General features: G+C 62.8%; 106 protein-coding genes and 1 pseudogene (1 of these 107 only partly in view). 60 read left to right on the top strand and 47 right to left on the bottom strand.

The genetic code is table 11. The features are described 5' to 3' along the window. Positions 1-80 precede the first annotated feature (80 nt). The gene (locus tag B0G75_RS04445) at positions 81-1,061 is read left to right on the top strand and encodes an aldo/keto reductase (protein ID WP_106300953.1); all 981 of its coding nucleotides are present in this window, start codon (positions 81-83) and stop codon (positions 1,059-1,061) included. 16 nt (positions 1,062-1,077) lie between these two features. On the opposite strand, the gene B0G75_RS04440 is transcribed toward B0G75_RS04445, so the two are convergent. The 4 genes from B0G75_RS04440 to B0G75_RS04425 form a co-directional block, all read right to left on the bottom strand. Further along, on the bottom strand, positions 1,078-1,983 hold the full coding sequence (locus B0G75_RS04440) for a cation diffusion facilitator family transporter (protein ID WP_106300951.1): 906 nt from the start codon (positions 1,981-1,983) through the stop codon (positions 1,078-1,080). A 155-nt stretch (positions 1,984-2,138) separates the two neighbouring features. Further along, positions 2,139-6,980, bottom strand: coding sequence for an NAD-glutamate dehydrogenase (locus B0G75_RS04435; RefSeq protein ID WP_106300949.1), 4,842 nt, complete (start codon positions 6,978-6,980; stop codon positions 2,139-2,141). A 169-nt stretch (positions 6,981-7,149) separates the two neighbouring features. Next, positions 7,150-7,950 carry an alpha/beta fold hydrolase gene (locus B0G75_RS04430; RefSeq protein WP_106300947.1) on the bottom strand — a complete coding sequence of 267 codons (801 nt, stop codon included), beginning with the start codon at positions 7,948-7,950 and terminating at the stop codon, positions 7,150-7,152. Further along, positions 7,947-8,981, bottom strand: coding sequence for a M14 family zinc carboxypeptidase (locus B0G75_RS04425; RefSeq protein ID WP_106300945.1), 1,035 nt, complete (start codon positions 8,979-8,981; stop codon positions 7,947-7,949). Before B0G75_RS04425 ends, B0G75_RS04430 begins: the two co-directional genes overlap by 4 nt. Positions 8,982-9,272: 291 nt before the next feature. Between B0G75_RS04425 and phnC the strand changes: the two genes are divergently transcribed. The 6 genes from phnC (at position 9,273) to B0G75_RS04395 (ending at position 14,283) form a co-directional block, all read left to right on the top strand. Continuing rightward, positions 9,273-10,178, top strand: coding sequence for a phosphonate ABC transporter ATP-binding protein (phnC, locus tag B0G75_RS04420; protein ID WP_106301900.1), 906 nt, complete (start codon positions 9,273-9,275; stop codon positions 10,176-10,178). Positions 10,179-10,219: 41 nt separating this feature from the next. Continuing rightward, positions 10,220-11,197 carry a phosphonate ABC transporter substrate-binding protein gene (gene phnD / locus B0G75_RS04415; protein ID WP_106300943.1) on the top strand — a complete coding sequence of 326 codons (978 nt, stop codon included), beginning with the start codon at positions 10,220-10,222 and terminating at the stop codon, positions 11,195-11,197. Next, positions 11,194-12,036 carry a phosphonate ABC transporter, permease protein PhnE gene (gene phnE / locus B0G75_RS04410; RefSeq protein WP_106300941.1) on the top strand — a complete coding sequence of 281 codons (843 nt, stop codon included), beginning with the start codon at positions 11,194-11,196 and terminating at the stop codon, positions 12,034-12,036. The genes phnD and phnE overlap by 4 nt, the downstream gene beginning before the upstream one ends. 288 nt (positions 12,037-12,324) lie before the next feature. Further along, the gene (locus B0G75_RS04405) at positions 12,325-13,161 is read left to right on the top strand and encodes a DMT family transporter (RefSeq protein WP_106300939.1); all 837 of its coding nucleotides are present in this window, start codon (positions 12,325-12,327) and stop codon (positions 13,159-13,161) included. Positions 13,162-13,248: 87 nt separating this feature from the next. After that, the gene (locus tag B0G75_RS04400; RefSeq protein ID WP_106301897.1) at positions 13,249-13,707 is read left to right on the top strand and encodes a helix-turn-helix domain-containing protein; all 459 of its coding nucleotides are present in this window, start codon (positions 13,249-13,251) and stop codon (positions 13,705-13,707) included. A 3-nt stretch (positions 13,708-13,710) separates the two neighbouring features. Continuing rightward, entirely contained in the window at positions 13,711-14,283 is a 573-nt protein-coding gene (locus tag B0G75_RS04395; protein ID WP_106300937.1) for a PIN domain-containing protein, read from the top strand. A 16-nt stretch (positions 14,284-14,299) separates the two neighbouring features. Here the strand turns inward: B0G75_RS04395 and B0G75_RS04390 are convergent, their stop codons facing one another. Next, positions 14,300-15,805: a PLP-dependent aminotransferase family protein gene (locus tag B0G75_RS04390; protein ID WP_106300935.1), complete on the bottom strand. Its 1,506-nt coding sequence runs from the start codon at positions 15,803-15,805 to the stop codon at positions 14,300-14,302. Between the two features lie 123 nt (positions 15,806-15,928). Between B0G75_RS04390 and B0G75_RS04385 the strand changes: the two genes are divergently transcribed. The 3 genes from B0G75_RS04385 to B0G75_RS04375 all read left to right on the top strand — a co-directional run bounded on the left by B0G75_RS04385 (position 15,929) and on the right by B0G75_RS04375 (position 20,316). Continuing rightward, positions 15,929-17,212, top strand: coding sequence for a 4-aminobutyrate--2-oxoglutarate transaminase (locus tag B0G75_RS04385; protein ID WP_106300933.1), 1,284 nt, complete (start codon positions 15,929-15,931; stop codon positions 17,210-17,212). A gap of 10 nt (positions 17,213-17,222) precedes the next feature. Further along, on the top strand, positions 17,223-18,683 hold the full coding sequence (gabD, locus tag B0G75_RS04380; protein WP_106300931.1) for an NADP-dependent succinate-semialdehyde dehydrogenase: 1,461 nt from the start codon (positions 17,223-17,225) through the stop codon (positions 18,681-18,683). A gap of 217 nt (positions 18,684-18,900) precedes the next feature. Beyond that, positions 18,901-20,316 (top strand): PLP-dependent aminotransferase family protein, encoded by a 1,416-nt coding sequence (locus B0G75_RS04375; RefSeq protein WP_106300929.1) that lies wholly within the window; start codon positions 18,901-18,903, stop codon positions 20,314-20,316. Positions 20,317-20,348: 32 nt separating this feature from the next. On the opposite strand, the gene B0G75_RS04370 is transcribed toward B0G75_RS04375, so the two are convergent. Further along, positions 20,349-20,537, bottom strand: a complete 189-nt coding sequence (locus tag B0G75_RS04370) for a DUF2970 domain-containing protein (RefSeq protein WP_106300927.1) — start codon at positions 20,535-20,537, stop codon at positions 20,349-20,351. 327 nt (positions 20,538-20,864) lie between these two features. Here B0G75_RS04370 and B0G75_RS04365 point away from each other — a divergent pair, with 327 nt between their 5' ends. The 3 genes from B0G75_RS04365 to B0G75_RS04355 are packed head-to-tail and all read left to right on the top strand — an operon-like array spanning position 20,865 to position 23,553. After that, a complete protein-coding gene (locus tag B0G75_RS04365; RefSeq protein WP_106300925.1) occupies positions 20,865-22,655 on the top strand; it encodes a nitrite/sulfite reductase in 1,791 nt (596 codons plus the stop codon). Next, entirely contained in the window at positions 22,652-23,068 is a 417-nt protein-coding gene (locus B0G75_RS04360) for a DUF934 domain-containing protein (RefSeq protein ID WP_106300923.1), read from the top strand. The genes B0G75_RS04365 and B0G75_RS04360 overlap by 4 nt, the downstream gene beginning before the upstream one ends. 2 nt (positions 23,069-23,070) lie before the next feature. Beyond that, positions 23,071-23,553: a helix-turn-helix domain-containing protein gene (locus tag B0G75_RS04355; protein ID WP_258194220.1), complete on the top strand. Its 483-nt coding sequence runs from the start codon at positions 23,071-23,073 to the stop codon at positions 23,551-23,553. Between the two features lie 57 nt (positions 23,554-23,610). Here the strand turns inward: B0G75_RS04355 and B0G75_RS04350 are convergent, their stop codons facing one another. Both B0G75_RS04350 and B0G75_RS04345 read right to left on the bottom strand, forming a co-directional pair. Continuing rightward, the gene (locus B0G75_RS04350; protein WP_106300921.1) at positions 23,611-23,937 is read right to left on the bottom strand and encodes a DUF4148 domain-containing protein; all 327 of its coding nucleotides are present in this window, start codon (positions 23,935-23,937) and stop codon (positions 23,611-23,613) included. 109 nt (positions 23,938-24,046) lie between these two features. Next, positions 24,047-25,072 carry a GlxA family transcriptional regulator gene (locus B0G75_RS04345; RefSeq protein ID WP_106300919.1) on the bottom strand — a complete coding sequence of 342 codons (1,026 nt, stop codon included), beginning with the start codon at positions 25,070-25,072 and terminating at the stop codon, positions 24,047-24,049. Positions 25,073-25,420: 348 nt separating this feature from the next. Here B0G75_RS04345 and B0G75_RS04340 point away from each other — a divergent pair, with 348 nt between their 5' ends. From B0G75_RS04340 to B0G75_RS04320, 5 genes are all read left to right on the top strand, one after another. Then, a complete protein-coding gene (locus tag B0G75_RS04340; RefSeq protein ID WP_106300917.1) occupies positions 25,421-26,386 on the top strand; it encodes a choline ABC transporter substrate-binding protein in 966 nt (321 codons plus the stop codon). A 41-nt stretch (positions 26,387-26,427) separates the two neighbouring features. Then, positions 26,428-27,357 (top strand): 3-keto-5-aminohexanoate cleavage protein, encoded by a 930-nt coding sequence (locus B0G75_RS04335; RefSeq protein ID WP_106277179.1) that lies wholly within the window; start codon positions 26,428-26,430, stop codon positions 27,355-27,357. A gap of 64 nt (positions 27,358-27,421) precedes the next feature. Further along, a complete protein-coding gene (locus tag B0G75_RS04330; RefSeq protein WP_106300915.1) occupies positions 27,422-28,387 on the top strand; it encodes an L-carnitine dehydrogenase in 966 nt (321 codons plus the stop codon). A gap of 225 nt (positions 28,388-28,612) precedes the next feature. Continuing rightward, positions 28,613-29,122 (top strand): thioesterase family protein, encoded by a 510-nt coding sequence (locus B0G75_RS04325; RefSeq protein WP_106300913.1) that lies wholly within the window; start codon positions 28,613-28,615, stop codon positions 29,120-29,122. After that, on the top strand, positions 29,115-30,080 hold the full coding sequence (locus B0G75_RS04320) for an alpha/beta hydrolase (RefSeq protein WP_106300911.1): 966 nt from the start codon (positions 29,115-29,117) through the stop codon (positions 30,078-30,080). The genes B0G75_RS04325 and B0G75_RS04320 overlap by 8 nt, the downstream gene beginning before the upstream one ends. Before the next feature lie 68 nt (positions 30,081-30,148). Here the strand turns inward: B0G75_RS04320 and B0G75_RS04315 are convergent, their stop codons facing one another. The 4 genes from B0G75_RS04315 to B0G75_RS40495 all read right to left on the bottom strand — a co-directional run bounded on the left by B0G75_RS04315 (position 30,149) and on the right by B0G75_RS40495 (position 33,875). Beyond that, complete coding sequence (locus B0G75_RS04315) at positions 30,149-31,588, bottom strand: sensor histidine kinase (protein WP_106300909.1); 1,440 nt, start codon at positions 31,586-31,588, stop codon at positions 30,149-30,151. 23 nt (positions 31,589-31,611) lie between these two features. Continuing rightward, positions 31,612-32,574 carry a response regulator gene (locus B0G75_RS04310; protein ID WP_106300907.1) on the bottom strand — a complete coding sequence of 321 codons (963 nt, stop codon included), beginning with the start codon at positions 32,572-32,574 and terminating at the stop codon, positions 31,612-31,614. Positions 32,575-32,940: 366 nt separating this feature from the next. Further along, positions 32,941-33,615, bottom strand: coding sequence for an HAD family hydrolase (locus B0G75_RS04305; protein ID WP_106300905.1), 675 nt, complete (start codon positions 33,613-33,615; stop codon positions 32,941-32,943). Positions 33,616-33,704: 89 nt separating this feature from the next. Continuing rightward, positions 33,705-33,875 (bottom strand): hypothetical protein, encoded by a 171-nt coding sequence (locus B0G75_RS40495; protein WP_181309159.1) that lies wholly within the window; start codon positions 33,873-33,875, stop codon positions 33,705-33,707. Between the two features lie 34 nt (positions 33,876-33,909). Between B0G75_RS40495 and B0G75_RS04300 the strand changes: the two genes are divergently transcribed. Continuing rightward, the gene (locus tag B0G75_RS04300) at positions 33,910-34,695 is read left to right on the top strand and encodes a hypothetical protein (RefSeq protein WP_106300903.1); all 786 of its coding nucleotides are present in this window, start codon (positions 33,910-33,912) and stop codon (positions 34,693-34,695) included. A 214-nt stretch (positions 34,696-34,909) separates the two neighbouring features. On the opposite strand, the gene B0G75_RS04295 is transcribed toward B0G75_RS04300, so the two are convergent. Beyond that, positions 34,910-36,679, bottom strand: a complete 1,770-nt coding sequence (locus B0G75_RS04295) for a hypothetical protein (protein WP_258194219.1) — start codon at positions 36,677-36,679, stop codon at positions 34,910-34,912. Positions 36,680-36,702: 23 nt separating this feature from the next. Here B0G75_RS04295 and B0G75_RS41160 point away from each other — a divergent pair, with 23 nt between their 5' ends. From B0G75_RS41160 to B0G75_RS40490, 3 genes are all read left to right on the top strand, one after another. Continuing rightward, on the top strand, positions 36,703-36,870 hold the full coding sequence (locus tag B0G75_RS41160) for a hypothetical protein (RefSeq protein WP_258194218.1): 168 nt from the start codon (positions 36,703-36,705) through the stop codon (positions 36,868-36,870). Positions 36,871-36,941: 71 nt separating this feature from the next. Further along, the gene (locus B0G75_RS41155; protein ID WP_258194217.1) at positions 36,942-37,193 is read left to right on the top strand and encodes a hypothetical protein; all 252 of its coding nucleotides are present in this window, start codon (positions 36,942-36,944) and stop codon (positions 37,191-37,193) included. A gap of 48 nt (positions 37,194-37,241) precedes the next feature. After that, positions 37,242-37,535 (top strand): hypothetical protein, encoded by a 294-nt coding sequence (locus tag B0G75_RS40490; protein ID WP_181309158.1) that lies wholly within the window; start codon positions 37,242-37,244, stop codon positions 37,533-37,535. 1,035 nt (positions 37,536-38,570) lie between these two features. Here B0G75_RS40490 and B0G75_RS04285 read toward each other — a convergent pair. Together B0G75_RS04285 and B0G75_RS40485 are read right to left on the bottom strand one after the other, a co-directional pair. Continuing rightward, on the bottom strand, positions 38,571-38,768 hold the full coding sequence (locus B0G75_RS04285) for an AraC family transcriptional regulator (RefSeq protein ID WP_106300897.1): 198 nt from the start codon (positions 38,766-38,768) through the stop codon (positions 38,571-38,573). Between the two features lie 246 nt (positions 38,769-39,014). Continuing rightward, positions 39,015-39,152, bottom strand: a complete 138-nt coding sequence (locus tag B0G75_RS40485) for a hypothetical protein (RefSeq protein ID WP_181309157.1) — start codon at positions 39,150-39,152, stop codon at positions 39,015-39,017. A 368-nt stretch (positions 39,153-39,520) separates the two neighbouring features. Between B0G75_RS40485 and B0G75_RS41150 the strand changes: the two are divergent. Then, positions 39,521-39,737, top strand: a pseudogene (locus B0G75_RS41150) (cyclic peptide transporter); the annotation flags it as partial. Positions 39,738-39,800: 63 nt separating this feature from the next. On the opposite strand, the gene msrA reads toward B0G75_RS41150, so the two are convergent. Next, positions 39,801-40,541: a peptide-methionine (S)-S-oxide reductase MsrA gene (gene msrA, locus B0G75_RS04275; protein WP_106300895.1), complete on the bottom strand. Its 741-nt coding sequence runs from the start codon at positions 40,539-40,541 to the stop codon at positions 39,801-39,803. 49 nt (positions 40,542-40,590) lie between these two features. Beyond that, on the bottom strand, positions 40,591-42,468 hold the full coding sequence (locus B0G75_RS04270) for a cytochrome c biogenesis protein DipZ (protein ID WP_106300893.1): 1,878 nt from the start codon (positions 42,466-42,468) through the stop codon (positions 40,591-40,593). Positions 42,469-42,734: 266 nt separating this feature from the next. Here B0G75_RS04270 and B0G75_RS04265 point away from each other — a divergent pair, with 266 nt between their 5' ends. Both B0G75_RS04265 and B0G75_RS04260 read left to right on the top strand, forming a co-directional pair. Beyond that, positions 42,735-43,472 (top strand): response regulator transcription factor, encoded by a 738-nt coding sequence (locus B0G75_RS04265; RefSeq protein WP_106300891.1) that lies wholly within the window; start codon positions 42,735-42,737, stop codon positions 43,470-43,472. Further along, a complete protein-coding gene (locus tag B0G75_RS04260; RefSeq protein WP_181309156.1) occupies positions 43,469-44,965 on the top strand; it encodes a HAMP domain-containing sensor histidine kinase in 1,497 nt (498 codons plus the stop codon). Before B0G75_RS04265 ends, B0G75_RS04260 begins: the two co-directional genes overlap by 4 nt. A gap of 92 nt (positions 44,966-45,057) precedes the next feature. Here the strand turns inward: B0G75_RS04260 and B0G75_RS04255 are convergent, their stop codons facing one another. Both B0G75_RS04255 and B0G75_RS04250 read right to left on the bottom strand, forming a co-directional pair. After that, positions 45,058-45,837: a hypothetical protein gene (locus B0G75_RS04255; RefSeq protein WP_106301891.1), complete on the bottom strand. Its 780-nt coding sequence runs from the start codon at positions 45,835-45,837 to the stop codon at positions 45,058-45,060. Between the two features lie 98 nt (positions 45,838-45,935). After that, positions 45,936-46,133, bottom strand: a complete 198-nt coding sequence (locus B0G75_RS04250; protein WP_106300887.1) for a hypothetical protein — start codon at positions 46,131-46,133, stop codon at positions 45,936-45,938. A gap of 186 nt (positions 46,134-46,319) precedes the next feature. On the opposite strand from B0G75_RS04250, the gene B0G75_RS04245 reads away from it, so the two are divergent. Then, entirely contained in the window at positions 46,320-46,640 is a 321-nt protein-coding gene (locus B0G75_RS04245) for a DUF4148 domain-containing protein (protein WP_106300885.1), read from the top strand. A 117-nt stretch (positions 46,641-46,757) separates the two neighbouring features. On the opposite strand, the gene B0G75_RS04240 is transcribed toward B0G75_RS04245, so the two are convergent. Then, a complete protein-coding gene (locus tag B0G75_RS04240) occupies positions 46,758-47,126 on the bottom strand; it encodes a VOC family protein (protein ID WP_106300883.1) in 369 nt (122 codons plus the stop codon). 294 nt (positions 47,127-47,420) lie between these two features. On the opposite strand from B0G75_RS04240, the gene B0G75_RS04235 reads away from it, so the two are divergent. Beyond that, a complete protein-coding gene (locus tag B0G75_RS04235; RefSeq protein ID WP_106277155.1) occupies positions 47,421-47,615 on the top strand; it encodes a hypothetical protein in 195 nt (64 codons plus the stop codon). Positions 47,616-47,866: 251 nt separating this feature from the next. Next, entirely contained in the window at positions 47,867-48,328 is a 462-nt protein-coding gene (locus tag B0G75_RS04230) for a hypothetical protein (RefSeq protein ID WP_106301888.1), read from the top strand. Here B0G75_RS04230 and B0G75_RS04225 read toward each other — a convergent pair. Further along, entirely contained in the window at positions 48,304-49,182 is an 879-nt protein-coding gene (locus B0G75_RS04225) for a LysR family transcriptional regulator (RefSeq protein WP_106300881.1), read from the bottom strand. The two genes, B0G75_RS04230 and B0G75_RS04225, sit on opposite strands and share 25 nt — an antisense overlap. 121 nt (positions 49,183-49,303) lie before the next feature. On the opposite strand from B0G75_RS04225, the gene B0G75_RS04220 reads away from it, so the two are divergent. Together B0G75_RS04220 and B0G75_RS04215 are read left to right on the top strand one after the other, a co-directional pair. Then, complete coding sequence (locus B0G75_RS04220; RefSeq protein WP_106300879.1) at positions 49,304-50,056, top strand: TerC family protein; 753 nt, start codon at positions 49,304-49,306, stop codon at positions 50,054-50,056. A 91-nt stretch (positions 50,057-50,147) separates the two neighbouring features. Further along, complete coding sequence (locus B0G75_RS04215; RefSeq protein WP_106300877.1) at positions 50,148-50,459, top strand: zf-TFIIB domain-containing protein; 312 nt, start codon at positions 50,148-50,150, stop codon at positions 50,457-50,459. Between the two features lie 53 nt (positions 50,460-50,512). On the opposite strand, the gene B0G75_RS04210 is transcribed toward B0G75_RS04215, so the two are convergent. From B0G75_RS04210 to B0G75_RS04190, 5 genes are all read right to left on the bottom strand, one after another. Further along, entirely contained in the window at positions 50,513-51,166 is a 654-nt protein-coding gene (locus tag B0G75_RS04210; protein ID WP_106300875.1) for a DUF2894 domain-containing protein, read from the bottom strand. Next, positions 51,159-51,806, bottom strand: coding sequence for an OmpA family protein (locus B0G75_RS04205; protein ID WP_012426375.1), 648 nt, complete (start codon positions 51,804-51,806; stop codon positions 51,159-51,161). Before B0G75_RS04205 ends, B0G75_RS04210 begins: the two co-directional genes overlap by 8 nt. After that, positions 51,803-54,421, bottom strand: a complete 2,619-nt coding sequence (locus B0G75_RS04200) for a DUF802 domain-containing protein (RefSeq protein WP_106300873.1) — start codon at positions 54,419-54,421, stop codon at positions 51,803-51,805. Before B0G75_RS04200 ends, B0G75_RS04205 begins: the two co-directional genes overlap by 4 nt. 10 nt (positions 54,422-54,431) lie before the next feature. Then, the gene (locus tag B0G75_RS04195) at positions 54,432-55,223 is read right to left on the bottom strand and encodes a DUF3348 domain-containing protein (RefSeq protein WP_106300871.1); all 792 of its coding nucleotides are present in this window, start codon (positions 55,221-55,223) and stop codon (positions 54,432-54,434) included. 89 nt (positions 55,224-55,312) lie between these two features. Beyond that, the gene (locus B0G75_RS04190; protein ID WP_106300869.1) at positions 55,313-56,275 is read right to left on the bottom strand and encodes an aromatic alcohol reductase; all 963 of its coding nucleotides are present in this window, start codon (positions 56,273-56,275) and stop codon (positions 55,313-55,315) included. A gap of 280 nt (positions 56,276-56,555) precedes the next feature. Here B0G75_RS04190 and B0G75_RS04185 point away from each other — a divergent pair, with 280 nt between their 5' ends. Together B0G75_RS04185 and B0G75_RS04180 are read left to right on the top strand one after the other, a co-directional pair. Next, complete coding sequence (locus tag B0G75_RS04185; RefSeq protein ID WP_106300867.1) at positions 56,556-57,467, top strand: LysR family transcriptional regulator; 912 nt, start codon at positions 56,556-56,558, stop codon at positions 57,465-57,467. A 5-nt stretch (positions 57,468-57,472) separates the two neighbouring features. Continuing rightward, a complete protein-coding gene (locus tag B0G75_RS04180) occupies positions 57,473-58,717 on the top strand; it encodes an FAD-binding oxidoreductase (RefSeq protein ID WP_106300865.1) in 1,245 nt (414 codons plus the stop codon). A 73-nt stretch (positions 58,718-58,790) separates the two neighbouring features. Here the strand turns inward: B0G75_RS04180 and mctP are convergent, their stop codons facing one another. Beyond that, the gene (mctP, locus tag B0G75_RS04175) at positions 58,791-60,272 is read right to left on the bottom strand and encodes a monocarboxylate uptake permease MctP (protein ID WP_106300863.1); all 1,482 of its coding nucleotides are present in this window, start codon (positions 60,270-60,272) and stop codon (positions 58,791-58,793) included. Continuing rightward, complete coding sequence (locus B0G75_RS04170) at positions 60,269-60,466, bottom strand: DUF3311 domain-containing protein (RefSeq protein ID WP_012426370.1); 198 nt, start codon at positions 60,464-60,466, stop codon at positions 60,269-60,271. Before B0G75_RS04170 ends, mctP begins: the two co-directional genes overlap by 4 nt. 256 nt (positions 60,467-60,722) lie before the next feature. Here B0G75_RS04170 and B0G75_RS04165 point away from each other — a divergent pair, with 256 nt between their 5' ends. From B0G75_RS04165 to B0G75_RS04135, 7 genes are all read left to right on the top strand, one after another. Continuing rightward, entirely contained in the window at positions 60,723-62,132 is a 1,410-nt protein-coding gene (locus tag B0G75_RS04165) for a cache domain-containing protein (protein WP_106300861.1), read from the top strand. A gap of 2 nt (positions 62,133-62,134) precedes the next feature. Beyond that, entirely contained in the window at positions 62,135-62,782 is a 648-nt protein-coding gene (locus B0G75_RS04160) for a response regulator transcription factor (protein ID WP_106300859.1), read from the top strand. Between the two features lie 109 nt (positions 62,783-62,891). Next, positions 62,892-63,440 (top strand): hypothetical protein, encoded by a 549-nt coding sequence (locus tag B0G75_RS04155; RefSeq protein WP_106300857.1) that lies wholly within the window; start codon positions 62,892-62,894, stop codon positions 63,438-63,440. Between the two features lie 158 nt (positions 63,441-63,598). Continuing rightward, on the top strand, positions 63,599-65,545 hold the full coding sequence (locus tag B0G75_RS04150; protein ID WP_106300855.1) for an arylsulfatase: 1,947 nt from the start codon (positions 63,599-63,601) through the stop codon (positions 65,543-65,545). A gap of 7 nt (positions 65,546-65,552) precedes the next feature. Then, positions 65,553-66,638: a formylglycine-generating enzyme family protein gene (locus B0G75_RS04145; protein ID WP_106300853.1), complete on the top strand. Its 1,086-nt coding sequence runs from the start codon at positions 65,553-65,555 to the stop codon at positions 66,636-66,638. Positions 66,639-66,682: 44 nt separating this feature from the next. Then, positions 66,683-67,429, top strand: coding sequence for a MetQ/NlpA family lipoprotein (locus B0G75_RS04140; RefSeq protein WP_374956874.1), 747 nt, complete (start codon positions 66,683-66,685; stop codon positions 67,427-67,429). Beyond that, the gene (locus B0G75_RS04135; protein WP_374956870.1) at positions 67,423-68,379 is read left to right on the top strand and encodes a hypothetical protein; all 957 of its coding nucleotides are present in this window, start codon (positions 67,423-67,425) and stop codon (positions 68,377-68,379) included. Before B0G75_RS04140 ends, B0G75_RS04135 begins: the two co-directional genes overlap by 7 nt. 12 nt (positions 68,380-68,391) lie before the next feature. Here B0G75_RS04135 and cls read toward each other — a convergent pair whose 3' ends face one another. The 3 genes from cls to B0G75_RS04120 all read right to left on the bottom strand — a co-directional run bounded on the left by cls (position 68,392) and on the right by B0G75_RS04120 (position 71,160). Next, positions 68,392-69,654, bottom strand: a complete 1,263-nt coding sequence (gene cls, locus B0G75_RS04130; RefSeq protein WP_106300849.1) for a cardiolipin synthase — start codon at positions 69,652-69,654, stop codon at positions 68,392-68,394. A gap of 146 nt (positions 69,655-69,800) precedes the next feature. Next, entirely contained in the window at positions 69,801-70,286 is a 486-nt protein-coding gene (locus B0G75_RS04125) for a hypothetical protein (RefSeq protein WP_106300847.1), read from the bottom strand. 22 nt (positions 70,287-70,308) lie between these two features. After that, complete coding sequence (locus B0G75_RS04120) at positions 70,309-71,160, bottom strand: H-NS family nucleoid-associated regulatory protein (RefSeq protein ID WP_106300845.1); 852 nt, start codon at positions 71,158-71,160, stop codon at positions 70,309-70,311. Positions 71,161-71,763: 603 nt separating this feature from the next. On the opposite strand from B0G75_RS04120, the gene B0G75_RS04115 reads away from it, so the two are divergent. Next, entirely contained in the window at positions 71,764-72,060 is a 297-nt protein-coding gene (locus B0G75_RS04115) for a hypothetical protein (RefSeq protein ID WP_106300843.1), read from the top strand. 57 nt (positions 72,061-72,117) lie between these two features. Further along, positions 72,118-72,354: a hypothetical protein gene (locus B0G75_RS04110; RefSeq protein WP_106300841.1), complete on the top strand. Its 237-nt coding sequence runs from the start codon at positions 72,118-72,120 to the stop codon at positions 72,352-72,354. Positions 72,355-72,381: 27 nt separating this feature from the next. Here B0G75_RS04110 and B0G75_RS04105 read toward each other — a convergent pair whose 3' ends face one another. Continuing rightward, positions 72,382-73,455, bottom strand: a complete 1,074-nt coding sequence (locus B0G75_RS04105; RefSeq protein WP_106300839.1) for a DUF6765 family protein — start codon at positions 73,453-73,455, stop codon at positions 72,382-72,384. Between the two features lie 340 nt (positions 73,456-73,795). Between B0G75_RS04105 and B0G75_RS04100 the strand changes: the two genes are divergently transcribed. Next, positions 73,796-74,026, top strand: coding sequence for a DUF2964 family protein (locus B0G75_RS04100; RefSeq protein ID WP_106300837.1), 231 nt, complete (start codon positions 73,796-73,798; stop codon positions 74,024-74,026). Positions 74,027-74,073: 47 nt separating this feature from the next. Here B0G75_RS04100 and B0G75_RS04095 read toward each other — a convergent pair whose 3' ends face one another. The 3 genes from B0G75_RS04095 to B0G75_RS04085 form a co-directional block, all read right to left on the bottom strand. Beyond that, a complete protein-coding gene (locus tag B0G75_RS04095; protein WP_106300835.1) occupies positions 74,074-74,535 on the bottom strand; it encodes a DUF488 family protein in 462 nt (153 codons plus the stop codon). Positions 74,536-74,634: 99 nt separating this feature from the next. Continuing rightward, on the bottom strand, positions 74,635-75,036 hold the full coding sequence (locus B0G75_RS04090; protein WP_041759096.1) for an FKBP-type peptidyl-prolyl cis-trans isomerase: 402 nt from the start codon (positions 75,034-75,036) through the stop codon (positions 74,635-74,637). Beyond that, positions 75,033-75,911: a carbon-nitrogen hydrolase family protein gene (locus tag B0G75_RS04085; RefSeq protein WP_181309155.1), complete on the bottom strand. Its 879-nt coding sequence runs from the start codon at positions 75,909-75,911 to the stop codon at positions 75,033-75,035. The genes B0G75_RS04090 and B0G75_RS04085 overlap by 4 nt, the downstream gene beginning before the upstream one ends. Positions 75,912-76,127: 216 nt before the next feature. Here B0G75_RS04085 and B0G75_RS04080 point away from each other — a divergent pair, with 216 nt between their 5' ends. Next, positions 76,128-78,773 (top strand): ligase-associated DNA damage response DEXH box helicase, encoded by a 2,646-nt coding sequence (locus B0G75_RS04080; RefSeq protein WP_106300833.1) that lies wholly within the window; start codon positions 76,128-76,130, stop codon positions 78,771-78,773. Then, positions 78,770-79,429 (top strand): ligase-associated DNA damage response endonuclease PdeM, encoded by a 660-nt coding sequence (pdeM, locus tag B0G75_RS04075; protein WP_106300831.1) that lies wholly within the window; start codon positions 78,770-78,772, stop codon positions 79,427-79,429. The genes B0G75_RS04080 and pdeM overlap by 4 nt, the downstream gene beginning before the upstream one ends. 1,042 nt (positions 79,430-80,471) lie before the next feature. On the opposite strand, the gene B0G75_RS40480 is transcribed toward pdeM, so the two are convergent. Further along, entirely contained in the window at positions 80,472-81,272 is an 801-nt protein-coding gene (locus tag B0G75_RS40480; protein ID WP_181309154.1) for a hypothetical protein, read from the bottom strand. A gap of 1,135 nt (positions 81,273-82,407) precedes the next feature. On the opposite strand from B0G75_RS40480, the gene B0G75_RS04055 reads away from it, so the two are divergent. The 5 genes from B0G75_RS04055 (at position 82,408) to B0G75_RS04035 (ending at position 88,058) form a co-directional block, all read left to right on the top strand. Next, a complete protein-coding gene (locus tag B0G75_RS04055) occupies positions 82,408-83,169 on the top strand; it encodes a 3-oxoacyl-ACP reductase (protein ID WP_106300826.1) in 762 nt (253 codons plus the stop codon). A gap of 352 nt (positions 83,170-83,521) precedes the next feature. Then, positions 83,522-84,910, top strand: coding sequence for an FAD-binding oxidoreductase (locus tag B0G75_RS04050; protein WP_106300824.1), 1,389 nt, complete (start codon positions 83,522-83,524; stop codon positions 84,908-84,910). A gap of 215 nt (positions 84,911-85,125) precedes the next feature. Next, positions 85,126-85,716 (top strand): YSC84-related protein, encoded by a 591-nt coding sequence (locus B0G75_RS04045; RefSeq protein ID WP_106300822.1) that lies wholly within the window; start codon positions 85,126-85,128, stop codon positions 85,714-85,716. A 248-nt stretch (positions 85,717-85,964) separates the two neighbouring features. Continuing rightward, positions 85,965-87,452 (top strand): SulP family inorganic anion transporter, encoded by a 1,488-nt coding sequence (locus B0G75_RS04040; protein WP_106300820.1) that lies wholly within the window; start codon positions 85,965-85,967, stop codon positions 87,450-87,452. Between the two features lie 159 nt (positions 87,453-87,611). Beyond that, the gene (locus B0G75_RS04035; protein ID WP_106300818.1) at positions 87,612-88,058 is read left to right on the top strand and encodes a histidine kinase; all 447 of its coding nucleotides are present in this window, start codon (positions 87,612-87,614) and stop codon (positions 88,056-88,058) included. A gap of 30 nt (positions 88,059-88,088) precedes the next feature. On the opposite strand, the gene B0G75_RS04030 is transcribed toward B0G75_RS04035, so the two are convergent. Together B0G75_RS04030 and B0G75_RS04025 are read right to left on the bottom strand one after the other, a co-directional pair. Further along, on the bottom strand, positions 88,089-89,648 hold the full coding sequence (locus B0G75_RS04030; RefSeq protein WP_106300816.1) for a methyl-accepting chemotaxis protein: 1,560 nt from the start codon (positions 89,646-89,648) through the stop codon (positions 88,089-88,091). Positions 89,649-89,927: 279 nt separating this feature from the next. Next, positions 89,928-90,467: a YbaK/EbsC family protein gene (locus tag B0G75_RS04025; protein ID WP_181309175.1), complete on the bottom strand. Its 540-nt coding sequence runs from the start codon at positions 90,465-90,467 to the stop codon at positions 89,928-89,930. 243 nt (positions 90,468-90,710) lie between these two features. On the opposite strand from B0G75_RS04025, the gene B0G75_RS04020 reads away from it, so the two are divergent. Both B0G75_RS04020 and B0G75_RS04015 read left to right on the top strand, forming a co-directional pair. Then, complete coding sequence (locus tag B0G75_RS04020) at positions 90,711-92,042, top strand: YihY/virulence factor BrkB family protein (RefSeq protein WP_106300812.1); 1,332 nt, start codon at positions 90,711-90,713, stop codon at positions 92,040-92,042. 418 nt (positions 92,043-92,460) lie between these two features. Then, a complete protein-coding gene (locus B0G75_RS04015) occupies positions 92,461-93,642 on the top strand; it encodes a porin (RefSeq protein WP_106300810.1) in 1,182 nt (393 codons plus the stop codon). A 221-nt stretch (positions 93,643-93,863) separates the two neighbouring features. On the opposite strand, the gene B0G75_RS04010 is transcribed toward B0G75_RS04015, so the two are convergent. The 8 genes from B0G75_RS04010 to B0G75_RS40075 form a co-directional block, all read right to left on the bottom strand. Further along, on the bottom strand, positions 93,864-94,736 hold the full coding sequence (locus B0G75_RS04010; RefSeq protein WP_106300808.1) for a proteasome-type protease: 873 nt from the start codon (positions 94,734-94,736) through the stop codon (positions 93,864-93,866). Positions 94,737-94,914: 178 nt separating this feature from the next. After that, positions 94,915-95,715, bottom strand: coding sequence for a transglutaminase family protein (locus tag B0G75_RS04005; protein ID WP_106300806.1), 801 nt, complete (start codon positions 95,713-95,715; stop codon positions 94,915-94,917). A gap of 12 nt (positions 95,716-95,727) precedes the next feature. Continuing rightward, complete coding sequence (locus B0G75_RS04000) at positions 95,728-96,678, bottom strand: alpha-E domain-containing protein (protein ID WP_106300804.1); 951 nt, start codon at positions 96,676-96,678, stop codon at positions 95,728-95,730. Positions 96,679-96,842: 164 nt separating this feature from the next. Further along, positions 96,843-98,252 carry a circularly permuted type 2 ATP-grasp protein gene (locus B0G75_RS03995; protein WP_106301879.1) on the bottom strand — a complete coding sequence of 470 codons (1,410 nt, stop codon included), beginning with the start codon at positions 98,250-98,252 and terminating at the stop codon, positions 96,843-96,845. Between the two features lie 405 nt (positions 98,253-98,657). After that, positions 98,658-99,110, bottom strand: coding sequence for an HU family DNA-binding protein (locus B0G75_RS03990; RefSeq protein ID WP_007177969.1), 453 nt, complete (start codon positions 99,108-99,110; stop codon positions 98,658-98,660). 514 nt (positions 99,111-99,624) lie between these two features. Continuing rightward, positions 99,625-101,097: a PLP-dependent aminotransferase family protein gene (locus tag B0G75_RS03985; protein WP_106300802.1), complete on the bottom strand. Its 1,473-nt coding sequence runs from the start codon at positions 101,095-101,097 to the stop codon at positions 99,625-99,627. Positions 101,098-101,316: 219 nt separating this feature from the next. Then, positions 101,317-102,858 (bottom strand): peptide MFS transporter, encoded by a 1,542-nt coding sequence (locus B0G75_RS03980; RefSeq protein ID WP_106301876.1) that lies wholly within the window; start codon positions 102,856-102,858, stop codon positions 101,317-101,319. A gap of 159 nt (positions 102,859-103,017) precedes the next feature. Further along, complete coding sequence (locus B0G75_RS40075; RefSeq protein WP_146142472.1) at positions 103,018-103,416, bottom strand: hypothetical protein; 399 nt, start codon at positions 103,414-103,416, stop codon at positions 103,018-103,020. Positions 103,417-103,790: 374 nt separating this feature from the next. On the opposite strand from B0G75_RS40075, the gene B0G75_RS03975 reads away from it, so the two are divergent. The 7 genes from B0G75_RS03975 to B0G75_RS03945 all read left to right on the top strand — a co-directional run bounded on the left by B0G75_RS03975 (position 103,791) and on the right by B0G75_RS03945 (position 111,814). Next, positions 103,791-104,363: a cupin domain-containing protein gene (locus B0G75_RS03975; protein WP_012426331.1), complete on the top strand. Its 573-nt coding sequence runs from the start codon at positions 103,791-103,793 to the stop codon at positions 104,361-104,363. Between the two features lie 181 nt (positions 104,364-104,544). Continuing rightward, complete coding sequence (locus B0G75_RS03970; RefSeq protein WP_106300800.1) at positions 104,545-106,161, top strand: peptide ABC transporter substrate-binding protein; 1,617 nt, start codon at positions 104,545-104,547, stop codon at positions 106,159-106,161. A 17-nt stretch (positions 106,162-106,178) separates the two neighbouring features. Next, a complete protein-coding gene (locus tag B0G75_RS03965) occupies positions 106,179-107,117 on the top strand; it encodes an ABC transporter permease subunit (protein WP_012426329.1) in 939 nt (312 codons plus the stop codon). Between the two features lie 3 nt (positions 107,118-107,120). Then, positions 107,121-108,035, top strand: coding sequence for an ABC transporter permease (locus tag B0G75_RS03960; protein ID WP_258194216.1), 915 nt, complete (start codon positions 107,121-107,123; stop codon positions 108,033-108,035). Position 108,036: 1 nt separating this feature from the next. Continuing rightward, entirely contained in the window at positions 108,037-109,035 is a 999-nt protein-coding gene (locus tag B0G75_RS03955) for an ABC transporter ATP-binding protein (RefSeq protein WP_106300798.1), read from the top strand. After that, complete coding sequence (locus B0G75_RS03950) at positions 109,032-110,057, top strand: ABC transporter ATP-binding protein (protein WP_106300796.1); 1,026 nt, start codon at positions 109,032-109,034, stop codon at positions 110,055-110,057. The genes B0G75_RS03955 and B0G75_RS03950 overlap by 4 nt, the downstream gene beginning before the upstream one ends. A gap of 176 nt (positions 110,058-110,233) precedes the next feature. Next, positions 110,234-111,814 (top strand): OprD family outer membrane porin, encoded by a 1,581-nt coding sequence (locus tag B0G75_RS03945; protein ID WP_106300794.1) that lies wholly within the window; start codon positions 110,234-110,236, stop codon positions 111,812-111,814. 50 nt (positions 111,815-111,864) lie between these two features. Here B0G75_RS03945 and B0G75_RS03940 read toward each other — a convergent pair whose 3' ends face one another. Further along, positions 111,865-112,743, bottom strand: a complete 879-nt coding sequence (locus B0G75_RS03940; protein WP_106300792.1) for an IclR family transcriptional regulator — start codon at positions 112,741-112,743, stop codon at positions 111,865-111,867. Positions 112,744-113,045: 302 nt separating this feature from the next. Here B0G75_RS03940 and B0G75_RS03935 point away from each other — a divergent pair, with 302 nt between their 5' ends. Together B0G75_RS03935 and B0G75_RS03930 are read left to right on the top strand one after the other, a co-directional pair. After that, positions 113,046-114,137 carry an ABC transporter ATP-binding protein gene (locus tag B0G75_RS03935; protein ID WP_106300790.1) on the top strand — a complete coding sequence of 364 codons (1,092 nt, stop codon included), beginning with the start codon at positions 113,046-113,048 and terminating at the stop codon, positions 114,135-114,137. Further along, on the top strand, positions 114,130-114,864 hold the 5' portion of the coding sequence (locus tag B0G75_RS03930; protein WP_106300788.1) for an ABC transporter permease. 180 nt of this gene lie beyond the right edge of the window; only the first 735 of its 915 coding nucleotides appear in the window; it begins with the start codon at positions 114,130-114,132; its stop codon lies beyond the right edge, outside the window. Before B0G75_RS03935 ends, B0G75_RS03930 begins: the two co-directional genes overlap by 8 nt.

Below are 114,864 nucleotides of genomic sequence, written 5' to 3'. Positions count from 1 at the left end.
GTACGCGTTCTTCAGCGTTTTCTTATAATCGATAGTCTGCAGCGCACCGGCTTTGTGCACTTCATAACAGGAGCACCACGATGGATTATGTGAAACTCGGCCGCACCGGCCTCGATGTATCGCGTCTTTGTCTCGGTTGCATGAGCTATGGCGTGCCGTCTCGCGGCACGCATCCGTGGTCGCTGGACGATGAAGCGGCGCGCCCCTTCATCAAGCAGGCGCTCGATCACGGCATCAATTTCTTCGATACCGCCAATGTCTATTCCGACGGCACGAGCGAGGAGATCGTCGGCCGGGCGCTCAAGGACTTTGCGAAGCGCGACGAGATCGTGCTGGCCACCAAGGTGAATAGCCGCATGCATCCGGGCCCGAACGGCGCCGGCCTGTCGCGCAAGGCGATCATGTCGGAGATCGACCACAGCCTGCGGCGCCTCGGTACGGACTACGTGGACCTGTACCAGATCCACCGCTGGGACTACGGCACGCCGATCGAAGAAACCATGGAAGCGCTGCACGATGTCGTGAAAGCCGGCAAGGCGCGCTACATCGGCGCGTCGTCCATGTATGCGTGGCAGTTCGCCAAGGCGTTGCATGTGGCTGAGAAGAACGGCTGGACGCGCTTCGTGACGATGCAGAACTACGTGAATCTGCTATATCGCGAGGAAGAGCGCGAAATGCTGCCGCTCTGCGAGAGCGAAGGTATCGGCGTGATTCCGTGGAGCCCGCTCGCGCGCGGCCGCCTGACGCGCGACTGGAACACCGAGAGCGCGCGCTCCGAAACCGACGAATTCGGCCAAACGCTGTATACCCAGACCGAAGACGCGGACCGGCGAGTCGTTGAACGGGTCAGCCAGATTGCCAAAGAGCGCGGCGTACCGCGTGCGCAAGTGGCGCTCGCGTGGGTGTTGCAGAAGAAGCCGATCACCGCGCCGATCGTCGGTGCGACCAAGCTGCATCATCTCGACGATGCGGTGGCCGCGCTCTCGCTGAACTTAAGCGCTGACGAAATCCGTCAGCTCGAAGAGTTGTATGTGCCGCACGCGGTGACGGGCTTCAAGTAAGGAGTAGACGTGACGCTCAAACACGCGGCACCTCCGGTTCGAAGAACACCCAGCGGACTTGCGGGAACGTGGCCTGCAAGTCCGCTTCGATCACGTTGATCGCATCGACCATCGCGCGGCCGCTCGCGTAGTCGATCATTTCCGCCTGCACCGCCACCACCACATGACGCCCCCATTGCAGCGTAATCATATTGACGATGCTGCGAATCTCGGTGCGCCCGCGCAGATGCGCCTCGATAGCGCGCCGCACTTCGGGGCTCGCCGATTCGCCGACGATCATCGACTTCACTTCACGCGCCACCAGCCACGCAATCACCATCAGCAGCACGCCGACGCCGATGGACCCTAGCGCATCATAGACAGGATTGCCGGTCATCATGGTGAGCAGCACGGCCACGAAGGCCATCGCCAGCCCCGCCAACGCGGCGATATCCTCGCCCGCTACCACGAGGAGTTCGGATTCACGCGTCTCCCGAAACCAGCGCCACATGCTTTTGTCGGGGTGCGTCTTGCGGATTTCCTTGACGGCGCCCCACAAGGAAAGGGCCTCCAGCACCACGGACACGCCGAGCACCGCCAGCGCCACATAGGCATACTGCAACGGCTCGCGCACGAACAGACGATGCACGCCCTCATACACCGAGAACGCACCGCCGACAAAGAACAGCAGAAGCGCGACCAGCAGCGAATAGAAGTTGATCTCTCGCCCGCCGCCCATGGGATGCAACGGGCTCGCCGGCTTGCGCGCTTCACGCAGACCGAACAGCAGCAGCAATTGATTGCCGCAATCGGCGGTGGAGTGAATGGCCTCGGCGAACATCGAGCCGGAACCGGTGAACGCGGCGGCCGCGAACTTGCAGATGGCAATGCCGAGGTTGGCGGCGAGCGCATAGAAAATGGCTTTCGGCGATTCTTCTTTCATCGTCGGGGAAGGCGTCCGTGAGTTTGCAAAGAGCTTTCGATGGGCAACAGCCCGTATTATGGGCATGCCTAGTGGCATGCGTCCAACCCGGGTGTTGTTTGCAACGTGCTCCGCTTGCGCTCTACCTCGTTCGCCTTCCTTCGCCTCAAGCCTTGTTATGCCCTTTCGAGCGCCGCCATTTCTCGCACGATCACCAGCAGCATCGACAGGCTCGCGCCGCCGGTGGCCCGCAGATCGGCCAGCAGGTGAGCGTAGCGTTCCAGTTGCGCTGTGCGCTTCTCACGCCATGCCTCGACCAGCGCCTCGGGCGTGGAGGCATCGTCGGCATCGGCCAATGCGCTCGTCGTCAACGCGCGTTTGAGACGCGCGATGTCGGCCACCGCCGTGGCGCGCGCCAGCATGTCCCAGTGCGTGGGCGCCGGCAACGCGGCCGCGCGCTCGCTGATCCAGCTGGAATTCAGCAGCGTGCCGACCGCGAAATAGACGCCCGCCACCAGTTCGAGACTGCGCCCGCTGGCCGATGCCACTTCGGCGATATCGAGCAACGCGGCCGAGATCTCGCCGCCCGCGATCCGCACCGCCAGTTCGCTGTCCACGCCGGCATCCGCGAACACGCGCTGCCGCTCGGAAAGCGCTTCGAGATCGGCGCTCGGCAACAGCGCGGGCCATTGCGGCGCAAGGCGTTGCGCCGCGTCGCGGCAACGCGCGAGCAGGCCGGCCACGTCGCGGTCGCTGACCGCGCCCGATTGCAATTGCCGCAGGAACCACAGCGCGGAACGCTCGACCAGCCGCGCGACTTCGACGAACATGCGTGCCTGGATGTCGTCGGCGACGCGGTTGTCGAGCGCGTCGATGCTGCGCCAGACATCGTCGAGATTGAACACGTCGCGCGCCATGATGATGGCCCGCACGATGTCACCAGGTTGCGCATCGGTTTCTTCCATCAGCCGATGCACGAACTCGCAACCCACGCGATTCACTAGCGCGTTAGTCAGATGCGTGGCAAGAATTTCCCGGCGCAGCGGATGGCGTTGCATCGGCTCGCTGAAGCGCTGCCGCAACGGCTTCGGGAAATACTCGACCAGCATGTCGCTGACGAGCGGGTCTTCCGGCATCGGCGATTCGAGCAGCGCGTCGTACAGCCACATCTTGCTGTAGGCGAGCAGCACCGCGCGCTCCGGCGTGGTGAGCCCTTGTTTGGCGGCCTGCCGTTCGGCGACTTCTTCATCGGTCGGCAGAAACTCGATCACGCGATTCAGCCGCCCCGCGCGTTCGAGGTAGCGCATCAGACGCGCTTCCGCATCGAGCAACTCGACGCCGTAGCGGCCCGCAATCGACAGCGCCTGCGTCTGGTAGTAGTTGTCCTGCAGCACGAGCAAGCCGACTTCGTCGGTCATTTCGGCGAGCAATGCGTTGCGTTGCTTCTCCGTCATTTCGCCGTCGGAGACGACCAGGCCGAGCAGAATCTTGATGTTGACCTCGTGGTCCGAGCAGTCCACGCCCGCGGAGTTGTCGATCGCATCGGTATTGATCCGGCCGCCGCGCTGCGCGAACTCGATGCGCCCCAGTTGCGTGAGACCGAGGTTGCCGCCTTCGGCCACGACCTTGCACTGCAGATCGGAACCGTTGACACGGATAGCATCGTTGGCTCGATCGCCGACTTGCAGATGCGTCTCGCGGCTCGCCTTCACATACGTGCCGATACCGCCGTTGTACAGCAGATCGACGGGCGCCTGCAGAATCGCGCGCATCAATTCAGCGGGCGCGAGCGCCGGCGCGCTGATGCCGAGCACCGACTGCACCGCCGGCGAGAGCGGAATCGTCTTGGCGCTGCGCGGAAACACGCCGCCGCCCGCCGAGATCAGCGAGGGGTCGTAGTCGGCCCAACTCGAGCGGTCGAGAATGAACAGACGTCCGCGCTCGGCAAGACTGGCCGCCGGATCGGGATTCGGATCGAGAAAAATATGCCGATGATCGAACGCGGCCACGAGCTTGATATGCGGCGACAGCAGCATGCCGTTGCCGAACACATCGCCCGACATATCGCCCACGCCGACCACTGTGAAATCCATGGTCTGCGTATCCACACCCATTTCGCGGAAGTGCCGCTTGACCGACTCCCACGCGCCGCGCGCGGTGATGGCCATTTTCTTGTGGTCGTAACCGACCGAGCCGCCCGAGGCAAACGCATCGTCGAGCCAGAAGCCATATTCCTGCGAGATGGCGTTCGCATAGTCGGAGAACGTGGCCGTGCCTTTGTCCGCGGCGACCACTAGATAGGGATCGTCGGGATCGTGGCGTACCACGTCGGGCGGCGGCACAATGGTCGTGCCGGCGAGATTGTCGGTCACGTCGAGCAGGCCGCGCAGGAAGGTCTGATAACACGCAATGCCTTCGCGCATCCACGCGTCGCGCTCGGTTTGCGGCGGCGGATTCTTCACGACGAAGCCGCCTTTCGAACCGACCGGCACGATCACCACGTTCTTCACCATCTGCGCCTTCATCAGGCCGAGCACTTCCGTGCGGAAGTCCTCGCGCCGATCCGACCAGCGCAGGCCGCCGCGCGCCACGCGGCCGCCGCGCAAATGCACGCCTTCCACACGTGGCGAGTACACCCAGATTTCGAACATCGGTTTCGGTTCGGGCAAGCCAGGCACTTGCGCGGGATCGAACTTGAAGGAGAGATACGGCTTTGGATGTCCGTCGGCATCGAAGCGATAGTAGTTCGTGCGCTTGGTCGCTTTGATGACGCCGAGAAATTGCCGCAATATGCGGTCTTCGTCGAGATTCGGCACCTGGTCGAGCGCGCTGTCGATCGTATGGAGCCAACCGTCGACGCGCGCCTCGCGCGTCTCGCCCAATACCGGGTTGAAGCGGGCGATGAACAATTCGACCAGCATGCGCGCGATCGCCGGATTGCCGGTCACCGCTCGCTCGATGTACGCGTCGCTGAAAGTCGAGCCCACTTGCCGCAAATACTTGGCGTACGCGCGCAGGATCGTCACCTCGCGCGCATTCAATTGCGCGCGCAACACGAGGCGATTGAAGTCGTCGCTTTCGATCGCGCCGGTCCACACCTTTTCGAAGGCTTCTTCAAAGAGATCTTTCACGCGTTCGATGTCGAACTCGGCGTCGTCCGCGACTTCGAGGCCGAAGTCGTGAATCCATGCGGGCGTCGCGCCCAGCGCCTCGATCAGATAGGGCCGCTCTTCATCGACACGCACGCCGAGATGTTCGAGCATCGGCAAACTGCGCGACAAGGCGATCGGCAAACCCGCGCGATACACCTTGAAGCGAAACGCGCGCGGGCCCGATTCGATCGGGCGGTACAGGTTCATCGCGAGCCGTTCGCTGCCTTGCACGCGTTCGATCAGTTCGATATCGCGCACCGCCGTGCGGGCAGGATAGTCGTCGCGATAGCCGGCGGGAAACGAATCGCCGTAGCGTTGCAGCAGACGGTTGCCCTGCTCTTCGCCGAAGGCGTCGAGCAACGCATCGGCGAGATCGTCCTGCCAGCGGCGTGCGACCTGCACGAGCCGCGCTTCCAGTTCGCGCGTATCGACGTTGGGCATGCCGCCCGGCTTCGCGTGCACGACGAAGTGAATGCGCGCCAGCGTCGACTCCGACAGCAGCGGCGTGAACTCGACACTCTCGCCGTTGAATGCGTCGACCAGCAAGTTGGCAATGCGTTGACGCAGATCGGTGTTGTACTTGTCGCGCGGCACGAACACGAGGCACGACACGAACCGGTCGAAACGGTCGCGCCGTATGAACAGCCGGGTGCGCTGATGCTCCTGCAAACGCAGTACGCCTAGCGCGATATCGTAGAGCTGATTCTCTTCGGCCTGAAACAGCTCGTCGCGTGGATAGGTTTCGAGCACCGTGACCAGCGATTTCGCCAGATGACCTTTCGGCAGGAAACCGGCTCGTCTCACGATATTCGCGCATTTGCGCCGCACGATCGGAATCTCCGCGGCCGATACGAAATACGCCGTGGACGTATACAGACCGATGAAACGCCGCTCGCCGGTCACCTTGCCATCCGCGCCGGTCAGCTTGATGCCGACGTAGTCCAGATAACCCGGCCGGTGCACGGTGGCCCGCGAATTGGCCTTGGTCAGAAAGATCGGCGACGAACCTGAAATGATCTCGGCCGCGGCCGGCGGCAAGGGCGTGATCTCGGCGGCGCCGGCGGTCCGCAATGCATCGCGCAGAATGCCGAGACCCGAACCCGGCACCGCGCGCAGACCGTAGCCGATGTCGTGCTGCACCAGTTCGTAGTCGCGCTGGCCGAGAAAGGTGAAATGATCGGCCACCATCCATTCGAGAAACGCGCGCGCTTCCAGACCTTCCGGTCCGCCCTCGCCGGCTTTCATGCCTTTGATCGTGACGCGCGCGAGTTCGACGATCTTCGGCCAGTCTTCGACGGCCGCCCGCACGTCGCGCAGCACCTTGGCGATTTCGTCACGCAGCGCGTCGAGTTTTGCCGCATCGCCGCAACGGTCCACTTCGAAATGGATGAACGAGGTCAGGTGTGAACGCGAGTCGGTGGCTTCTTCGGCGCCCTGGCTCACTCGCGCGATGCTGCCGTCGGGCGCGCGCCAGATGCGAAACACGGGATGCACGACCGAATGCAGCGCGAGGCCTTGACGGTTGACCGCCATCGAAACCGAATCGACGAGAAACGGCATGTCGTCATTGACGATTTCGATCACCGTGTGATCGGAGTGCCAGCCGTGCTGTTCGAGAATCGGGTTATAGACGCGCAACCGTTCGGCGCCGGGCGTGAAGCGCTGTGCCGTTTGCCAATGTGCGAGCGCCGCACCGTACAGATCCGCAATCGAGCGGCTTTGCAGGTCGTCGGAGTCGACGAAATCGTAGTAGTGCCGCAGAAAAGGTTCGACGACCTTGAAGGTTGGCTCGGGTAGTCGCCCGCGCGCGAATTCGACGACATCGTTCAGCAAGTGCGTGACGGCTTCTTCGTTCTTTGCTTGCATGATCAACTCCCCCGGCTGGGCGGCAATGGCGGGTATGGCTTGATACTCGCTTGATTCGCATGCATCGTCTGAAGGGGAATTATGCACCTGACGACCGGCATGCGACGGACGACGGCACTTAGGTTATACCCGCTGCCGGTGAATGCGTCGTTACGGCGCGCCTGGCTGTTTAAAGCACGGCTCGGGGAACCGCGTGCTCCTGCGCGAGCCATGCGCGAACCTGTTCGCTGGTCCACGCGGGGTCGTCGTGCGGCAGGTCGTGGCCGGCCCACGGATGCTCGCAATGCAGGGCGCCCCACGCCGCCGCCAGCTTTGCCGAGCACACGGGGTCGACCAGCTTGTCGACACGCGAAGAGAGGATCAGCAATGGGCATTCCGGCCGCGCCGCGCCCGCGGTGAAACGTGCCGCAGCCCACAATTGCCGTAATGCATTGCCACGGCTCACGGGCGCACTGCGGCGAATGCGGCTCCAGGCGTCGAGATCGTCGCCGAGCGTCTGCACGTTATTGCACGTCAGCCGATGAATGCCGTGTTCCGCGCGCGGCGCGTCGCGCCAGTGCGCGGCCACGCCCAGCAGGCCGGACCATGCCGAAGGACGCAAGCGCTCCTGCATCTGGCTGAACGGCCGCATGCTCGTATTGATCAGCACCAGCCGCTCGATCTCGTAGGGATGCCGTTGCGCCCAGTCCGTCGCCACCATGCCGCCGAGCGACATCGCCAGCACGCAATAAGGACCCGGCATGCCGCTTTGCAGAGCAGCATTGCGCACGAAGCCGACCATGTCGGCGACCGTCGACGGCGCGCGCAAGTGCGCGAATTCGCCGTTGCCCGGCAGATCGAGCAGCAGCAGACGGCCGGGCGCGCCCAAGTGAAGGGCCGACTCATTGACCGCGCCATGCAGCAAGCCGGGCAAGCGGCCCCAGTGGCGAATTTCTCGCGTGAGGCCGCGTAGCAGGATCCACGTGCTCATACGCTTTCCGGTTTATACCAATGGTCGATCGCGCTTTGCAGCAATTGCTCGCGGCGATTGCCTTGCGGCAGCCAGCGCTGCGACGAAAAAGCCGCGCGCGCCAGAAAGTCGAGCAGGTTTGCGTGACGCCGCAGCACACGCGCCGTGCGATGCGCCTTCACCGGATTGAACATGCCCTGACGCGAAAACAATTGGCGCGGGTTCTTCTTGATCCACAGCCAGGAGCCGAGTTCGAGGGTCATCGGCAGAAAGACGTTGGGCGCGGGCGCGCGGTCGTAGGCGAAGTCCCACAGATCGCCGTGCAACAGATATTGATGGCTCTGCGGTTCGAACGCGTAGCCATGATGGGGATGCGCGCGTTCGAACATGGTTTTCAGCACGTACATTTCCGGCAGATGTGGCATCACTTTGCGGGTGCGTGCGTATGGAAACCAGATGCTGTCGCTCCAGCCGTAGCCCGAGTGGCAATCGAGCGCGATGCTCAAGGGCCGCGTCGCCAGTTCGGTTTCGACCACTTGCAGGAGTGCCGAAGCCTCGGGCTCCATTGGCGCGCCCTCGCGGCCCCGATACCACGGCAGCCACGCGCCCACGCGCTGGCCGCCGGCGAGCAGCGGAACGCGTTCGTCGGCGTTCTGCGGCGCGTTGCGCATCAGGTCGACGCCGTTGGGGTTGGCGCGCGTGGCCGCCCACATGCCGCCGGGATTGACGATCGGCATAAAGATCAGACGAATCGACTGCAATTGGCGCACCAGCAGCTCGTCCCATTCGAGCCGCGCGAGCAGCGCGCGCATGTAGTCGAGCACCAGTTGCGAGCCGATCCGCTCGAGCCCGTGAATGCCGCCGAAAAAACCGATTGCCGGCGCTTGCGGGTCGGTCGAACCGATGCTCGCGGTCTGCACGGCGAATTGCCGGCCGCGCACCGTCGTCTCGCAGACCGTGCGGATCGCGAAGCTCGCGCTGCCCTGCTCGAGGATCGTTCTGAGATCTTCGTACTCCGCAAAACTGTCGGGAAGGAAGCTCAGAGGCTGCATGACGATGTCGCAGGCAATTGCAAGGTTAATGGGGACGGCACACCGATTGACGCAATATAGCCTGGCCGGCAGCGATCATGCTGAAGCGGCGCTGGCCGATGCCAATCCTGTCACATGCATGTCATTTTTCATTCGAACGAATGACTCCGATTTGCCTTGCCGGCGACTCAAGAAAAGACATGCATAGATATAGTCGTCTAGACGTTGCGATGCCTTCACTCAACCGTCACAGACGCTTCCTAGAATGAGCCCACACATGCCGGCAGAGGCCGGATGCATCAAGGGGTACTCATGGAAGCAATTCGGGAAGCAATTCGTATCGAACGGTTGAGTAAGACGTTCAGCAACGGCCGCAAGGCACTGGACGAAATCGATCTGCGCGTCGAACCGGGCGAAATGGTTGCGTTGATCGGTGCCTCGGGCTCGGGCAAGTCGACGCTGCTGCGTCATATCGCGGGCTTCACGGCTTCGGATGCGCAGCCGTCGCAGATCTCGATTCTGGGCCGGCCGATTCAGCAGAATGGCCGCATCGTGCGGGAAGTGCGCAGCATTCGCCGCGATATCGGCTTCGTGTTCCAGCAATTCAATCTGGTGAACCGGCTCTCCGTCGAAAGCAATGTGCTGATCGGCGCGCTCGCGCGGCTGCCGTTGTGGCGCCGACTCAGCGGCCGGTTTCCGCGTGCCGAGCGGGCATTGTCGATGGCCGCGTTGAACGAAGTCGGCATTGGCGAACATGCGCGCGAACGCGCCGCCAATCTCTCCGGCGGCCAGCAGCAGCGCGCCGCGATCGCCCGTGCACTGGTGCAGCGCGCGCGCATCGTGCTCGCGGACGAACCGATCGCCTCGCTCGACCCCGAGTCGTCGCGCCGCGTGATGGAGATGCTGCGCACGCTGAACGTCGAGCATCAACTCACGGTGCTGGTGTCGCTGCATCAGGTCGACATCGCGATGCAGTACTGCCTGCGCACGATTGCGCTGCGCCGCGGCAAGGTGGTGTACGACGGCCCTTCCGCCGCGCTCACGCCGGTCTTGCTTAAGAAACTCTACGGCGACGACGCCCGCGAACTACTCGATGAAGCCGCCATAAGCGCGGACGATCTCGACACAAAAACCGCTAACGGCAGCACACCGCCTCAGGACACCCCGCCCGCCTCCGCGCGCTACGCGTTCGCACTCAATCCGGCGCACTCGAACTGAGCGCGCCCATTCATTCTGTCAACTCAACCGGATCTCAAACAATGAAATTCCTGCGTTCATTGATCACGTTGGCCGTCGGCGCCGCGACCCTTGCTACAGTCGCCACTGCGCAAGCCGAGGACCTCAATCTCGGCATCATTTCGACCGACTCGTCCTCCGTGCTGAAACAGCGCTGGGAACCACTGATTCAGGACATGAACAAGCAAACCGGCCTGAACGTGAAAGCGTTCTTCGCGACGGACTACGCCGGCATTATCGAAGGCATGCGTTTCAACAAGGTCCAGGTCGCGTATCTCGGCAATGCGTCGGCGATCGAAGCGGTGGATCGCTCGCAAGGCGAAGTGTTCGCCAAGACCGTGTACGCGAATGGCGACGCCGGATATAAATCGGTGTTGATCACCAACGTGAACAGCCGCTTCAAGACGCTCGACGATGTATTCAAGAATACGAAGGATGTCACGCTCGGCTTCGGCGATCCGAACTCCACGTCGGGCACGCTGATTCCCGGCTACTACCTGTTCGCCCAGCACAACACGCCGGTCAATACTTCGTTCAAGACCGTGCTGCCTTCCAGCCATGAGGCGAATCTGCTGGCCGTCGTGAACAACAAGATCGATATCGCGACCAACAACACCGAAATGCTCGATTCCTTGAAGAAGCAGCATCCGGACAAGTTCGCGCAGGTGCGCGTGCTGTGGACCTCGCCGCTGATTCCGTCGGACCCGATCGTGTGGCGCAAGGATCTGCCGCAAGCCACCAAGGACAAGCTGCGCAACTTCTTCGTCAACTATGCGAAAACCGATGCACACGAAAAGGCCGTGATGGCTGGCATTTTCAGTTACGGCGGCTTCGCGGCATCGTCGGATGCGCAGTTGCTGCCGATCCGCCAGGTCGCACTGTTCCAGCAGAAACAGAAGATCGAGAACGACGCGCATCTCTCCGATGACGATCGCAAGACCCAGTTGGCCGCAGTCGACGCGAAGCTGAGCGCGCTCAATACCGCGCAATCGAAGCAATGAACACGGCCGATCTGATCACGTCGCCGGCGCGAGCGAGCAAAGCGCTCGACGCCCAGCCGGCGCGTCATCCCGCGCCGGCTGCCGGCAAGCGTAGCTGGCTGTCGCTCGTCGGCTGGATCGCGGTGCTTGCGGTGTTGGGCGGCGCATGGCACGGCGCCGACATGCGTCCGCTGGATCTGCTCAGCGATACCGGCAACATGGGCCAGTTCGCCAAGGACTTCTTCCCGCCCGACTTCACCGAATGGCGCAACTATCTGCACGAGATGTATGTGACGCTCTCGGTGGCGGTGTGGGGCACCGCTCTTTCGCTCGTGTGCGCAGTGCCGTGCGGACTGATGTCCGCTCACAACATGGCGCCGATGTGGATCGTGCAGCCCATGCGCCGCGTGATGGACGCGTGCCGCGCGATCAATGAGATGGTCTTCGCGATGCTGTTCATCGTCGCGGTCGGCCTCGGTCCTTTTGCGGGCGTGCTGGCGCTGTGGGTACACACCACCGGCGTACTCGCCAAGCTGTTCGCCGAAGCGGTCGAGGCCATCGATCCGCGTCCCGCCGAAGGCGTGCGCGCCACCGGCGCGACCAGTCTCGATGAAATCGTTTATGGCGTGCTGCCGCAAGTGCTGCCGTTGTGGATCTCGTACGCGTTGTATCGCTTCGAATCCAACGTGCGCTCGGCGATGGTGGTGGGCATGGTGGGCGCGGGCGGCATCGGCGTGGTGTTGTACGAGGCGATCCGCTCGTTCAACTATGCGCAAACCGCCGCGGTGATGCTCATGGTGATCGTGGTCGTGACGGTGATCGATCTTGTTTCCGCGTGGCTGCGCGAACGTGTGACCTGAAGTTGACGGCCTGACTGTACGTGGGCACGGCGGCGTGAAGTTTGGCGAAGCGCGGCTTCGCCGACTCCGCCGGCTTTCCGCCGCGCGCCGTTGCACGCCGCGTCTCCACCTGCATGCGCGGGGGATCGCCCAACTTTGCAGCGTCTTTTTGACGCCACAAATCACCTCAATTTTCCAAATAAAACCCCTTCGATCGGGTCGTCCACTCCGCTATTCCGGCGTTCTGCTGGAATAATCACGGGCTCATGGCCCGCACGCCGGCCTTCGCTTCTCCTCCCCCGGTCTTCGATGGAAACCTTGGTCGTTTTGCTGGTGCTGCTCTCCGCGCTGCTTCACGCTACGTGGAACGCGTTTCTGCATCTTTCCGAAGATCGCATCTGGCTGCTCGGCATGATGGCGATGCCGTATATCGCCGTCAGCGCGGTCGGCGTGATCGTGCTGCCCATGCCGGCGCCGGCGGCGTGGCCGTATATCTTTGCATCGGTGGCGCTGGAATTCGGCTATCTGCTGGCGTTGATCCGTGCCTACAAAAGCGGCGACTTCGGGCAGATCTATCCGATTGCTCGCGGCCTTTCGCCGATGCTCGTATTCGTCGGCGCCCTGGTCTTCGCGCATGAGGCGCTCAAGCCGCTGGCGGCGATCGGTGTGGCGCTGGTGTCGCTCGGCATCGTCTCGCTGGCGTTCCGGCGCGGCATGCGCTTTTCGGGCGAGAGCGTGCCGTTTGCGCTTCTTACCGGCTTTTTCATCGCGACATATTCAGTGGTCGACGGCATCGGCGCGCGCCTGGCGGGCAATGGCCTGAGCTACATCATGTGGGTCTATCTGATCTGGAATATCCCTCAGTTTCTGCTCGCCTGGCATTGGCGCGGCGGCGCCAAGGGACTGTTCATCGGGCGGGCGGTGGTGCTCAAGGGCATCGCGGCGGGCCTGCTCGCGTTGAGTGCCTACTGCCTGATCATCGAGGCTTACCGCTATCTGCCGATTGCGATGGTCTCCGCGCTCCGCGAGATGAGCTCGATCTTCGCGGTGCTGATCGGCTGGCTGTTCATGCGGGAGAAACTGACTGCGCGGAGGATCGTTGCGTGCGCGTTGGTGACGTTGGGGGCGGTGTTGATACGGGTTTGACGGCCGACGGCCACTCCGCCGTTTCGTTTATTGCGATTTCGAATATTTCGATTTAGAATGGCGCAATCGAAGAAGCTGAGTCGCGCCATGAACACCACCATCCATCCCACCCCGCTTCCGTCGCAACAGGAGGCCGAGCTTGCCCGCACCTCCAGCCGGAATCTGTCGGTGGTGCTGTCCAGCCGCGCCGAAACACAACAGTTCGACTTCAAGGACGACCGAGGTCAAACGCGCACCGTCGAGTTGCCTACTTCCGTCGTGCGTCTGATGGTCGATGTTCTTACGGAAATCGGCCAAGGTAACGCCGTGTCCATCATTCCGATTCATGCCGAATTGACCACGCAGGAAGCTGCCGATCTTCTGAACGTGTCGCGGCCGTACTTCGTGCAGTTGCTGGAAAAGAAAGAGATTCCGTTCCGCAAGGTGAACACTCATCGGCGCGTGCGGTATGAAGACGTGATGGCCTACAAGAATCGCATTGATACGCAGCGGCGCAAGGCGCTGGACGAACTCGCGGCATTGTCACAGGACATGGGTCTGGAATAGCCGATGTCGTCACACTTCACCGCTGTCTACGACGCTTGCGTTCTGTACTCCCAACCATTGCGTAACCTTTTGATGCGTCTGGCCCTGACTGACCTTTACCGGGCGCGTTGGACCCGCGTTATCCATGACGAATGGGTGCGCAACCTGATCGCAAACCGGCCAGACCTGGATCGCGCCAAAATCTATCGCGTCCGCGAACTCATGGACGCCCATGTTCGCGATGCACTGGTCGAAAACTTCGAGCATTTGATACCGGCCATCGACTTGCCGGATCCCACAGATGCACACGTCGTCGCCGCCGCGGTCCACTGCGGCGCCGAACTTATTGTTACGTTCAATCTGAAGGACTTTCCTGCCGCCGCCTTGAGTACGTTTAACGTAACCGCGCAACATCCAGACGACTTCATCGCCGATCTGTTCGACCTCAACCAGGCGAAAGTGCTCGAAGCAATGGCCGAGCATAGGAAATCGTTAAAAAACCCGCCGAAGTCCGTCGACGAGTATCTCGACACCCTGGCCAGGCTCGGTCTCACGCAAACTGTTTCGGCTGTTCGGCCCTATAGCATCGCTATCTGAACAAAAGCGGTACTCCTCACACAAACTCCGGCAACGTCGCATCGATCGCATCAGCCAGCGTGTTGAAAGCCGGCGCGATTTCCTCGTCCGGCACGCACGCGTAGCCGATCAGCAAGCCCGACGGCGCCAACGCCGGCTGCGCGTAGTACCCCGACAACGGCCGCACGACGATATTGCGCTCCAGCGCCGCAGCCGCCACCCGCCGGTCATCGGTACCATCAGGCAGCTGCATCACGAGATGCAAACCGGCGTCGCCGCCGACTGCGGGCAACGCGTCGCCGTAACGCTGCGCGGCGGCGTCCAGCAGCGTCTGCCGGCGTTGTCCGTACAGCGTGCGCATCTTGCGGATATGCGACGTGAAATGACCTTCGGCGATGAACTCCGCGAGCATCGCCTGCTGCAGCAGTTGCCCCTCGCGATACAACTCGGCGCTCGCAGTGGCAAAGCTCTCCGCCAGCGCTTCCGGCACCACGAGGTAGCCGATGCGCAACCCCGGAAACAACGTCTTGCCGAAGCTGCCCACGTAGATCACCTGTCCCGACGTATCCAGACCTTGCAGCGAAGCCAACGGCCTGCTGCCATAGCGGTATTCGCTGTCGTAATCGTCCTCGATGATCCAGCACTGGTTCTGCCGCGCGTATTCGAGCAGCATGCGGCGTCGCGCGAGACTCATCACCATGCCGAGCGGATATTGGTGCGAAGGCGTGACGAGCATCAGCTTCGGCGGCTGCGCGAGGTCGTCGGCGGAAGGATTGATGCCTTCCTCGTCGACGGCGATCGGCCGCGATTCCAGACCCGACACGTGCAGCACGCTGCGCACGCCCCAATAACACGGGTCCTCGGTCCAGATCACGTCGCCGGGATCGGATAGCAGGCGCACGGCCAGATCGACCGACTGGTGAATCCCGGTCGTGATGATGATCTGCTCCGGCGTGCAGCGCACTGAGCGCGAAGTGCGCAGATAGTCCGCCAGCGCATGCCGCAGCGAAGCCAGGCCGCCACCCGGCGCATACGTCAGCAGGTCCGGGCGCAGCCGCCGCCAATATTTGTTGTGCAGGCGGCTCCAGACGCGCGCCGGAAACTTCGTGACGTCGGGCACGCCAGGCATGAACGCGCCCCACTGCCGCTTGGACACACCCGCTCCCGCGATCAGCCGCGCGCCGCGCGTGGACAGCGCGCGCCGCGCCTGCTGCGGCGCCGGCTCGGAACGCGCGGCGGGCGCCTCGGCGTCGGGCACACCGACGATCTCGTCCGGCGCGCTATCGGCGACAAACGTGCCGCGCCCGGTCGCCGAACTGACATACCCTTCGAGTACGAGTTGCTCATACACCTGCGTGACGGTGTTGCGCCCAATGCCCAACTCCTGTGCCAACAAGCGCGACGACGGCACCTTGCTGCCAGGCGGCAATTCGCGCGACAGGATCGCCTGCTGCAACAGCCGGTGCAACTGGCGATAGATCGGCTGACCGTTGCCCCGGTCGAGGCGCTGGGCCAGCCAGTCGGACAAAACGCTCGCGCGCATGATTGGCTCCTACATTTTTATTGAAATGGCTCTGAAGTTAAGAGCCAAATCTCATTATAGTCGCTGCATGTGCTGCGCTGAGCGCGCGGCGTCCGCAAAAACCGAGGAGCGAAGGAGATGACTATGAAGAACGCAGAACTGAAAAGCCGTAAAGACGCCGCCACGCCGCGCGGCGTCGGAGTGATGTGCGATTTCTACGCCGAGCGCGCCGAAAACGCGGAACTGTGGGACGTCGAAGGCCGCCGTTTCATCGACTTCGCCGCCGGCATTGCCGTGTGCAACACGGGCCACCGCCATCCGAAGATCCTCGCCGCGATCCGCGACCAGCTCGATCATTTCACCCACACGGCGTATCAGATCGTGCCGTACGCGTCGTATGTCGAACTGGCTGAGAAGCTCAATGAGCGCGCGCCCGGCGACCATCCGAAGAAAACCGCGTTCTTCACGACCGGCGCCGAAGCCGTCGAAAACGCCATCAAAATCGCCCGCGCCGCCACCGGCCGTCCGGGCGTGATCGCCTTCACCGGCGGTTTCCACGGCCGCACGCTGATGGGCATGGCGCTGACCGGCAAGGTCGCACCGTACAAGATCGGCTTTGGCCCGTTCCCCTCGGACGTGTTCCATGCGCCGTTCCCGAATCCGCTGCACGGCGTGACCACGGCCGACTCGCTGAAGGCCATCGAATTCCTGTTCAAGGCCGACATCGATCCGAAGCGTGTCGCCGCGATCATCTTCGAACCGGTTCAGGGCGAAGGCGGCTTCTATCCGGCGCCGGCCGAATTCGTGCGCGCGCTGCGCAAGCTGTGCAACGAACACGGCATTCTGCTGATCGCCGACGAAGTGCAAACGGGCTTTGCGCGTACCGGCAAGCTGTTCGCGATGCATCACTACGACGTGGTGCCCGACCTGATGACCGTCGCCAAGAGTCTCGCCGGCGGCATGCCGCTATCGGGCGTGATCGGCCGCGCCGATGTGATGGACGCCGCGGCGCCTGGCGGTCTGGGTGGCACGTATGCGGGCAATCCTCTGGCGGTCGCCGCCGCGCATGCGGTGCTCGATATCATCGACGAAGAAAAGCTCTGCGAGCGCGCCACGCTGCTGGGTGACCGCGTCAAGGCCAAGCTGATCGCGCTGCAAAGCGACGTGCCGCAAATCGCCGACGTGCGCGGCCCCGGCGGCATGGTCGCCGTCGAATTCTCCAAGGCAGGCGGCACGGAGCCGGATGCGGAGTTCACCAAGCGCGTGCAGACGCGCGCGCTCGAACGCGGCTTGCTGCTGCTGGTGTGCGGCGTGTATTCGAACGTGGTGCGCTTCCTGTTCCCGCTGACGATTCAGGACGCGGTCTTCGACGAAGCCATGGCGATTCTCGAAGACGTGATCAAGGACAGCGTCACCGTCGCGGCTTAAGGAAACCCACATGACCACGTTGAGCTTGAAAGACCCGTCGCTGCTGAAGAGCCACGCGTACATCGCGGGCGAATGGCAAGGCGCCGACGACGGCACGACCTTCGAAGTAAAGAACCCTGCCACGGGCGAAACGATCGCGACGGTGCCGCGCATGGGCACGGCGGAAACCCGTCGCGCCATCGACACGGCGAACGCCGCGTGGCCCACATGGCGCGCTACGATCGCGAAGCAGCGTGCCGTGATCCTGCGCAAATGGCATGACCTGATGATGGAGAACGCCGACGATCTGGCGAAGATCCTCACCACGGAACAAGGTAAGCCGCTCGCCGAAGCCAAGGGCGAAATCCAGTACGCGGCGTCGTTCCTCGAATGGTTCGCGGAAGAAGGCAAGCGCGTGAACGGCGACACGATCCCGACGCCGGCCAGCGACAAACGCATCGTCGTGACGAAAGAGCCGATCGGCGTTTGCGCGGCCATCACACCATGGAATTTCCCGGCCGCGATGATCACCCGCAAGGTCGGCCCGGCGCTCGCGGCGGGTTGCCCGATCATCGTCAAACCGGCTGAAGCCACGCCGCTCTCCGCGCTCGCACTCGCTGTGCTGGCCGAACGCGCCGGCGTGCCGCGCGGCGTGTTCAACGTCGTGACCGGCGAGCCGAAAGCGATCGGCGCGGAAATGACGGGCAATCCGATTGTGCGCAAGCTGTCGTTCACGGGCTCGACGCCGGTCGGCCGTTTGCTCATGGCGCAGTGCGCACCGACGGTCAAGAAGGTCTCGCTCGAACTCGGCGGCAACGCGCCGTTCATCGTATTCGACGACGCGGATCTGGACGCCGCGGTGGCCGGCGCGATTGCATCGAAGTATCGCAATAGCGGGCAGACCTGCGTGTGCACGAACCGTTTCTATGTGCACGACAAGGTCTACGATGCGTTCGCCGAAAAACTGCGCGTCGCCGTCGAACAGCTCAAGGTTGGCCGTGGCACCGAAGACGGTGTAACCCAAGGTCCGCTGATCAACGAGGCAGCGGTGCTCAAGGTCGAATCGCATATCGAAGACGCGCTCGCGAAAGGCGCGCGCATCGTTACCGGCGGCAAGCGTCATGCGCTTGGTCATGGCTTCTTCGAGCCGACCGTGCTCGCGGATGTCACGCCCGCCATGAAGGTGGCACGCGATGAAACCTTCGGGCCGCTCGCGCCGCTGTTCCGTTTCTCGTCGGATGAAGAAGTGATCCGCCTCGCCAACGATACCGAGTTCGGCCTCGCGTCGTATTTCTATAGTCGCGATATCGGCCGCGTCTGGCGTGTCGCGGAAGCGCTCGAATACGGCATGGTCGGCATCAACACGGGGCTCATCTCGAATGAAGTCGCGCCGTTCGGCGGCGTCAAGCAATCGGGCCTGGGCCGCGAAGGTTCGCATTACGGCATCGACGATTACGTGGTGATCAAGTACATGTGCGTCGGCGGGATCTGAACGCACAGCTTGAAATGAGAAAGTGAGAAGCGGCCACGTCGGCATATCCGGCGTGGCCGTTTTTTTTGGCTCTACGGCGACTGACCCGCTGTGTGGTAGCAACGTCCGCTGTCACGCCGGGAACACAAACGGATCCCGATTCCGCCAGGCCTGTCGTTAAACTGCTGGCACAATTGCGGCTTGACCGCGGTGCACGCAGCCGAATAACGACCGTTAAATGAAACGCTTCGAAATGCTGGCCAACACCATGGCCGATGAAATTCGCTCCGGCGGCCGGCCGGTCGGCTCCCGCATGCCGTCTTTGCGGCATCTGACTACGCAGCATGGCGTTAGCCAGTCCACAGTGTTTCGCGCCTATTACCTGCTCGAAGAGTGGGGCTTGATTCGAGCACGTGAACGCTCGGGCTACTACGTCGCGCCAGGCGCCGCGCTCGAACACAAACCGGCGCCGCAACCGCAAGCCGCTCTGGAGTCCGCTAAGGTCGAGATCAGCGACCTTGTCTTCTCGGTGCTCGAAGCCGCGAAGCATCCCAATGTGGTGCCGTTCGGTTCGGCCTTTCCGTCTCCGCAGCTTTTTCCGCTTCAGCGTCTTGCCAGGTCGCTCGGGCATTCGAGCCGTTTGATCAGTCCGTGGAGCACCGTCGTCGATCTTCCGCCGGGCAATGAGCCATTGCGTCGCCAGATATCGTTGCGTTACATGGGGATGGGCGTTGCTCAGCCGATGGAGCAGCTCGTCGTCACCAACGGCGCGCTGGAAGCATTGAACCTGTGCTTGATGGCCGTCACGCGCCCCGGCGACGTGGTCGCGATCGAGTCGCCCGGATTCTATGCGGCCCTGCAGGCCATCGAGCGCCTCGATCTGCGGGCGGTCGAGATTCCGGTCGATCCTGTTTCGGGCATCGATTTGCAAGCGCTCTCGGATGCCCTCGACAAGCACCCTATCCGCGCATGCTGGTTCATGACCAACTATCAGAATCCGACCGGCGCGGCGATGTCGCAGGAGAAAAAGAAAGCGCTGGTCGAACTTCTCGCCGAGCGTGACGTGCCGCTCATCGAGGATGACGTGTACGGCGAACTGCATCATGCGGCAACCTACCCGCTGCCCGCCATCGCCTTCGACACGAAGGGGCTCGTGATGCACTGCAGTTCATTTTCGAAGACGCTCGCACCGGGATACCGGATTGGATGGGTCGCCGCGGGACGCTTCGCCGAGAAGGTGCAGCGCCTGAAGTTGATGACCACGTTATCGGCCAGCATCCCCGCTCAGGCAGCCATTGCGGACTATCTTCAGCACGGCGGGTATGACAAGCATCTGCGGAAACTGCGCGGCGCATTCCGCAATCAGCTCGCCTCGATGGACACCGCGCTGCGCCGCTGCATGCCGGACGATTCGCATTGGACGCTGCCGTCCGGAGGCTATTTTCTGTGGCTGCGACTGCCGCCGCATGTCGATGCGATGCAATTGCACCGCCTTGCAATAGAGAACGGCATCAGCATCGCGCCGGGTCCGATTTTCTCCGCGCGGCACGACTTCCGGAATCATATCCGGTTGAACTTCGGGCATCCGTGGAGCGATAGCACCGAGAGCGCTGTCCGAACGCTGGGCTCGCTGCTCGAGCAGGCGAGCCGATGAATAACGCGCTCCCTGTGAGCGCACCGCTACCGTCAATGCGCCACGTTGACCGCAAGCCGGGCGAGTGCAAACAGCGTGGCGCCGAATCCGGCGGCGAGAACTACCGCAACTAGCGGCAACAGGGGTAGCTTGACGCCCGCCATGTCGGCCTGATGCGAGGCGCCGCGGCGAATGCCGAAAAAACTCCACAGTACGATTCGCGTCATCTTCAAGAGGTTCATCACGTCACCTTCAAGGCAGGGTTGTTGTATCTCACGCGATAGTCTGAACCCGGCCAGTCACCCAAAACAGTAGCAGTTGCGATCAATTCCAGCGCAGCAGTCTTGCGCTTCTGTCCAGCCGGCGCGCCGCCGGTTCGCTCACCATCTGCTAGTGTGTTTTCAGCGGCATCTGCTGCTTTTCAGCGGCCGCCATTGCCTCTATCGTTCGCCAGAAGCCCTCGGATCGGCGCGGCACGTCATGTGCGATGCCGATGCAACCGCGGCTCCTTCCAACGAAACCGACGCTCAGCCAAACTGCGCCATGCAGGGCGGCAGTCGCACCGGACCATGTACCAATACACCGAGTTTGACCAATCATTCGTGCGCAGCCGCGCTGCGCAGTTTCGCGACCAGCTCGAACGCTGGCAGTCCGGCAAGCTGAGCGAAGACGACTTTCGTCCGTTGCGTCTTCAGAACGGATGGTATGTGCAAAGGCATGCGCCGATGTTGCGCGTGGCGATCCCCTACGGAGAGTTGTCGAGCAGGCAGTTGCGCATGCTCGCCCGGATTGCGCGCGAATACGACGAGCCGGAGGCCGAGGTCTACCGCCTTGCCAGCGAGGCGCAGCGCAAGCTCGGCACTGTCCGCCTGCCCACGAACTATGCGCATTTCACGACGCGCACCAACGTGCAATTCAACTGGATTCCGCTCTCGAAAGCTGCGGACGTGATGGACTTGCTCGCCAGCGTCGACATGCACGGCATTCAGACGAGCGGCAACTGCATCCGCAACATTTCCTGCGACGAACGCGCGGGCGTTGCGCCTGACGAAATTGCCGACCCGCGTCCGTTCGCTGAAATCATGCGGCAGTGGACGACCCTCCATCCTGAGTTCGCGTTCCTGCCGCGCAAGTTCAAGATCGCGATCACCGGTGCGAGCGAAGACCGCGCCGCGACCGACTGGCATGACGTCGGCCTTCGTCTGCTGCGTAACGAAGCGGGCGAACTGGGATTTCGCGTCACGGTGGGCGGCGGCATGGGCCGCACTCCCGTGATCGGCACCGTCCTGCGCGAGTTTTTGCCGTGGCAGCACATCATGAATTACATCGAAGCGGTGGTGCGCGTCTACAACCAGTACGGACGCCGCGACAATAAGTACAAGGCTCGGATCAAGATTCTGGTGAAGGCGGAAGGCCAACGTTACATCGACGGCGTCGAGGAAGAGTTCCGCCAGATCGTCGAGCACGACGGCGGTCCGCATACGATTCCACTGGCGGAACTCGAACGAGTCAGCGCTTGCTTCGCTCTACCCTGCAAGCCTTCCGTGGATGCGCCGATCGACCTCGAAGCGATCGCAACGTCGAACGCCGTAGCCCTCGAGACGCCGCAATTCGAACGCTGGCTCCAGCGCAATGTCTCGCCGCACAGGAACCAGCGCTTGCGGATCGTCACGCTCTCGTTCAAACGCCTTCTGCAAGCACCTGGCGATGCATCGGCACAACAGCTCGATCGCGTGGCCGACTTGGCCGAGCGGTTCTCGGCGGGCGAAGCGCGGGTCACCCACACGCAGAACGTCGTGTTGCCGTGGGTGCATGTCAACGACCTTCTGCCGCTTTGGCAAGCCGCGCGCGAGGCAGGACTCGCGAGCGCCAACGTGAATCTGCTGACCGACATGATCGCCTGCCCGGGCGGCGATTTCTGTGCGCTTGCCAATGCCCGTTCCATTCCGGTTGCCGAGGCGATCACCGAGCGCTATCAGGATCTGGACGAACTCAACGACATTGGCGATATCGATCTGCATATCAGCGGCTGCATCAATTCGTGCGGCCATCATCATAGCGGGCATATCGGCATCCTCGGGGTCGACAAGGATGGCAAGGAATGGTACCAGGTGACGTTGGGCGGCTCGGACGGCTCGCACGCCAGTGGTCGCGCGCAAGCGGGCAAGGTCATCGGCCCGTCGTTTTCCGCCGCTGAAGTTCCCGAGGTCATCGACGCGCTGCTGTCTGCCTATCTCGACATTCGGGCGACCGTTGGCGAGAGGCGCGAGTCGTTCGTCGAAACGGTTCGCCGGGCGGGCATCGAACCGTTCAGGACAGCTGCGGACCGCGTACGCACGCTGATGGAGAAAACGGCATGAACGGCTCGACACGTATCAGGCTGCTCACTCTGCCCGAGCACGCATCGGACGCATCCCGGCAGGTTGTTTCTCTGGCAAACGACGCAGACCCGGCCGAGCAAAAGGAGCTGATCGCGACTGCTGCACGCGTGGAGTTGCACTTCCCCAACTTCACCGATGGACGGGCCTACAGTCAGGCGTATCTCCTGCGCCGCCGCCTCGGCTTCAAAGGCGATCTGCGGGCAACGGGCGACGTGCTCGTCGATCAGCTGATTCAGATGGAGCGAACCGGGTTTTCAAGTGCGGTACTGAAAGACGGTATCGACCCGGAGGACGCGCAGCGCCAGCTCGACCGCTTCCCTGCGTTTTATCAGGGCGACGTTATTCACGACGCGCCCTTTGCGCGCTCAGATGTCGGGAATGGTCGGGAATGACGATGAGTGACGACGGCGCGAGAGACATGCGTGTGGTGTCCGCAACTCCTCCAATATCCGCGGACTACTGCGTAAAGCAGGTTATGCCGCGACATAGCGGATCGTCGCCAGATGCATTTTCGGGAGTTTGTCCGTCCCGACTCGCTCTCGCACGCCTCGGTCAGAAGTGGACCGTCCTGGCGATGGTCGCGTTGCGAGAAAAGCATTTGCGCTTTGCCGAGATCAGGCGTCGCCTGGACGGCGTCTCAGACAAAATGCTTTCTCAGACATTGAGATCAATGGAAAGGGATGGGCTTGTCGAGCGATGCGTCGACGACCGGCACCCGGCGCGTGTCGAGTATCGCTTAACCGCACTCGCCCGCACCGCGCTGCCTATCGTCGCCGAATTGAAGCAATGGGCCGAACGTTCTATCGACTCCATCGAGGCCAGTAACCACGCGTATGACCAAAAGATCGGACGGTCCACGTGTCAGGCCATTTCATAGGCGCCGGAATACCATGACCCAGCGCCCCGCTACAGGTACTGCACACTACGCGCTCGATTAACGACCGTAGGTAACAACCGGAGCCGAGTACGAACTGTTCGTCGTGTCCGAACGGCTGCCTGCCTGCGACGAACCATTGGTGGCCGAACCGTAACCGCTCGTCTGAGCAGGGCTCTTTTGTGCGGCAACGCGCGCCTCAGCAGCCTGAATGTTGGACGGATAGTCGTCGTCGTTCGCGGTGGCCGGGTTGTAACCGGCCTTTTCCAGCTGGATCAGTTCGGCGCGCACCTGAGCCCGCGTAACCGGCTGATTCGATTGTGCAAAAGCGGCGAGCGGAGCGGAAATGAGAGCGGCGATAACAACAGCTTCGATCAGGGATTTCATGATGACTACCTCCAGAGATTGTTTTTTGCCATGCTGCGAAACTCAGTCGGCAGCGTATGGGCACAGTCTAGGAGTCAATGTATATAGGGTAAACCCCAAATCGACGAATTCACTGTTGCGATAAACGCGATAACTGGGGCGCGGACACAAGGCTTTGCCCCGGCGACGGCGCCAGTTCACCGGCATTTCGGCCGCCCGTCCCTTGCCGGTCGCTTCTCGGACTCGCGCCGAAACGCGCGCGATAGGTCCGTGAAAAATGCGAAGGCGACTCGAATCCGCATGCCACGCAAATCGACGTAATCGACATGTCGGTCTGTTGCAGCAATTCACGCGCACGCGCGAGGCGCAACTGCTGATAAAAATGCGTTGGCGTGTCCTTCAGCGACGCGCAGAACAGCCGCTCCAGTTGCCGACGGGTCACGCCGATTTCCTGCGCGAGCCGGTCAGGCGTGAGCGGCTCCTCCATATGCTGTTCCATCACGCCGATCACCTGAATCAGCTTGCGGTTGTGCACGCCGTAGCGCGCCGCGATCTCCATGCGCTGATGGTCCGAGCGCTGCCGGATACGGCTCACCACGAATTGCTCCGAGACGGCCGAAGCCAGCGCGGCGCCGTGCTCGCGGCCGATCAGGTCCAGCATCATGTCGATCGACGCCGTGCCACCCGCGCACGTAATCCGCCGCGCGCCGATTTCGAAAAGCTCCTGGCTCGCATCGAGCGACGGATAGCGCTCGCGAAATGCCGACAGCGCTTCCCAGTGCACGGTCACACTGTCCGAGCCGCCGAGCAGCCCGGCTTCCGCGAGCACGAAGCTGCCGGTGTCGATACCTCCGAGCGTCGCGCCCGCGCGCGCGAGGCGCCTCAGACGATCGCCCAGCGCGCGCGTGTAGCACGCGAGCGGCTCGAAGCCCGCGACGACGAAGAGTGTCCGCACCGCCTCGACGTCGCCGATGGCCGCATCCGCGTTGATTGAAATGCCGTTGCTGGCGGCCACCGGCGCGCCGTCGAGACTCAGAATGCGCCAGCGGTACAGATCGCCGCGAAAGCGGTTCGCCACGCGCAACGGCTCCACCGCCGACATGAAACCGATCGCCGAAAAGCCCGGCAGCAACAGGAACGATATATCTTCGGGCATCGTGCTCAGACTCGATCAGGAGACAAAAAACGCAGGCGGACGCGGGTTCCCGGCGAGCGTAGCAAGCAGCGGCCAAGCCGGCAAGGGACACCAAAATTCCCGCTTAACTCAATGTTGCGTCGCAATGCGGACGGCACAGGTTTTCCCTCATTGTCGCGTGGGAGCAAGAACGGGTCGCTGGCGGTCGCTTTGGTCGGAATATGGGGCATTAACGTTACGTCATTCGTGCAGTTCAGGTATCACACAAGCCGTATCGCATGTCCGGGGGCCGCTTCGCCCATGTCGTTCGCTCAGGCGAAGCGGCCCGGTTCGAAACACGTTGTCATTCGAGTCAGAAGAGGGGACGTCATGAAGTTGCGCATCAAAGCCCTGCTTGCCCATTTCGCGTGTCTCGCGGCGGTTGTCAGCGCCGCTGGTACCGCGCTGCCTGCCTTCGCCCAGGACCCCGCTGCCTGCCGCGCGGTGCATTTCGCCGATATCGGCTGGACCGACATCACCTCGACCACCGCGCTCGCCTCGACCGTGTTCGAAGGACTCGGCTATCAGCCGGTGACGACCGTCGCCTCCGTGCCCATCTCGTTCGCGGGTTTGAAGAGCAAACAGCTCGACGTGTCGCTCGGCTACTGGTGGCCGGTGCAGGAAAAAGCGATCGCGCCATTCGTCGATTCGAAATCGATCCAGGTGCTGCAGCCGCCTAACCTGACCGGCGCCAAGGCCACGTTCGCCGTGCCGAGCTACGAATACGACGCGGGCCTGAAGACTTTCGCCGACATCGCCAAACACCGCGATCAGCTCGACGGCAAGATCTACGGCATCGAGCCCGGCAGCAGCGCGAACGCGGCGATCCTGAAGATGATCGCCAACAATCAGTTCGGCCTCGGCGGCTTCAAGCTGATCGAATCGAGCGAAGCGGGCATGCTGGTATCGGTCGACCGCGCGATCCGCGAGAAGAAATGGGTGGTCTTTCTCGGCTGGGAACCGCATCCGATGAACATCCAGATCGACATGAAATACCTCACCGGCAGCGACGGCGTATTCGGTCCGAACGACGGCGAAGCGCGCGTATATACGCTGACGTCCCCCGACTTTCTGACGCGTTGCCCGAACGCGGGCAAGCTCGTGAGCAATCTGCGCTTTTCGACGCAGCTCGAAAACGTGGTGATGCAATCGGTGATGAACAAGGAAAAGCCCGCCGACGCCGCCAAGGCGTATCTGAAGAAAAACCCGCAGGTACTCGACGCATGGCTTGCCGGCGTGAAGACCTACGACGGCAAGGACGGCTTGCCCGCGGTCAAGGCTTATCTCGGTCTCTGATCACGTCAGTTGCGCATACCAACTTACAGGAACCAGTTCGCATGAATCATGAAGTCATCGTGACCTGCGCGGTCACCGGCGCAGGCGATACCGTCGGGAAGCACCCGGCCATTCCCGTCACGCCGAAGCAGATTGCCGAGGCCGCCATCGAAGCCGCGAAAGCCGGCGCGACCGTTGCGCACTGCCACGTGCGCGATCCGAAAACCGGGCGCGGCAGCCGCGATCCGCAACTGTATCGCGAGGTGGTCGACCGTATTCGCTCGTCGGGCACGGACGTGATCATCAACTTGACGGCCGGCATGGGCGGCGATCTGGAGATCGGTCCGGGCGAAGATCCGATGCGCTTCGGCGCGAACACGGATCTGGTCGGTGGCCTCACGCGCCTCGCGCATGTGGAGGAATTGCTGCCGGAAATCTGCACCCTCGACTGCGGCACGCTCAATTTCGGCGACGGCGACTACATCTATGTGTCGACACCAGCGCAGTTACGGGCTGGCGCGCGGCGCATCCAGGAACTCGGCGTCAAGCCTGAACTGGAAATCTTCGATACCGGGCATTTGTGGTTCGCCAAGCAATTGCTCAAGGAAGGGCTGCTCGACGCGCCGCCGCTGTTCCAGATATGCCTCGGCATTCCCTGGGGCGCGCCCGCCGACACCACCACCATGAAAGCGATGGCCGACAACCTGCCGCCCGGCGCGCAATGGGCCGGCTTCGGCATCGGCCGCATGCAGATGCCGATGGTCGCGCAGGCGATGCTGCTCGGCGGCCACGTGCGCGTCGGCCTCGAAGACAACATCTGGCTCGACAAAGGCGTGCCCGCAACGAACGGCACGCTGGTGCAACGTGCGGTGGAAATCATCGAACGGCTCGGCGCGCGCGCGCTGACGCCCGCCGAGGGGCGCCGCAAACTGGGGCTGCCCGCGCGTGGCGAGCGTCAGTTGGAGCGGCGCGCGGCGGGACAGTACGCTTGATTCACCCCGCTCGATGTAATTCGCTTCGAAACCGCACAACACATACGCAAAGGAAACATCAGCAATGGCAGTGATCGTCGATATCAAAACATTCGCGGCAATCGGCGTGGGCGTGATCGGCAGCGGCTGGGTGGCGCGCGCGCTCGCGCACGGACTCGACGTGATCGCGTGGGACCCGGCGCCGGGCGCGGAGAAGCAACTGCGCGAGAACGTCGCGAACGCGTGGCCGGCGCTGCAGCGCGTAGGGCTGGCCGCGGGTGCGTCGCCCGAGCGATTGCGTTTTGTGGATACGATCGAAGCCTGCGTCGGGCAGGCGGATTTCGTTCAGGAAAGCGCGCCTGAGCGCGAAGAATTGAAGCTCTCGCTGCACGAACAGATCAGCCGCGCAGCGAAACCCGATGCGATCATCGCTTCGTCGACGTCGGGCCTCTTGCCGAGCGATTTTTACGCACGGGCGGTGAATCCGCAGCGTTGCATCGTCGGACATCCGTTCAATCCGGTGTACCTGTTGCCGCTGGTCGAAGTGCTGGGCGGCGCAAGCACCGCGCCAGAAACCATCGACGCCGCGCTGCAGGTGTATCGCGCGCTGTCGATGCGGCCTCTGCGGGTTCGCAAGGAAGTGCCGGGCTTCATCGCCGACCGCCTGCTCGAAGCGCTGTGGCGCGAGGCTTTGCATCTGGTCAACGAAGGCGTCGCGACCACGGGCGAAATCGACGACGCGATCCGCTTCGGCGCGGGCATCCGCTGGTCGTTCATGGGCACGTTCCTGACGTACACGCTGGCGGGCGGCGACGCGGGCATGCGCCACTTCATGCAGCAATTCGGACCCGCGCTGGAGCTGCCCTGGACTAAACTGGTGGCGCCGAAGCTGACGGATGAACTGATCGACCGGGTCGTGGACGGCACCGCCGAGCAGGTCGGGCCGCGCTCGATCAAACAGCTCGAACGCTACCGGGACGATTGCATTACGAGCGTGCTGACGGCGATTGCGGAGGCGAAGGCACGGCATGGAATGCAGCCGGCTGACTGAGAGCGATCATGTGGAGGCGCGGAAGGACCACAGGCCGCTGAAGGCGCAGATGGCGCGTCATCCGAGCCAAGCCTTGGCTGCGCGCCGTTTTACTCATCGACCATACCGCGTCTGTCTCGCGAATCCGGTGCCGATGCGGTGAATCTCGCGTGGCCGCACTTTCGAACATCGCCACGTCGGCGCGCGGCCGCAGCCTTTGATACGAACAACGGAGACAACTTGCCGATGCCGCAACCCGCTACCCTTCCTTGCTATCGCGACAAGGTGCGCGCCGAATGGGTCGATTACAACGGCCATCTGCGCGATGCGTTCTACATGCTGATTTTCAGCTTCGCGACCGACGCCCTGATCGACCTGATCGGTTTACCGGACGCCGTGCGCAAGGAACGCCGGCGCTCGATCTACACGCTCGAAGCGCATATCAACTATCTGCACGAAATCAAGGAAGGCGCGCAGGTGCGCGTCGACATGCGCGTGCTCGGTCACGATGCGAAGCGGCTGCATCTGTACCTCGAGATGTTTGCCGGCGATGGCGGCGAACCAGTCGCAGCAGGCGAGCAAATGTTGCTGCACGTGGATACCGGCGGCCCACGCGCCGCCGCGTTCGATCCGGACGTGGCGGCGCATGTGCGGGCATTAGCCGACGCGCATGCCGCATTGCCGCCCGCCGCGTTTGCCGGGCGAGCGATCGGCTTGCCCGCGAAAACGAAGCCGAGTGGGATTGGACATGCTTGAGCCAGAGATGGCCGCCTTCATCGAAAGAGCCGCCGCGATTTATCCGGGGCATTCGACTTCATTGACGCCTGCTGAACAGCGCAGAATTTACGACCAGTACGCGGCGGCGGTCACACCCGCGTTGCCCGATGACGTCGTAACTCACGACGCCGAGTTCAAAACCGGCGCGGGCCATTCAATCGCGCTGCGGCTGTACCGGAACCGTGCAAGGCATCATGAGGCGGCGCGTGGTGCCGTGCTGTATTTTCACGGCGGCGGCTTCGTGCTCGGCTCGCTGGACAGCCATCAGCTCGTGACCGCGCGCCTCGCCGCGGACACCGGTCTCGACGTGATCGCGGTCGACTACCGGCTGGCTCCCGAGCATCCCGCGCCGGCCGCGCATGACGATTGCATGGAGGTCACGCTCGCCGCCTTGGCTGGGCGCTTGCCGTTCGAGCTGCCTGCCGGCGCGCCGCTGCAACTGGCGGGCGACAGCGCCGGCGCCACGCTCGCGGCCAGCGTAGCGATGCGGCTGCGCGACGACGCGGTTCAAGGCATTAGCAGCCTCGTGCTGGTTTATCCGATGCTCGGCACCGAGCCGCAGTTGCCCGCGCGCGAAAGCGAAGCACTCGCGCCAATGCTCAAGCTAACCGACGTCCACGCATTCCGTGATCTGTATTGGGGCACCCACCCGCCCTACCCCGCGTGGACGATCCCGCTCGACGCGACGCGCTACGATGGCCTGCCGCCGACGCTCGCGATCGGCGTCGAACATGATCCGCTGAGGGACGACGCGCGTGTGTTCGCCGAGCGTATCAACGCGGCCGGTGGCGAGGCGCGGCTCCTGATCGGCGCCGGACTCGTGCATGGCTGCTGGCGCGCCATCGAATCGAGTCCCGGCGTACAGAGGTTCCACGAAGAGGTGTGCCGTTTTCTGTCTGCCCATGCGAAGCCGGCGTCGTCCGCGGCCAGTCACTAGCACGGATTCAGGGTTCGGACCGCCGGATAGTCAGTGGCAACGGCCACCGCTTTCAATCCGCGGGCCTTTCATTGGCCCTCACTCCAGCGAGGCGAACGCGCCGGCGTCTTGCGCAGTGCGCGATCGGCGGGCGTGTCCGGCGCCGGCAACCGCACGGTGAAGGTCGTATGGACGCCGCGTATCGAACTGCATTCGATGCTCCCGCCCAGCAGCTCCGTCGCGCGACGGCAGAACGCGAGTCCCATCCCCGCACCGCTGCCGTGCCGCTTGGTCGTGAAGAAGGCGTCGAAGATATAGGGCAGGACGTCGGGCGCGATGCCGGGCCCGGTGTCGCGGAATTGCAGCACGCAGAAGTCCTGATCCTGAGCGGCACTGATCGTAATCTCGCCGTCGCCGCCCACGCGAATGGCATGCAACGCGTTTTTCAGCAGATTGAACAGCACGAAAACCACGACCGTATCCGAGCCCGAAAAAGACAGGGCGAGGTCGATGGGCATCACCGTGACACGCTCACGCTCGTCGCCGCTGAACGGATACCGCTCCAGCGCCGACATCACGCACTGATGCACCGAATGCCGGCTGAAGTCGCCGCGGTCCAGACGATCGAGCGTGAAAGACGCGAGCGCCATTTCGACCATCGCGCTGGTGCCGGACACTTCGCGCCGGATCGCCGTCGCCAGCTGACCGATGCGTTCGGACTGTCCGGCTTCGTCGTGATCCTCATACAGCCCGTGCGTGACGGCTGTTCGGTATCCTTTGAACACATGTCCCCACACGCTGGCGATTTCGTCGGCGTGCATGCCGATGGTGGCAAGCGGCGTCGAAATTTCGTGCGCAATGGTCGCCGCCACGGCATACGGGTGAATCAGGTGATAGCGCACGATGGTGATCGCCAGCAGCCCGAGGCTCAGACCGATGAACAGGACGCCCGGCGGGTAGAACCCGAAGCCGTAGTTGACCGCGTAGTCCATCGCGGCAAACGAGTACAGACACAGGCTCGCCAGACACAGATCGAGGCGCCGCCGCGCGTCGCCCTCCGCCTTCTGGCGCGCGGCAAGCAGAAGCTGCGCGCTGCGGGCGGCCAGCAGCACGGTCTGCACCACGTGCAAGGGATGCAGCGGCCCGGCGACCGGATAGTAGCCGAAGAAGAAATGCCGATATCCCGCCACCACTTCATTACCGGGCAGCAGTATCGCGAGGACGAAACACAGACCGTACGACGCAAGCAATATCGGGCGCTCGCGGCGCTGCGCCGCCACCTCCGTCACGAAGTGGTAGAACGTCGTCGGCAGAAAAAGAATGAACAGATAGCCGCCCCTGACCAGCAGGTCCGCGGTGTGCGGGTTGTCCGTCTGGAACAGCAGTGTCCATGCGCCTTGCCAGGCAAAGGTCGAGACGCACATCAGGATGAACGGCGTGAACAAACGCGTCGCACCTTGCGTAATCAGTACGTATAGGCCGAACACCACGAACATCGCGGACACGCAGGCAGTCGGAATGGCGTACATGTGGCTTGACGTCCCGGCGGACTTTAGCGAGTCCGTTCCTTCCGCCATTGCGCGAACGTCATCAGGTCCATGCCCACGTCGGCCTTGTCGATCGGGGTCCAGCAATAGAACACGTCGTCCCAGCCCGGAATGGTCCGCGGGGTCAGCGTCCTGACGGTCATGCCGGAGCGATAGGCCAGGTTCGGCCAGAAGATCGGCATCACCTCGCGCACCGCCATTTGCTTGAGAAGGTCGGCCGGGCCGTCCTCGTCCGCGACGATTTCGCCCTGCGAGATCCAGTCGTTCTCGGCCCACGCGACGAAAACGCTCGGGTTGCCGGCGCGATCGAACATCAGAATGGCGTCCTGTTCCGGGCGCCAGTAATACTCGACGATACCGTTCTCGGCCACCACCTCGTCGATCACTTTACGCGTTCGCGGGTCGCAATACGTCAGGCCGTTTTCGCCCAACGCCAGCCAGCCGCCTTCCGAACAATGCCTCGCCTTCGCATCCTTCAGGAAATGGGCGAGCCGGTTGGCGGAGTCGGTATCTGTTTTCCTCAGGTATAAATCGACGATTCCCGCATTGAAGGCTTTGACCGCGACGGTTTCGTCCGCGACCCCGGTCAGCAGCACTTTTGCGCAGCGCAGATTGGAGATGGACGAGAGGAATTCCACGCCGTTCATGCCCGGCATGTCGAAATCCACGACCACCGCCGCAACTTCCGCGAAACGGGAGCCGCGGGCCAGAATATCCCGTTCCGCCGCGGTTTCCATGTAGCGCTCAAAACCCGTCTCGCTCACACAGGCCGACGCCGGCGCGAACTCCAGCGAATTCTTGCGAGCGTGCTGACGGATGAAGGCCAGCGCGGTTTGCGGCCGCGTAAAAAACAGATTGGTGGCGCTATCCGGAAAGAAGCGCCGCAGCGCGTCGAGATAGCTGTCGTTGTCATCCACGAAGACAATCGTCGACGGATGGAGAACAGGTGGTCGAATAAAATTGTTCATATTTTCACGTGGTTCGTCACGCCCCCGCTGGAGGACAACCGCGGCAGACCGCCAGCCGTGGGTCACGGCAACCCGCACGGCACGATGCGGCGCGGCCACTCCCGAGCATATAGGGTCCCGCTGCCTCGGCCATCGGCCGCATGGCCGCGCCATACTTCGCCGCTTCCGGTTCCCGCATGTTCGCATACGGAACATGCGGGCGCGCCGTGCACCTGCTTATAAGCAGGATTCTCTCACGCCGGTCGCCAAGGCGATTTTCCGCTGAACAATATAGTACAGGGCCTTGGCATCGATCGCGCGAAGTCGCCGCGGCGATGAACGGCGGCGCTTATGCGTTCTGGGCAATCCGCGCTGAAGGGCCACCTCTTACGGCCGCGACGCCACCTCGTCCAGATGATCCAGCAGATCCGCCGGATCGTCGTAGACCCGCAGCGCGCCGGCGCGCTCGAGTTCCTCCGTGCCGTATCCGCCCGACAGCAAACCGACACCCAGCGCCCGGCAGCGCCGCGCCGCGAGCATGTCCCAGATGCTGTCGCCGACCACCACCGTGTGTTCGATCGGTACGCCCAACCGCCCGGCGGCGGCGATGAACAGATCCGGATCCGGCTTTGCATATTTGACGTCGTCGCGCGTGACGACCACGGCCTTCGCCGGATCGACCCCGAGCGCCTCCAGGTTGAGCGCCGCCGTCTCCATGCGGCCGCTCGTCGCTACGGCCCAAGGCGTTCCGGCTTGCGTCAGCGCGTCGAGCAGTGCCCGCGCGCCCGGCAGCGGACACACCTGCGCGCGCAACCGCTGATAGGCCGCGGCGTGAGCTTGACGAAGACGCTCGACCCGGTCGGCGCTGATTTCGCCGTGCGTTTCCCGCAGAAGCTGATTGGTGAAGAGCCCGCCGCTCATGCCGATCTTGCGGTGAATTCGCCAGACCGACAAGGGAATGCCTTCGCTGTCGAGCGCTTCTTTCCAGGCCAGCACGTGCTGGTAGACGCTGTCGACCAGCGTCCCGTCGAGATCGAAGAGGAAAGAGGTCTGGATTCGCATGGTGTGCTCCTGTTGATGACTGGCTTCGCCAATATGCCATGTCCGGAGTTCGCCGGTCGTGCGAATGCCGCCTCGATTTCCGTTGGCCCTCACGTAGCGTTGGAGTTTATGGCCGGCAGATGGGTCGATGAAACGTGACTGGCGTTCATCCGCGAACGCAGCGCAGCCACTTTGATGCGGAGTGCCGGATGGTGGTCAATTTTGGGCAGATGGAACTTCAGCGGAGTGCCCGAACTCGATTTTCGAGCCGCGCTGTTCATGCTAGCCTCTTCGCTTCCCAAAACAGGACGTCGCATGAACACACCTCGATTGCGCCTTCATGACCTGAACCGGCGACGCACGATCGCGATCCTTGTCGTAGTTTCTGGATTGTCGACGGGCATCGCTGCCATCGCGCAGTCCGAAAGCACGAGCAGCGTGGATTATTCTGGCACGGTGGGCGAAGCGAAGGTCGGTATGACGCTCGTTTTGCACGGGAATGCGATAGGCAAAGGGCATTACTTCTACTACCGCTACCTCAAGGACATTGCACTGACCGGTCAACGATCCGGCAGCGATCTGGCGCTGCAGGAAGCGAATGGCACTTTCAATCTGCACTTCGTCGGCAATGGATCGAACGGCGGCCAGCCGCTCGATTTTTCCAATAGCGTGGGACTTGCCGGCAGTTGGAACGGCGGCGGGAAGACTTTGCCGGTTAGATTCAATCTCGAAGGCATGTCGTTCGCGGACGCGAATACGGGACACCGCTACCGGATGATCACCAGCGAAACGGATGACGCATTCGAAGCACGCGCTCAAGGCTTCTATTTCGCCGCACTGAAGGGCGACCCGAAGCAGGCCGCGCGCTTTGTTCACTTCCCGTTGCGGGTGAACTGGAGCGCGACGCATCACGAAATGATAGGTTCGGCAAATCAGCTTGCCGCCAACTGGAATCGCATCTTCACGCCCAAGTATCTTGCGGCGCTACGCGATGTCGCTCCGAATGATATGCCGGTGATCAAGAGCCAATACGCGATGCTTGGTGCAGGCCTCGCGTTCATTACAGACAAGGGTGTTGAGGTTTTGAACACGCAACGGTAGAGGTTGTGCGCGGTAGAGGATAGCGCGGCGCGGGCCGCGCTTTCCGTCTTTACGCGCCGCGAGCGCGGGCGGACCTCATGCGATCGACGTCGGCGCGCTATGGCCACAGCGTACCGTCACCGACGTGACCATGAATGCGTAATCGACGCGCCCCCTTTCATATCGGTGGCGCGTCGATCTTTTTCAGCGGTTGTTGAGCCGCCTATCGAGCCAATTACTGGCCGGTGTAACCGAGCGGAACAGTCGCATTGGCCTTGGCAACCGTGGCGTTGTTCGACACGATGTACTGCGGCACTTCAGTGAGAGTCAGCGCGACCTGACCGTTGGTGTAGGCCACCGTGCTGACATTGCCGTAACCGTCGATCTTCGTCACATTGCCCGACGTACCGGCATTGTCGACCTGAAGCGAATAGCCGGTGGAATAGGTCTGGCTATACGTGCCGTTGCTCGCCGGCCACTGCGCATTGCTGTGCGTCCACGCGGCGGTCACGACCTTGCCGTTGCCCAGTTGCTGGAACCCATACGCAAAGACTCCGGCGGGGGCGCTCTTGATCCGGCCCAGCGTATTCGTGCCGTCGAGCACCCGCGTCATCGTTGCGAAGGCCATCGCTTCAGGCTTCGGCGACAGGTTCGATGCACCGAATGCGCCTTGTGCGTCGTTCAGGTCGAAGAACGAGCCGTATCCCACTTCGCCCGGATAGTCCGGACCGTAGAACAGCGTCGTGACCTGAGCACCGCCGCCAAGCACGATGATGTGCGCCCGCACGCCGACTGCCGCATGTGCGAACAACTGGTTCTGCGACGGCACATTCGGACCGTAGTTGAGGCCCGGGTCGTAGCTCACGCCGGCTTCCGTGAAGAAGAGCTTCATGTTCGGCTTACCGGCCTGCATGATCGACCGCAGCTGCGCCATCTGGTTGTCGAGCGCGTTGGCCTGGTTCGCCGTGCTCGGATCGGAATCCTGCAGTTCAGGCGGATGAGCCGGGTACGTGCCCGCATTCCAGTAGCCGTGCGTGGCCACCGCATCGATGTAATTCCACAAGCCGAGCGCGCCGAACTTCTGCAGATAGCCCGTCGTACAGGTATCGCAATTGGAAGCGAACGGATTGCCGGTGCCCATCACGACCGCATTCGGATCGGTCGAATGAATGCCCTCGTAGGCGGCCTTGTACATGGCGACGAAGTTCGCGTCGCTATCCGCCCAGCCGAGGCTCGGTTCCCACGTTACCTGATAGTAGTTCTTCTGCTGATTCGGGTAGTTGGCAGCGCGGATCAGGCTCGTATCGGTGCCGACCTTGCTCATGAATGTCTTGAACTCAGGCATGTTCGACGGCGCGTAATAGCTGTCGTTGAACTGGCCGGTCTTCGAGTCCCACGCCGGCAGTCCATCCAGACGCACGATACGCATCTGATCAGGATTGGCCTTGTAGAACGGATCGAGGTCATTCACGTTCGGCGTGTACGTATTGGGGCCGTTGGGTTCCATGGCCGATACCTGACGATCGTCGATCGTCCACGAGATACCCAGCGCGCGCAACGCGGCGATGTTGCCGTTGAAGCCCTGCATACCGAAGCGGTGCTGATCCTGGTGCGCATACGTCACGGTGCCCAGAGCCGAACTGAGGTTCGGCAACACACCGAACGTCGCGATGCCGACCGGACGCGTGCCGCTTCTCGGCAACGTGCCGCCATTCGAACGCAGAGTCGCGGTGAGTGCGCCATAGCCAGACCACGTCGACGTACACGGAATCGTGCTGGTTTGTACGCCGGCCTTCACTGCAAAACTGCCTTGCGTCTTGATCGCGCCATTGGAATCCGCGACGGACCAGACAACGGTATCCGCGCTCGGCGCATTCGTCGTGATGGCCAGTTTGAACGGGGCGTTGTTCTGGAACACGCGCAGGCCATCGGTGGTCGGCGTGTCGGCGCTGATCACGCCGTTCGCGGTTCCGCCTGCCGTTTGCGTCGGCGTGCTGCACGACATGGTTGAGCTGCCGGGCGTGGGGGATGGAGTCGGGCTCGGAGTCGGGCTCGGAGCGGGAGTCGGAGTTGGCGTCGGGGTTGGCGTTGGCGTTGGCGTTGGCGTTGGCGTTGGCGTTGGCGTCGGAGTCGGCGTCGGCGTCGGGGTCGGCGTCGGCGTGGGAGCCGGGGTCGGCGTTGCGGCAACCGCTTTAACCCAACAAGACTTCCCATACCCGTACGCGGGGTCCGACTGCGAGACTGCGCCGACATAACAGCCGACGCCGTTGCTGAACGTACGCGGCGCGGTCAACATCACCGACGGCGAGGTGGGCGGAACCGCACCGAACACCACCGAGCCCGTTCCGAGGAATGAGCACTTGCCATTCTCCTGCGCGCACAACTTGTATTGCTGTCCTGAGACCGTGATGGTGCTTGCCTGGGCCTGCGCGTTTTCCGCGGCAAACGATGCCAACACTGTTGCTGATGCAACGCCCAATAGTTTCAAGTATCTCGTCATTGTCCGTATGTTTCGCTAAAAGCAGGTTGTCCCCGAGAATTCAGCAAGATCGATCAGTCGTCCCGCCTTGACGTTATTGAGTCCAGAGAGAGGTGAACCTGAGAACGCGCTGACCGCATTCATTGCTGATGAAGCTTTGATGTGCCGCTGTCCGGTGGCGGACGCGCTGCCTTCCGCTCGCATTCCGACTTCCACCGGTCAGTGGTGTAGGCGAAATGTTTTCCCGGCGGCGGGCGAACATTCTATTTATTACGTCGTGCTTACTATTTCATTGCGCCGCGATCATTCGACAATCGCAAACAATGACTACATCGATATCTTCAACTGCGGCTATCGAGCGCAACGCGCACCGATTGCGTGAAAGATTCAGTCGACGCCGGCATGAAGAATCCCGCCGATCGCATGACCGGGAAAACGCCACAAGGAGTTAATGCATGCCGCTGACGCGACTCGAACATCTGGCGAGGCTCACACTGACGGGCCAGTGCACCTCAGATTGATAAACAAATTTCGCACAAATATGCGCGACTAAAAAAATTCAGGATGCCGAAAAATTAATCCGTTTTTTCTCGTTCACCGTTGACAGCCAGTTATTGATGTGAACCCGTCGGCTCGACAGTGATCGAGGTCGCCCTCGCCGCGCGAGTCGGGTTCGGAACCCAAAAAACGCTTATTCGCCAATTCGCTTCGCTTGTGGACAGTAAACACGGCAGCGCAGCAATCGTCGGTGTAACTGTTACAGATCCGTCGTCACCCGACCAACGTCTCCGGTATTAGTTACAGAAGCTTTTGGCAGACGAATTATAAACGTTTCATCCGCGTAACGTGGGCAGTTATGGGGCGATAAGTGACAATTACGAAAAATTTCTATAACGTCCATCCGAAGTCTTTCAGAATGGCACGGAACGGAAAAGGTCTTCCTCATGCTGCTGGATAAAACGTAATTCTTTGATTTGTCAGTAGATTAACTGGCTTTTCCTAGCCCAATTCGTCGTTCGCGCAATCTTTATATTGGTAATACAAATGCGCCGCGACTCTGTCGCTCGCTTATCCAGACGAAACTGCATAATTTAAATGTAATGTAAAAATGGTGTCGCATCCTTTTTTACGAGTAAATCAACTCGCCTCAGAAACCAGACGGGCCTGAAAATTTTAACTTTCGATATGTCGCACTTACTTCGCATCACGAATTACACTTTCTTTTCGCAATGACCACCATTTCTTCCAGCTAACGAAACGGCCGACGAAATTGTTTAGGCATACTATAAACATAGTAGCGGAACATCACCGTAAAGGTGCGCACGTCCGCGCAACCCGGATACTGGGCAACCTGAACTGTTGGCTGGCCGACCGAGAGCTTCGACAGGGCTTCGGCGAGACGCAGTTGCTCGCGCCACTATCCGAAACTCATGCCCGCCTCCTGACGGAAGAGCCGTGCGACAGTGCGTGAACTGGCGCCGATCCGCTCGGCCCAACGCTCGAGCGTGTCGCTATTCGCCGGCTCGGCGATCAGGCCTTCGCAAATACTGCGCAAGCGCGCATGACCCGGTAGCGGCAAGCGCGCCAGATGGGCGACTTCGTCGGTGTCTTCCAACAGCCGCAGATCAACGGCACGATCAACGCGGTGCGACTCTCGCCGGTGTCGTCGGCTTACGCGTCGAACACGTCGAGGATCGAAGCGCCCGGCAGTTCGCCAACCGCGATCACGCGGCACTCCCGCTTCTGCGGCGCGAGTGAACCCAGGTTCGATGTACAGCGTGCGCATCGAGACCTGGCCGACCCTGTGCAACTCATGTTCGACCTGCGAGCCGATCCACAGCGCGTTGGCTGGCGTGAGCGTTCACAAGGCCAATGGCGTGACCGCGCGCACGATGCCGCTCGTCGCATACGCGAGTTGCGCGCGATGATGCACATGCGCGATCTCGGGCGTGCCATCCGCGTAATCGATCGCCTGCGCGATCAGTTTTTTCGCGGCCACACTGTCGCCGAACGTTTTGTAGCTTCCGTTTGTTCGTGGCCGGATAAGAACCCCAGTCGCGCTAAGTAGCATAGAAGCAGTAAAAAATCTGTCCTGTTTTGTGACGAAGTTGTCCTGACCGAAGACAGGCTATCGTAGCAACGCTGCTTGGCGCGCCTTATTTGATGTGGCTGCTGGGACGGCGCCGCAGATCCGCGCCACCCGACTACGCAACCTATGTCGCCGCCATAAAACTTTAGATATCAGGAGAGGACGAAGCTTGCGGAACTGTTTAGATTGCTCAGGCGCCTCTGGCACGATTACCGTGCTCGCGGCCACATGGGCGCCGCGAGCGGCGTCGCGACGGCGCCTCTGCTCGCGCCGACTGTGCCGCCGACCAGAGTCCGACCTTCCGCCGGATTTTCTATAGGGAGGTCCTGCCGGACCTGAAGCGCCAAGGCAAAACGCTGATCGTGATTGTGCACGACGACCGCTATTTCAGCGCAGCCAACCGCTATATCCGGCTGGGAAGACGGCCGCATCGTCGAAGAAGTACGGCGCGTGCACGTGTCGGGTCACGCGCCGCTATCGGCCAATGCGTCGTGACACGCCGCGAGCGGCCACGGCTGCGGCCGCAGTCGCGATGACTGCGGCGCATCGGCCCACGCCCTATCGCGACGCCGTCGCAAACAACACCGGATCGTTGCGATACAGATCCGGGAACGTCCGCTTCAGATCGCTCACTTTCGGCAGATCGTTAATCGCAATGTACGGATAGTCCGGATGCAGCGCGAGGAAGTTCTGGTGATAGCTCTCCGCCGGGTAAAAGCCCTTGAAGTCCTCGACGCGAGTCACGACTTTCGCCGAGAACACATGCGCGTTGTCGAGTTGCGCGATATACGACTGTGCGATGCCGCGTTGCGCCGCATTCACCGGGAAAATCGCGGAGCGGTATTGCGTGCCGTGGTCGGGGCCCTGATAGTCCAACTCGGTAGGATTGTGTGCGACCGAGAAGAATATCTGTAGCAAGCGGCCATACGTGATCTGCGTCGGATCGTACGTGATCTGCACCGACTCCGCGTGTCCTGTATCGCCCTCGCTGACGGTTTCGTATTGCGCCGTGGATGCCGTCCCGCCGGTGTAACCCGAGGCAACCTGCTTCACGCCGCGCACATGTTCGAACACGCCTTGCACGCCCCAGAAGCAGCCGCCGGCGAACACTGCCGTTTCGCTATGCGTCGCGGCGGCTTTTTCGTCCTGTACGGGCGCGGGAATCTTCGTGGCGGCTTCAGCGGAATGCGCGACGTGCTGCGCGGCCACGACGCCCAGAGCAACGACGACGAGGCCCATGATTCGTGTGACGGAGAAACGCTTCCGCAGCGACGCTGTGCTGGTGGATATCGTACGCATGATCAATCCTTCATGTCAGTAAAAGTTGAGTCGAGCCGCTTGCGTCGGCTCAGCCGAACGTGAAAGCAAATGCCTGCACGCCCGGGTCCAGAAACTCGATCGAGAACGTGTGATCCCCGACTTCGCCCGTTTGCCGCACCAGTTGATAGAGACGCTGCCCGGTTACGGTGCCGCTGCCATCGGCGGCGACGTCGGTGCCGTGCGACGCGCCGGGCGCGGCGCCGTCGACGCTCACGCGAAACCGCACCGGCTTGCCGTCCTTGCCCGGACCGAGCACCAGATGCAGGTCGCGTGCATGAAAGCGATATACGATGCGTCCCGAGGGTGCAGCGAGCGTGGCGTTCTCCGCGCCAACGTTCCATGAACCGGCGAGGCCCCAGTCGTTGACGCCGGGTTGCGACGGCGCTGCATACGTGTGCGTCTTGTCCGCCACTTCCCCGCCCGGCGACGCGAAGTTCTCCGCCCGCTGATAACCCACGTAGGTTTCCGGCGATTGCATATCGGCGTTGTCCGCCGCGGCCTGCACACCCTGCGCACCGTCGCTTGCAATACCGAGCGCGACCTTCGACGCATTCGCGTGGCCCGCTTCGGTCAGCAGCTGCTGGATCACCTTTTCGGACTCCGCATAATCGCCTTCGCCGAAGTGGTGATAACGGATCTGCCCTTTCGCATCGACGAAATAGTGCGCGGGCCAGTACTGGTTATTCAGCGCGCGCCAGATCGCATAGTTGTTGTCGATCGCGACGGGATAGTCGACGCCGAGGTCGTGCGTGGCCTTCTTGACGTTGTCGATATTGCGTTCGAAGGCGAACTCCGGCGCATGCACGCCGATCACGACGAGCCCCTGATCCTTGTATTTCTGCGCCCACGCTTTGACATACGGCAGCGAACGCAGGCAGTTGATGCACGAGTAAGTCCAGAAGTCGACCAGCACGACCTTACCGCGCAAGTCCTGGGTGGTGAGCGGCGGCGAATTCAGCCATTGGACCGCGCCGTCCAACGGGGGCAACACGCCTTCCACCGGCAGCGCCGCTGCTTCGGCGGCGGCGGTGCGCATCATCGCGCCACCCTGCGCGGCATTGGCCGCGGTGGAATCCGCATCGGCGCCTGCCGCCGATTGCGACGCGGGGTTCGCGCTCACCATGGCACCGCCGGACGCATCGGCCGGATTGCCGGCAACCGGCGCTTTGCCCGGTGCCGCGTTCGGCGACAGCTTATCGACGAGTTTCTGTTCGAGTCCACCGGTCGCAACCGTCGAGACTCGAGCGAGCACGCCGGTGTCGAAACCGAGCGCGATCGCCGCCACGCCGCACAACATCAATGCGCCGATGCCGCGGCGGATCCATTCGCCCGCGCCCAGCGAGCGCTTCATCGCCGTGAACACCTTGCCGCCGATCAGCAGCGCCACCGCCAGCGAAGTCGCCGCGCCCGCCGCGTAGGCCACCAGCAGCAACGTCGTGCCGACGCTCGCACCGCGCAATGCCGCGCCCGTCAGCACGAGACCGAGAATAGGACCGGCGCACGGCGCCCACAACAGGCCGGTGGCAATGCCGAGCAGAAACGACGACCCCGCGCGGACCTGCTGACCATCGGCCTGCGCGAAATTCGACAGGCGATTGCCGGCGCTAACAAGCGGCCGCATCAGATGATCGGCGAAACGCGGGAACAGCAGGGTCAGCCCGAAGATCGCCAGCAGTGCGATAGCCACCCAGCGGCCGTACTGGTTAGCCTGCGTGACCCAGCCGCCGCCCACCGCGGCAAGCGTCGCGACGAGGGCGAAGGTCAGCGCCATGCCCGCAAGCAAAGGCAAGCCGCTGCGCACGAAAGGCTGGTCGGCGCGCGCGAACACAAACGGCAGCACCGGCAGGATGCACGGGCTGAGAATCGTAAGGGCGCCGCCGAGATAGGCGAGAACGATGAGTAACATGTCAGTTCCGAACGTTCGTATAGGTCGGTTAAAGTGGGCACGCTGACTCGGGCGGCAGCCGGCGTACAGTTCATTCAAAACCTGATACTGCAGAAAGTGCCCACATCCTAGAGCGCCGCCGATGTCGAAGTCCTCACGAAAAGTTAAATTAAATGTGATAACTCGCTGCCCAGAAATTTTGCACAATGGCGCCATGGCCGCTTTTCCCGGCGGCCGCGCCTGGCCCTCCTCCTCAACCACGCCCTGAACCGCGGCTCAAGCCCACCATGGACAATCCGAAGCGCATCCTGATCGTCGAAGACGACGTCGACATCGCCAACGTGCTGAGCCTGCATCTGCGCGACGAGCGCTATGAAGTCGTGCACAGCGCCGACGGCAATGAAGGGCTGCGCCTTCTGAAGCAAGGCGGCTGGGACGCGCTGATTCTCGATCTGATGCTGCCCGGCGTCGACGGGCTGGAAATCTGCCGGCGCGCCCGCGCGATGACGCGCTATACGCCGATCATCATCACCAGCGCGCGGTCGAGCGAAGTGCACCGGATTCTCGGCCTCGAACTCGGCGCGGACGACTATCTCGCCAAACCGTTCTCCGTGCTCGAACTGGTGGCGCGTGTGAAAGCGCTGCTGCGGCGCGTCGACGCGCTGGCGAAAGACTCGAAAATCGAAGCCGGCAGTCTGCGCATTGCCGGGTTGTCGATCGATCCGCTCACGCGCGAGGCCGCCGTCGACGGCAAGCCGATCGAACTCACGCCGCGCGAATTCGACCTGCTCTATTACTTCGCGCAGCATCCCGGCAAAGTGTTTTCGCGCATGGACCTGCTCAATGCGGTGTGGGGCTATCAGCACGAAGGCTACGAGCACACCGTCAACACTCATATCAACCGGCTGCGCGCGAAGATCGAGGCCGATCCGGCCCAACCCGAGCGCATCCTGACCGTTTGGGGACGCGGCTATAAACTCGCCGTGCCCGGCGAGCCAGCCGGCGCACCGAAGGACCCATCGTGAATCTGACGCTGACCCAGCGGCTCTCGCTCGTTTTCTCCGTGCTGCTGCTGGCATGCTGTGGCGCGTCGGCCTTCCTGCAGATCCGTTCGAGCGATCTGCACGAGAAGGAAGTCATACAGAGCCTGTCGCGCAATCTCGCCGACCATATCGCTCATGGCAACTCGTTGATGGATGCCAACGGCTTGCGGCCCGACGCGGTCCGGCAGCTATTCGGTCAACTGATGAGAGTGAATCCGAGCGTCGAGGTGTACCTGCTCGACAATCAAGGCCACATTAAAGGCGACGACGCGCCCGCGGGGCACGTCAAGCGCGAACAGGTGAATCTTGCGCCGATCCGGCAATTCATCGCGGGAGACGCGCTGCCGATTCTCGGCGACGATCCGCGCAGCCTCGACGGTAAGAAGGTGTTCAGTGCAGCACCGCTGCAATTGAGCGGACAGGCGCCGTCCGGTTATATCTACGTGGTCCTGCTCGGCGAGGAACACGACGCGCTCGCCGCGCGCGTCGCGGCCAGTTCCGTGCTGCGCACTACCTTGTGGTCGATGGCGCTGGTCGCGCTGCTGGGATTGCTGGCCGGCTTGACCGCATTCGGCCTGATCACGCGGCCGCTGCGGCGCCTGACCGACGCCATGCGCCGCTTCGATGCCGAGGGCGAGCCCGACACCCAGCCGAGCGTGCCGCGTTCGTCGCCGGCCGGACGCCGCGACGAAATCGCCGTGCTCGAAGCGACGTTCGCGCAGATGGCGAACCGCATCGGCGAACAATGGCGCGCGCTGACGCGCCAGGACCAGCAGCGCCGCGAACTGATCGCCAATATTTCGCACGACCTGCGCACGCCGCTGACCTCGCTGCACGGCTACCTCGAAACGCTTTCACTGAAGTCCGACACGCTCGGCGAAACGGACCGCAAGCGCTACCTGGCGATCGCGCTCGCGCAAAGCGTCAAGGTGGGCCGGCTCGCGCAGGCTTTGTTCGAACTCGCCAGGCTCGAACACGGCAACGTGCAACCCGCGCTCGAACAGTTCTCGCTGGTCGATCTGGTACAGGACGTCTTTCAGAAATTCGAATTGCCGGCCGAGGCGCGGCATATTCAGTTGCGCGCGAATATCCCGCCACGCTTGCCGAACGTCAGTGCCGATCTCGGCATGATCGAGCGCGTGCTGACGAATCTGCTCGACAACGCGATTCGCCATACGCCCGCTGAAGGATCGATCGAGGTGGACCTCGCGCACAAGGACGGCAAGGTGTCGGTGACGGTCAGCGACACGGGTCCCGGCATTCCGCCCGAGCAGCGCGAAGGTCTGTTCGAACGCCCGTTCAACTCAGGCGGCGCGCATCGGGGCGGCGGACTGGGGTTGCTGATCGTCCAGCGCATGCTGCAATTGAACCAGAGCCAGATACGTTTGCTCGACACGGCGGGAACGGGCACGACCTTCTGCTTCGAGTTGCCGACGGCCGCGATCAGGTCGAGTGCCGCAGGCGTCCTGATGTGACGGGCAGCGCTGACTCCGCTGCGACCTGCTGGACTCGGCGGGTCCAGGCTCAGACCAGCAAGTCCTCGCAGAACGCGCCGAACGTTGGCGGATCAGATGGTCATCGTCGCCTTTCGAAGCCGCCTGCGTTCCCGCCAGTTGCGTAATTGACCGGCGACGAAGGCGCCGATCAGCAACGCCAGATACAGCATCAGAATGTTGTGGCGCCATGTATCGAGCGAAAGTCGATGGGCGACCAGCTTGGGGTCGGTCTGCAATGGCCCGATGCAGAGTGCGAGGACCATCTGCTTCATTCGAACGAAACCCGCGGCGGACAGCATGGGCAACCCAACGAGCAGCCCGAGAAGAAAAGGTTTCGCGCGCCGCGCCCCAGCGCGATGGCGCATACGCAGCCACAGTCCCAGACAACCGTGCACCCAGCCGGGCGCAAGCAGTGCAAGCTGTAAACCTTGCGTGCCGCTAGTGATGAGCGATATCACGATGCGCTCATAGTTCGGCTCGAATCCGTACAGCGACGAGGCGAGCCGGGTGGATACCACATGACGGATCAGCAGCAGCGGCAAACTCAATCCCGCCCAAAGCCGCACCCATTCAGTGAGCGGCATTTTCCAGTGACGGCGCCCGTAAATCGTTCGCAGCGCCAGCGAAAAATGCAAGAGCGACGCGCCATAAAGAAGCACCGTTCCGGGCGCACTTCGCCACACCCGCAACGCCAGTGCCAGACCGCGACCCGCAAGATCCAGCGACCAGATCCCGAGCGCGTGATTGACCAGATGCAGGGACAGGTAGATCAGCAGCACCACGCCGGATACGAATTGACAGCGGCGCAGCAGAGTATGAACAGCCGATTCCCTCGCAGCGCGGCCAGCCATACTCAGCGACCGCCGAAAAGGCACTCGTGGCGCACGCCCGGCGGCTCGCAGCATGTCGGCCGGATACAGCGGCTTCCAGGTCGCAATACGCGTTCGATTCATTTCAGGCCTCGCGTGAGAGGCCGTTGCCGCCGCTCGAGAGCCGTTTTGTGACTCACCCGCGTCTGGCGGATAGCGTCGGCAAATTTCTCTAGTGCCGACAGCGAACCGCATACGCTGTGGTATTCCTCCCGGCCGATCCGGGCGTCGAGGATAACGGCCATTCCCGATTCGCGGGCCATATCGATGATGTTCATTTTGCTCACCCCAATTCGTGTCTTCACGCACTGCAAGACGCCGAATCCGACGTGATTATTCCCGCGCTTTTTTCAACGCGCTACCGGGAATAAGACATCCACTCCCCTGGTTTACCCGTTTAGAGCGTGCTAATGCCGGCTCACGTCGAGTTCGAACATTGCGCTCGCATATCAAGGAGTATTGACATGAAACCGACCTCTCTGAACCGTCTCATGGTCCGCGCCGCAGCCGGCGCACTCGTTGCAAGCGCCGCCCTTCTAGCAACGGCAAGCGGGGCCTATGCGCAAACGTCGGCCACGCCCGGCACGCATCAGCTCACGCGCGCCGAAGTGCGCCATGAACTCGAGGAGTTGGAAGCCGCTGGTTACGATCCGTCTCGCGGCGACGAAGGTGACTATCCCGCCGACATTCAGGAAGCGGAAAGAAAAGTAGCCGCCATGCACGCAGCCCAGCAGAGCGCGCTAAACAACAACCAGCCAGCCATGCAAGACATGCCAATGCATTGATGGCGCTCCGGTGTGTGTGAGCCTGTGGACAGCGGGTTCTCCTTTTGAGCGTCGGTCTTCTTCGGATCGACGCTCTTTTTTTGCCGCGTTCAACTCGACGCGCGAGAGCATTCGCGCCTAGCGGCTGGATGCGAAACTCCGGCTGGAGATCGAAATGGAATTGCCGTCGGGATCCTTGGCATTGGCAAATATGTAGCCGTCCGCCCGATGCGTCGCGCCGAATTGCAAGCCGTTCTTTGCACACTGCTCCTTGAACGCCTCCACGTCGCGAATATCGAACACGAGTTTAACGGTCAACTGGCCGGACTTCATCCCCTTGCCCGCCTGGTGAACCATGAGGATGGCGCCGCCGTGCGGCGACACCAACTCGACGATGCGGTCATCTGGGTCGATTCTGGAAGCGAAGCCAAAGTGCCGCTCATAGAACGCGCACGTCCTGGCGACATCTTTCACGTACAGCAAGATGCGGTTCAAGGTTGGGTGCATTGAATTCTCGATTGTTTTTTTAACAGTGCCCTCACACCAAAATCCGTTGGGACATGATCGTTTTAAATAAAACATCGCCAGTGTAGAGCCTGTTGTCGTTGGACAGACAGCAGGCTGTTCGACTGTTGGGTTTACCGCGCCACCCAAAGCTTCGCCGCAAGCTCTTCAAGCCGGCAATTCCTTTGTTGACAGCACTTTGAGTCTTCAAGCAGGCATGGCACATCATGTGCAGTGTGAGTGTGCGAACACACACACGTGCTCGCACACCCGGGTAACTTTCTCAAGGAGAACGTCATGAAAGACCTGAAAATCCGCGAACTGCATCGCAACGAAGAAATGAGCTCTGCCGACATGGCACGCGTCGTCGGAGGAAAAGATAAAGAACCTGTCGGCAAACCGACCCATATCGACGCAATGAATGGCGTGCTCACGTTCGGCGATGGCTCGAAGTGGTCGATGGACCTCAACGGCAAGCTTCATCCGCTTTAAATCGGCAAAGTTCGCCTGGTTCTCCGATGAGGTGCCTCGAAGTCGGGCGCTTCACCGGTGACCGGCCTCTTCGACACCCGACACGGTGCAACGGCCGCCACGCAGCCAACCAATACACACGCACGATTACCTGCCGACTTCGTTTTTTCCGAACCTTCGCTTCGCAATTAGCAGATTTATCCGATCGCGAACCTACCGCAAACTTGGAACTCATCTTCACTACGGACATCGTCCAAGCAAAGGAAAAGATCATGCGAAGCTACCCACGTAACAGCCCGCAAGCCGCAGCACGCATCGTCGCGCTGGCCCTCACTTCGAACGGTCACGTGTGCAGTTCGGAAGAGCGTGTGCTGCAGAAACTGAATATCGCCGGTGAACTCGGTCTCGCGCCCGCGCAATTCGAGCAGATCGTGCAGACGCTGTGCGAAGACCACTCGGTCGCGCAACTGTCGTTCGCGCCGCCGGTGGGCCGTCTCGACCCGGCCATGCTCACGACCTTGATCGACGAGATCGACGATCCTGCGTTGCGCCGCAAGGTCATTCGCCTGTGTGTCGCCGTGGCGGTCGCGGACGACTATCTGGCGGACGGCGAAATCGCCCTGCTCGCCGCCATGTTGAATGCGTGGGGACCCGACCTGACGCCGGCCGCCAACCGTCACGGGCTGCCGTCGCGCGTCATGCACGGTTATCAGCGCGCGCCCGCCACCACCTGAGAAGCGAGCCCGTGATGTTGCCCGCGACGCGAACGGATGGCGTGAATTTCCTCGATCACGCCATCGGCGCGGCCGAGCCAGCGCAGGCCTCGCAGCAGCGACAGATCTTCCGCGCCGAGTTCCGCGAGCGGAAACACGCCGAGGCCGCGCGCGGCGAACACCGCCATCAACGCGCTGTCCTCGAATTCGCCGACGATGTGCGGCCGGATGCCCTGCGCGTCGAACCAACGGTCGAGCCGCGCGCGCAAAGCGGCGTGCCGGGTCGGCAGAAGCACGGGAACCTCGGCGAGGCACTGCGGAAAGCCCGCGCGCGCGGATTTGCGGACGATCCCAGTCGGGCCGTACCAGTCGACCGGCGAACCGGCCAGGCGCTGGCTCAGCACGCGCAGGTCGGCATTCTGCGGTGCCGGCTGGCAAGCGAGCACCAGATCGAGCCGATGCAACGCGAGTTCCGACATCAGCTCGGCGTGCTCGCCCTCGTGACATAAAAGCCTGAGCGACGGCGTGCCGAGCACCGGCGCCAGCAGCGCATGCGCCGCGAGCTTCGAAATGCCGTCGGAAAGACCGACGGCGAGCCGCGCCACGCCTTCCCCACCGGACTCGCGCATCTCATCGAGGAGCGCCTCGCCAAGCTGAAAAATCTGCTCCGCGCGATTGAACGCCGTCTCGCCGGCTTCAGTCATCGTGACGCCGCGCCCCGCCGGCTTCAGCAATTGCCGCCCAATCGATTTCTCCAGCTCCCGCACCTGCGCGCTGATGGTCTGCACCGCCATATCGAGACGTTCGGCCGCACGCGCGAAACCGCCCTCTTTCACTACTATCCAGAAGTAATACAGATGCCGGTAATTGAGCATGGGGCGACACTTCGAAAAAAACGATACGTCGCTCAGATTATCACTGATTTATCCGAAGCCAGAAAATGGCGATCATGATCGCTAATCCAACGTCACCCGCATTCATTCGCTTACGGACACCATGGACACTCTGCTCACGCTCGTTGCCGACCCCGCCGCATGGGCCGCGCTCCTCACGCTGGTCGTGATGGAGATCGTGCTCGGCATCGACAACCTGATCTTCATCTCGATCCTCAGCAACAAGCTGCCGGAAGCGCAACGCGCGCGCACGCAGCGCATCGGCATCATGCTCGCGCTCGTGATGCGGCTCGGCCTGCTCGGCACCGTCGCGTGGATCGCGCAGTTGACCGCGCCCGCTATCACGCTGTTCGGTCACGCGTTTTCGTGGCGCGATCTGATCCTGCTCGGCGGCGGCCTGTTCCTCGTCTGGAAGGCGACGCGCGAGATTCACCACCACGTGACGTATGCCGAAGAGGAACGCAGCAAAGCGGGCAGCCCCGTCCAGTTGACCGTGGCGGCCGCGATCGGCCAGATCCTGGTGCTCGATATGGTGTTTTCGGTGGACAGCATCATCACGGCCGTCGGCATGACCGAACACATGCCGATCATGTTCGTCGCGGTGATCAGCGCGGTTCTCGCCATGCTATTCGCCGCACGCCCGCTGTCACGCTTTATCGATCGCAATCCGACCATCGTCACGCTTGCGCTCAGTTTTCTGCTCGTGATCGGTATGACGCTGATTGCGGAAGGTTTCGGTTCGCATGTGCCGAAGGCCTACATCTACGCGGCGATGGCATTCTCCGCGTTCGTGGAAGCGATGAACATGCTGGTGCGCCGCGCGAAATCGAAGCGCGCGCTCAACAGCGGGCAATAAGCGAAAAGCGTGTGATGGTTTTTTCCGGATCGGGCAGTCTGCATTCGCCCGGTCCAGCATCGATGTCTTTCTACTCTTGAGGAGCGACGCCATGAAATGCCCGGTTTGCAAGACCACCGACCTGCTGATGACCGAGCGCCGCTCGATCGAAGTCGATTACTGTCCCGACTGCCGGGGCGTGTGGCTCGATCGCGGCGAACTCGACAAGCTGATCGCGCAGGACGCGGCGAATTCAGACGCGCCGCCTGCTCCGCGCTCAAGTCACGATAGTCACGATCGCCACGATCACCATCGGCAGCGGGATCATTCGTACGACAGCCACCGCGGTTACGATGAGCATCGATCGGGTTATCGGACGCAGAAGAAAAAGCGCTCGCTTTTCGACGTGTTCGATTTCGACTGAGCGCCGTCGGCCATGAAGCAAGGAGCGCCGGGAACGTTCCGGCGCATATCGCATTAACGTGCTTTGCCGCGAGCGCTCTTGCCGGTGCTGGCGGCGCGAGGCGCGTCTTTACCGGCGGGCGCGGCGCCACCGTTTATCTGCTCCATCCACGACAAGGCATCGACGTAGGTCAGAAACTGCTTGAGGTAGCCCGGCGAAACTTCGCGCATGAGCGAGAGCGCCCGATGCACGAGGCTGCTCGAGTTAAGCGGACCGGCGTTGCCCGGCACCTGTTCCAGCGACTGCCGCATCTGCTTTTCCGTGCGGACCTTCGACCAGACTTCCCGGAAGTACTCGAGCGCGGGCAGTTCGGGATATGAAGCGGCGCGCGGCAAACCGACCGCCGCGGGCACATGATCCTGACTCGCGATGTAGTCGACGAGGCTCTTCAGCGTTGCGTGCGTGGGCTCGTCGGCGGCTTGGGCACCAGTTTGATTAGCCGAAGCGGCCGCGGCGCGCTCGATATGCCCGGCGTAAGCGTCCAGCAGGGCGGATAGCCTTTCGTCCAGAATCCGCCGCGCTTCGCCGCTGTGACCGGTTGCACGCCGTTCGAGCGCGTCGATGAAATGGAAGCGGACAGGATCGAGCCGATCGTCGCCGCGCTCGCGCCATGCATCGAGCGTCGTTCGGGCTCCGCTTGCCAGATCGTTATCGCCGTCGTTACTCACGAGGCTTCACCGCTGCAGTCGATGGCCGAGGCACCGGTGCTATTTCCACGCGCCGGTTTTTGGCGCGTCCTTGCTCGTCGGTATTCGAGCTTACAGGCTGACCGGAGCCGAACGCAGCCGCAAACAGTGACGACGCGGGCACGCCGTCGTCGATCAGCGCGCGCGTCACCGTCAACGCGCGCTGTGCCGACAATTCCCAGTTGTCGGCGAAACGGCGGTTGCCTTCGCGCAGACGCTGGTCGTCGGTAAAGCCGCTCACCATCAGGATTTCGTCATTGGCGCCGAGATACGCGGACAGCGGCCCGGCCAGACTCTTCAGCAGATCACGGCCCTGCGGCTGCAACTGATCCGAGTTCAGCGCGAACAGCACATTGCCGCTGATGCCGATGCGCCCGTTCACGAGCGTCACGCGCCCAGCCGCGAGCGGACCCGCCAGCGCCTGCTCCAGCGTCTTGCGGCGCTGCGTTTCCAGCTGACGCTGCTTGACCTCCTGCTCCAGCTTGCTCGACAACTCCAGTTGCACGCCGATCACGCCCACGAGGATCAGCACGAAAGCGCCCAGCAGCACCGACATCAGGTCGCCGAAAACCGGCCAGATCGGCGCGACCTGCTCCACGCCGCCGTCGATGTCCTCGCTCATGCCGCTTCAGCTCCCGCCGACGCGCGCCGGCTGGCGAGTTGCTGCAGGTCTTCGACGATCTGCTTCTGCGACATCACGCTCAGATCGATCACTTCCCGCGCCTGCGCCACGTAGTAAGCAAGCTGTTCGTCGCTGCGCGCGAGGGATTTGTCGAGCGCGGTTTCGATGCGTTGCAGGTGCGCCACCAGCTTGTCGTTCGACTCGCCGAACACTTGCACGGCGGTGCCGAACGCTTCGCCGAGACTTGCCACTTCGACGGCGCTGCCGGTGACTTGCGCGGCCACCGAGCCCAGCTTGCCGGTTTCGAGTTCGATCTTGTCGGTGAAGCGCGTGCCCGCGCGTTCCAGCAAATCCGCCGACGTGGCGACGAGCGCGTCGACCGCCGTGCGCTGCTCGGTGGATGCGTGATTGACGGCGTCGAGCAGGGTTTCCAGCGTTTCCAGCAAGCGGCTGCGCTCCTCGAGCATCGCGGTATCGCGGACCATGCTGTCGGAGAGTTTCTGACGCAGTTCGGCGACGACTTCGGCTGCGGCCTTCGGCGCTTCCGAAGCGGCTTGCACGAGTCGGCCGATCTCGGCGATCGTCTCGCTGGCGTGCGCCTGTGTCTGGGCGGAGATGTCTCGCGCGGTTAGCGCCAGTGCCTCGCAAATTTCCTGCTGACGGCTCGCGGTACGTGCGCCCGCTTGCTCCCATTCCGCGCTCAAGGTGTTGGCCATTGCGCCGAGCGCTTCGGTCCAGGCGGCCAGACGCTGCTGATCGCGCGAGGCCAGTTCGGCCTGCAGATTTGCCGCGGCCTTCGGCGCTTCCGCAGCGGCCTGCACGAGGCGGTCGATTTCGGCAATCGTATTGCTCGCGTGCGCCTGCGTTTGGGCCGAAATATCGCGTGCCGTCTGCGCCAGCGCCTCGCAGATTTCCTGCTGACGACTCGCGGTTTGCGCGCCCGACTGCGCCCATTCCTTGCTCAACGTGGCGGCCATCGCGCCGAGCGTCTCGGTCCAGGCGGCCAGACGCTGCTGGTCCCGCGAGGCCAATTCAGCCTGCAGGTTCGCCGCCGCTTTCGGCGCTTCGGCTGCGGCCTCGACGAGCCTGTCGATCTCCGCAATCGTGTTGCGGGCGTGCGCTTGCGTCTGTGCCGAAATATCGCGTGCCGTCTGCGCCAGCGTCTCGCAGATTTCCTGCTGACGACTCGCGGTCTGCGCGCCCGACTGTTCCCACGCCTTGCTCAAGGCCGCCGCCATCGCACCGAGCGTCTCGGTCCAGGCGGCGAGCCGGTGTTCATCCTTCGACGCCAGCTCGGTCTGCAAGTCCGCGTGCGACTGACCCACGCCACGCAGCAGCGACGCCGCGTGCTGCTCGAAAGTCGCGGCGGCCGCCGCCAACGCCTGCTGGTTGTTCGCCGCGAGCTTTTCGCCCGCGCTCTCCTGACGCGCCAGCGCCTCGTTCCAGGCCTGCGAGACATTGCCCGCCGTGCTCTCCAGCCGCGCGGAAATGCCGTCCAGCAGACCGGCCGAGCGTTGCTCGAAAGTGTCGGTGAAGCGATCCAGCGAGGCGCGCAGATGCTGCGCCAGTTCCTCGCTCGAACTCTGATGTCCCGCCAATGCCTTGTTCCAGATATCCGCGACGGTCGTGGTGGTCGTTTCGAAGCCGCTCGACAGGCCGTCCAGTTGCCGCTGCACGGCGTGCGTGACGGTGTCGTGCAACGCCGCCGTCTCGCGCGCGAGGCCGGCCATCGTGGCTTGCATGACCGGTTGCAGCGCCGCGCCGGCGGCGCGCGTGCTGTCCGCCACGCTCTCCTTCAACGACTGCTCGACCGAACTCGCGAGGCGCGTATAAGCGGCCTCGGCCCTGCCGTGGAAAGCCTCCTGGCTGGCGATCTGCCGCTCGTTCAAGGCGAGGCTCTGTTGCTCGATGGCCGACATCATCGTCTGCAGACGGTCGACCAGCGTGGGCATCACCTCGGACTGACGCTGCAGGAGCCTGAAGGCCTCTTCGCGCTGATGACTCTGCGAGTAGATGCGCAGGGTCGTCGCGATCCTCACGTCGAGCATCTGCGCGGCTAGCAGGCGCTCGCGCCGGCACAGCGCGGACAGCAGCCCTAGCATCGCGGAGGTCGCCACGCCCGCAATCGAGGTGCCGAACGCAAAGCCCAAACCTTTGACCGGCGCGGCGAGCGAAGCGCGGATCGCCTGCAGGTCGGTCGCGCTTTCCAGCGCCATGCCGGTGCCGCGCAAGGTCACCACCATGCCGAGCAACGTGCCGAGCATGCCCAGCAGCACCAGCAAGCCGACCAGGTAAGGCGTGAGCGCCGGACCCGGCAAGGCCACCCGCTCGCCCTCGACGCGCAGGCGCGCCGCCTGGCGCAGGCTCGGATGCAAGGGCTCGAGCCATGTGCCGAGGCTGGGCGGCGGCCCGGTCAGCCCGGCGACCGCCTGCGTCAGCGTGGCGGTCGCCTGGTTGTAGCGGTGCAGCTCGAGCGAACCCGCCAGATAGCACACGCCGATCAATAAAGTGACGGCCAGTGCCAGCGGGTTCGAACCGAGGTAGCCGGCGGCGATCCAGCACACAGCGGCCAGACCTGCCAAAAACACAACGAGATCAATACGATATCTGGACATAGTGTCCCAGTTAGCTGGCGCGAAGGGCGGCGAGCAACCCTTCGACCGGTTGTAAACGAATATCCAGTTCGGCAAGCAACACGCTCTGCATGTCCTTGCGGAACACATTCAGCCATGCGCCGGGTGCGAGCGCCGCTGCGTTGCTGGCGATGTTGCTGTCGGTGTCGCCAGTGGCTTCGTCCGACGCTTCGGCGGCAGCCAGCGCCGCCAGCTCGGCCGCGCGCAAGCGCTCGAAGTGCCCAGCCAGCAGTGCGGGTATGGCGGCCAGCAGGTTGCGCTCGCGCTCGCTCAGTGCGCGCTCCATCACCGCGTCCACCACGGCGAGCCGCGCCATGGCGGGCGTTCTGGTGGCCAGCATGCCCCGCAAGCGGCCACGCAGGTTGCCGATCGCCATTTCCATCGACTGCTGGATGGAGAGGTAGCGTTGACGGAACACCGCGTAATCGGCCGCCGGTTCCGCCGGCGCGCTCTGCAACGACGCATGCGCGGATGCGCGTGCGGGTCCGCGCCGCCTGTCGGCCGCGAACACGCTATCGCCCGTGATGGTCTTCGCCAGCGAACTGCGCGCGCGGACGTACTCCGATTCTTCAGCGCTGCCGAACCCGCGCGTGCCGGCGGAAACCGCGGGCGGATTGCCGTTCAGTACCGAGGACAGCGCAATGGCGTCGGTCCAGCCGAGCCATTGGCTGAGCCGGTCCGAGAGCGATTGCCTGGATTCGGGAACATCGACATCCGCGAGGCGTGCCAGTAGGCGAATGAGCGCCGGGCCGCTGAGGGCGGTGCGCTGGGGGGCTTGCAACATACCACCGGAGGCAAAAAAGTCGCCAGTTTACACGCTGTCGACGCCTGGACGGCTGCAAGTCGATTCGCGGGCCGTGCGCGAGGCGCATTTTACTTGAGCGGCTCGCTTACAAAAAGCGACCCACCCTCGCGCGCCAGAAGGTTCTCGCGCATCCACTGCTCCATGCTGCAAACCGCGATGCCGCGCCGCCCGTTGAAGGTACGCTCCTTGTCCCACGACACGCCCGCGCCTTGCGCGAACACCACGCGGTACTTTCTGACCGCGCTATCGGGCTCCTTGGCCAGCTCGCCTTGCAGTTGCGGCACGCTCCATTCGACGCGGCGTACCTGACGCCCGAGCACCGCATCGACCGCGTCCGCCAGTTGCCGGTAAGTCACCGTGTCGCCGGCAACGAACACGACCTCGTCCGCGATACGCGGTTCGGCGAACGCGATCTCCGCGGTGAGCCTGCCGATGTCGTCGGCTGTGGTGACCGTCACCGCGTTGTCCCAATTGCCGAGCGCGTGAACCGTGTCCTGCACCAGATCCACCACGCCGAAGGACGGCTCGAACAGAAAGCTCGTGAACATGCCGGTCGACACGATCACCCATTCGGTTCGATCTTGCGCGCGCAACAGGTCGCGCACGTCGAGCTGTTCGTCGAACAGATCCTGTGCGCTGCCGCGGCCGATAACGTCGTAGTCCACCCCGAACTGCCAGGGGAAATAACGCTCGACGCCGGCCTCGAGCACGGCACGCGCGATCTTCAGCTGCACGCCTTTTCCGCCGACGAACCCCGTGCAGGAGATGACCGTATCGAAGCGCCGGAACAGCGCGGCGAGCGAGGCTTCGGACTGCCCGGCCAGATCGCCCGGCACGAGTTCGATGGAAAGCGAACGCAGTTCGGCGAGGTCCTTCTGTTTGGCGGTATCGCTCGATTGCAGAGTCGACGGGCGCAGCAGCACCGCAACCGAGACACCCGGCGACGAAGCGGCCCGCCGCGCGAGACTGCGCAATACGGCCATGCCGAGTTCACCGGCGCCGAGAACGAGAATGGATTGAGTGTGCGACATGGTGTGACCTTTTCGAAGTTCGTTGGATAGATTCGGTTTTTGCTTTCGGCTGCCACCGGTAACACGCTGCCGCGCAGTCGGTGCGGGCAGACATCAAGCGGACGTTCTGGAGTCTAGGCACGCAAGCCGTTGCCATTGTTCGCTCTCACGGAATTGAGAAAGCACCCGCGTCGAACCAGCCTGCTCGGATCGGATAAAGCGGACGACTCCATGTAAGATGAACGCCCGCCCCGACGCGCCTGCGGACGGCGCCGCGCGAACCCGGACAGGTGCCCCGCTCATGGACAAACTTCAAGCGATGACGACCTTCGTGCGCATCGTCGAGGCTCAGAGCTTCAGCAAGGCCGCGGAAACGCTTTCGCTGCCGCGTTCGTCGGTCACTACGATGATCAAGAATCTGGAGCAGGAGCTAGGCGCCGCCCTGCTCCGGCGCAGCACCCGCACGCTCAGCCTCACCGATGCGGGCGAGCGTTACTACGCGTCCTGCCGGACGATTCTCGCGGAAATCACGCGCGTGGAAAGCGAGTTATCCGCCGACGCAGCGACCCCGCGCGGTCGTGTCCGCGCGGACATGCCGGGAGTCATCGGGCGCGCGATGGTGTTGCCACGGCTGCGTGAGTTCGAGCAGCGCTTTCCCGGCATCGAACTCGTGCTCGGCCTGAGCGACCGGCCCGCGGATCTGATCTACGACGGCATTGATTGCGTGATCCGCACCGGCGAACTGGCGGATTCGAGCCTGATCGCGCGACGGCTCGGAGAACTGAGCTGGATCACGTGCGCAGCGCCGCGATATTTGAAAGAATATGGCGAACCCGAAAGCGTGAGCGCGCTCAACGAGCACCGTGCGATCAACTACATCTCGAACGCGACCGGCAGGCCGCTGGACTGGCGCTTTCACGTACAAGGCGAAGATCTCACGATGACCATGCCGAGCCGCTTTGCGGTGAATGAAACAGAGGCCTATCTGCAATGCGGCCTTGAAGGATTGGGATTGATTCAGCTCTCGGAGTTCGTCGCGCTGCCGTATCTGAAATCAGGACGTCTGAAAGAAGTGCTCGCCGCTGCGCGATCATCGGCGGTACCTGTTTCAATTGTCTATCCGCATGGCAGGAACGCGAGCGGCGCGACCCGAACGTTTGTCGACTGGATCGCGGAACTCTTCGAACAAAGCGACTTCAAGCGAGGCCTATAAGCAGAATGAAATTCGATACCGTTGTGCTCGGGGCGGGCATTGTCGGCGTGTGCATTGCCGTCCATCTGCAGAAACGCGGCCGTCAGGTCGCGCTGGTCGATCGCAAGCTGCCCGGCAACGAGACCTCGTTCGGCAACGCCGGGCTGATCCAGCGCGAAGGCGTTTATCCCTACGCGTTTCCTCGCGGGCTCGGCACGTTGCTGCGGTATGCGCGCAACCAGTCGCCCGACGTTCGCTATCATGCCGACGCGATCGTCAAGACCGCGCCATTTCTCTGGCAGTACTGGCGCAACTCTCACCCAACGCGGCACGCCGCCATTGCGAAGTCGTACGCGACGCTAATCGAGCATTGCGTAAGCGAGCACCGCGCGCTCGCCGCCGACGCCGGCGCGAGCGCGCTATTACGCCCTATCGGCTGGATAAAAGTGTTTCGCACCGCAGCGGCTCGCGACGCGGAAACCGGGCTCGCCGAACGGTGGCATCGCGAATATGAAGTCGAGTTCGAAGCGCTCGACGCCGCCCGCCTGCAACAGCTGGAGCCCGACCTCGACAAGAGCTTGCTGGGCGGCCTGCGCTATCCGGAATCCGATTCGGTGAGCGACCCGAACGCGCTCGTCACCGCTTACGCCAGATATTTCGAAGCACTCGGCGGCCGCTTTTTTATTGGCGATGCGGATACGCTGCGCGATGGCTGGCAAGTCGACACGGACGCGGGAACGATCTCCGCTTCATCCGCGGTCGTGGCGTTGGGGCCGTGGTCGGAGCGTGCGAGTGCGCGCCTCGGTTACCGCCTGCCTCTCGCCGTAAAACGCGGCTATCACATGCACTATGCAGCACAGGGCACGGCGCGCCTGAATCATCCGGTGCTCGACGCGGAAGGCGGCTACCTGCTGGCGCCGATGGCGCGTGGCATCCGCTTGACGACGGGGGCGGAAATCGCGGATCTCGAAGCGCCCAAAACACCGGCGCAACTCGCCGCGGTCGAGCCGGTTGCCCGCACGCTGTTCCCCCTGGGCAAGCGTCTCGATGACGAACCCTGGATGGGCCGGCGCCCTTGTACAGCGGACATGCTGCCGATCATCGGCCCCGCGAAAAAACATCCGGGCTTGTGGTTCGCATTCGGCCACGCGCATCACGGGCTGACGCTGGGTCCGGTAACCGGGCGGCTGATCGCCGAAATGATGACGGGCGAAGCAACGCTCGTGGATCCGCGGCCGTTCAGCGTGGAACGGTTCGCACGGCACGGTTAGCGCTTCGGAGCGCAACAAAAAAACGCCGCGGACAACAAGCTCCGCGGCGTTCCTTTACCTCGACATCGATCGTTCAGGCCGTGGCCACCACCCTACGCGGCGACAGAACCGACACGGCGAAGCTCACGACGATATTGACCGTCAGTGCGATCAGCCCGATATACACCGGATAGACCGCATCGCCGAGATGCAGGGCGAACACCGGCTTGAGGCCTTGCGAAATTGCCAGCCCGGTTCCGAGCACGATCCCGGCCAGCCAGCCGAGGAACAGGCCCGGCGTATTCAAACGGCGCGTGTACAACGAGAACACGATTGCCGGGAAAATCTGCAGAATCCACACGCCGCCCAGCAGTTGCAGGTCGATCGCGTACTGCGTCGGCAGGAACACGATGAACAGCAGCGCGCCGAACTTCACGACCAGCGAGACGATCTTCGCCGTGGAAGCCTCGCCTTCCGGCGAGATATTCGGCGAAACGAGCGGACGCCACAAATTGCGCGTGAACAGATTGGCCGCACCGATCGACATGATCGCCGCGGGCACCAACGCGCTGATTGCAATCGCCGCCGCCGCGAAGCCCACGAACCACGACGGGAACAGCGTGTTGAACAGCGCCGGCACCATGTCCGAAGCCGACTTCACATGCACGCCGGCCGCAATCGCCATATAGCCGAGCAACGCGATCAGACCCAGCAGCAACGTGTACGCCGGCAGGAAGATCGCATTCTTGCGCACCGTATTCGCCGACGAGGACGACAGCACCGCCGTCATCGTATGCGGATACATGAACGCCGCCAGCGCCGAGCCCAAAGCCAGCGATGCATACGCGGTGAACTGCGTCGGCTTCAGAATGATGCCGGTCGCGCCGCCCTTGGCCTTGAAATACGTATCGGCCGCGTCGAACACATGCGCGTAGCCGCCGAGCTTGGCCGGGATCAGCCACACCGCCGCGATCACGACGATGTAGATCATGATGTCCTTGACGAACGCGATCATCGCCGGCGCGCGCAGGCCGCTGGCATACGTATACAACGCGAGAATCACGAAGGCGACGATCAGCGGCATTTCGCCGGTCACGCCGAGCCCCTTGATCACGACCTGCATGCCCACCAGCTGCAGCGCGATATACGGCATGGTCGCGACAATGCCGGTAATCGCGATGGCCGCCGGAAACCACTTGCCGCCGTATTCGCCTTGCACGTAGTCCGCTGCCGTGATGTGGTTTTTCGCGTGAGCGATCTTCCACAGTTTCGGCATCACCGCAAACACGAACGGATAAACGATGATCGTGTACGGCAAGGCAAAAAAGCCATATGCACCGACCGAATAGACCAGCGCGGGCACGGCGATCACCGTATAGGCGGTATAGAAGTCGCCGCCCACGAGGAACCATGAAATGACCGTGCCGAACTGGCGGCCGCCGAGGCCCCACTCGTGCAATTGCGTCAGGTCGCCCCGTTTCCAGCGCGCGGCAAAGAAGCCAATCACGGTGACGAGAACGAAGAATGCGATAAAGACGGTCATCGCAACCGGATTCACGGGATTGACGTCGCTCATTTGACACCTCGGTACACGGCGTAAATCAGTAGCGAGGTCAACGGCACCCACAAGAACTGATACCAGTAAAAGAAAGGAAAGCCCGCGAACGACGGACGCGTGTCGTTATAAAACGGCAGCCACAGCAATGCGATATATGGGAGCAGCAGGATCAGCCATAGCCATGAACGGCCGGCGGGTTGGGATGTCTCCACAATCATCTCCTAAGTCTATTATTGACACCACGCGCCACGACTTGTGGTCCGGCACGCGGAAACCGGTAGCGGGTATGAGCCGGCAAACCGGGGTGCTTATTACGCCGCGCCAGGCGCGCGACGGTGGGCGCAGCCGCCTGCAAGGCGCACTATGCCGTGGGGATGTAGTATTCGCCTTCGTGAGCGTCCTCACAAGCGCGCAACTACGTAAGCCGGCTACGTAGTACTACGTAGCCGGTCAGCGGTCTTTTCAACGATGAAACTCAAAGCCAAGATTGTCCTGCTGGCGATCGTGCCCTTTCTGGCCGCCATCGCGAGCATCGAAGTCGGTGTGCAACGGCAGGCCACGGCGCTCGCCGAGACGCAACACGCGACCACGCAGGCCGCGTATATGGCCAGCAAGGAGATCGAGCTCAAGCATTACGTCGAGCTTGCCACCACCGCGATCGCGCCGCTCTATGACGCCGGCCAGGATAATGCGCGCGACGACGCGACGCTGCGCGCACGCGCGCTCGACGTGCTGCAGAAAATGGACTTCGGCAAGGACGGTTATTTCTTCGTCTACGACATGCATGGCCGTTCGTTGATGCATCCGCGCGAACCCGACCTCGTCGGGCGCGACCTGTGGGAATTGCGCGATCCGCAAGGCACGCTGACTATCCAGCAACTGCTCGCCGCGGCCTCGCGCGGCGGCGGCTATGTGCGCTACCTGTGGCATCGTCCGTCGACGGGCAAGGTGGCGTCGAAACTCGGCTACGTGGTGCCGTTGGAGCGCTGGGGCTGGATGATCGGCACCGGCATCTATCTCGACGACGTGGATAACACGCTCGCGCATATCGACGAACGCGCGGCCGCCAACATCGATCGTACGATGAAATGGATCGACGCGATCGCCGTAGCCGGACTCGCCGTGATCGCGCTGTGCGCGCTCGTGCTCAACGTCACCGAATATCGCAGCGCGGACGCCAAGCTGAAGCGGCTCGCGCAGCAGGTAGTGGAGTCGCAGGAAAACGAACGGGCGCGCCTGTCGCGTGAACTGCACGACGGCATCAGCCAGATGATGGTCTCCGTGAAGCTGCTGCTCGAATCCGCGCTGGCGCGCTTCGAGCGCAGCGAAGTGCGCGTGCCCGCCGCGGAGGCCGCACTCACCACCAGTCTCACGCGGCTCGGCGACACGTTGCGCGAAGTGCGGCGCATTTCTCACGCGCTGCGTCCGTCGATGCTGGACGATCTCGGCGTGGCAGCCGCGCTGGAACAACTCTCGCGCGAACTGAGCGAGCAGTCGGGCGTCGAGATCGGCTTCACGCAGATCGCGCACACGCACGCCGCGGCTTTGCCGGATGCGGTCAACACCGTGCTGTTCCGGATCGCCCAGGAAGCGCTGACGAATATCGTGCGCCACGCGCAGGCGACGAACGCGGCGCTCGCGCTGGAAATATCGAACGACGCCGTCACGCTGAACATCGCGGACAACGGGCGCGGCTTCGACGTGACGCATGCGTTCGTCGGCCGGCGCTCGGGCGTGGGTCTGCGCAATATGCGCGAACGGCTCGAAGCGCTGGGCGGCACACTGTCGCTCAGTTCACAAGCCGGCCACACTCTCGTCACCGCGCGTGTGCCACTGGGATCGACCGAGCCGACATTGCCGGCCTTGCAGGAAACCTGACCATGAACGACGCCTCACCCGCTGTTGCCCGTCTGATTCTCGTCGACGATCATCCGCTCGTGCGCGACGGTTTGCGCGCGCGGCTCGAAGCGGTGCGCCACCTCGAAGTGGTCGGCGAAGCCGGCAATGCGCAGGAAGCGCTCGCCCTCGCCGCGAGCGCGGAACCGCATCTCGTGCTGATGGATGTCGGCATGAACGGAATGAACGGCATCGCGCTGGCCGGCATGTTTCACGAGCGCTTCCCGGCGATTCGCGTGCTCATGCTGTCGATGCACGACAATCTCGAGTACGTGACCCAGGCGGTGCGCGCGGGCGCGAGCGGCTACGTGCTGAAGGACTCGCCTTCCACCGAAATCATCCAGGCAATTGGCGCGGTGCTCGAAGGCAAACAGTTTTTCAGCGCGGGACTCGGCGCACGTCTGATCCAGGCTTCGGCGATGCAGTCGCCCGTCGAACGGCTCACGCCACGCGAGCGCGACATTCTCGACGCGCTTGCGGAAGGCTTGTCGAGCAAACAGATTGCTCAGCGCAACGATCTCTCCGTGCGTACGGTGGAAACGCATCGGCTGAATCTGAAACGCAAGCTCGATATCGAAGGTCAGGCCGAGTTGATCAAGTTCGCGGTCGAGAACCGGCGGACGAACCGGTGAAAACCTGACTGACGCGGATCGGCGATCCGTCGCATAATCGGCGCTGCAGCCACTCAAACCACTGCTATCGTTCCGTCTACTCAACGCCCGACACCTGGAGCTGATGAGGATGAAACGCTCGACCCCATTGCGGCTAGCGAGTCTGCTGATCTGTTTCGGCGTTACTGCTATTCACGCCCATGCCGAACCGGCGCGCGTCAATCGCGGTCACGACCCGTTCTTTCAGATCTCCAAAGCGATCAGCGATTGTCCGGTGCCATTGGGGCCGCTCGAAACCGAGAAAGAATGGCTCGACGACAGCCATTACCGGATCGAACGCGGCAATAGTTGCTGGGTGGAAGGCCGCTGCCGTTTATCGAACGCCTATCTGTACGACGCGGAAATCGCCGAGGCCGTACAGCGTCGACTCACCAACATCAATTTCGCCACGCACTGGCGCGAACAGTCGACGCTCTGGCTGACTCTGCAACGCCGTTTCATTTATGTGGAAGGCTGCGTCGCGCCGGGCTTCGACAAGCAGAGCTTCCTCACCGAGCTCGCGAAAACCGCGGACGTCGAGCGTGTGATCGACGGCACCGTCACCAATCCGCGCGCCGCACAGCTCCCCTACAAAACGCGTGCGAACCCGGACAAGCCGGTGCTCGATCCAGGCAACTAGACCTACGCTTAGAGGCTAAAAGCGGCGCTTGGCTGATACCCGATATCACGCCGCAACGCCTATATCGGCAATCGAACATAGCAACGCAGAAATCGAACTTTGGGCGTTCTGGCGTCATTGCTACCATCGGCGACCCGACATATCCGGTCCGCACAACAATGACAACACAACGATCGCAGCGCCCTTCTCTTCGTCTTGGCATGATCGGCGCCGCCGTCGCCAGTCTCGTCGCCCTCGCCTCCTGCGGCGACGACAATCTGCCCGGCCCGACGCCCACACCCGTAGTCGCCCAGAAACGCCCGAACATTCTGTACATCATGGCCGACGACCTCGGCTATTCCGACATTCACGCGTTCGGCGGCGAAATCAACACGCCCAACCTCGACGCGCTGGTGCAATCGGGCCGCATCCTGACGAATCACCATACGGGCACCGTCTGCGCGATCACGCGTTCCATGTTGATCTCCGGCACCGATCACCATCTGGTCGGCGAAGGCACCATGGGTGTGCCGACCGATGAGCGCAAAGGACTGCCGGGTTACGAGGGCTATCTGAACGACCGCGCGCTCTCCGTTGCGCAACTGCTGAAGGACGGTGGCTATCACACGTATATGGCCGGCAAGTGGCATATCGGCTCGGGCATTGTCGGCAGCACGACGGGCGGCGGACAGACGCCCGACCAATGGGGCTTCGAACATAGCTATGCCTTGCTCGGCGGCGCCGCGACCAACCACTTCGCGCACGAACCGGCGAACTCGCATAACTACACCGAAGACGGCAAATACGTGCAGCCCGGTCAGCCGGGACAACCGGGCGGGGCGGGCGGCAGCCCCGCGGCGTTCTATTCGACCGACTTTTACACGCAGCGCCTGATCTCGTACATCGATTCGAACAAGGGCGACGGCAAACCGTTCTTCGCATACGCGGCCTACACGTCGCCGCATTGGCCGCTGCAAGTACCCGAACCTTATCTGCACAACTACGCCGGCAAATACGACGCCGGTTACGACGCGATCCGCAACGCGCGCATTGCGCGGCAAAAAGCGCTCGGCATTATTCCGAACGACTTCGTGCCGTACGGCGGTGCATCGGAAACACTCGTCGCTACCGCGGCCACGGCGAACAACGGCACGGTGAACGCGAAGTACGTGAGCGCCATGCATAGCGCGGCGCAAGGCTATACGGACTACGGCCCCGGCACGGTGAACAAGACGTGGGCAAGTCTCTCACCCGCCGAGAAGAAAGCCCAGGCGCGTTATATGGAAATCTACGCGGGCATGGTCGAAAACCTCGATCACAACATCGGGCTGCTGATCCAGCATCTGAAGGATATCGGCGAGTACGACAATACCTTCATCATGTTCCAGTCGGACAACGGCGCGGAAGGCTGGCCGATCGACTCCGGCGCCGACCCGAGCGCGACCGACACCGCCAATGCCGCCGACCCGGTTTACTCGACACTCGGCACCGACAACGGCAAGCAGAACGCGCAACGTCTGCAATACGGTTTGCGCTGGGCCGAAGTCAGCGCCACGCCGTTCCGCCTGACCAAGGGCTACTCGGGCGAAGGGGGCGTGTCCACGCCGTTGATCGTCCATCTGCCTGGTCAGAGCACGCAGAAACCGACGCTGCGCGACTTCACGCACGTGACCGACAATACCGCGACGTTCCTCGCCGTCGCACAGGTTTCGCCGCCCACGCAGGCCGCGCCGCCGCTCATCAATTCGCTGACCGGCGTCGATCAGAACAAGGGCAAGGTGGTCTATAACAATCGCTACGTGTATCCGGTCACCGGGCAGTCGCTGCTGCCGCTGTTGAACGATCAGGCGACGAGCGCGGTGCACACCGCATCGTTCGGCGACGAAGCCTATGGCCGCGGCTATCTGCGCAGCGCCGACGGCCGCTGGAAAGCGTTGTGGACGGAACCGCCGCTCGGTCCCGTGGACGGCCACTGGCAACTGTTCGATATGAGCGCCGACCGTGGCGAAACACAGGACGTGTCGACGCAGAATCCCTCGGTGATCGACGGTCTCGTGCAACAGTGGAACAACTATATGAGCAGCGTCGGCGGCGTCGAACCGTTGCGTCCGCGCGGTTACTACTGAGCACGCAATGACCGTCAGATTCAAGTTGAAGAGCAACGCGGCGCTCTACGGCGCTTACGCGGCGATCGCCACAGTCGCGTTCGCCGCCGCTTTTACCGCCGCGACGGCCGCTTCGGCGGTCTTTGGCGGCGGTGCCAAACAAGGCGCGTTCGATGAACTCAACACGTCGCGCCCGTTGGCCGCGCTCGGCTCCGAGCAGCAATGCGAGCGCTACGCCGGTCTGCCAGCGCGTTGGCGCGACGACCCGAAAGCCGGCACGGTGCATCTGCACGGCGGCGACTTCGTATTCGGCAGCAAGCTCGGCTACGAAGACGAGCGTCCGGCCGGCGACGGCAAGACCCGCGTGGCCGGTTTCTGGATTGATCAGACCGATGTGACGAATGCGCAGTTCGCGGCGTTCGTGAAAGCGACGGGCTATGTCAGCGATTCGGAGCGCCAGGGTGGCGCCGTGGTGTTTCACACTCCGACACGCGACGAGATGAACGCACGCGATCTCGCCTGGTGGACATGGGTGAAAGGCGCAGCGTGGAATCATCCCACCGGGCCGGGCAGCACGCTCGAAGGCCGCCTGAATCAGCCGGTGACGATGGTCACGCAAGCCGACGCGCTCGCCTACGCGCGCTGGCTCGGCCGCGATCTGCCCACCGAGGCCGAGTGGGAATACGCGGGCAAAGCAGGCCGCGAAGGCGCGGACCTCGACACCGCGCCGCGCGACGGACACGGCAAGCCGAGCGCGAATTACTGGCAAGGCGTGTTTCCCGTGCTCAACACGAATGAGGACGGTCACGTCGGTCTCGCGCCCGTCGGCTGCTATGCCGCCAATGACTTCAAGCTCTACGACATGATCGGCAATGCATGGGAATGGACCAAGGATGTCTACACGGGTCCGCACCAGTCGCACACCAATGGCGACACCGCGGCGGTCGCGCCGCTCAGCCGCAAACACGACACGCCGATGGTCATCAAAGGCGGTTCGTTTCTATGCTCGCGCGACTATTGCGTGCGCTATCGGGCGGCGTCGCGCGAACAGCAGGAAGCGGATTTGCCGGCGTCGCATATCGGTTTTCGCACGGTGTTGAGGGATGCGTCATGAAGGCTCGGCGATTCGCGACGGCCGTGCTGCTCGTTGCCGCTTCGATGTTCCAGCACGTGCAAGCCGCCGCGCCGCAAGTCATCAAAGTGGGGGTAAGTGCGGGCGCGCATGCCGAGATCATGGACGAAGTGCGCCGCGTCGCGGCCAGCCGCGGACTCACGCTCGACGTGGTCGTATTCGATCATTCCGAGCGTATCGACGCCGCGCTCGCCGCGAAACAGATCGATGCGGCGAGTTTCGAAGACGAGCCACGCTTCGAAGCACAGCGCAAACAACACGACTTTCCGTTGACGAGCGTCGCCACCACCGTGACGTTTCCCATCGCCTTGTACTCGCGCAAACTGACCAACCTCGGCCAGTTGCGACGCGGCGCGACGATCGCGATCCCCAACGACCGGGAGGGGACTGCGCGCGCCCTGATCCTGCTGCAGAACTTCACGCTGCTGACGTTCAGGGACTCGGCGGGCCTGCATGCGACGCTCGCCGACATTACGAGCAACCGGCTGAATCTGCAGATCCGCCTGGTGCCGCGCGCACGTCTGTTCGACGCGTTGAACAGCGTGGCCTTCGCCGTGATCGATAGCGACGACGCGGCGCACGCGGGTCTTTACCCGGCGCGCGACAGCCTCGGCCTCGAAGATGCGCGCTCGCCCTACGCCAACGTGTTGACGGTGCGCGATGTCGACCGCACTCAGTCTTGGGTTGCGCAACTGGTGGCCGCCTATCATTCGGACGACGTCGCGCATTTCATCTTGACGCGCTATCAGGACTCGGTGCGCCGGCCTTGGTGACCGCTTTCTCGTTCGCGTGCACGGCGTGCGGCAAATGCTGCAATAGTCCGCCGGCCATGGCGTTACCTGAGTTGTTCCGGCATCGCGACCGGTTCATCGGCTGCCTCGCGATCGGCCGCGTGCCGCGCAGGCGCGTGGGTGAGCGCGTGCACGTCGGCCAGCATGAAGCCGTGCTCGACGAGGCCGATATCGCCGCCTTCGATTCGATCGCGGACACCTTGCTCTATCGAGCCGGCGAAACCTTCAGCATCATGACGCAGGGCTACGATTACCCTTCACTTGCACGCTGCCCCGCGCTCGCTGGCGACGGACGCTGCGCCATCCATCTGAATGGCAAGCCGGTCACGTGCGAAGTGGTGCCGCTCGATCCGCTCGTGCCGGATGCATTGCAACATCTGGTTCTCGCCGGCCGGAATCAGAGCGCCTCGTACCTCGGCGCCGATTGCATTCAGGAAGGTGAACGCGCGGATGCTCCGCTACTGACCGCAGAAGGCGAGATAAAAGACGCGAATGCGAGGGACGCTTTGGCGCGTCGCCGCCGCGCACTCGAAAGAGAACGTGAAGTGTGGGGCCGTGCCGTATTCGAATCGCTGCGCAAAGACCTATTCGACTCGCCCGCCGCATTGGCGCGCATTCCGCCCGGCGGCTTTCTGACGATCTCGATCGTGCCGGCGTTATTGGCCGTAGCAAGTACTTCCGCGCGTCGCCGACAGTTATGTCTCGACTATATCGACAGTCAACTCGCGCTGATCGATCGCAGTATCGAGCAAGCGCTCTTGCGACGCCGCCTGGAAGATCGTGCGGTGACACAGGAATTGCGCGGATTCGCACAGGCGTATCAACGTGCAAAAGCGCTTCTCGGCACACCGCTTCCTGCCATGGAAATGGAGAGCAGCGCGCCCGCTTCTCTGTCATCGATCGAAGCCTATCTCTCCGGCGCACATCGATAATCTGAAGATTCGTCAGAGCTGCGTATCCAGCAGCGGGACAAACTTTTCGATCAGCTTTTCCGTAAACGGCCGATGCATCCATGCTTCGAGCGTGATCTGTTGCGACTTCTTTATATCGTCGGCGAAAACAGCGGTTTGCTGCCTGGCGAAGTCACGGTCGTAGATGTTCAGATTCGCTTCGTCGTTGAGCTTGAACGAACGGTTATCGAAATTGGTCGAGCCGACTGACACCAGGTATTCGTCCACCACCAGCAATTTGCAGTGAAACATGGTCGGCTGATACTCGTACATTTCCACGCCGGCTCTGAGCAGATCGCCCCAGCAGGCGCGCGATGCTTCCCGCACGGTATGCGTGTCGATCCTTTTTCCGGGCATGATGATCCGCACTTTCACGCCGCGTTTCGCCGCCTCCACGATGGCATTGATGGTCAGCTTGTCGGGAACGAAATAGGCACTCGCCAGATGAATGGAATGCGTGGCCGCCGTGATCGCCATCAGATACATTAATTGCATGTCGTCGCTGCCGCCTGAGGGCGAACTGCTGAACATATGCGCGAGGCCGTCGCCCATTGGCTCGACATCCGGAAAATAGCTGGGACCGTGCAGCACATTGCCCGTTGCTTTGACCCAGTTGTCCATGAATACGGCCTGCATATGGCCGACGACCGGACCCTCCACGCGGAAATGCGTATCGCGCCAATGCTTTTCATTCTGTGCGTGGCCGGTCCACTCCGGCGCGATACCCACACCGCCCGTAAAGCCGATATGCCCGTCGATCACCAGCAGCTTGCGGTGCGTGCGATCGTTCATACGGCCGAGGCCGGTCCAATGGGGCTTGTGATACTGAATCACTTCCGCGCCGGCATCGCGAAGCAGATTCAAATAGCGCTTATCCATTTTCGACGAACCGACCCAGTCGAGCAGCACATGCACCGCGATGCCCTCGCGCGCTTTATCCGCGAGTGCCTGCGCGATCTGCTGGCCAATCTCGCCGGACCAATAGATAAAGGTTTCAAATGTAATTGTTCGACGTGCGGAACGGATGCCCTCCAGCATCGATGGAAAAATGCGGTCGCCGTTCAACAGCATCTCAAAGCGATTGCCGGAAATGACCGGCGGCCCGAGCAACAAACCCATTGAGCGAAGGAATTGTGGATCGTCGCTCGCGTATAGGCGTTCGATCTTATGCTCGATCTTCTTCTCGCCGCTCGATAAATTGGCAATCACCAGGATGATGACGAGCGTGACGAAAGCAGTAATCGGAATCGTCAGCATGCGTAGCCTCGATGCTAATCGGCGGGACGCGTCGCATGCGCGTCCTGCGGTTGACGAACACTCCGGACCTCGGCCCGGCTTTTACGACTAACGCAGGACGCACGGCGCGTGCCCATTGCAGGCCCGCACCTTGCTACTCAATGTCACTACCTGACCAGCGAGAACGCTTCCCGGCTGGCTATTTCACCCGCACCGTAGACACCGACCACCGTATAGTCCGACGCCACACATTCGAAAGTGGACGCCTGAAACGTGATGACGAAATGGCGCAGCGTGGGTCCCGTCGATGCCACCGCCGCAAGCTCGGTGGCCAGCGACGAATTCATGACTTCATGAACCGAATAGCCGGTGAGACCCTGCGAGGCGAGTGGGTGAATCTCGAGATCATCGTCGCCGGGCGGACCCAGCCGATGAAATACCGTGTCCGGAAATAGCACAGCGCAAAATGGATCGTCGTCGGGATCGAACGGTCCGAACGTTTCAAAGTCGGACTCCGCAATCGGATAAGAGAGAATGACCCGGCGGTCACTCGCGACGATAAAGGGTTCGGCGGCATCTTCTGCCGGATGAGGAACGGAGTTCAGCAGGACGACCTGATCTTCCTGCTGGGTTGATTCAAGCGTACGGGTCATCTACTTCACGACTCGGTTGCGCTCATGCGCCGGCTGACGCCGGTGCGGCTGCCGGCGTGGCCGGGGTACTCGTCGCAACAGCTTTTTTGGCCGCGGCCTTACGAACCGGTGCTTTCCTGACTGCTTTGGCCACGGCGCTCTTCTTCGCCGCCGGTTTTGCGGCGCCTTTCTTTGCCGCTACTTTTCTGGTTGCCGCGGTGGCTTTCTTTGCAACCGTCTTTTTCGCCGCGCCCGCTTTCTTTGCGACGACTTTTCGAGCTGCGGCTTTCTTGCTCACTACACCGCCAGTTGCCGCCGATTTTACTTTGCCGGCCTTCTTCGCGGCTTTGTGACCCGCATCCGCCACGGTTGCCGAGGCGCTATCGATCAGAAATTTGGTGCGGTCCTTGACGGTGGCAAGCCATGCCGGCGCCGGGCCGCGGCCGCTCCAGGTCGCGCCTGTTTTCGGATTGATGTACTTGGGCGGTTGCGCGCCTTTCGGCTGACCTTTGCTGCCTTTCGCATGCGTGACAGCAGCCTTTGCCGCCGACTTCAGTTCGCTCGCGCCTTCGATCAGGAACTGGGTGCGGTCTTTTACACCGGCAATCCAACCCGGTGCGCGGCCGTGGCCCGTCCAGGTCGCGCCGGTTTTATGGTCGCGGTACTTTGCCACTGCCTTACCGGAGCTCACGGCTTTCGCCTTGCCGCCGCCATTCAAGCCTCTCGCGGCGCGCCGGGCTTTTGCCTTGGCTTCGATATCCGCGGTAGTCAGGCCATGCTTGAGCATCAGGTCACGAATCTGGTCCACCGCGACTTGCGCTTTCCTAGCCAGAAGAATGTCAGCTTGCGCCTGAAGCTTTTTAAGCTTTGCTTGGATTTGCTCTAACGTGGGCATTTGATTGCTCCTTATGTGGTAATCGATCGAACTATGCCACGAATGACGCGAGAAAGGCAGATCGGCGTGGCGATAAAAATACGACTGTGAGTCGATCATGCATCCGGTGGAGTACGAACTTTTTGGATTCTTTACTTCGTCGCCACACCTTTCTCGCTTTTGGCTTGCCACTCTCCCTTTCCTTTTACTGTCTTTCCAATTCCTGGTCCGCCTTTGCAATTCCCGGCGCGCGGCTACGACGACATTCCGTCGCACTGGAAGGCAGCCGCCGTGCATTGCGGCATGAGCCGCTTCTACTATAGGCAAGCATTAGAAGATTCAAAGGCCGGTAGTACATTTTTTATTGCCTGAGTACGTTTGCGCGTCTACCGGCTCTTATAAAAACACTTTTTTCAGCTCCGAGGTCCTGGCTTTCCCGAGATGCAATGCGCTAGCCGGCACCTTCGTAACCCCGCGTTACCAATCTCGCAGCGCTGTTTCACCTGTGTCCGGACCGCCCTTCTACACTCCAAACCGCGACTCGATGCAAAGCTCTGGAAAACCCGCAAGGGTAAAGCTGAGGCAATCGGAAGCATCGCACTTCGATATGCAAGGAGAAGGCAAATGAACAAGAAGATCATCGGCGCGGTATTCGGTCTGGCAGTGCTGGCGGCATCGTCGGCAGCCTCGGCACACGTGGATGTGGCTGTCGGAGTCGGTATTCCAGTCGGCGTGGTTGCACCGCCGCCGCCTGTTTATGTCGCGCGGGGTCTGGCTCCGGTGCCGGTTGTTTATGGCGGCTATGACGACTGGCGCGAACGCCGCGAATGGCGGGAACGCCGCGAATGGCGGGAACGCGAATGGCGCCGCGAGCATTGGCGCGAACATGAATGGCGGGAACGGCACTGGAATGGCTATTGAAATGACGCCGTATAGCGCCATGTTAGAACCCCTCTTCACTTGAACGGTACTTTCCAGATGAAAGCTGGTTACATCAGAGCCGCCCTCGCGGCGGTGGCGCTCACTTCCGCAGCGGTCGGCACGGCAAACGCGGCCGGCTGCATGAAGGGGGCGGTCGTAGGCGGAGTGGCGGGACACTATGCCGGACATCACGCGGTGGTCGGCGCGGTCGGCGGTTGTCTGGTCGGGCGGCATATGGCCAGAAAGCATGCGGAAGAGCAGGCCGCGCAACGCCAGCAAGCCAGAGTGGAATAACCCAGGTTCGGGGCGCCCGCGCCCCGGTCAGGCGATTCGCAATCCGTGCGTCGGCAGAATCTCCTGCGTGGTCACGAAGCGGTGCTGTTTGACCGCGTCGTGAAATAGACGGTAATCGCTTTTCTCGAAAGCGTCCGTCCACTCGGGTTTGTCGCCAGTATCGTCGTCGAACTTCAAACCGGTGGCTAGGTACTTCCAGGAGCCGGGACCTTTTGGCACATAGTCCGGAATCGACTCTTTCAAACCCGGAATACCGCCGGCCTTCACGACGCGGCAAATGTGCCGCAAGCGATCGTTGTCGTCCTCCAGCCGGTTCGTATTGAGCAGGTTCGTGAGCACGTCTGTCACATCGCCCGGCATGCCGGGCAGGTTCTCGAAGTCTTGCCGCCCCGCCAGATAGGCGCGCACCGCGCGGCATGCCATCTCGGCCGCTTGCACGAATTCCGGCAGGTTGTGTCGCTGGACGAACTCGTTTCTCCCGTCGATGTAATGCCATTTCGCCCACGGCTGGTCAGGATAGTGCAAGGCGGCACCGTGACCGACGGGCAGCGCAACGGTCAGCACATCCTCCTCGATGTGTTCGATCAGGTGCTCGCTGGCGCGTCTGAGTCTGGCGAACCAGCCTTTGCGGGTGCAGTCCTGAGCTTCCAGTAGATGAACCCGATTCCACGGACTTTCGATCCCGGCGAACCCCTGATGCGCCCATGTATCGACATACGTGTGAAGCGTCACGCCCAGCCGATGCAGTCCCGTTTCGGTGTCCCGGCGCAGGATCGCGCGCCGCACCACTTCGCGCGCGACCGCGCTATCCGGCCGGCACACGGCCTTTTCGTGCAACGTCGAGCCCTCGGCCGCCGGCAGAAAATGAAAGGGCGTCCACACCAGCCGGTTCTTGTCGTCCTCGGTAGTAGCGTAGTCGAACAACTTGTGCGCGGTGGCGAAGCGTTCGAACGTCTCGCCACCCTTAAAGCGCAATATGCCCGCGGTCGTCGCATCGTCCACATATTGGCAGGCGTGCGCCACGGTGATCGCGTCGTCGGCCGGCATCCCGGCCACGCGGGCGGCAATATAGACGACACCATAATGAAAGTCGATATTCATGGCTGGCGCTCCTGACGCGCGACGAATGACGACGGGGGGATTCTGGACTGCGCGGCGAGGTGGATGCCGCGTCGGCGCGTGAGTAGATAGTAGACGACCGAACGCGTCGGGACTTTAAAAAACGCGCAGCACGCTGTTTCATGCCGAGCCCGGTACGCGCGCGCCGCGTACTAAATAGACTTGCGACAATCTTTCCGCTTTTATTATTTGCGCTATCCGGCGGCTCCGCTATGCTGTGTGCCATTGGAAACCATTCGTAATGCGAAAGGGCATAACCGGGCCGCACGACTCTCTAGTCCAAACCTTCCGGCAGTACACGCTAACGCAAAGGACAATTCCCGTGAAACTCGACAATTGGAAAGAAGGCGCCAGTCCGGAACGGCGCAAGCTCGTTCGCAGCAAGCTTCATGTCTTGCTGGCCACGATTGGCACCCTGGCGTCCGTGGTGGGGATCTGCGTGGCCATTAACGGCGGACTGGAATTCAATCGCACCAAAGTTTTTATCGGAGTCGGCATTACTGTCGTCTCCACCATCGTTTATATCTCGATGCTCTTCGCGCCGGCCGATTGAAATCGGCCCTTCTCCGGTTGCACAAAGCGCCGCCATCGAACGGGTGGTTACGACAGGTGGGTAATTTTCAGGCGGCTATTCCAGCGCGAATTCAGATACTCGAGCGCCAGCCGCCGGTGGCAATGGTGTGGTAAATGTTCACTGCAAAGCAGACAAGACGAGCGGAATAGATCAACGTCCAGATTGCTTTCCACGCGCCGCCTGGCGATCAGTTCAACGTAAGCCGCGGAGAACTCGTCCCACGTCAGCTCGTTGGCCTTGTAGCGCTTGAACAAGTCGGGCTCCGGAGCCAGCTCGGGCATTTCCTGGTAAGCAGCGCCGCACAACTTGTCGAGAAAGAAAGGCAGATCCTGTTTCTTCGCGAAGCCGGCCAGTTGCGACGTGTTGCTCAGGCGAATGTCGAGCACCGTGCGCACCTGGGCGTTTTTCAGCAGATCGAAAAATTCCTGAGCCGTCTTGCCGGTAAATCCGATGCTGGCGACGGGCACGGCATTGTTTTCGCGTTTCATTGCAGGAGTACCTCGCAGTGGGCAGACGCAGTGCCCGAAAAAGAAAAGCCCCGCTGCGAAATTCGGAGCGGGGCTCAGTCTCACTTCACGTCACGCTATTTACTTGACGATACCGACCAGTTCGACCTCGAAGGTCAGGTCGCTGTTCGGCGGAATCACGCCAACGCCGCGATCGCCGTAAGCGGTCGCCGCCGGGCAGGTCAGTTTGGCCTTGCCGCCCACCTTCATCTTCTGCACGCCTTGCGTCCAGCACGGAATCACGCGATTCAGCGGGAACGTGGCCGGGCCGCCGTGTTTCGCCGAGCTATCGAACTCGGTACCGTTGGCGAGCGTGCCGCGGTAGTTGACCTTCACGACATCTTCGGCGGCCGGTTGGGCACCTGTGCCTTGCGTAAGATGTTCGACCACGACGCCGGAAGGCAGTTTTTCAGTGGTAGGCGCGGCGGCCATCGCCGTCGAAGACAGAAGAGCTGCTGCGACCAACGCAACGATAGATTTCAAATCGAGTCTCCAGATGGGTAGTGCGCCTCATTGTAACGGATCGCATGGGCCGCCTCGCCGCGCGCGCGGAAGTCCGCGAGCATCGTCTCGCGTTCGCGGACGTCTGCCAGCACAGCCGGATCGAGTAGCGCGGTAATCACTTCTTCGCGCTCGCGGCTCGCTTCTGCTATGACGTCGCCAGATGGGCTCCAGATCGCGCTTGCGCCGCACGTGGCCCAGCCGCCGGTCGTGCCGACGTGATTCGACAACAACGCATACATCGTGTTGTCGAAGGCCCGCGCGGGAAACCAGATGCGCGACTGGTGGTAGCCGGTCTGCACGCTGAAGAGCGCGCTCACCAGATACGCGTGCGCGCCGTTGACCGCCGCGTGCCGCGCGTGCTCCGCAAAGCCCGAGTCGTAGCACACGCCGAGCGCGAGGCGCCATCCGTCGAGTTCAAGTATGCGGCCTTGCGTGCCCGGACGATAGACCTTTGTCTCGCTGCTGTACAGGTATTGCTTGTGATATGAAGCGAGTTGCGCGCCGGAACGGCTGAATACGAGCGAAGAGATATGCAGGCCGTGCTCGCCGCGCGTCGCCGCACCGACGATGACAGCGATTTCACGCTGCCGGCAGATGTCCCGAATCGGTTCGAGCCGCGCGTCATGTGCATCGAAAGCATATTTCGCGGGATCGCCGGCGATCAGGTCGGGTTCGTAGCCGGTCAGGAATTTCTCGGGAAAAACCACCGGTTTTGCACCGGCGTCGGCAGCCAGAGCGGTCAATTCGACCGTTCTGGCGATGTTCCCCGTGACGTCGCCCGACACCGGTTGAGCTTGCGCAGCCGCAATTCGCAATGAGGTTTGCGGCAGCAATGCCTGTACGCGATTCAACATGCGCTCCGTGATGAAAGGACCGTTGCGATATGGCTGCGTACTTTGAACCCTTGGGTCGAGGCAACCGAAGCCCCGGCATTTAAACACGTGCAGCACGCCGCGTGTAAGTGCGAAGATGCGTGGTGAACCACCTTGGCGGTTCAGCGGTCCACATAGGTAATCCCCTCCTTCGAGTTGTTCGCCGACACGCGAATCCAATGCTAAAGAGCGCTTTCGATGACCGAGCCGGCTGACTCCGACGAGACCACGATCCCGGCGCCTTCCGCTGTGCCGGAGCGGCGCCGCGCGCCGCGGCCGCGCCGGATTCCGCGCAGCCGCGAGCAGCAAGCGCGGCTCGACGCGCGCGAACCGGCGTTTGAGCCGCTGTCTTTTTCCATCGACGAAACCGCTGCGCAGCGCCCGTTTGCCGAGAAGCTCGGCGAGTGGTTCGAGGCGCGCCGTTGGCAGCCATTCGAATTTCAACGCGAGGTCTGGCAGGAAATCGGCCGCGGCGCGAGCGGTTTGCTGCACGCGACGACCGGCGCCGGCAAAACATGGGCCGTCTGGTTCGGCGCACTGGCCACTTTCGCCGCCACGCCAGGTGCGCGAAAGCGCAGCACGCCCCGCACGCAGCCGGAGCCGCTCACGGTGCTATGGATCACGCCGATGCGCGCGCTCGCCGCGGACACGGCACGCGCGTTGCAAACCTCGGCGGCGGAACTGGCCGTGCCGTGGAGCGTCGGTTTGCGCACCGGCGACACGTCGTCGGCCGAGCGCGCGCGGCAGAACCGGCGCATGCCGTCGGCACTGGTCACGACACCGGAAAGTCTCTCGCTCATCCTCACTCGCCCCGATGCACACGATGTGCTTGCACACGTGCGGCTCGTGATCGTCGACGAATGGCATGAGCTGCTCGGCAACAAGCGTGGCACGCAAACGCAACTCGCGCTCGCTCGTCTTGCGCACTGGCGGCCTGAATTGCAGGTATGGGGCTTATCGGCGACGCTCGGCAACCTGTCCTTCGCCGGCGACGTGTTGCTCGCGCCCGTGAAGACGCCACGCGTGAGCGTGCATGGCGCGCTGCCGAAAGCACTGATCGTCGATACGGTGATTCCCGAGACTATCGAGCGGTTTCCGTGGGGCGGCCATGTGGGCATGCGCCAGGTCGGCGCCGTGGCCGAGGCGATCGGCGAGGCTCAGACCTCGCTCGTGTTTACCAATACACGCTCGCAATGCGAAGTCTGGTATCAGGCGCTGCTTGAAGCGCGGCCCGAATGGGCCGGCCTGATCGCGCTGCATCACGGCTCGCTCGATCAGGAAGTGCGCGAATGGGTCGAGCGTGGCCTCAAGAGCGGCTTGCTGAAAGTGGTGGTGTGCACGTCGAGCCTCGACCTCGGCGTCGACTTTCTGCCGGTGGAGCGCGTGTTTCAGATCGGCTCGCCCAAGGGCGTCGCGCGTTTGATGCAGCGCGCGGGGCGTTCGGGTCACGCGCCGGGGCGGCCGTCGCGTGTCACGATCGTGCCGACGCATGCGCTCGAACTGGTCGAAGCCGCCGCCGCGCGCGAGGCCGTCGAGAAGCGTCAGATAGAAGGCCGCGAAACGCCTGAGAAACCGTTCGACGTGCTGGTGCAGCATCTCGTCACCGTGGCGATCGGCGGCGGTTTCGACGCGCGCGAACTATATGGCGAAATTCGCAGCACCTATGCGTACCGTCAACTGACGCAGGCGGAGTTCGACTGGGCGCTAGGCTTCGTCGAAGGCGGCGGCACGGCGTTGCGCGCGTATCCCGACTACCATCGCGTGGTGCGCGAAAGCGATGGCATGTACCACGTGCCGCGCGAGGATCTGGTGCGAAGGCATCGCAACAATATCGGCACCATCGTCGCAAACGGCACGTTGAATGTCGCTTATCTCTCGGGCGGCCGGATCGGCGCGATCGAGGAATCGTTTATTTCACGGCTGAAACCGGGCGATATTTTTACTTTCGGCGGACGTGCACTCGAATTGATCCGCGTGCAGGATATGACCGCATGGGTGCGGCGCGCGACATCGTCGCGTGGAGCCATGCCGCAATGGGCGGGCAGCCGTATGCCGCTTTCGTCCGAACTCGCCGACGCCACGCTGACGATGCTCGCACGCGCCGCCACCGGCATCTACGACGAACCGGAAATGCGCGCCGTGCGGCCGCTGCTCGAATTGCAGCAGAAGTGGTCGGCCTTGCCGGAGCCGGGCGTGCTGGTGGTGGAGTTGGTGAAATCGCGCGAAGGGCATCATTTCTTTTGCTATCCGTTTGCCGGGCGCACGGCGCATATCGGTTTGGGCGCACTGCTCGCATGGCGCGTCGCGCGCGAAAAACCGGGCACCTTTTCTATTTCTATGAACGACTACGGCTTCGAGCTGTTGTCCGCGCAACCATTCGATTGGGCGGCGCAACTCGAAAGCGGATTGCTCTCGCCCAAAGAACTGGATCACGACATACTCGCCAGTCTCAATTCGTCGGAACTCTCGATGCGGCGTTTTCGCGAGATTGCGCGCGTGTCGGGGCTGGTGTTTCAGGGGCATCCGGGGCAGCAGAAGAGCGCGCGGCAATTGCAAGCGTCGAGTGGTCTCTTCTACGAGATCTTTCGCAATCACGATCGCGGCAATCTATTGCTCAACCAGGCCGACGATGAAGTACTGCTGCAGGAACTCGACGCCCGCCGCATTCGCATTGCGCTCGAACGCATGAACGCGAGCCGGGTGGTCGTCACGCGGCCGAAAAAGCCGACGCCGTTTGCATTTCCGCTGATTGTCGGACGCCTGCGGGAGAAGGTCAGCACGGAGAAGCTCGCGGATCGTGTCGAGCGGATGCTGGCCGAACTCGAAAAGGCGGCTCGCGTATGAAGCCGGCTTCGTTGCCGGTGGAGATCGCCGGGCATCCTCTCGTGCTGTCGAGCCTGCGCGCGATGTTCGATCCGGCGCTGCGCTGTCTGTTCGTCGCCGATGCGCATTTCGGCAAGGACGCCGTGTTTCGCGCACGCGGCATTCCGGTGCCGATCGGTTCGACCGCCGACAACCTGATGCGCCTGGATATTCTGATCGCCGAGTTCGAACCGGCCATGCTGGTGTTTCTCGGCGATCTGCTGCATGCGCGCGAGGCGCACGCCAGTGAGACACTCGACGCATTGCGTGCCTGGCGCGCGCGGCATGCGCGGCTCCGGGTCGTGCTGGTCGAAGGCAATCACGACCGGCATGCGGGCGCGCTGCCGGCGACGCTCGAGGTCGAGTATGTGCAGGAGCCTTGGCGAGTGGGACCGTGGGCGCTGTGTCATTACCCGCAGAAAGTGGAAGGTGCGTACGCGCTCGCGGGGCATGTTCATCCGGTGTATCGGATTGCGACGCGCAACGATTCGGTACGGGTTCCGTGTTTCCGGTTCGGGACGGCGTGCGGTGTGTTGCCTGCGTTTGGGAGCTTTACTGGAGGAACGCGTGAGGACGGCCGTGTCGCTGGGGAGAAGGTTTTTCTGGTGGTGCAGGAGAGGGTGATTGAAGTGGTGTGACGAGCGATTTCGTACTGGTTTTTGAGCGACCAGCTTGCGGAGGTTCACGATGGGAGCGAGCGGACGGTAGTCGTTCGCTCGCTCCGGTTGGCATCGGTAGGGAGGCCGGTTTCCCGGCCTCCGTGCGATGAAGGAGCGTCACTCCGTTAGTGGTTGCCGCCGCCGTGGCCTCCGCCACCACCGCCGTAGCCGCCACCGTGGCCGCCGAAGCCGCCGCCGTGGCCTGAGCCAAAGCCGCCGCCGAAGCCGCCACCATGGCCCTGGCCGCCGTTGCCTGAGCCTGGGCCATTTCCGCCCTTGCCGCCGTCACCGCCGTGACCGTGGCCACCTGCGCCAGGACCACCGTTGCCACCGTTGCCACCGTTGCCTGGGCCGCCTGCGCCGGGGCCGCCGTTGCCGCCGTTGCCGCCATTGCCCGGGCCGCCTGCGCCAGGGCCACTGCCGCCCTTGCCGCCGTTGCCGGTGCCACCATTGCCGCCATTGCCCGGGCCGCCCGCGCCTGCACCAGGGCCTCCGTTGCCACCGTTGCCCGGGCCGCCTGCGCCAGGACCGCCGTTGCCCGAGCCACCTGCGCCAGGACCGCCGCCACCCTTGCCGCCGTTGCCGGAGCCGCCGTTACCGCCGTTCCCCGGGCCGCCTGCGCCAGGACCACCGTTGCCTGAACCACCTGCGCCAGGACCGCCGCCACCCTTGCCGCCGTTGCCGGAGCCGCCGTTACCGCCGTTGCCCGGGCCGCCCGCGCCAGGTCCGCCGTTGCCCGAACCACCTGCGCCAGGACCGCCGCCACCCTTGCCGCCGTTGCCGGAGCCGCCGTTGCCGCCGTTGCCGCCGTTGCCCGCGCCGCCTGCGCCGGGACCACCGTTGCCTGAGCCACCTGCGCCAGGACCACTGCCACCCTTGCCGCCGTTGCCGGAGCCACCGTTACCGCCGTTGCCCGGTCCGCCTGCGCCAGGACCGCTGCCGCCCTTGCCGCCGTTGCCGGAACCACCGCTGCCGCCATTCCCCGGGCCGCCTGCGCCAGGACCGCCATTGCCCGAACCGCCTACGCCGGCACCGCTTCCTCCCTTGCCGCCGTCGCCGTGGCCGCCTTCTCCATGGCCACCGTTGCCAGAGCTGCCTGCACCAGGACCGTTTCCGCCCTTGCCACCATCGCCGTGGCCACCTTCGCCCTTGCCACCGTCACCATGGCCACCGTCGCCCTTGCCACCATCTCCATGGCCACCGTCGCCATGACCACCTTCTCCATGGCCGCCGTCACCGTGGCCATGACCGCCATCTCCATGGCCACCATCTCCGTGACCGCCATCTCCGTGGCCGCCATCTCCGTGACCGCCATCTCCGTGGCCGCCATCTCCGTGACCGCCATCTCCGTGACCGCCATCTCCGTGGCCGCCATCTCCGTGACCGCCATCTCCGTGACCGCCATCTCCGTGACCATGGCCACCATCTCCATGGCCGCCATCTCCGTGACCGCCGTCTCCGTGACCGCCGTCTCCGTGACCGCCGTCTCCGTGACCGCCGTCTCCGTGGCCGCCGTCTCCGTGGCCGCCGTCTCCGTGGCCGCCGTCTCCGTGGCCATGGCCACCATCGCCATGACCGCCATCGCCGTGGCCACCGTCACCATGACCGTCGCCGCCATGGCCATGACCGCCGTCACCATGATGACCGCCATCGCCGTGGTGACCATGATGACCGTGGTGTCCGTGATGGCCATGACCATGACCGCCGCCGTCGCCACCGTCACCTCCGTCGCCACCGCCACCTCCATCGCCGCCGTCACCTCCATTCCCGCCGGTCCCGCCGCCATCACCGCCTGTGCCGGTTCCGCCGTTACCACCGCCATTACCACCGCCGCTTCCCGTACTCCCAGAACCGAGTCCGGACGAGCCTGAGCCATTCCCGCCGCTATTGCCCGCGGTCGCCGTCCCTGTCGACGATGTCCCGTTGCCGCTTTGCGTGCTCCCGGCCGATACCGCCCCCAACCCACCCGGGGCGAATCCACTTCCACCAGGCATCACGAGGCTTCGGCTTTGCCGAACGCAACCGGGCGAGTCCGGACAATCACCCGGCAACGCTTGCGCCAACATCATCACGTTCGAACTGACCGACGGCGCGGCCGACGCTGCCGGATTCGTTTGCGCACCCGCCATCGCCGCATACAGACTCACAGCAACTGCGAATACCGCCCGGCGCGTCCCCAGCGCCAGCGCGTCCCCGTTTTGCTTTTTCATTTCTTTCTCCTAACTATATGCTTTTAGCGACCGGCCCTGTAACAAGCGAATCTCTGTTCACTGTTAAAAATGAAACCTCAACGCCCAGTCGTCATTGCCTCGCGTCACGCTAAAAACACATGACTTTCGGCATCTCTCGCGCGGAAAACCCCGGTCCGATTCAACGTGATTCGAGAGAAGACAACGGGCTGTGCGTCAACCCCGATTTTGAAAACGCACAGCTGGGCCTGATGGACGTTGAAGTTATTCGCAGTGCCATTCAGCGACCGTGCGCTACCCCACGCAATGCGATATCGCTGCGGTTTTTACGACGAATTGCGCATCGGAACTGTCAGAGATCGTCAACTACCGGATCTATAAAACAGGAGGGAATGCATTCCTTTAGATATGCACTCCAAACTATTATTCTTTTACATCATCCTTAATCAACTCGATCAGATGAACCAAGACCGGGTTCGAATGCTTCGCATACGTGCGAATCCGAACACAAAAGATAAATTGCACATTCACGAGTGCGCGCAATCACACAGACGGCGCAACCCGGACTATTTACCCTCCGCCATAATCACCCCCGACTTCAGCAACGCACAAAACCGTCGAGTGAATAAAAGCATTCCGTCATCGGATCGGCCGCCACCCCCTTTTCTGAATTCGTCCGCGCTATATGCGCCATCGCACGGACCGGGTGCGAATTCTGATTCGGGCGACAATACGAGCATCGCAACTCCACCGGCAACGGGAAAACAGATGCTTCTATCCGAACAATGGGTGCTGGTCACCGGCGGCGCTCGCGGACTCGGCGCGGCGATCACGCGCGCGCTGGTGCGCGAAGGCGCGAGCGTGGTCGTCAACTACCGCAACAGCGAAACATCGGCGCTCGCACTGAAAGACGAATTCGGCGATCGGGTGTTGCCACTTCGAGCGGACGTCACGGACGCGGCCGCCGTCGCGCGCCTGTTTGACAAAGCGCAGACGCGAACCGGCCAACCCATCGTGTCCGTGGTCAACAATGCACTGGCCGACTTCCAGTTCGATGGCGACGCTCGCCCGAAAATCGACTCCATCGCCTGGGCGCGTTTCCAGCAGCAACTCGACGGTTCGCTCAAAGGCGCGCTCAATACGATCCAGGCGGCCGTTACCGGCATGCGTTCGCGTGGGTTCGGCCGCATCGTCAACGTGGGAACCAATCTGTTTCAGAATCCCGTCGTTCCCTATCACGACTACACGGCGGCCAAAGCGGCGCTGTTGTCGCTCACGCGCACCGCTGCCCACGATCTCGGTCCGCACGGCATTACGGTGAACATGGTGTCGGGCGGACTGCTGCGCACCACCGACGCGAGCGCGGCCACGCCAGAATTCGTCTTCGACCTGATCGCGAGTTCCACGCCAGTGCGCCGCGTCACGACACCTGAGGAATTCGCGGATGCGGTGCTGTTCTTCCTGTCGCCGTGGTCACGCGCGGTGACCGGCCAGAACCTGATCGTCGACGGCGGCCTCGTGAAGGGCTAGGCGGGTCGTTCACCACTCGCGCGGTTCCCACGCACGGGCGAGCCGCACCGTGAAGTGTCGCCGCGCACCCACCACGCAGCGGCGCAACCAACACTTTCCCGCAGTATCTTTTTCCGAAGCATTTCCACCATCCGTGGCGCCGGACGGGTTATCGTCACCGGTAAGGCCTGCGCAAGCTTGTCGCGCCAGCTCTTGCGCCGAATCGGTAAAAAACGCGGGTTTACCTCTGTTTGAGTTCAGGAGGCAGGCTCGTTTACTGGACGCAAAATAAGCCTTCAGGACACTTCCAATTTGCTTTGGTCAGCTGAATAGTGTTCTGCGAATCTCTTCCACTATTTCAGGAGATTGAGCCATGGTTAATGTGTCCAGCAGCGCCGTCGACGAATTGAAAACCGCTATACGCGGCCAGGTTCTGTTGCCGGGCGACGCAACCTTCGAAGTAGCACGCAGCATCTGGAACGCGATGATCGACCGTCATCCTGCGATCATCCTGCGTTGCGCGGGCGTTGCCGACGTACGCCAGGGCGTGGCCTTCGCGCGCGATAACGGCTTGCCGCTCGCGATTCGCGGCGGCGGCCACAACATCGGCGGCAGCGCATTGTGTAACGACGGCGTCGTGCTCGACCTGTCGCAAATGAAATCGGTGCAGATCGATCCCACGGCACGTCGCGCTTATGTCGAACCGGGCGCGACGCTGCACGATTTCGATCATGAAGCGCAGGCCTTCGGGCTCGCCACGCCGCTCGGCATCAACTCGACTACCGGTGTCGCGGGCCTGACGCTCGGCGGCGGCTTCGGCTGGCTGAGCCGCAGATATGGCATGACGGTGGACAACCTGGTGTCGGCCGACGTCGTCACAGCCGAAGGCGAACTGGTCCACGCAAGCGCCGATTCGCACCAAGACCTGTTCTGGGCGATTCGCGGCGGCGGCGGCAATTTCGGCGTCGTCACGCGCTTCGAGTTCGCCCTGCATCCGGTCGGACCGCTGGTCTACGGCGGCCTCGTGGTTCTGCCGATCGAGCAGGCAAGGGACGCTCTGCTCAAATACCGCGCGGCGAACGCCACCATGCCGAAGGAACTGAGCGTGTGGGCCGTGCTGCGGCTCGCGCCGCCGTTGCCATTTCTGCCGGCCGAAGTCCACGGCAAGCCGGTGATCGTCTTCGCAATGTGCTATACCGGCGCCGTTGAAAGCGGTCCGTCCACGGTGGAATTCGTACGCGCCTTCGGAACGCCGCTCGGTGAACATCTCGGACCGATGCCGTATGTCATGTGGCAGCAGGCGTTCGACCCGCTGCTCGCGCCCGGCGCACGCAACTACTGGAAGTCGCACAACCTCGTCGACATCCCGGACGGCCTCATCGACGCGCTGCTCAACGCGATCGACAACCTGCCGTCGCCGCAATGCGAGATTTTCTTCGGGCAGATCGGCGAACAGACCCAAAGCGTTCCCGTCGAGGCCACCGCCTATTCGAGCCGCGACACGGTGTACGCGATGAACGTGCACGGCCGCTGGGACGATGCGAGCGACGACGCGCGCTGCGTCGGCTGGGCCCGGGCATTTTTCGATGCCGCGGCGCCGTTCGCGCTGGGCAGCGTCTACGTCAACTTCATGACGGAAGAAGAAGGCGGACGCGTCGCCGATGCGTACGGGCCGAACTACGAACGCCTCGTCACTGTAAAAAACCGCTACGATCCACGCAACCTGTTCCGCCACAACCAGAACATCCGGCCGTCGGCGTAGTCATAGATGGCGAGGCAATGGGCGCCGGTATTTCGCTCGCTGCCCTCGCCAGACAGGTGCGGGACCCCGCCGTGAACACTCGCACGGCGGGGCCGGGCACGTTACGTGCTGGTTAGCAATTGACGTACGGGCCTGTCGGCGTCACGCCCTTACCGCCTGAATGGAAACGAACAACGCCACTTTCATCACGCCAATAACGCAAAAGGAAAACAATCATGCGCAGACGACAATTCATCATGACCACCAGCGCCGCGCTAGCCACTGCGGGGCTCGGCCTTGCCGGCTGCACGACGACGTCGCCGTCCTCGAGCGCATCGCCTTCGGCTAACGCGGGCAAGCGGGACAGCATCAACGCGGGGGTCGATTCCACGCTGTCGCGTCTCTACGAAAACGTCAACGGCTCACGTGAACTGGTCGCCAAGGCACGCGGCGTTCTGGTGTTCCCGAACGTCATTTCGGCGGGCTTCTGGATCGGCGGCCAATACGGCGAAGGCGCACTTCGCGTGGGTGGCCGCACGGCGGGTTACTACAGCACGGTCGCGGGTTCGTTCGGTTTGCAGATCGGCGCGCAATCCAAGGCCCTCATCTTCCTGTTCATGACGCAGGAAGCGCTCGACAAATTCACGAGCAGCCAGGGCTGGGCAGCCGGCGCGGACGCCACCGTCGCATTGCTGAAGATCGGCGCGAACGGCGCAGTCGACACCTCGACAGCCACCAGCCCGGTCGAAGCCTTTGTGCTGACGAACGGCGGCCTGATGGCCGGCGTATCGCTCGAGGGCACGAAGGTGTCGCGTCTGATGATCTGAATCTGAGCGCGCACGCGCATTGCCGGACAGCCGCCTCGCCGGCTGTCCGGCATCTGTCTAACGCGCGGCGCGGCGGTTGTCGTCGCGGCACCCGCCTCCCGGTCATCCACACCGCACTGCTGTAAAATCCACGCTTTTTGCAATCTTGCCCGGCCATCGTTGCGCCCAGGCCGGGACACTCATCTGTCCGCAGACGTGCGTCTCTCTTGCATGCACGCCGTTACCCCGGACTTCCCACCTCGCTGAAGATGAACACCGCTCGTCCCCCTCACGGCTGGCTGGCCACGCTGCCCGGCATCAAAAGCAATGTCCTCGCAGGACTCACTTCTTCGTTCGCGCTGGTGCCGGAATGCATCGCCTTCGCGCTGGTCGCCCATCTCAATCCGTTGATGGGCCTGTACGGCGCCTTCTTCATCTGCGCCATCACGGCGTTGTTCGGCGGACGGCCCGGCATGATTTCCGGAGCCGCCGGTTCGATGGCGGTGGTCATCGTGGCGCTGGTCGTGCAACACGGTGCGCAATATCTGCTTGCCACGGTGATCCTCAGCGGCATCCTGATGGTGCTGTTCGGCGCGCTGCGGCTCGGCAAACTGATCCGCATGGTCCCGCATCCGGTGATGCTCGGCTTCGTCAACGGACTGGCGATCATCATCGCGATGGCGCAACTCGCGCACTTCAGGCAGAGCACGCCGCAAGGCGAACAATGGCTGCACGGCAGCGCGCTGCTGACGATGTGCGGACTCGTCGCGCTGACCATGGCGATCGTCTATCTGCTGCCGCGGCTTACGCGCGCGGCACCGCCCGCGCTGGTGGCGATCGTCGGGGTGGGTCTCTTCACGCAGTGGCTGCATGTGCCGACGCGCACGCTCGGCGACATGGCGCACATTGCGGGCGGTCTGCCGAGTCTGCATATGCCGGGCGTCCCGCTGAATCTGGACACGCTGCACATCGTGCTGCCCTACGGGGTGCTGATGGCGGTCGTCGGTCTGCTGGAAACGCTGCTCACCTTCAATCTGACTGATGAAATCACCGAAACGCGCGGCCAGCCGAATCGTGAATGCCTCGCGCTCGGCGCCGCGAATATCGCCTCGGGTCTGTTCGGCGGCATGGGTGGTTGCGCCATGATCGGCCAGACCATGATCAATCTGAATTCAGGCGGCCGCTCGCGCCTGTCGGGTATCGTCAGCGGCGTGATGATCCTGATGTACATCCTGTTCCTGTCGCCGCTGATCGAACGCATTCCGCTGGCGGCGCTGGTCGGCGTGATGTTCGTAGTGGCGCAACAGACTTTCGCGTGGGGCTCGCTGCGGGTGCTGGGCAAAGTGCCGCGCAACGACGCGCTGGTGATTTTGGCGGTCACCATCATCACCGTGTTTTCCGATCTGGCGATCGCCGTGTTGTGCGGCATCGTGATTGCCGCGCTCAATTTTGCGTGGCAGCACGCCCGTGAAATTCACGCGCACGTCGAAGATCGCGCCGGCGACAAGATTTACGCGCCGCGCGGCACCCTGTTTTTCGCATCGACCACCCGTTTTCACGAGCTCTTCGATCCGGCAAAAGATCCCGCGCGCGTCACGGTCGACTGCCGCGATCTGCTGCTGGCCGATCATTCGGCTCTGGCGGCACTGCAGGGCCTAGTCGAACGTTATCGAAAAGCCGGCAAGGAATTACGTATGAAGAATTTGTCCGAACGCAACCGGCGACTGCTGAGTCGCGCTGGTATTGCGCTGGCTTGACGGACTGGGACGCACACCCGAAACGTTGCGCGCGCAACCTGACGGATTAACACCGTGAATTGGCGCCCGGTGCAAACACTGGCCGAAGGCAACATTTCCCTGGACCACCGGTTTTTCGTACTACAGTAGACGTTCTACGTGCAGTCTTCGGAGGCCACCGTGACACGGCGCGTATCGCTTAACGACGAAACCGAGTTTGCCATCTGGAAACGCAGAAGCACCGCGGATAGCGGGCAGTCGCATCGCATCCTGATAGGACATCGCGACAAGGCGATCGGCGAATCGCTGGTCCTGTCGCTTTCGCTGAAGGGCTACGAAGCGATCTATGCCGCCGATCTGATCAAGGTGCAAAGTTTTTTGAAGTGGTGGAAGCCGCACGCGGTTTTACTCGACACGCGGCTCGACTCCGTTTCCAGCTACGAATTCGCGCGCGCCGCGCGCGCGGAACGATCCAACGCCGACGTCCTGATTCTGGCCATGAGCAACGTCTGGCCACTCGACCCGGTCAGCCTGCTGAAAGACGCCGGTTTCGACGGCCATTGCCGGCGCCCCTGTTCACTATGGCGCCTGGCGGATATCCTCGAACACCACTTCGCCCGGCACTGAGCGGCCGCTCAATAGCTGGTCAATGGCAGGTCAGCGACTTTCCGGCAGCGTGAACACAGCAATCGCCGCACTGAGCTGTCCGGTCTGCGCCTTCAGCACATCCGCTGACGCGCTCGCTTCCTCCACCAGCGCTGCGTTCTGCTGGGTCGTCTGATCCATGCTCGCCACCGCGATGTTGACCTGCTCGATGCCCGAGCTTTGCTCCACCGAAGCCGCGCTGATCTCGCCCATGATGTCCGTCACGCGACGCACCGCCTGCACGACTTCATGCATGGTTTCGCCGGCGCGGCTCACATACTGCGAGCCGCCTTCGATCTGCGCCGCGGACTCTTCGATCAGCGTCTTGATCTCCTTCGCGGCCGCCGCGCTGCGCTGCGCGAGGCTGCGCACTTCGCCAGCGACCACCGCGAAGCCGCGCCCTTCCTCGCCTGCGCGCGCTGCTTCGACCGCCGCGTTCAAAGCAAGAATATTGGTCTGAAACGCGATCCCCTCGATCACGCCGATGATGTCGCCAATCCGATGCGACGATTGCGAAATGCCGCGCATCGTCTCGACCACCTGGCCGACCACTTCGCCGCCGCGCGCAGCTGTCTCCGACGCGTTATGCGCCAACTGGCTCGCCTGCTTCGCGTTGTCGGCGTTCTGCTTCACGGTCGCGGTGATCTGCTCCATGCTCGACGCGGTTTCGCCGAGCGCGGTGGCCTGCTGCTCGGTGCGGCGCGACAGGTCCGCATTGCCGGCGGCGATTTCGTTGGACACTGTCGAGATCAGCGTCGCGCCGCCGCGAATCTGTGCGATCGCGTGTGCGAGGCGCTGCTGCATGCGCTGCATCGCGGCGAGCAGGCTGGTTTCGTCGCCGGCCTTCGTCTCCACGATCACGTCTAGCTCACCGTCGGCGATGCGCGCGGCGATACGCGCCGCGTATGCCGGCTCGCCGCCGAGTTGCCGCAAGATGCTGCGCAGGATCACGCCGATCACGAGCGACACCACCAGGCACAGCAGCAACGCGGCGCCCACGTACTGGATGAGCGTGGTGTAGAACGCGGCGTCGATATCGTCGGTGAAAACGCCGGTGACGATCGTCCAGTCCCAAGGCTTGTACAGCCGCACGTAGTTGATCTTCGGGGCCATTTCGTTGGAGCCCGGTTTCAGGAACTGCAAGTGGATGAAGCCTTCGCCTTCGCGCTGGGCGAGATCGGAGCCGTCCTTGAACACATGGCGCCCTTGCGGGTCGGTGAAGCCGCTCATGTCCTTGCCTTCGAGGTCGGCCCGCACGCCGTGCATCAGCACGTGGGCGTGCGCGTCCTCGATCACGAGATAGCCGCCCGCGCCGTCGTAGCGCATCGCGCGCAGATCGGCCATTGCCGTGCGTTGCGCGTCGGCGAGCGGCATCGAACCCGCGGCGACCAGGCCGTTATAGCGATCCAGCACGCTGTAGGCGACGCTGACCACGCTCTTCAGTTCGGCCTGACGGTCGGCGATCATCGTGTCGCGTGTTTTGAAAGCGCCCCACAGGCCGATTGCCAGAATACCCATGCACATGACTGCCAGCGCAAGCCAAAGCCGCACCTTCAGGCGAAACCGTTCCATCTCCGTATCCCTTGTACTTGTCGTCGACGCGCCGCTCGCGGCGGACGCCGCGGCGGTTCATGTCACTCTTTGGATTAACGGCGGAACGGGGGAAAACTTCAGGCTTTGCCGGTCGGCTTCGAGCGCCGGGCAAGGGCGAGTGCGGGGCAGCCCCTGACAGGAGCGCTGAGCTGGCTGACTCCGCTTACTCGCTGGCGCGGCTCACGCCGCTTACTAATAGACACGTGTGCAGCGGCCCTTCACTTAAATTGATGTCGTGCTTGCGGATCGAACCGGGCCTCACTCCGCCGGCAGCGTCAACGCGGCAACTTCACAGCGCGGCCACCGCCGCAATACGTCGGGCGACAGCAACAACTTGGCCGCTCGCACGCCCGCGCCCATGACGATCTGGGTCCGCTCCATGACGGCGGCATCGACGAGAATGCGCCAGTTGTCCGGCAGGCCGAAGGCCGTGATACCGCCGAACTCCATGCCGCTGTGCTCGACCGCCGCCTCGCGCCTGGCGAACGAAAGCCGCTGCGCGCCCAGCGCCGCCTTCACCGCACCGTTGATGTCGAGCCGCAGCGAACCGAGCGAGACCACCGCCGCGTAGTGCTCGCCGCCCTCTTTCTTGTAGCGGATCACGATCGTGTTCGCGCAGTCTTCCAGGCCGAAGCCGTAGCGCTCGCTGAATGCGGCGGTATCCGACGCGTCGTCGGTGACGGAGAAAACCGTGATGCCTTGCGCCGGCAATTGTTCGACCACATGCGCAGGCAAATGCGCGCCCAATTGTTCCGGTGCAATGACGTCCAGCCGCTGTACGAGTTCGTGCGAGTGCATAGTGAGCAAGTGTATGAAGATCCTCCGCATTCTAACGGCACTCCTCGCCCGAGATGTGCCGCCGGTGCCGGCACGCGGGCGGCGCGCGCCGGTCGCGCTTGTTATAGTGACAGGCACAAGGTTTGCGCAACGCTTGAACGCGAAGACTGCGGCGAAGCTGCCCGATCTGTCCGCACACACCCGGTCCGGACCCGCCACCTCGTATTGCCCGCGCGGCGCCAGTACCCATTGGGAAACACGACCATGGACATCGACACGCTTTCCGCCGAGAACCTCCAACAGCTGGCCCGCAAGCAGGCCAACTGGGCCATCGGCGCCTTCAAACAGTTTGCCGAAGACCGCTGTGCGGCCATGGCCGCGAGTATCGCTTTTTATGCGGCGTTTTCACTGGCGCCCACGCTGGTGATGGTGATCGCCGTGGCCGGCTGGTTCTTCGGCGCCGAAGCCGCGCGCGGCGAGTTGTTCGATCACATCCACGGATTGCTCGGCGACCAGGCGGCCGCGGGCGTCCAGACGATCGTCGAGAACGCGCATCACAGCGGCAGCGCCGGTGGCATCGCTGCGGTGATTTCGCTCGTGACGCTGGTGATCGGCGCCTCTGCGACCTTTTCGTCGCTCAATAGCGCACTGAATATAGTCTGGCCGAATACCGGGCCGCGTTCGTCGAGCGTGATCGCGCTGGTGCGCGTGCGTCTGATTTCATTCGGGCTGGTGCTGGGCGTCGCGTTTCTGCTGATCGTGTCGTTGGTGCTCGATACGGTCATCACCTTCGTCGGTAAATGGCTGTGGGGCGACTCGCCGTATGTCGTGATCGGCAATCTTCTCCAACTCGGCGTTGGCTTGCTCGTGCTGGCGTTCGCCTTCGCCGGCTTGCTCAAGTTTCTGCCGGATGCCCGCGTGCGCTGGCGGGACGCGTTCGTCGGCGGCATAGTCGCGGCCGCGCTGTTTTCGGCGGGCAAGAAGCTGTTCGCGCTGTATCTCGCGCACGCCGGCATGGCCACCTCGTTCGGCGCGGCCGGTTCGCTCGCCGTGCTGCTGATGTGGCTGTACTTCTCCGCCGCCGTGCTGCTGCTCGGCGCGGAATTCTCGGCGGCGCGCGGGCGCATGCACGATCCGCGCGGAGGCTGGGGCATGCAGACCGACACGCCGCCTGGCAGCCGCGCCAAGCTTGCCTCGGTGCTGGCGGCATCGACTGTTGCCGCGGATGCAGTGCCGCACGCCGATGCGCAAGCGAACGGACGCGCCGCGTCGGACGACACCGCGCTCACTCCCGCCATGCGCGCCGCGAAAGCCGGCGCGCTTGACGGCACGGCGCCGGCAGCGACGTTCCGGGCGCAAGCCAGAAACAGGCCGTCGGCGCGAGCAACGGTGCTCAAGGTCGGCCGTACTGTCGTGCTCGCCGAAGCGCAAGCGACGCGCATCGCCGCCGTCACGCTAATCGAAGCGAGCCGCAAAGCCGTTGCGGCCGACCGCTACGTGAGGCGGCATCCGTGGAGTTCGGTGCTCTTCGCGGCGACCGCCGGGCTGGCGGCAGCAATGGTCGTGCGCCGCCATACCGACAACAGCGAACCTTAAGGCCTCGAGTCGCTTCCAGCCAGGCTTCGCGGGCCGCATCCGCAGGCCTGACCGGTTGCGCCTGCTCAGAACGACGAAAAGCTGTCTAGCGACTCCGTCAAGTACGATCTGGCTCGATTTTTATGGAAACGCTACAAAACGAGCCGGAAAACTAGATAACTTCATTACATTTCACATACAAATCAGTGTCGAAAGTACACGTATTGGAGCACTCACTGTCAACAAAACAACAATAATGCCGAGTCAACGAATAAATGTTGCTGAAACCGAAACGATCGTTAACGCGCTTTAAATACAAGGCTTTGCGTGGTTTGTCAGTTTTTGGAGACACTCTTTTTTTTCCAGTTCTTGCCGATTGACCCGGTGAGCTATTCTCCTTTCCGCAACAAAGAAACTAATCATCTGCGTGGAGAAATGGATGAAACGAATCGCACTGTCTACCCTCTCGCTGGCGCTCCTGAGCGCCACTGGCGTGGCACATGCTCAAAGCAGCGTGACCCTGTACGGTTTGATCGATGAATCGATCCAGTACGCTCACAACACTGTGGACGCGAACGGCAAGAACTCGAATCAAGTTGGCCTGGTCGGCGGCAACCTGCAAGGTCCGCGTTTCGGCTTGAAAGGCACGGAAGACCTCGGCGGTGGCCTGAAGGCAATCTTCCAGTTGGAAAACGGCTTTGACGTGAACAACGGCAAGCTGGGTCAAGGCGGCCGTATGTTCGGTCGTCAAGCCTACGTCGGCCTGACGGGTGATCAGTGGGGTACGTTCACGCTGGGTCGTCAATACGACCCGCTGGTCGACCTGGTTCAGCCGCTGACGGCTGACAACTACTTCGGCTCCACCTTCACCACGCCGGGCGACGTCGACAACAACGACAACTCCTCGCGCACGAACAGCGCCATCAAGTACACCTCGCCGGTGTGGGGCGGCTTCCAGTTCGAAGGCATGTACGCTCTGGGCGGCGTGGCTGGCGCAACGGGTTCGGGTCAATCGTGGTCGGGCGCAGCAACGTACGCAACGGGCCCGTTCAGCGTGGCTGCAGGCTACTTCCGCCTGGACAACGGCAACACGCTGGCTAGCCGCACGTCGGCAGGCACGGTGGGCTGGAACGGCAGCACGTCGGACGGCACGTTCGACAACCAGGTCAACGGCGCATACGCCGCGGCCAAGTCGATCGGCATCGCTTCGGTCGCTGCGCAATACGTCGCGGGTCCGTTCACGGCTAACGTGCGTTACAGCAACGCGCAGTACAAGCCGGATGCGAACTCGGGCTTCGGTTCGACCGAGAAGTACAACGTCGTTGGCGGATACCTGGGTTACCAGGCTACGCCGGCCATGCTGGTTGGCGTGGGCTACATCTACACCAAGGCTAGCGGCGATTCGAGCGCAACGTATCACCAGGTTTCCCTGGGCGGCGACTACAACCTGTCGAAGCGCACGGACGTCTACCTGGTCGGCGCATACCAGCACGCAAGCGGCGAGCAACGTACGTCGGGCGGTGGTCTGGTCAACGCAGGCGCGGCAATCGGTTCGTACGGCTACAACTCGGCTTCCAGCTCGCAAGAACTGGTCAGCCTGGGCATCCGCCACAAGTTCTAATCGAACTTGACGGACTGCTGAAGCAACACGCAGTTGAAGACCAGCCACGGGTGAAAGCCTGTGGCTGGTTTTTTTTCGTCCTGAGTTCTTCGATTCTTCTGGACGATCGAATGAAAAAGGCCGCCAGCAAGCCCGATTCAGGCTCCTGACGACCTTTGGTGTACCGGCTGCCGCCGAGGCGGCCTCACGCTGCGCCGACGCCAGCGACGGCGTCTTCCGGCTTACTTCCGCTGCGCCTTGCCCCTCTCCGCCTGCGCCAACGTCTGCGCGGGCTTCGCATCGAGTTCATGCTCGATGCCATCGGCGCCCACCGGCGCGCGGTGCAGCACCAGTGCCCGCTCCCGCTGCAGCAACGGCACATTTGGCGATTCCTGCCAGTCCGGATCGGGAATCTCGCCGAACACCTGGCGCAGCCGCTCGCCCCACGTCCGGTGAATCATCTCGAAGTACGCGTTGTCGTGATCGATCGAGACGAAGCGCGTCACGCGCAGCGTGTCCTTCTGGTAGACCAGCAGATCGAGCGGCAAGCCGACCGACAGGTTCGAGCGCAGCGTCGAGTCCATGGAGATCAGCGCGCATTTGGCGGCTTCGTCGAGCGGCGTGGACGGCGTCAACACGCGGTCGATGATCGGCTTGCCGTACTTGGCCTCGCCGATCTGAAAATACGGATTCACCGCCGACGCCTCGATGAAATTGCCCGCCGCGTAGATCATGAACAGGCGCGGCCGGTTGCCCGCGATCTGCCCGCCGAGAATGAAGCTGCAATTGAAGTCGACGCCGAATTCCTGCAAAGCCTCCGCCTCGCGCTGATGCACGCAACGCACCGCGCGGCCGATCACACGGGCCGCGTCGGCCATGGTCGGCGCGCTCCAGAGCGTGGGCAGGGAAGGATCCGTGGGCTCGGACAGCTCGTGCAACACCGCTTGAGTCAGCGACAGATTGCCGGCGCCCAACAGCGTGAGCATGCGCTCGCCCGGCTGCTCGAACACCGACATCTTGCGCGCGGTGCTGATGTGATCGACGCCCGCATTGGTGCGCGTGTCCGAGAGGAACACGAGACCGTCGTCGACGGACATCGCGACACAGTAAGTCATAAGAAAAGTTACCCGCAAAAAACAACTGAACGGCGCTATTGTAATGCGGCGCGCATGCGCCTCTATCCCGTTATATCCCGATTATCGGCCGTTGCGGGCCTATTCTGAATGGTGATATGAGGGCTAGCGCTCGCTGGCGCCTTTAGAGCCGTCTCTGCAGGCCGCCCTCGTTGCGTCTCTATTGCGACTGTTGCCCGCTGACTGTAACGGACACTTTGAGCTGTTCTTCCAGCCCGCCGATACGCCGGCCACGCACCGGCGCGGCCGCTTCATAGTCGCGCGCGACGGCGAGGCGGCAGTAGAGTTCGCTGGCAAACGCCGCATGTGTGACGTCGATGGAAATCCAGCCCTTGCCGTCGAGCCACACATCGACCCATGCATGGCTCGCGCCGTGCGTCACCTCGCCGGGTTCGATATAGCCGCTCACGTAGCGCGCCGGAATGCCGCGCGCGCGGCAGCAGGCGAGCATCAGATGCGCATGGTCCTGGCATACGCCGTTGCCGAGCGCGAGCGCCTGGGCGGCCGTGCTGGTGACTTCGGTAATGCCCGTGTTGTACTTCACACGCTGCACGATCTGTTCGGCGAGCGCGATCAGATTCGCCGAGCTGGCCAGGCTCGGCACCGATTCGGCCAGTTCACGGACCGCCGCATCGGCCTCGGTCAAGCGCGTCGAACAGGTGAAATGCTCGAGCGGAATCGGTCCGACCGCGTCGGGCAAATGTCCGTCGATCAGCGGAATCGTGTCGACTTCGCCGGCCACGTGCAGACGAATCTCGCTATGCGGCTTGTTGATGACCAGCGTGTGCAGCACGTTGCCGTACGCGTCGAAGGTCGCGTCGAGCTTGCCCGGCGCGTCGATGCTCCAGCGCCGCACGACCTGCGAGGCGCCGCTCGCCGGCGTCAGACGCAGTTGCTGGATCGAATAATGGACAGTCGCTTCGTAGCGATAGGACGTGTCGTGGCGGATCGTCAGGTACATAAAGAAACTCCGTCAGGCGACTGGCAACATCAGATAGGTACGCGCAACCAGATTGCCCAGCTCGAACACGCGAGCGAGGAACTGTGTCAGATAGGCGTGCAGGCCGGCTTCGAAAATCTGCCGGATGTCGGAGTAGACGAGTTCGGCGCGCAACTTGCCGGCGAACCGTTCGCACTGGTTCGAGCCGGAGGTGCGCAGCATCGCCAGATTCACGCAGACGCCTTCGAGCGACGCCAGCAGCGAACGCGGCATCTGCTGATTCAGGATCATCAGTTCGACCACGCGCGCCGGCGTGACGACATCGCGATACACCTTGCGGTAGATCTCCAGCGCCGACACCGAACTCAGGATCGAAGTCCAGTAATAGAAGTCTTCGAGCTGGCGCGCGGCATCGCGTGAATTCGGTTCGACGTCGGCAAAGCGCACGTCGAGAATCCGCGCGGTGTTGTCGGCGCGTTCGAGGAAAGTGCCGAGCTGCGTGAAGAAAAACGCGTCGTCCTGAAGCGCGGTGCCGATCGTCACGCCGCGCGACAGATGCGAGCGGAACTTGACCCACTCGAACAGCGCGCCCGGATTGCTCGCGGCCTGGCCGGACGAAGCGCGCTCATTGAACTCGAGCCACGTATCGTTGATGGTTTCCCACCACTCGGTCGTCAACGTGCCGCGCACGGCGCGGGCGTTTTCGCGCGCGGCTTGCAGACACGAATGGATACTCGACGGATTGGTCGCGTCGGCCACCATGAAATCGAGCACGTTTTCGCGAGTCGGTTCGTCGTAGCGCTGCGCAAACGCGGTTTCGAGTTCGGAGATGCGCAGCACCGAGCGTTGCGCGCGCGCCTCCTGGTCGGGCGTCTGCGGCAACAGCAGCGCCTTCAGGTTGATATCGAGCATGCGGGCGGTGTTCTCCGCGCGCTCCATGTAGCGGGCCATCCAGAAAAGGTGATCGGCGGTTCGGCTTAGCATGACGGCGTTCCGTATCTGATGACGCGAGGCCTCGTCGAGGTAAGAGGCCCGCGCTGGTTATCCGTGTGCGCCGGCGGCGCGCGTGTTGCGTATCACGTGCTGCCCGGCGCGTTGGGTTGCAGGCGCGGTTGCGCGAAGCTTGTGCGACCGCATCGGCAACCGCGTCAGTCGACCATCCACGTATCTTTGGTCCCGCCTCCCTGCGACGAATTGACGACGAGCGAGCCCTCCTGCAACGCCACGCGCGTGAGTCCGCCGGCGACCATCGTGACGGCCTTGCCGGACAGCACGAACGGACGCAAGTCGATATGGCGCGGCGCGATGCCGGCTTCGACGAAGGTCGGACATGCGGAGAGCGCGAGCGTGGGCTGCGCGATGTACCCCGCCGGACGCGCGATCAGACGCTCACGGAACGACTCGATTTCGGCTTTCGTCGAAGCCGGTCCGACGAGCATGCCGTAGCCACCCGCACCGTGCACTTCCTTGACCACCAGTTCCGGCAGGTGCGCGAGCGTGTACGCCAGATCGTCCGGCTTGCGGCACTGGAACGTGGGCACGTTGTTGAGGATCGGCTTCTCGCCGAGGTAAAACTCGATCATTTCCGGCACGTACGGATAGATCGATTTGTCGTCGGCGATGCCGGTGCCCATCGCGTTCGCGAGCGCCACGCGGCCCGCGCGATACGCGGTCAAGAGACCCGGCACGCCGAGCGCCGAGTCGTTACGGAAGGCGAGCGGGTCGAGAAAATCGTCGTCGACGCGGCGGTAGATCACGTCGACGCGTTTCGGTCCTTGCGTGGTGCGCATGAACACATAGTTGTCGTCGACGAACAGGTCCTTGCCTTCCACCAGTTCCACGCCCATCTGCTGCGCAAGGAACGTATGCTCGAAATACGCGGAGTTGTACATGCCCGGCGTGAGCACGACCACGACTGGATCGTCGACGCCCTCGGGGGCGACCGAGCGCAGTGTATCGAGCAACAGATCGGGATAATGCGCGACCGGCGCAATGCGGTTCTGCACGAACAGCTCGGGGAAAAGCCGCATCATCATTTTGCGGTTTTCGAGCATATAGGAGACGCCCGACGGCACCCGCAGGTTGTCTTCGAGCACGTAGAACTCGCCCTCGTCGCCGGCTCGCACCACGTCGACGCCGGCGATATGCGCGTAAACACCGAGCGGCACATTCACGCCCTGCATTTCAGGCCGGTATTGCGCGTTGGTGTAGACCTGCTCGGCCGGCACGATGCCGGCGCGCACGATATTGCGGTCGTGATAGACGTCGTGGATGAACAGATTGAGCGCCTGCACGCGCTGGCGCAAACCGGCCTCCAGCGTCTGCCATTCACCGCGCGGAATGATGCGCGGAATCAGGTCGAATGGGATCAACCGCTCGGTGCCGGACAGGTCGCCGTTCACCGCGAAGGTGATGCCGACCCGGCGAAACAGCAGGTCGGCTTCCGCACGCTTGCGCGCGATCGCCTCGTTGCCCTGCTTCACGAGCCACCGCTCAAAGCGCGCGTAATGTGGCCGCACGGCATCGTCATGATGACGCATCTCGTCATAGCATCGCATGTCACGCCCCGCTCTTGTTGTCGGATAGAAGGCGAATGCGCTGCGCATTCGGTGTTCGACAATCGATCAAGCAAGCGCTATGCCATTGAGCTTTCCACGTACTAATCCGCTTGCATGCACGCGAATAGCGCATCCCGGCCGGCACGGCTCCGCTGTCATCCTACTGCGGCGGCCCATGATGCGCTAGTACAGTGCATGGGCGGCACCAAGGTGCACCGGCGGAGCAGATCATGCGAGGCGCCCAGCGAAATCGCAACACGCTGCGAACGCACATAAAAAATCCCCGTGGATTCGCACCCACGGGGATTCAGACAAACCTGTACCGCGGATCGTCCCGAGGAAATGTCCCTCGGGTCGTCTCACGCGTCAACCATTGTTAAAACAGCGGCGACGCGTGAAGCGCGATCAGCCTGCAGCAGCGTCTTTCAGCTTCTTCAGCGGACGTGCCTTGATGCGCACGCTAGCCGGCTTGGCCGGGAACCAACGCTCTTCGCCCGAGAACGGGTCTTTGCCGAAGCGCTTCTTCTTCGCCGGGACAGCTTGCACGACGATCTTCAGAAGACCCGACAGCGTGAATTCGCCAGCGCCCTTCTTGTGCACGGCGCCGAGGATCGTGTCTTCGAGCGCGGCCAGAACAGCCTTGGCGGTCTTCGGTTCCACAGCAGCGCGTTCAGCGACGTGTGCAGCCAGCGAGGCCTTCGTGAAGGTGTCCTTGATCGGCGACGGAGCGCTGGACGCCTTCACGGCGACCTTCTTAGCTGCGACGGCCTTCTTCGCAGGAACTTTCTTTGCAGCAACCTTCTTGGTCGGTACCGGGGCAGCAGCCTTCTTGGCCACCTTTTTTGCGGAAGTCGGCATGTTTCTCCTACCTGTTGTGGTCAGTGAATTGCACGAAGCGCACACCGTATGTGCACGCTTCAACGCCGGATTCTACAAGCGCTAATGCGATTTGCGCGACTCTTTTATGTATAACAGCGAAGGTTTGTTGCGCGGCGCAGACTGCGCAACACATTTTGATGCTTGTTTTAGCGGGTAAACGTGCGTCGAGGGGTCCGGCAACACGAACACGTAACGTACGTTACAAGTCATTTCGATGCATGAATAACGGCACTTTCTGCGCGCGGGCATCGCCGGCGGATCACTCGATGATCGCGAAAAACACTTCAGGGCTCGCTCGCCATGCACTTTCACGCGGCGGAAAAAACACGCCTCCTGCAGCGAAAAACGCTGCAGGGGGAGGCCAATCTCGCCCTGCGACAGAAAATCGCGGGCGGCGCTCAAAACAGTTTTACTGCCGACTGACGTGTTCGAGATCGTGTTCGCGTTGGCCTGCGCTTTCTTGATTTAGACGAACACCACGCGCGTCGCCGGCCTATTGCGTGAGCCGCGGCAGGATGCCGGCAAGCTTGGTGAGCGCGGCATCGATGTGCTCGACCGCGATATTGCCGTAGCCGAACATCAGGCCCGCCTGCGGCTTCGCGCGCACATAAAACGGCGCGAGTCCGTACAAGCCGATCGACGCTTCACGCGCCGCGCTCACCACCGCTTCTTCCGTCAGCGGCGCTTTCAGACGCGCCGCCATGTGGATGCCGGCGGTCGGCACGATCGGCTCGAACCAGGGTGCGAGGCCGCCATGCAGATGATCGAGCAGCATCGCGCGGCGCGCCGCGTAGGTCTTGTGCATGCGCCGCAGATGTTTGGCAAATTCGCCGTTGAGCATGAACGACGCGAGCGCCGTTTGCGTGAGCGTGCAGCCGTGCCAGTCGCCGATCTGGCGCGCCTTGATGAGCGGACCGTAGAGCGAGGCCGGCGGCACCACATAGCCGACGCGCAGTTCCGGAAAGATCGTCTTCGAAAACGTGCCGACGTAGGCGACGAGTCCGGCGCGGTCGAGACTTTTCAGCGGCTCCATCGGCCGTCCTTCGAAACGGTACTCGCAGTCGTAGTCGTCCTCGATGATCACCGCGCCGCGTTTCTGCGCCCATTCGAGCAACTCGACGCGGCGCTCGAGGCTCATCGGCATGCCGAGCGGAAACTGATGCGAAGGCGTCACGTAGACGAGCCGCGCCTTGTCCGGCAGCTTGCTGACGATCAGGCCTTCCGCATCCACCGGCACAGGCACCACGCGCGCACCGGTCGCCTTCAGGCACGCGTGCGCCGGCGAATAAGCGGGGTCCTCGATCGCCGCGACTTCGCCGGCGCGCAAGGAGATACGCGCCAGCAGATCGAGCGCGTGCTGCGCGCCTTGCGTGACGATCACGTCTTCCCAATTGCTTGCGACGGCGCGGTTGAAGGCCAGGTAACGCGAGATCGCGAGGCGCAGCTCCTGCTCGCCAGGCGCGTCGCGATAGATACCGGGGCCGCGCGCCTGAGCACGCAACGCGTGGTTCACGCAGCGGCGCCAGACGTCGAAGGGAAACAGCGTCTTGTCGGTCGCGCCGCCGACGAAGTCTTGCGGCGACGCCACCGAAGGCTTCGGCAAAGGCAAGCTCTCGGGCATCTCGTCCCACAGCGGCTGGGCGCGCGCGGCAGCTTTCGCCCTGGCCCGTTCACGCGACGACTCCGCGGCCCGCGCATGCGCGGAGCGCTCTACCGGCAGTCGCTCCAGACCGTCAGCGACGAAGGTGCCCGAGCCGCCGCGCGCGCTGAGATAGCCTTCGGAGAGCAGCCGCTCGAACACGTCGAGCGTGGTCTTGCGCGACACGCCCAGTTGCGTGGCGAGCTCACGCGTGGACGGCAGACGGGTGCCGCCCGCGAGACGTCCTTCGAGAATGCCGGCGCGCAACTGGCGATAGATCTGGCCGGACAGATCGTGATGACCTTCGACCGCGATATGGATTTCCATCCGGGTGGCTACCTTGAGTGTCTGGGAAACGGTTCGTTGGAAAGACCAATGGCAACCGTTAGCTTACCTCCGGCGGTTATATCCCATGAACACCTTCGACACTCGAGCGCGCCCGGCGCTTCCAGATGCAAAAATGGCGCGCCTTGCGTTACGAGGCGCGCCATTCCTGTTTATCGGAGCACATCATGGCGTGCGCCGCGTTCGTCGACCAGAGCGTGATTACTCCGCCACCGCCCCATTCAACGCCGCCGTTTGCCGCGCGCTCTCACGCGCCTCGTCGCTGCAACGCTGATGTTCACGCGACAGCTTGCGCATCAACGGCAGCAACAGAACCGCCACCAGCGCGCCCACCGCCGCGAGCCAGCCCAAGCCGGTAAACAGCTTGGTATACAGCGGCAACGATTCCAGCGGATCCATATCGCCCGCCGGCATCTGCGCGAAATTCGCCACCACGCTGCCCAGATATTGCGACACGCCGGTCGCCACGAAGTAAGCGCCCATCATGAAACCGCTCATGCGCGCCGGCACGTAGCGCGCGATCATCGCGAGCCCCAGCCCGCTCACCAGCAATTCGCCGAGCGAATACAGACCGTAGCCGCCCACCATGAACCACGACGACACACGTCCGTTCACCGCGTAGTTGCCGCTCGCCGCATAGACGAAAAAGCCGGCCGCAACCACCGCGAAGCCGAACGCATACTTGACCGCCACCGGCACGTCCTTGCCGCTCTTCGCGAGCTTCGTGTACAGCAGCGCGAGCAGCGGGCTCAGCAACATGATCCAGATCGGGTTGAGCGCCTGGAACTGCGCGGCGCTCCACGTGAACCACGTCTGGCCGAACAGAATGAAACGCGGATCGACGTTGCGCAGCGCGAACAGCGTGAGCGACGTCGACATCTGCACGTAGAACACGAAAAAGAGGATGACCTGCGCGGTCAGGATCAGCGCGGCGACCAGGCCCGAGCGCTCCGAGCGTTCGCACTTGATCAGCATATAGCCGAAGATCGCCAGAATCGCGACGCCCGCCGTGTACACGCAGGCCACCGCGATCGCCTTGTGCTGCAGCACGAACATGGTCGCCGCGCCGAGCGCGAGGCCGCCCAGCGCCACCGCGCCGACGCGCTTCCAGCGCACCGGTTCGGCGTCCGGCGCGGAGCCGATATGCGCGAGCGTGCGGAACATGATGAAGTAGTTCAGCACCGACAACAGCATCCCCGCGCAGCAAACGGCGAAGGCCGTATGCCAGCCCCAATGGTCCTTGATCCACGGCGTGGCGAGCATCGACACCGTCGAGCCGATGTTGACCGCCATGTAGTAGATCGTGAATGCGCTGTCGATACGCGCGTCGTCGCCTTCATAGATACGGCGCACGAGATTCGCGGCGTTGGCCTTGAACAGACCGTTGCCGACCACGATCACACCGAGCGACGCATACATATAGGCAAGCTGGTCATTGGGCAGCGCCAGCATGAAATAGCCGACGGACAGCACGCCGGCGCCGAAGATCATCGTGCGCCGCGCGCCGAGAATCTTGTCGCCGATCCAGCCGCCGATCGACGGCGACGCGTACACCAGCGCCGTGAACGCGCCCCACGTGAGCGTGGCGTGGCTGTCGGTGAATTGCAGTTTGTCGATCATGAACAGCACGAGCAGCGCCGCCATGCCGTAATAACCGAAGCGCTCCCACATCTCGATCAGAAAGACCGTCGAAAACGAACGGGTCTGCGAGACGCGTGCGCCCGCCGGATTGGATGAATTCATCATGTACCTCTTGTTCAAACGGTTGCGGCGTCGCGCGAACTGGCCGCGCGGCGCGTGAAACGGAATCTGGAAAGACAGTCGGCGAAGCATGCGCCCTCATGCGGATGCGACAGGCGCACAGGCGCACAGGCGCAGCGCGCGAGCGCGCTCATCCGCGCGCTAAAGCGCCAAACCAGCAGATAAACCAGGGGATGGGATCGAGACCCGCCACGCGAAACGCCCCGCAGCAAGTCCCCTTCGGGGACGCTGCGCCACACCGGGCTCGGACTCCGGCATGCGGAGCGGGCTCAATGATAAAGCATCGCGACGAACGGGGATTTCGAGGGCGGCACAGAGCAGCGTTGCCACGCGGCGGCAGGCGGAAAGCCCGCGGCGGAGAAAATCGGCAGTGATGGTCATGTCCTTGCGCCGGCTGCCGTTAAGTTGGAACGTGCCGGACAGTGCTCCGCCGCGCAGGATCGCTGCGGGCGAAATGATAAACAGCGGCCGGATTCGCGTGTGGTGGTGTCCACATGCGCGCCCGTCCGCAAGCGGGCCTGATTCTGCAAACAGAAACATCCCAAGTCACTCAGGGAATCCACTGAGCCCGCGTCGACTACATGCCATTACATCCATGTGTTTTCGCCGAATCGGTGCGTGTCGTCGGAAATAGCCTTTGGTGTCATACGCTTAACCGTCCCGATACTCATATTGCATAACCGCGTTTATCAGCGTGCATACTGCACTCGTTACCCCGATTGTTCGCCGTTTCTAGAAATAAACGGTCGTTTTGGCCGGGGTTAGTTTCGATTCTGGCAACATAGAGTGCTGTCTCGAAATGTGGTCACTCGCAACCACTTGGGGCTGAAAAGACCTGCAGTCCCGCCCAGGACCGCAATCAAACCATATTTACTTATATCAAACAAATTTTGACGGGCTAATTTCCTCCTGCTATGGTCACGACAATTCAAAAAAGCAATCCGGCATTAGAAATCGGCAGCAAGATCCGCGCGCTGCGCCAACGGCTCAAGCGCACGCTGGATGACACGGCAACCGCGGCGGGAATTTCCAAGCCGTTTTTGTCGCAAGTCGAGCGCGGGCTGGCGTCACCGTCCATCACATCGTTGGCCGGGATCGCCCACGCGCTTGGGGTCACGGTGCAGTATTTCGTCGATACACCCAGCGAGGAACGCTGCGTGAGCCGGGGCGATCAGTTGAAGTTTTTCGGTTTTGCGGACTCGGCCAATCTGTTTGCGCGGCTGACCAACTTGACGGGCGGCCGTCAGCTCGAAGCGATCCTGGTGAGGATGCCGCCCGGGCAGAAACGCTCCGAAGTGACCACGCATGCCGGGGAAGAGTTTGTTTATGTGATCGACGGCGAAGTGTCGTTGACGCTGGAAGGCAAGACGTTCGTGTTGCACGCGGGAGACAGCGCGCATTACGAATCGACGGTGCCGCACAGCTGGGTGAACACCGCGCGCATCGAGTCGGTGGTCGTCTGGGTGGGCACACCGAGACTGTTCTAAAGAGCAGGCACCTCATCCGGTTGAGCCGGCGAGGGATTGCCTGCATTACGCAATGTAAGGAATCCTGCATGTCGCGCTACCACCACGAGCAACAAGGGCCGCCCTGGCCCGGGCAACGCAGCTAAACCGGCGCCCTGGCGCCAGCGCGTTTCTCTCTCGACCTTTCCTGCGATCTCAACCGATGAAAACCCCGTTCGTCTACACGACGGCGCTGGCCGCGCTCGTCCTCACGTTTGCCCCTTCCGCATTCGCCGTCACGGTGCCGCCTGGCGTCACGCTCGCCGCGAGCCAGGAGATGACCCGCCAGGTGCCGGGCGAAACCGAATCGCTCGACCCCGCGCATATCGAATCGTGGACCGGCAACACGATCGGCCTCGACCTGTTCGAAGGCCTGACGCGCATGGACGCGAGCGGCGCGATCGTGCCGGGCGTCGCCGAGTCGTGGTCGCGCAGCGGGCCGAATACATGGGTTTTCAAGCTGCGCCACGATGCGCGCTGGAGCAACGGCCAGCCGGTCACGGCGGCCGACTTCGTCTACTCGTGGCAACGCGTGCTCGATCCGAAGACGGGTTCTAAATACACGGTGCTGGTCGAATTCGTGAAGAACGCCAAGGCGATTCTCGCGGGCAAGGCGCCGCTTTCGAGCCTCGGCGTGCGCGCCGTCGATCCGTACACGCTCGAAGTCACGACCGAAGTGCCCGCCACGTTTTTCCCACAACTCACGGCCATGGCGACGATGACGCCGGTCAACCGCGCGGTCGTGACGAAGTTCGGCGGCGATTGGACCCGTCCGGGCAACTTCGTGGGCAACGGCCCGTATGCGCTCACCGACTGGCAGCCGAGCAACCGCCTGGTGGCCACCAAAAGCCCGACGTACTGGAATAACGGCAAGGTCGTGATCACGAAAGTGACCTACCTGCCGATCGAAAACGACGAAACGGCCATGCGCATGTACCAGGCCGGCCAGTTCGACTACACCTATTCGATTCCGTCAGGCGTCTATGCACAGGTGAGCAAGCAGTTCGGCCCCGAGCTGAAAACCGGGCTGCAGATCGCCACGTACTACTACAGCCTGAATAACGACGACCCCGCCTTCAAAGATAAGCGCGTGCGCCAGGCGCTGGCGATGGTGCTCGACCGCGACCTGCTGACCAAGCGTCTGACAGCCGACGGCGAAGTGCCGATGTACGGCCTGATCGCCAAGGGCACCGAAGGCTCCGGCGTCTTCACGCCGGAGTGGGCGAACTGGCCGATGCCCAAGCGCGTCGACTACGCGCGCAACCTGCTGAAGACCGCGGGCTATTCGGAGGCGAAGCCGCTGACGTTCACGCTCACCTACAACACCAACGACCTGCACAAGAAAGTCGCGCTGTTCGCCACCTCGGAGTGGCGCACCAAGCTCGGCGTCACGGCAAAACTCGAAAACGTCGAATATAAGGTGCTGCTCAAGCAACGCCACGACGGCAAGGTGCAGGCCTCGCGCGACGGCTGGTTCGTCGACTACAACGACGCCAACTCGTTTTTCGATCTGATCCGCTGCAACAGCGTGCAGAACGACCAGCACTACTGCAACCCGCAAGTCGACAAGCTGATCGACGAAGGCAACCAGCAGCTCGACGACGCGAAGCGCACCGCGCTGTTCACGCAGGCGCACGATCTGGCCATGAACGATTACCCCGTGGTATCGCTCTTTCAGTATTCGGCCGACCGGCTGGTCAAGTCGTACGTTGGCGGCTATAAACCGACCAACTACCTCGACATGCGCGCCACGCAAGACATGTATCTGACCAAGCACTAAACGCGGGGAGCACCGTCATGCTGGCCTATACGCTGCGCCGCACGCTCTGGGCGATCCCGACGATTCTCGCCGTGATCACCGCGTGCTATCTGCTGCTGCATCTCACCCCGGGCGGCCCGTTCGACACCGAGAAGCAACTCTCGGCCGCCGTGCTGGCGAACCTGAACGCCAAGTATCACCTCGACGAACCATTGTGGCTGCAGTACCTCCACTACCTCGGCTCGCTGCTGCACGGCGACCTCGGGCCGTCGTTCCGCTACGCCGACTGGTCGGTCAACGACCTGGTGTGGAAGGCGCTGCCAGTCAGCCTCGGCGTGGGCGGCGTGTCGGTGCCGATCGCGCTCGTGATCGGCGTCGCGCTCGGCACGGTGGCCGCCGTGCGGCGCGACCGCTTCGTCGATCACTTCGTGATGGTGCTCGGCAATCTCGGCAACGTGGTGCCGCCCTTCGTGCTGGGACCGGTGCTGGTGTGGATCTTCGCGATCCTGCTGAAAACGTCCGAAGGACACGGCTGGCTGCCGGCCGGCGGCTGGGGCGAAGGCGAATGGCGCTACCGCGTGCTGCCGATCGTGCTGCTCACCATCATCAACGTCGCCGCGATTGCGCGTGTGATGCGCGGCAGCATGATCGAAGTGCTGTCGGGCAACTTCATCCGCACCGCACGCGCCAAGGGTCTGCCAGGCCGCACCATCGTGTTGCGTCACGCCATGAAGCCCGCGCTGATGCCGGTCGTCTCGCTGCTCGGCTCGATCTGCATCTCGTCGATCACCGCGGCGGTGGTCACCGAATCGGTATTCGCGCTGCCGGGCCTCGGCCAACTGGTCGTCAACGGTGCGATCAATCGCGACTACACCCTCGTGCTCGGCCTCGTCGTGCTGACGACCGCTGTCGCCGTGCTGTTCAATCTGCTGGTCGACCTCGCGTATGCGTGGCTCGATCCGCGCATCCGGTACTGATCCATGCCCCGCTCAATTCAATCGACTGCCGCGGCGCTCGATCCGCTCGCGGCCATCGCCAGGGCGCCGCGTTCGCGCGGCCCGCTCGCCACCGCCGCATGGCGCTTCGTGCGCAACCGCGCCGCATTCGCCGGCTTTGTCGTGCTGATGCTGATCGTGATCGCCTGCGTGGCCGGTCCGTGGGTCCTGCCGAACAATCCGATCGATAGCGACTGGAGCGCGATCAGTCTGCCGCCGACGCTGCAAAACATGCATTGGTTCGGCACCGACGAACTCGGCCGCGATCTACTCGCGCGCACGCTGCAAGGCGGGCGCGTGTCGCTCGAAGTCGGTTTGCTCGGCACGCTGGTGTCGGGCCTGATCGGTGTCGCGTACGGCGCGACAGCGGGCTATCTCGGCGGACGCGTCGACGCGGTGATGATGCGCATCGTCGACATGATGTACGCGATTCCCTACATGCTGATCGCCATCCTGATGATGACGATGTTCGGCCGCGCTTTCTATCTGGTCGTGCTCACCATCAGCGCGTTTTCGTGGCTCGACATGGCGCGCGTGGTGCGCGGCCAGACCCTGTCGTTGCGCTCGCGCGAATTCATCGACGCGGCGAGAGCGATCGGCGTGAGTTCGCGTTCGATCATCGCGCGTCACATCGTGCCGAATCTGTTCGGCGTGGTCGTGGTGTACGCCAGCGTGACGGTGCCGAACATCGTGCTGACGGAATCGGTGCTGTCGTTTCTCGGCCTCGGCGTGCAGGAGCCGATGACGAGTTGGGGCGTGCTGATTCAGGACGGCGCGCAAAAGCTCGAATCGATGCCGTGGCTGCTGCTGTGCCCGTCCGTGATGCTGTGCGTGACGCTGTATTGCGTGAATTTCGTCGGCGATGGTCTGCGCGACGCGTTCGATCCAAAGGACCGCTGACATGCCGCTACTCGAAGTCAAAGACCTCAGCGTGCGCTTTACGCGCCGCGAAGGCGCACCCGTCGACGCGGTGCAAGGCGTGTCGTTTAGGCTCGAGGCGGGCCGCACGCTCGGCATTGTCGGCGAATCGGGCTCAGGCAAGAGCCAGACCGTGATGGCGCTTCTTGGCCTTCTGGCCGGCAACGGCAAGGTATCGGGCAGCGCGACTTATCGCGGCGAGAACCTGCTGACCATGAACGAAGCCTCGCTGAACAAGATTCGCGGCGACCGCATCGGCATGATCTTTCAGGACCCGATGACCTCGCTGAATCCGTTCCTGACGATCGAACGGCAGATGACCGAGACGCTGCAACTGCATCGCAAGATGTCGCGCCGCGAAGCGCGCCGCCGCGCGATCGAAACGCTCGAATCGGTGCGCATTCCCGATGCCGCGCGCCGTATCGGCATGTACCCGCACGAGTTTTCGGGCGGCATGCGCCAGCGCGTGATGATCGCGATGGCGCTGCTCTCCGAGCCCGAAATCCTGATCGCCGACGAACCCACCACCGCGCTCGACGTGACCGTGCAGGCGCAGATCATCGAACTGCTGCGCGAACTGAATCGCGAACGCGGCACGGCGATCATTCTGATCACGCACGACATGGGCGTCGTGGCCGGCCTGTGCGACGACGTGATGGTGATGTACGCGGGCCAGACCGTCGAGCAGGCCAGCGCCGCCGCGCTATTCGCCGCGCCGACGCATCCGTACACGCTCGGCCTGCTGAACGCGCTGCCGCGCCTCACCGACGATGACGACGACCGTCCGTTGCAAACCATTCCTGGCAATCCGCCGCTGCCCGGCGAAGTCGGTGCGGGTTGTGCCTTCGCGCCGCGCTGTGGGTATTGCACCGATCGTTGCCGTGAATCGCGGCCACCGCTTGCCGCCTCCGCTGATCACGTCGACGCGCTGCGCGCGTGCCATCGCCCGGTGGGTGAAATTCTCGAGGCACAACACGTATGAACACCACTCCGCTTGCAAATCACGACGCGGCAACGTTGTTGCGCGTCGACAATCTCAAGGTGCAATTCGGCGTGCCGCGCGGCGGCTTTCCGTGGTCCGGCAAAGCGACGCTGCGCGCGGTGGACGGCGTGTCGTTCAACGTGCGGCGCGGCGAAACCGTGGGACTGGTCGGTGAATCGGGTTGCGGCAAGTCGACGCTTGCGCGCGCGATCATCGGACTCGCGCCGGTGGCGAGCGGCAGCGTGCGCTGGCTCGGCGACGAAACCGTGCTGCCCGGCGCACGCCGCGATACTTCGCGTTTGCGCCGCGACGTGCAGATGATTTTCCAGGACCCGCTCGCCTCGCTCGATCCGCGCATGACGATCGAACAGATCGTTTCCGAACCGTTGATGACGCACGGCCAGGATATCGCCCGTGCCGATGTACAGCGGCGCGTGCTGACCATGCTCGAACGTGTCGGCCTCAACGCGCAGCATCTGCGCCGTTATCCGCACGAGTTTTCCGGCGGCCAATGTCAGCGCGTCGGCATTGCGCGCGCGCTGATCGGCGAACCGCAACTGGTGATCTGCGACGAGCCGGTGTCCGCGCTCGACGTGTCGATCCAGGCGCAGATCGTCAACTTGCTGCGCGATCTGCAACGCGAACTGTCGCTCTCGCTGCTGTTCGTCGCGCACGATCTGGCCGTGGTGAAAGCAATCAGCCACCGCGTGCTGGTGATGTATCTGGGTCGTGTGATGGAATTCGGCGACAAGCGCGAGGTGTATGGCACGCCGCGCCATCCTTATACGCGGGCGTTGCTCTCGGCCGTGCCGGTACCCGATCCGGTGGTGGAGCGCGCGCGCCGTCATCTGCTGTTGCGCGGCGAAATTGCCTCGCCGCTCAATCCTCCTTCCGGCTGCGCGTTTCGCACGCGCTGCCCGGATGCAATCGACGCCTGTGCCCGGGAGATACCGCAACCCGTCACGCACGGCGCGAGGGCGACACGGGTCGCGTGTATTCGCGTGGAAGACACCGTGAGCTAAGTGCCGCTGGCGCACCGCCAGCACACCGAAGAACCTGAAAGATTAAACCGTATTCCCGGCGCGGCGGGCCGTCGCGCCGCTGGATTCGTTCGTCCTGCCAACTGCGGAACGAGCGATAAGCATGGACTGGCTAACCGCCAGCCAAAGATTCACCACAATAATCAGAGACGTACTCAATGAAAGATACCCGATCAAAAAACCGGTCAAAAAAAACCGGAGCAGCAACGTTCTTTTACTGCGCATTCACGCTTCCCGCACTGACATTGGCTGCAAACGCGTATGCCGACGACGGCGTCACGGAGCCCACCTCCGAGGCGTCTAAAACTCAAACGGTCGCGCAAACGTTGTCGTCCCCCGCGCAACTCGCGCAAACCACACCGACGCAGCAAAACAACTCGTCCGGCAAGCGCCGCGCCGAACAAGGCGGCCAGGTGCGTAACGACCAGCCCGACACCACCAACGCCATCGTCAACGCCGAGGCCAGTCAGACAGTCACGCCGCCCGCGCCGCTGTCGAGCCAGGCAGCGAGCAAGGGTTTCATCGCGGACAGCCATCTGAATCTGCAGTTTCGCAACTACTCCGACTACTTCCAGGCGCCCAACACGATCTACCGTCACGCGTGGGTCCAGGGCGCGCAGGCCAACTTTGAGTCCGGCTACACGCAAGGGCTGGTCGGCTTCGGCGTCGATGCGTCGCTGTTCGGCGCGCTCAAGCTCGACGGCGGCAACGGAGCGGGCAACATGGTGCACGTGGGCAAGGACGGTGGCGGTTCGCAACAGCTCGCGTGGGCGTATCCCGGCATGTACGACATCAAGGGGCGCATTTCGGAAACGGTCGTGAAGTATGGTTTGCAGGACGTGACGAACCCGTTCCTCGAACCGCACGACAACCGCGCGTTGCCGCCGACCTTCCTCGGCGTCTCGATGGTCAGCAACGATCTCGCGCACACTGAGCTTCAGGCCGGCAGCTTCACCAAAGTCGACGCGCGCGGCCACACCAATCTGACCAATCTCACCACCTCGTACGGCGGCACGCGGATCGATCGCCTGACTTATGTGGGCGGCACGTGGCACTATGCGAAGAACGGCGAAATGGCGCTGTACGTCGATCAGGCCGACGACGTCTGGCGTCAGTACTACGGTTCTGTTGCGCAATCGTTCGGCGATCCGACCGCCATCAAGTGGAGCGGTCTTGCCAACATCTACTCGACGCACGACACCGGCGCGTCGCGTCAGGGGCACATCAACAGCAATGCGTACAGCGTGTCGGTCTCCGCGCAGCACGGCCCGCATGCGCTGCTGCTCGGCTACCAGCAGGTGCTCGGCGACCAGTTCTTCGACTACGTGAACGAGACCAACGGTATCTACCTGACCAACTCGATGGACGTGGACTACAACGCGCCGCACGAGCAGTCGCTGCAATTGCGCTACACGTTCGACGGCAAATACGCCGGCGTCCCCGGGCTCAAGGCGATGTTCTGGGGGCAATACGGCTGGGGCGCGGATGCGTCAGCGGGTGCGGCGGAAAATGCCTCGCCTTCCGCGCCGCTGCATGATCTGTACTGGAAGAACGGCGAGCCGGTGCATGGCCATCATCACGAGTTCGGTTTCATTCCAAGCTACACGCTGCAAAGCGGACGCTTCAAGGACACGAAGGTCACGTTCATCGCGATGTGGCACAACAGCCAGTCTCACTACTCGGACGGCAACAACATGGAGTACCGACTGGTTGTGAACGTGCCGGTGAAGGTGTTCTAAGCGGAACGAGGCGGCGTGGTTTGCGCGCTGCCTCGTCATCGCGCATGCGCTCAGCCGGTGATCCGTTCAGTCGTCATCGCGCGCGACAAGCCATGCATCGGCCGGCGCAACGCGACATCGAAAGGATTGGTTTGCGGGCCGATCGCATCGGCCTGCCGCCGCAGCAATTCGACCACCATCGGCAGACGATCGTCGCCGAGACGCGCGGCCAGCGTGCCGACGCTCAACGCCGCCACCGCCACTCCCGCGCGGTCAAGAATCGGCACCGCCACGCCCGCCATGCCGTCAAGCACGCCGCTATTGCGGCCCGCGTAGCCCAACTGGCGCACGCGTTCGATCTCGGTGCGCAAATACACTTCGTCGAGCACGCCGTAGCCGCGAATGCGCGGCACGTTGAAACGGATGATCTCCTCGCGCTCCGCCTCGGGCAAAAACGCGAGAATCGCCAGACTGCCCTGCCCGACTCCCAAAGCCACGCGCCCGCCGATATCGCCGGTGAACGAGCGGATCGGAAACGGCCCTTCGCAGATGTCGAGGCACACCGCGTCGAAACTGCTTTTGACGAGCAGAAAGATCGTGTCGCCGAGACTGGCGCATAGACGCAATAACGCGGGACGGCACAGCGTGCGCATGCCGCTCGGGTTGCCGGCCTGCGCCGCGAGCGCGAAAAAATCCACACTCAGCCGGTACAGCTTGGAGCTTTCGTCCTGTTCGACGATGCCCTCAGCGATCAACGCATGCAGGATGCGATGCACGGTGCCCTGTGTCAGCCCGACCGCTTTCGCGAGACGCGTGACGCGTCCACCGTCCGGTTGCGCTTCGGACAATGCGCGGATGACCGCGAACGCGCGCTCCAGCATGCCGGGGCCGGGGGCGCCGCCTGTGTCCGCGGTGTCGGTGGGAGTATCTCGTTTGGCGGTAGGGTTCATTTCAATCTCGTTCAATTATTTCACTGATTGGAACACTATAAAGCGTTATATCCGTCAGTGGAATCAGGGCGGCGTTCCCGATCAGCAACGTTGCGTCAATGATTCATAGGGATTTTCCGGAGACTATACAGCGGAACACCTGCCATCGTTTTAACGGATACATTCCATTTATCGGAATTTTTTCCAATCTTATACCGTTAAACGGAATTTGAAATTGACTGACGGTAATTTGGCTAGCTAGAGTCGGCGTCATCGAGGCAGTAGTCGGTTGAACCGGTGTCGAACCATCCAAAGGCCAGATCATGTCGTTCCTCACACTCACGGACGTAACGAAATCGTTCGGCGATCTGCAGGCAGTCGCCGACGTGAACCTGTCGGTGGAAAAAGGCGAGTTCGTTTCGTTGCTCGGGCCGTCCGGCTGCGGCAAGACCACCACCTTGCAGATGATCGCGGGCTTCGTCGAGACGACGCGCGGACGCATCACGCTCGACGGCCGCGACATCACGCACATGAAACCGAACAAGCGCGGCTTGGGCATCGTGTTCCAGAGCTACGCGCTGTTTCCGCACATGAGCGTCGCCGACAACGTCGGCTTCGGGCTGGAGATGCGCAATATCGACAAGGCCGAGCGCAAGGAGCGTATTCGCGAAGCGCTGTCGCTGGTGCGCCTCGATGCGCTCGCGCATCGCTTTCCGCGTGAACTCTCCGGCGGTCAGCGTCAACGGGTGGCGATTGCCCGCGCCATCGTGATCGCGCCGCCGGTGCTGCTGCTCGACGAACCGATGTCGAATCTCGACGCCAAATTGCGCGAAGACATGCAGTTCGAACTGCGCGGCATTCAACGCAAGATCGGCACGACCACCATCATGGTGACGCACGATCAATCCGAAGCGCTGTCGATCAGCGATCGCGTAGTGGTGATGGAAGCCGGCCGCATCACGCAGATCGACACGCCGTACGAAGCGTACGAGCGCCCGGAAAATCGCTTCGTCTCGCAGTTCATCGGCAAGGCCAACATGCTGCCGGGCACCGTGGTGGCGCGCGACGGCGACGCGATCCGCATCGACCTCGGCCACGATCTCGCGGAAACGGGACACACGGCGCAATTGCCGGCGCGCGAGCGCGTGGTCGGCGTCGGTGACGCCGTGACTTTGTGCATCCGTCCGGAAAAACTGCGTCTGTGCCCACCGAACGCGGGACGTGTGCCGGCCACCGTGACGAGCCGCTTCTTCCTCGGCAGCCAATGGCTGTACCGATTGGACAGCCGCCTTGGCGAAGTGCTGGTGTGCTGTCAGAACGAAGGCACGGAACCGCTGGCCGAAGGTGCGAGCGTCGGCGTCGACTGGAACAGCGAGGCGATCCGCTTCATTCAACGGGACGCGCATCATGGCTAGTACGCTCCCCGCCGCCGACAATCCCGACATGAAATCCGGTAACGTCCGCCGCGCGCCCTGGCATGCGTTTTTGCCGCTCTGGCTGATGTGCGCGCCGGCCTTTCTCCTGTTCGTGGCACTCGTGCTGGTGCCGCTTCTGATGACGCTGGTGCTGACCTTCTATCGCTTCGATCCGGCCAGCGGGCCGATCGCCGCGTTCCAGTTCGGCAATTACGCGGAAGTGCTGAGCTCGTCGTACTACCACACCATCTTTTTGCGCACCTTCGGCATTGCGTTTCTGGTGACGCTGCTGTGCATCGTGATCGGCACGCCGGAAGCGTATGTGCTCTCTCGAATGCGCGATCCGTACCGCTCGATGTTCCTGCTGATGATTCTCGCTCCGCTGCTGGTGTCGGTGGTGGTGCGGGCGTTCGGCTGGAGCATGCTGCTCAACACCAACGGCCTCGTGAACCAGGCATTCGGTCTGGCCGGACTCGGGCCGTACAAGCTCGAGTACACCACCTTCGCGATCGTCATCGCACTTGTGCACGTGATGCTGCCGTTCATGGTGATTCCAGTGTGGACCGCGTTGCAGAAGCTCGACCCGCAAACGGAAAATGCCGCGCTGTCGCTGATGGCGTCGCCGGCCACCACGCTGCGCCGCATCGTCCTGCCGCAACTGACGCCTGGCATTCTGTCGGGCAGCCTCATGGTGTTCGGCTTGTCGGCGAGCGCGTTTGCGATTCCA

Origin of the sequence: Paraburkholderia sp. BL18I3N2, assembly GCF_003001875.1 — a bacterium.
In the GTDB taxonomy this organism is placed as follows: Bacteria; Pseudomonadota; Gammaproteobacteria; order Burkholderiales; family Burkholderiaceae; genus Paraburkholderia; species Paraburkholderia phytofirmans.
This window is presented reverse-complemented; position numbering and strand designations above follow the sequence as displayed.

Bases quoted from the DNA above. Each gene is read 5' to 3' on its own strand.
- B0G75_RS04445 (WP_106300953.1), top strand. From the start codon at position 81: ATGGATTATGTGAAACTCGGCCGCACCGGCCTCGATGTATCGCGTCTT.
- B0G75_RS04440 (WP_106300951.1), bottom strand. From the start codon at position 1,983: ATGAAAGAAGAATCGCCGAAAGCCATTTTCTATGCGCTCGCCGCCAAC.
- B0G75_RS04435 (WP_106300949.1), bottom strand. From the start codon at position 6,980: ATGCAAGCAAAGAACGAAGAAGCCGTCACGCACTTGCTGAACGATGTC.
- B0G75_RS04430 (WP_106300947.1), bottom strand. From the start codon at position 7,950: ATGAGCACGTGGATCCTGCTACGCGGCCTCACGCGAGAAATTCGCCAC.
- B0G75_RS04425 (WP_106300945.1), bottom strand. From the start codon at position 8,981: ATGCAGCCTCTGAGCTTCCTTCCCGACAGTTTTGCGGAGTACGAAGAT.
- phnC (WP_106301900.1), top strand. From the start codon at position 9,273: ATGGAAGCAATTCGGGAAGCAATTCGTATCGAACGGTTGAGTAAGACG.
- phnD (WP_106300943.1), top strand. From the start codon at position 10,220: ATGAAATTCCTGCGTTCATTGATCACGTTGGCCGTCGGCGCCGCGACC.
- phnE (WP_106300941.1), top strand. From the start codon at position 11,194: ATGAACACGGCCGATCTGATCACGTCGCCGGCGCGAGCGAGCAAAGCG.
- B0G75_RS04405 (WP_106300939.1), top strand. From the start codon at position 12,325: ATGGAAACCTTGGTCGTTTTGCTGGTGCTGCTCTCCGCGCTGCTTCAC.
- B0G75_RS04400 (WP_106301897.1), top strand. From the start codon at position 13,249: ATGAACACCACCATCCATCCCACCCCGCTTCCGTCGCAACAGGAGGCC.
- B0G75_RS04395 (WP_106300937.1), top strand. From the start codon at position 13,711: ATGTCGTCACACTTCACCGCTGTCTACGACGCTTGCGTTCTGTACTCC.
- B0G75_RS04390 (WP_106300935.1), bottom strand. From the start codon at position 15,805: ATGCGCGCGAGCGTTTTGTCCGACTGGCTGGCCCAGCGCCTCGACCGG.
- B0G75_RS04385 (WP_106300933.1), top strand. From the start codon at position 15,929: ATGAAGAACGCAGAACTGAAAAGCCGTAAAGACGCCGCCACGCCGCGC.
- gabD (WP_106300931.1), top strand. From the start codon at position 17,223: ATGACCACGTTGAGCTTGAAAGACCCGTCGCTGCTGAAGAGCCACGCG.
- B0G75_RS04375 (WP_106300929.1), top strand. From the start codon at position 18,901: ATGAAACGCTTCGAAATGCTGGCCAACACCATGGCCGATGAAATTCGC.
- B0G75_RS04370 (WP_106300927.1), bottom strand. From the start codon at position 20,537: ATGAACCTCTTGAAGATGACGCGAATCGTACTGTGGAGTTTTTTCGGC.
- B0G75_RS04365 (WP_106300925.1), top strand. From the start codon at position 20,865: ATGTACCAATACACCGAGTTTGACCAATCATTCGTGCGCAGCCGCGCT.
- B0G75_RS04360 (WP_106300923.1), top strand. From the start codon at position 22,652: ATGAACGGCTCGACACGTATCAGGCTGCTCACTCTGCCCGAGCACGCA.
- B0G75_RS04355 (WP_258194220.1), top strand. From the start codon at position 23,071: ATGAGTGACGACGGCGCGAGAGACATGCGTGTGGTGTCCGCAACTCCT.
- B0G75_RS04350 (WP_106300921.1), bottom strand. From the start codon at position 23,937: ATGAAATCCCTGATCGAAGCTGTTGTTATCGCCGCTCTCATTTCCGCT.
- B0G75_RS04345 (WP_106300919.1), bottom strand. From the start codon at position 25,072: ATGCCCGAAGATATATCGTTCCTGTTGCTGCCGGGCTTTTCGGCGATC.
- B0G75_RS04340 (WP_106300917.1), top strand. From the start codon at position 25,421: ATGAAGTTGCGCATCAAAGCCCTGCTTGCCCATTTCGCGTGTCTCGCG.
- B0G75_RS04335 (WP_106277179.1), top strand. From the start codon at position 26,428: ATGAATCATGAAGTCATCGTGACCTGCGCGGTCACCGGCGCAGGCGAT.
- B0G75_RS04330 (WP_106300915.1), top strand. From the start codon at position 27,422: ATGGCAGTGATCGTCGATATCAAAACATTCGCGGCAATCGGCGTGGGC.
- B0G75_RS04325 (WP_106300913.1), top strand. From the start codon at position 28,613: ATGCCGCAACCCGCTACCCTTCCTTGCTATCGCGACAAGGTGCGCGCC.
- B0G75_RS04320 (WP_106300911.1), top strand. From the start codon at position 29,115: ATGCTTGAGCCAGAGATGGCCGCCTTCATCGAAAGAGCCGCCGCGATT.
- B0G75_RS04315 (WP_106300909.1), bottom strand. From the start codon at position 31,588: ATGTACGCCATTCCGACTGCCTGCGTGTCCGCGATGTTCGTGGTGTTC.
- B0G75_RS04310 (WP_106300907.1), bottom strand. From the start codon at position 32,574: ATGAACAATTTTATTCGACCACCTGTTCTCCATCCGTCGACGATTGTC.
- B0G75_RS04305 (WP_106300905.1), bottom strand. From the start codon at position 33,615: ATGCGAATCCAGACCTCTTTCCTCTTCGATCTCGACGGGACGCTGGTC.
- B0G75_RS40495 (WP_181309159.1), bottom strand. From the start codon at position 33,875: ATGAACAGCGCGGCTCGAAAATCGAGTTCGGGCACTCCGCTGAAGTTC.
- B0G75_RS04300 (WP_106300903.1), top strand. From the start codon at position 33,910: ATGAACACACCTCGATTGCGCCTTCATGACCTGAACCGGCGACGCACG.
- B0G75_RS04295 (WP_258194219.1), bottom strand. From the start codon at position 36,679: ATGTCGTGCAGCACGCCGACGCAAACGGCAGGCGGAACCGCGAACGGC.
- B0G75_RS41160 (WP_258194218.1), top strand. From the start codon at position 36,703: ATGGAGTCGGGCTCGGAGTCGGGCTCGGAGCGGGAGTCGGAGTTGGCG.
- msrA (WP_106300895.1), bottom strand. From the start codon at position 40,541: ATGCGTACGATATCCACCAGCACAGCGTCGCTGCGGAAGCGTTTCTCC.
- B0G75_RS04270 (WP_106300893.1), bottom strand. From the start codon at position 42,468: ATGTTACTCATCGTTCTCGCCTATCTCGGCGGCGCCCTTACGATTCTC.
- B0G75_RS04265 (WP_106300891.1), top strand. From the start codon at position 42,735: ATGGACAATCCGAAGCGCATCCTGATCGTCGAAGACGACGTCGACATC.
- B0G75_RS04255 (WP_106301891.1), bottom strand. From the start codon at position 45,837: ATGGCTGGCCGCGCTGCGAGGGAATCGGCTGTTCATACTCTGCTGCGC.
- B0G75_RS04250 (WP_106300887.1), bottom strand. From the start codon at position 46,133: ATGAACATCATCGATATGGCCCGCGAATCGGGAATGGCCGTTATCCTC.
- B0G75_RS04245 (WP_106300885.1), top strand. From the start codon at position 46,320: ATGAAACCGACCTCTCTGAACCGTCTCATGGTCCGCGCCGCAGCCGGC.
- B0G75_RS04240 (WP_106300883.1), bottom strand. From the start codon at position 47,126: ATGCACCCAACCTTGAACCGCATCTTGCTGTACGTGAAAGATGTCGCC.
- B0G75_RS04235 (WP_106277155.1), top strand. From the start codon at position 47,421: ATGAAAGACCTGAAAATCCGCGAACTGCATCGCAACGAAGAAATGAGC.
- B0G75_RS04230 (WP_106301888.1), top strand. From the start codon at position 47,867: ATGCGAAGCTACCCACGTAACAGCCCGCAAGCCGCAGCACGCATCGTC.
- B0G75_RS04225 (WP_106300881.1), bottom strand. From the start codon at position 49,182: ATGCTCAATTACCGGCATCTGTATTACTTCTGGATAGTAGTGAAAGAG.
- B0G75_RS04220 (WP_106300879.1), top strand. From the start codon at position 49,304: ATGGACACTCTGCTCACGCTCGTTGCCGACCCCGCCGCATGGGCCGCG.
- B0G75_RS04215 (WP_106300877.1), top strand. From the start codon at position 50,148: ATGAAATGCCCGGTTTGCAAGACCACCGACCTGCTGATGACCGAGCGC.
- B0G75_RS04205 (WP_012426375.1), bottom strand. From the start codon at position 51,806: ATGAGCGAGGACATCGACGGCGGCGTGGAGCAGGTCGCGCCGATCTGG.
- B0G75_RS04200 (WP_106300873.1), bottom strand. From the start codon at position 54,421: ATGTCCAGATATCGTATTGATCTCGTTGTGTTTTTGGCAGGTCTGGCC.
- B0G75_RS04195 (WP_106300871.1), bottom strand. From the start codon at position 55,223: ATGTTGCAAGCCCCCCAGCGCACCGCCCTCAGCGGCCCGGCGCTCATT.
- B0G75_RS04190 (WP_106300869.1), bottom strand. From the start codon at position 56,275: ATGTCGCACACTCAATCCATTCTCGTTCTCGGCGCCGGTGAACTCGGC.
- B0G75_RS04185 (WP_106300867.1), top strand. From the start codon at position 56,556: ATGGACAAACTTCAAGCGATGACGACCTTCGTGCGCATCGTCGAGGCT.
- B0G75_RS04180 (WP_106300865.1), top strand. From the start codon at position 57,473: ATGAAATTCGATACCGTTGTGCTCGGGGCGGGCATTGTCGGCGTGTGC.
- mctP (WP_106300863.1), bottom strand. From the start codon at position 60,272: ATGAGCGACGTCAATCCCGTGAATCCGGTTGCGATGACCGTCTTTATC.
- B0G75_RS04165 (WP_106300861.1), top strand. From the start codon at position 60,723: ATGAAACTCAAAGCCAAGATTGTCCTGCTGGCGATCGTGCCCTTTCTG.
- B0G75_RS04160 (WP_106300859.1), top strand. From the start codon at position 62,135: ATGAACGACGCCTCACCCGCTGTTGCCCGTCTGATTCTCGTCGACGAT.
- B0G75_RS04155 (WP_106300857.1), top strand. From the start codon at position 62,892: ATGAAACGCTCGACCCCATTGCGGCTAGCGAGTCTGCTGATCTGTTTC.
- B0G75_RS04150 (WP_106300855.1), top strand. From the start codon at position 63,599: ATGACAACACAACGATCGCAGCGCCCTTCTCTTCGTCTTGGCATGATC.
- B0G75_RS04145 (WP_106300853.1), top strand. From the start codon at position 65,553: ATGACCGTCAGATTCAAGTTGAAGAGCAACGCGGCGCTCTACGGCGCT.
- B0G75_RS04140 (WP_374956874.1), top strand. From the start codon at position 66,683: ATGTTCCAGCACGTGCAAGCCGCCGCGCCGCAAGTCATCAAAGTGGGG.
- cls (WP_106300849.1), bottom strand. From the start codon at position 69,654: ATGCTGACGATTCCGATTACTGCTTTCGTCACGCTCGTCATCATCCTG.
- B0G75_RS04125 (WP_106300847.1), bottom strand. From the start codon at position 70,286: ATGACCCGTACGCTTGAATCAACCCAGCAGGAAGATCAGGTCGTCCTG.
- B0G75_RS04120 (WP_106300845.1), bottom strand. From the start codon at position 71,160: ATGCCCACGTTAGAGCAAATCCAAGCAAAGCTTAAAAAGCTTCAGGCG.
- B0G75_RS04115 (WP_106300843.1), top strand. From the start codon at position 71,764: ATGAACAAGAAGATCATCGGCGCGGTATTCGGTCTGGCAGTGCTGGCG.
- B0G75_RS04110 (WP_106300841.1), top strand. From the start codon at position 72,118: ATGAAAGCTGGTTACATCAGAGCCGCCCTCGCGGCGGTGGCGCTCACT.
- B0G75_RS04105 (WP_106300839.1), bottom strand. From the start codon at position 73,455: ATGAATATCGACTTTCATTATGGTGTCGTCTATATTGCCGCCCGCGTG.
- B0G75_RS04095 (WP_106300835.1), bottom strand. From the start codon at position 74,535: ATGAAACGCGAAAACAATGCCGTGCCCGTCGCCAGCATCGGATTTACC.
- B0G75_RS04085 (WP_181309155.1), bottom strand. From the start codon at position 75,911: ATGTTGAATCGCGTACAGGCATTGCTGCCGCAAACCTCATTGCGAATT.
- B0G75_RS04080 (WP_106300833.1), top strand. From the start codon at position 76,128: ATGACCGAGCCGGCTGACTCCGACGAGACCACGATCCCGGCGCCTTCC.
- pdeM (WP_106300831.1), top strand. From the start codon at position 78,770: ATGAAGCCGGCTTCGTTGCCGGTGGAGATCGCCGGGCATCCTCTCGTG.
- B0G75_RS40480 (WP_181309154.1), bottom strand. From the start codon at position 81,272: ATGGCGGTGGTAACGGCGGAACCGGCACAGGCGGTGATGGCGGCGGGA.
- B0G75_RS04055 (WP_106300826.1), top strand. From the start codon at position 82,408: ATGCTTCTATCCGAACAATGGGTGCTGGTCACCGGCGGCGCTCGCGGA.
- B0G75_RS04050 (WP_106300824.1), top strand. From the start codon at position 83,522: ATGGTTAATGTGTCCAGCAGCGCCGTCGACGAATTGAAAACCGCTATA.
- B0G75_RS04045 (WP_106300822.1), top strand. From the start codon at position 85,126: ATGCGCAGACGACAATTCATCATGACCACCAGCGCCGCGCTAGCCACT.
- B0G75_RS04040 (WP_106300820.1), top strand. From the start codon at position 85,965: ATGAACACCGCTCGTCCCCCTCACGGCTGGCTGGCCACGCTGCCCGGC.
- B0G75_RS04030 (WP_106300816.1), bottom strand. From the start codon at position 89,648: ATGGAACGGTTTCGCCTGAAGGTGCGGCTTTGGCTTGCGCTGGCAGTC.
- B0G75_RS04025 (WP_181309175.1), bottom strand. From the start codon at position 90,467: ATGCACTCGCACGAACTCGTACAGCGGCTGGACGTCATTGCACCGGAA.
- B0G75_RS04020 (WP_106300812.1), top strand. From the start codon at position 90,711: ATGGACATCGACACGCTTTCCGCCGAGAACCTCCAACAGCTGGCCCGC.
- B0G75_RS04015 (WP_106300810.1), top strand. From the start codon at position 92,461: ATGAAACGAATCGCACTGTCTACCCTCTCGCTGGCGCTCCTGAGCGCC.
- B0G75_RS04010 (WP_106300808.1), bottom strand. From the start codon at position 94,736: ATGACTTACTGTGTCGCGATGTCCGTCGACGACGGTCTCGTGTTCCTC.
- B0G75_RS04005 (WP_106300806.1), bottom strand. From the start codon at position 95,715: ATGTACCTGACGATCCGCCACGACACGTCCTATCGCTACGAAGCGACT.
- B0G75_RS04000 (WP_106300804.1), bottom strand. From the start codon at position 96,678: ATGCTAAGCCGAACCGCCGATCACCTTTTCTGGATGGCCCGCTACATG.
- B0G75_RS03995 (WP_106301879.1), bottom strand. From the start codon at position 98,252: ATGCGATGCTATGACGAGATGCGTCATCATGACGATGCCGTGCGGCCA.
- B0G75_RS03990 (WP_007177969.1), bottom strand. From the start codon at position 99,110: ATGCCGACTTCCGCAAAAAAGGTGGCCAAGAAGGCTGCTGCCCCGGTA.
- B0G75_RS03985 (WP_106300802.1), bottom strand. From the start codon at position 101,097: ATGGAAATCCATATCGCGGTCGAAGGTCATCACGATCTGTCCGGCCAG.
- B0G75_RS03980 (WP_106301876.1), bottom strand. From the start codon at position 102,858: ATGAATTCATCCAATCCGGCGGGCGCACGCGTCTCGCAGACCCGTTCG.
- B0G75_RS40075 (WP_146142472.1), bottom strand. From the start codon at position 103,416: ATGTTTCTGTTTGCAGAATCAGGCCCGCTTGCGGACGGGCGCGCATGT.
- B0G75_RS03975 (WP_012426331.1), top strand. From the start codon at position 103,791: ATGGTCACGACAATTCAAAAAAGCAATCCGGCATTAGAAATCGGCAGC.
- B0G75_RS03970 (WP_106300800.1), top strand. From the start codon at position 104,545: ATGAAAACCCCGTTCGTCTACACGACGGCGCTGGCCGCGCTCGTCCTC.
- B0G75_RS03965 (WP_012426329.1), top strand. From the start codon at position 106,179: ATGCTGGCCTATACGCTGCGCCGCACGCTCTGGGCGATCCCGACGATT.
- B0G75_RS03960 (WP_258194216.1), top strand. From the start codon at position 107,121: ATGCCCCGCTCAATTCAATCGACTGCCGCGGCGCTCGATCCGCTCGCG.
- B0G75_RS03955 (WP_106300798.1), top strand. From the start codon at position 108,037: ATGCCGCTACTCGAAGTCAAAGACCTCAGCGTGCGCTTTACGCGCCGC.
- B0G75_RS03950 (WP_106300796.1), top strand. From the start codon at position 109,032: ATGAACACCACTCCGCTTGCAAATCACGACGCGGCAACGTTGTTGCGC.
- B0G75_RS03945 (WP_106300794.1), top strand. From the start codon at position 110,234: ATGAAAGATACCCGATCAAAAAACCGGTCAAAAAAAACCGGAGCAGCA.
- B0G75_RS03940 (WP_106300792.1), bottom strand. From the start codon at position 112,743: ATGAACCCTACCGCCAAACGAGATACTCCCACCGACACCGCGGACACA.
- B0G75_RS03935 (WP_106300790.1), top strand. From the start codon at position 113,046: ATGTCGTTCCTCACACTCACGGACGTAACGAAATCGTTCGGCGATCTG.